At 70.9% G+C, this 114603-nt stretch carries 104 protein-coding genes (1 of these 104 cut by a window edge); 58 read left to right on the top strand and 46 right to left on the bottom strand.

Annotation, left to right across the window (positions count from 1 at the left end; genetic code table 11):
- A protein-coding gene (locus AB0878_RS14230) for a sigma-E factor regulatory protein RseB domain-containing protein (protein ID WP_366579795.1) crosses the window boundary here: on the bottom strand, positions 1-334 show its 5' portion. The gene continues 770 nt to the left of window position 1, outside the view; only the first 334 of its 1104 coding nucleotides appear in the window; the start codon lies at positions 332-334; its stop codon lies beyond the left edge, outside the window.
- A gap of 145 nt (positions 335-479) precedes the next feature.
- Here AB0878_RS14230 and AB0878_RS14225 point away from each other — a divergent pair, with 145 nt between their 5' ends.
- The 3 genes from AB0878_RS14225 to AB0878_RS14215 are packed head-to-tail and all read left to right on the top strand — an operon-like array spanning position 480 to position 2934.
- The gene (locus AB0878_RS14225; protein WP_366579793.1) at positions 480-1190 is read left to right on the top strand and encodes a response regulator transcription factor; all 711 of its coding nucleotides are present in this window, start codon (positions 480-482) and stop codon (positions 1188-1190) included.
- Positions 1187-2518: an ATP-binding protein gene (locus tag AB0878_RS14220; RefSeq protein WP_366579791.1), complete on the top strand. Its 1332-nt coding sequence runs from the start codon at positions 1187-1189 to the stop codon at positions 2516-2518. The genes AB0878_RS14225 and AB0878_RS14220 overlap by 4 nt, the downstream gene beginning before the upstream one ends.
- A gap of 23 nt (positions 2519-2541) precedes the next feature.
- Positions 2542-2934, top strand: a complete 393-nt coding sequence (locus AB0878_RS14215) for a (deoxy)nucleoside triphosphate pyrophosphohydrolase (protein WP_366579789.1) — start codon at positions 2542-2544, stop codon at positions 2932-2934.
- A 61-nt stretch (positions 2935-2995) separates the two neighbouring features.
- Here AB0878_RS14215 and trpS read toward each other — a convergent pair whose 3' ends face one another.
- On the bottom strand, positions 2996-3961 hold the full coding sequence (trpS, locus tag AB0878_RS14210; protein WP_366579787.1) for a tryptophan--tRNA ligase: 966 nt from the start codon (positions 3959-3961) through the stop codon (positions 2996-2998).
- 207 nt (positions 3962-4168) lie between these two features.
- Here trpS and AB0878_RS14205 point away from each other — a divergent pair, with 207 nt between their 5' ends.
- The gene (locus tag AB0878_RS14205; RefSeq protein WP_285972606.1) at positions 4169-4468 is read left to right on the top strand and encodes a YciI family protein; all 300 of its coding nucleotides are present in this window, start codon (positions 4169-4171) and stop codon (positions 4466-4468) included.
- Positions 4469-4592: 124 nt separating this feature from the next.
- Here the strand turns inward: AB0878_RS14205 and AB0878_RS14200 are convergent, their stop codons facing one another.
- A complete protein-coding gene (locus tag AB0878_RS14200) occupies positions 4593-4760 on the bottom strand; it encodes a hypothetical protein (RefSeq protein ID WP_220247896.1) in 168 nt (55 codons plus the stop codon).
- A gap of 231 nt (positions 4761-4991) precedes the next feature.
- On the opposite strand from AB0878_RS14200, the gene typA reads away from it, so the two are divergent.
- Both typA and AB0878_RS14190 read left to right on the top strand, forming a co-directional pair.
- On the top strand, positions 4992-6920 hold the full coding sequence (gene typA / locus AB0878_RS14195; RefSeq protein WP_366579784.1) for a translational GTPase TypA: 1929 nt from the start codon (positions 4992-4994) through the stop codon (positions 6918-6920).
- 261 nt (positions 6921-7181) lie between these two features.
- On the top strand, positions 7182-8906 hold the full coding sequence (locus tag AB0878_RS14190; RefSeq protein ID WP_366579979.1) for an ABC transporter family substrate-binding protein: 1725 nt from the start codon (positions 7182-7184) through the stop codon (positions 8904-8906).
- A 21-nt stretch (positions 8907-8927) separates the two neighbouring features.
- On the opposite strand, the gene AB0878_RS14185 is transcribed toward AB0878_RS14190, so the two are convergent.
- From AB0878_RS14185 to AB0878_RS14160, 6 genes are all read right to left on the bottom strand, one after another.
- Positions 8928-9380 carry a hypothetical protein gene (locus AB0878_RS14185; RefSeq protein WP_366579782.1) on the bottom strand — a complete coding sequence of 151 codons (453 nt, stop codon included), beginning with the start codon at positions 9378-9380 and terminating at the stop codon, positions 8928-8930.
- A gap of 74 nt (positions 9381-9454) precedes the next feature.
- On the bottom strand, positions 9455-10486 hold the full coding sequence (locus AB0878_RS14180; protein WP_366579780.1) for an oligopeptide/dipeptide ABC transporter ATP-binding protein: 1032 nt from the start codon (positions 10484-10486) through the stop codon (positions 9455-9457).
- Positions 10483-11577, bottom strand: coding sequence for an ABC transporter ATP-binding protein (locus tag AB0878_RS14175; RefSeq protein WP_366579778.1), 1095 nt, complete (start codon positions 11575-11577; stop codon positions 10483-10485). The genes AB0878_RS14180 and AB0878_RS14175 overlap by 4 nt, the downstream gene beginning before the upstream one ends.
- Positions 11574-12527: an ABC transporter permease gene (locus AB0878_RS14170; protein WP_366579776.1), complete on the bottom strand. Its 954-nt coding sequence runs from the start codon at positions 12525-12527 to the stop codon at positions 11574-11576. Before AB0878_RS14170 ends, AB0878_RS14175 begins: the two co-directional genes overlap by 4 nt.
- Positions 12520-13500 (bottom strand): ABC transporter permease, encoded by a 981-nt coding sequence (locus AB0878_RS14165; protein ID WP_366579774.1) that lies wholly within the window; start codon positions 13498-13500, stop codon positions 12520-12522. The genes AB0878_RS14170 and AB0878_RS14165 overlap by 8 nt, the downstream gene beginning before the upstream one ends.
- Before the next feature lie 185 nt (positions 13501-13685).
- Complete coding sequence (locus AB0878_RS14160) at positions 13686-15434, bottom strand: ABC transporter family substrate-binding protein (protein WP_366579772.1); 1749 nt, start codon at positions 15432-15434, stop codon at positions 13686-13688.
- A 544-nt stretch (positions 15435-15978) separates the two neighbouring features.
- On the opposite strand from AB0878_RS14160, the gene mshB reads away from it, so the two are divergent.
- From mshB to AB0878_RS14145, 3 genes are read left to right on the top strand one after another with little or no spacing between them, the layout of a single operon-like run.
- A complete protein-coding gene (gene mshB, locus AB0878_RS14155) occupies positions 15979-16806 on the top strand; it encodes an N-acetyl-1-D-myo-inositol-2-amino-2-deoxy-alpha-D-glucopyranoside deacetylase (RefSeq protein ID WP_366579770.1) in 828 nt (275 codons plus the stop codon).
- A gap of 34 nt (positions 16807-16840) precedes the next feature.
- Positions 16841-17206, top strand: coding sequence for a hypothetical protein (locus AB0878_RS14150; protein WP_366579977.1), 366 nt, complete (start codon positions 16841-16843; stop codon positions 17204-17206).
- A complete protein-coding gene (locus AB0878_RS14145) occupies positions 17199-17996 on the top strand; it encodes a hypothetical protein (RefSeq protein ID WP_366579768.1) in 798 nt (265 codons plus the stop codon). The genes AB0878_RS14150 and AB0878_RS14145 overlap by 8 nt, the downstream gene beginning before the upstream one ends.
- Before the next feature lie 7 nt (positions 17997-18003).
- Here AB0878_RS14145 and AB0878_RS14140 read toward each other — a convergent pair whose 3' ends face one another.
- Complete coding sequence (locus tag AB0878_RS14140; RefSeq protein WP_366579976.1) at positions 18004-18762, bottom strand: site-2 protease family protein; 759 nt, start codon at positions 18760-18762, stop codon at positions 18004-18006.
- Between the two features lie 320 nt (positions 18763-19082).
- On the opposite strand from AB0878_RS14140, the gene AB0878_RS14135 reads away from it, so the two are divergent.
- Both AB0878_RS14135 and AB0878_RS14130 read left to right on the top strand, forming a co-directional pair.
- Positions 19083-19340 carry a WhiB family transcriptional regulator gene (locus AB0878_RS14135; protein WP_220247102.1) on the top strand — a complete coding sequence of 86 codons (258 nt, stop codon included), beginning with the start codon at positions 19083-19085 and terminating at the stop codon, positions 19338-19340.
- Between the two features lie 644 nt (positions 19341-19984).
- Positions 19985-23344: a glycosyltransferase family 2 protein gene (locus AB0878_RS14130; protein ID WP_366579766.1), complete on the top strand. Its 3360-nt coding sequence runs from the start codon at positions 19985-19987 to the stop codon at positions 23342-23344.
- On the opposite strand, the gene AB0878_RS14125 is transcribed toward AB0878_RS14130, so the two are convergent.
- Complete coding sequence (locus AB0878_RS14125; RefSeq protein WP_220244053.1) at positions 23305-23733, bottom strand: metallopeptidase family protein; 429 nt, start codon at positions 23731-23733, stop codon at positions 23305-23307. The genes AB0878_RS14130 and AB0878_RS14125 overlap by 40 nt on opposite strands.
- A gap of 115 nt (positions 23734-23848) precedes the next feature.
- Between AB0878_RS14125 and AB0878_RS14120 the strand changes: the two genes are divergently transcribed.
- From AB0878_RS14120 to AB0878_RS14085, 8 genes are all read left to right on the top strand, one after another.
- Entirely contained in the window at positions 23849-24202 is a 354-nt protein-coding gene (locus AB0878_RS14120) for a DUF3499 domain-containing protein (RefSeq protein ID WP_204093559.1), read from the top strand.
- Between the two features lie 74 nt (positions 24203-24276).
- Positions 24277-25632 (top strand): phosphomannomutase/phosphoglucomutase, encoded by a 1356-nt coding sequence (locus AB0878_RS14115; RefSeq protein ID WP_366579764.1) that lies wholly within the window; start codon positions 24277-24279, stop codon positions 25630-25632.
- Between the two features lie 86 nt (positions 25633-25718).
- Positions 25719-25964 (top strand): Trm112 family protein, encoded by a 246-nt coding sequence (locus AB0878_RS14110; RefSeq protein ID WP_366579762.1) that lies wholly within the window; start codon positions 25719-25721, stop codon positions 25962-25964.
- Positions 25948-27042 (top strand): hypothetical protein, encoded by a 1095-nt coding sequence (locus AB0878_RS14105; protein ID WP_366579760.1) that lies wholly within the window; start codon positions 25948-25950, stop codon positions 27040-27042. The genes AB0878_RS14110 and AB0878_RS14105 overlap by 17 nt, the downstream gene beginning before the upstream one ends.
- A 107-nt stretch (positions 27043-27149) precedes the next feature.
- Complete coding sequence (manA, locus tag AB0878_RS14100) at positions 27150-28382, top strand: mannose-6-phosphate isomerase, class I (RefSeq protein ID WP_366579974.1); 1233 nt, start codon at positions 27150-27152, stop codon at positions 28380-28382.
- 181 nt (positions 28383-28563) lie between these two features.
- The gene (locus AB0878_RS14095; RefSeq protein ID WP_366579758.1) at positions 28564-29478 is read left to right on the top strand and encodes a cation diffusion facilitator family transporter; all 915 of its coding nucleotides are present in this window, start codon (positions 28564-28566) and stop codon (positions 29476-29478) included.
- An 89-nt stretch (positions 29479-29567) separates the two neighbouring features.
- Positions 29568-31118, top strand: a complete 1551-nt coding sequence (locus AB0878_RS14090; RefSeq protein ID WP_366579972.1) for an amino acid permease — start codon at positions 29568-29570, stop codon at positions 31116-31118.
- 334 nt (positions 31119-31452) lie between these two features.
- A complete protein-coding gene (locus tag AB0878_RS14085) occupies positions 31453-32160 on the top strand; it encodes an LPXTG cell wall anchor domain-containing protein (protein ID WP_366579756.1) in 708 nt (235 codons plus the stop codon).
- A gap of 95 nt (positions 32161-32255) precedes the next feature.
- On the opposite strand, the gene AB0878_RS14080 is transcribed toward AB0878_RS14085, so the two are convergent.
- Positions 32256-34529, bottom strand: coding sequence for a hypothetical protein (locus tag AB0878_RS14080; RefSeq protein ID WP_366579970.1), 2274 nt, complete (start codon positions 34527-34529; stop codon positions 32256-32258).
- Between the two features lie 98 nt (positions 34530-34627).
- Here AB0878_RS14080 and ahcY point away from each other — a divergent pair, with 98 nt between their 5' ends.
- Together ahcY and AB0878_RS14070 are read left to right on the top strand one after the other, a co-directional pair.
- Positions 34628-36100 carry an adenosylhomocysteinase gene (gene ahcY, locus AB0878_RS14075; RefSeq protein ID WP_366579755.1) on the top strand — a complete coding sequence of 491 codons (1473 nt, stop codon included), beginning with the start codon at positions 34628-34630 and terminating at the stop codon, positions 36098-36100.
- A gap of 354 nt (positions 36101-36454) precedes the next feature.
- A complete protein-coding gene (locus AB0878_RS14070) occupies positions 36455-37288 on the top strand; it encodes an acetoacetate decarboxylase family protein (RefSeq protein WP_366579754.1) in 834 nt (277 codons plus the stop codon).
- Positions 37289-37342: 54 nt separating this feature from the next.
- Here the strand turns inward: AB0878_RS14070 and AB0878_RS14065 are convergent, their stop codons facing one another.
- Both AB0878_RS14065 and AB0878_RS14060 read right to left on the bottom strand, forming a co-directional pair.
- On the bottom strand, positions 37343-37639 hold the full coding sequence (locus AB0878_RS14065; protein WP_366579753.1) for a hypothetical protein: 297 nt from the start codon (positions 37637-37639) through the stop codon (positions 37343-37345).
- Positions 37640-37735: 96 nt separating this feature from the next.
- On the bottom strand, positions 37736-38728 hold the full coding sequence (locus AB0878_RS14060) for a hypothetical protein (protein ID WP_285972627.1): 993 nt from the start codon (positions 38726-38728) through the stop codon (positions 37736-37738).
- Positions 38729-38922: 194 nt separating this feature from the next.
- Between AB0878_RS14060 and AB0878_RS14055 the strand changes: the two genes are divergently transcribed.
- Positions 38923-39354 (top strand): hypothetical protein, encoded by a 432-nt coding sequence (locus tag AB0878_RS14055; protein ID WP_366579751.1) that lies wholly within the window; start codon positions 38923-38925, stop codon positions 39352-39354.
- Here the strand turns inward: AB0878_RS14055 and AB0878_RS14050 are convergent.
- A complete protein-coding gene (locus AB0878_RS14050; protein ID WP_366579749.1) occupies positions 39351-39977 on the bottom strand; it encodes a TetR family transcriptional regulator in 627 nt (208 codons plus the stop codon). The genes AB0878_RS14055 and AB0878_RS14050 overlap by 4 nt on opposite strands.
- A 140-nt stretch (positions 39978-40117) precedes the next feature.
- On the opposite strand from AB0878_RS14050, the gene AB0878_RS14045 reads away from it, so the two are divergent.
- Both AB0878_RS14045 and AB0878_RS14040 read left to right on the top strand, forming a co-directional pair.
- Positions 40118-41143 carry an aldo/keto reductase gene (locus AB0878_RS14045; RefSeq protein ID WP_366579747.1) on the top strand — a complete coding sequence of 342 codons (1026 nt, stop codon included), beginning with the start codon at positions 40118-40120 and terminating at the stop codon, positions 41141-41143.
- 22 nt (positions 41144-41165) lie between these two features.
- Positions 41166-41807: a dTMP kinase gene (locus AB0878_RS14040; protein WP_366579745.1), complete on the top strand. Its 642-nt coding sequence runs from the start codon at positions 41166-41168 to the stop codon at positions 41805-41807.
- 4 nt (positions 41808-41811) lie between these two features.
- Here the strand turns inward: AB0878_RS14040 and solA are convergent, their stop codons facing one another.
- From solA to AB0878_RS14025, 3 genes are all read right to left on the bottom strand, one after another.
- A complete protein-coding gene (solA, locus tag AB0878_RS14035; protein ID WP_366579743.1) occupies positions 41812-42942 on the bottom strand; it encodes an N-methyl-L-tryptophan oxidase in 1131 nt (376 codons plus the stop codon).
- Entirely contained in the window at positions 42939-45233 is a 2295-nt protein-coding gene (locus AB0878_RS14030) for an FAD-dependent oxidoreductase (protein ID WP_366579742.1), read from the bottom strand. Before AB0878_RS14030 ends, solA begins: the two co-directional genes overlap by 4 nt.
- Before the next feature lie 218 nt (positions 45234-45451).
- On the bottom strand, positions 45452-46237 hold the full coding sequence (locus AB0878_RS14025; RefSeq protein ID WP_366579740.1) for an IclR family transcriptional regulator: 786 nt from the start codon (positions 46235-46237) through the stop codon (positions 45452-45454).
- Between the two features lie 167 nt (positions 46238-46404).
- Here AB0878_RS14025 and AB0878_RS14020 point away from each other — a divergent pair, with 167 nt between their 5' ends.
- The 8 genes from AB0878_RS14020 to AB0878_RS13985 all read left to right on the top strand — a co-directional run bounded on the left by AB0878_RS14020 (position 46405) and on the right by AB0878_RS13985 (position 57977).
- Positions 46405-46734: a bifunctional 3-phenylpropionate/cinnamic acid dioxygenase ferredoxin subunit gene (locus AB0878_RS14020; RefSeq protein ID WP_366579738.1), complete on the top strand. Its 330-nt coding sequence runs from the start codon at positions 46405-46407 to the stop codon at positions 46732-46734.
- Between the two features lie 180 nt (positions 46735-46914).
- The gene (gene mtrA, locus AB0878_RS14015) at positions 46915-47592 is read left to right on the top strand and encodes an MtrAB system response regulator MtrA (protein ID WP_139099890.1); all 678 of its coding nucleotides are present in this window, start codon (positions 46915-46917) and stop codon (positions 47590-47592) included.
- A gap of 94 nt (positions 47593-47686) precedes the next feature.
- Positions 47687-49384, top strand: a complete 1698-nt coding sequence (gene mtrB, locus AB0878_RS14010) for an MtrAB system histidine kinase MtrB (protein WP_366579968.1) — start codon at positions 47687-47689, stop codon at positions 49382-49384.
- A complete protein-coding gene (locus AB0878_RS14005; protein ID WP_366579736.1) occupies positions 49381-51132 on the top strand; it encodes an LpqB family beta-propeller domain-containing protein in 1752 nt (583 codons plus the stop codon). The genes mtrB and AB0878_RS14005 overlap by 4 nt, the downstream gene beginning before the upstream one ends.
- A gap of 79 nt (positions 51133-51211) precedes the next feature.
- Positions 51212-52021, top strand: coding sequence for a ComF family protein (locus AB0878_RS14000; RefSeq protein ID WP_366579734.1), 810 nt, complete (start codon positions 51212-51214; stop codon positions 52019-52021).
- 540 nt (positions 52022-52561) lie between these two features.
- Entirely contained in the window at positions 52562-53269 is a 708-nt protein-coding gene (raiA, locus tag AB0878_RS13995; RefSeq protein WP_366579733.1) for a ribosome-associated translation inhibitor RaiA, read from the top strand.
- A 259-nt stretch (positions 53270-53528) separates the two neighbouring features.
- Entirely contained in the window at positions 53529-56435 is a 2907-nt protein-coding gene (gene secA, locus AB0878_RS13990) for a preprotein translocase subunit SecA (RefSeq protein ID WP_366579732.1), read from the top strand.
- Positions 56436-56768: 333 nt separating this feature from the next.
- Positions 56769-57977, top strand: coding sequence for a cytochrome P450 (locus AB0878_RS13985; protein WP_366579730.1), 1209 nt, complete (start codon positions 56769-56771; stop codon positions 57975-57977).
- Positions 57978-58181: 204 nt separating this feature from the next.
- On the opposite strand, the gene AB0878_RS13980 is transcribed toward AB0878_RS13985, so the two are convergent.
- A complete protein-coding gene (locus tag AB0878_RS13980) occupies positions 58182-58670 on the bottom strand; it encodes an Rv3235 family protein (RefSeq protein WP_366579729.1) in 489 nt (162 codons plus the stop codon).
- Between the two features lie 152 nt (positions 58671-58822).
- On the opposite strand from AB0878_RS13980, the gene AB0878_RS13975 reads away from it, so the two are divergent.
- Positions 58823-59206 (top strand): HAD-IA family hydrolase, encoded by a 384-nt coding sequence (locus tag AB0878_RS13975; RefSeq protein WP_366579727.1) that lies wholly within the window; start codon positions 58823-58825, stop codon positions 59204-59206.
- Here AB0878_RS13975 and AB0878_RS13970 read toward each other — a convergent pair.
- Entirely contained in the window at positions 59199-59960 is a 762-nt protein-coding gene (locus AB0878_RS13970; RefSeq protein ID WP_366579726.1) for an RNA methyltransferase, read from the bottom strand. The genes AB0878_RS13975 and AB0878_RS13970 overlap by 8 nt on opposite strands.
- Positions 59961-59994: 34 nt before the next feature.
- Between AB0878_RS13970 and AB0878_RS13965 the strand changes: the two genes are divergently transcribed.
- Positions 59995-61401, top strand: coding sequence for a wax ester/triacylglycerol synthase family O-acyltransferase (locus tag AB0878_RS13965; RefSeq protein WP_366579724.1), 1407 nt, complete (start codon positions 59995-59997; stop codon positions 61399-61401).
- A complete protein-coding gene (locus AB0878_RS13960) occupies positions 61398-61889 on the top strand; it encodes a hypothetical protein (protein WP_366579722.1) in 492 nt (163 codons plus the stop codon). Before AB0878_RS13965 ends, AB0878_RS13960 begins: the two co-directional genes overlap by 4 nt.
- 339 nt (positions 61890-62228) lie before the next feature.
- On the opposite strand, the gene AB0878_RS13955 is transcribed toward AB0878_RS13960, so the two are convergent.
- Positions 62229-62945 (bottom strand): TetR/AcrR family transcriptional regulator, encoded by a 717-nt coding sequence (locus tag AB0878_RS13955; protein WP_366579720.1) that lies wholly within the window; start codon positions 62943-62945, stop codon positions 62229-62231.
- 51 nt (positions 62946-62996) lie between these two features.
- Between AB0878_RS13955 and AB0878_RS13950 the strand changes: the two genes are divergently transcribed.
- Complete coding sequence (locus tag AB0878_RS13950) at positions 62997-64529, top strand: FAD-dependent monooxygenase (RefSeq protein WP_366579718.1); 1533 nt, start codon at positions 62997-62999, stop codon at positions 64527-64529.
- A 12-nt stretch (positions 64530-64541) separates the two neighbouring features.
- On the opposite strand, the gene AB0878_RS13945 is transcribed toward AB0878_RS13950, so the two are convergent.
- The 3 genes from AB0878_RS13945 to rsgA all read right to left on the bottom strand — a co-directional run bounded on the left by AB0878_RS13945 (position 64542) and on the right by rsgA (position 67520).
- The gene (locus tag AB0878_RS13945; protein ID WP_366579716.1) at positions 64542-65312 is read right to left on the bottom strand and encodes a hypothetical protein; all 771 of its coding nucleotides are present in this window, start codon (positions 65310-65312) and stop codon (positions 64542-64544) included.
- Positions 65313-65464: 152 nt separating this feature from the next.
- Positions 65465-66352 carry a hypothetical protein gene (locus AB0878_RS13940; RefSeq protein WP_366579715.1) on the bottom strand — a complete coding sequence of 296 codons (888 nt, stop codon included), beginning with the start codon at positions 66350-66352 and terminating at the stop codon, positions 65465-65467.
- A gap of 157 nt (positions 66353-66509) precedes the next feature.
- A complete protein-coding gene (rsgA, locus tag AB0878_RS13935; RefSeq protein ID WP_366579713.1) occupies positions 66510-67520 on the bottom strand; it encodes a ribosome small subunit-dependent GTPase A in 1011 nt (336 codons plus the stop codon).
- Positions 67521-67633: 113 nt separating this feature from the next.
- On the opposite strand from rsgA, the gene AB0878_RS13930 reads away from it, so the two are divergent.
- Together AB0878_RS13930 and AB0878_RS13925 are read left to right on the top strand one after the other, a co-directional pair.
- The gene (locus AB0878_RS13930) at positions 67634-68383 is read left to right on the top strand and encodes an SOS response-associated peptidase (protein WP_366579711.1); all 750 of its coding nucleotides are present in this window, start codon (positions 67634-67636) and stop codon (positions 68381-68383) included.
- Entirely contained in the window at positions 68383-68991 is a 609-nt protein-coding gene (locus tag AB0878_RS13925) for an alpha/beta family hydrolase (protein ID WP_366579710.1), read from the top strand. The genes AB0878_RS13930 and AB0878_RS13925 overlap by 1 nt, the downstream gene beginning before the upstream one ends.
- 679 nt (positions 68992-69670) lie before the next feature.
- Here AB0878_RS13925 and ybaK read toward each other — a convergent pair.
- Positions 69671-70147, bottom strand: coding sequence for a Cys-tRNA(Pro) deacylase (gene ybaK / locus AB0878_RS13920; RefSeq protein WP_366579708.1), 477 nt, complete (start codon positions 70145-70147; stop codon positions 69671-69673).
- A gap of 189 nt (positions 70148-70336) precedes the next feature.
- On the opposite strand from ybaK, the gene AB0878_RS13915 reads away from it, so the two are divergent.
- The 3 genes from AB0878_RS13915 (at position 70337) to AB0878_RS13905 (ending at position 73184) form a co-directional block, all read left to right on the top strand.
- Complete coding sequence (locus tag AB0878_RS13915; RefSeq protein ID WP_220244018.1) at positions 70337-70963, top strand: sigma-70 family RNA polymerase sigma factor; 627 nt, start codon at positions 70337-70339, stop codon at positions 70961-70963.
- Positions 70960-71286, top strand: a complete 327-nt coding sequence (rsrA, locus tag AB0878_RS13910; RefSeq protein ID WP_366579706.1) for a mycothiol system anti-sigma-R factor — start codon at positions 70960-70962, stop codon at positions 71284-71286. The genes AB0878_RS13915 and rsrA overlap by 4 nt, the downstream gene beginning before the upstream one ends.
- A 377-nt stretch (positions 71287-71663) precedes the next feature.
- Entirely contained in the window at positions 71664-73184 is a 1521-nt protein-coding gene (locus tag AB0878_RS13905; RefSeq protein WP_366579704.1) for a histidine kinase N-terminal domain-containing protein, read from the top strand.
- On the opposite strand, the gene AB0878_RS13900 is transcribed toward AB0878_RS13905, so the two are convergent.
- Positions 73181-74395 carry an erythromycin esterase family protein gene (locus AB0878_RS13900; RefSeq protein WP_366579702.1) on the bottom strand — a complete coding sequence of 405 codons (1215 nt, stop codon included), beginning with the start codon at positions 74393-74395 and terminating at the stop codon, positions 73181-73183. The genes AB0878_RS13905 and AB0878_RS13900 overlap by 4 nt on opposite strands.
- Before the next feature lie 113 nt (positions 74396-74508).
- On the opposite strand from AB0878_RS13900, the gene AB0878_RS13895 reads away from it, so the two are divergent.
- The gene (locus tag AB0878_RS13895; protein ID WP_366579966.1) at positions 74509-75210 is read left to right on the top strand and encodes a MerR family transcriptional regulator; all 702 of its coding nucleotides are present in this window, start codon (positions 74509-74511) and stop codon (positions 75208-75210) included.
- On the opposite strand, the gene AB0878_RS13890 is transcribed toward AB0878_RS13895, so the two are convergent.
- From AB0878_RS13890 to AB0878_RS13865, 6 genes are all read right to left on the bottom strand, one after another.
- On the bottom strand, positions 75197-75922 hold the full coding sequence (locus AB0878_RS13890) for an SDR family oxidoreductase (RefSeq protein ID WP_366579701.1): 726 nt from the start codon (positions 75920-75922) through the stop codon (positions 75197-75199). The two genes, AB0878_RS13895 and AB0878_RS13890, sit on opposite strands and share 14 nt — an antisense overlap.
- Positions 75919-76593 (bottom strand): VC0807 family protein, encoded by a 675-nt coding sequence (locus tag AB0878_RS13885; RefSeq protein ID WP_366579699.1) that lies wholly within the window; start codon positions 76591-76593, stop codon positions 75919-75921. Before AB0878_RS13885 ends, AB0878_RS13890 begins: the two co-directional genes overlap by 4 nt.
- Positions 76593-77552, bottom strand: coding sequence for a permease prefix domain 1-containing protein (locus AB0878_RS13880; RefSeq protein ID WP_366579697.1), 960 nt, complete (start codon positions 77550-77552; stop codon positions 76593-76595). The genes AB0878_RS13885 and AB0878_RS13880 overlap by 1 nt, the downstream gene beginning before the upstream one ends.
- Entirely contained in the window at positions 77549-77932 is a 384-nt protein-coding gene (locus tag AB0878_RS13875) for a PadR family transcriptional regulator (protein WP_366579695.1), read from the bottom strand. Before AB0878_RS13875 ends, AB0878_RS13880 begins: the two co-directional genes overlap by 4 nt.
- Before the next feature lie 606 nt (positions 77933-78538).
- The gene (locus AB0878_RS13870; protein WP_220247091.1) at positions 78539-78793 is read right to left on the bottom strand and encodes a WhiB family transcriptional regulator; all 255 of its coding nucleotides are present in this window, start codon (positions 78791-78793) and stop codon (positions 78539-78541) included.
- A 274-nt stretch (positions 78794-79067) separates the two neighbouring features.
- Positions 79068-79994: a diacylglycerol kinase family protein gene (locus tag AB0878_RS13865; protein ID WP_366579964.1), complete on the bottom strand. Its 927-nt coding sequence runs from the start codon at positions 79992-79994 to the stop codon at positions 79068-79070.
- Positions 79995-80343: 349 nt separating this feature from the next.
- Here AB0878_RS13865 and AB0878_RS13860 point away from each other — a divergent pair, with 349 nt between their 5' ends.
- A complete protein-coding gene (locus AB0878_RS13860; RefSeq protein WP_366579693.1) occupies positions 80344-80826 on the top strand; it encodes a hypothetical protein in 483 nt (160 codons plus the stop codon).
- A 14-nt stretch (positions 80827-80840) separates the two neighbouring features.
- Here AB0878_RS13860 and AB0878_RS13855 read toward each other — a convergent pair whose 3' ends face one another.
- Both AB0878_RS13855 and AB0878_RS13850 read right to left on the bottom strand, forming a co-directional pair.
- Positions 80841-81323: a GNAT family N-acetyltransferase gene (locus AB0878_RS13855; RefSeq protein ID WP_366579691.1), complete on the bottom strand. Its 483-nt coding sequence runs from the start codon at positions 81321-81323 to the stop codon at positions 80841-80843.
- A gap of 4 nt (positions 81324-81327) precedes the next feature.
- Positions 81328-81918: an acid phosphatase gene (locus tag AB0878_RS13850; RefSeq protein ID WP_366579689.1), complete on the bottom strand. Its 591-nt coding sequence runs from the start codon at positions 81916-81918 to the stop codon at positions 81328-81330.
- Positions 81919-82004: 86 nt separating this feature from the next.
- Between AB0878_RS13850 and AB0878_RS13845 the strand changes: the two genes are divergently transcribed.
- Positions 82005-82499 (top strand): hotdog fold domain-containing protein, encoded by a 495-nt coding sequence (locus AB0878_RS13845; RefSeq protein WP_366579687.1) that lies wholly within the window; start codon positions 82005-82007, stop codon positions 82497-82499.
- Between the two features lie 98 nt (positions 82500-82597).
- A complete protein-coding gene (locus AB0878_RS13840; protein ID WP_366579685.1) occupies positions 82598-84217 on the top strand; it encodes a GMC oxidoreductase in 1620 nt (539 codons plus the stop codon).
- Between the two features lie 4 nt (positions 84218-84221).
- Here AB0878_RS13840 and AB0878_RS13835 read toward each other — a convergent pair whose 3' ends face one another.
- The 3 genes from AB0878_RS13835 to rfbC all read right to left on the bottom strand — a co-directional run bounded on the left by AB0878_RS13835 (position 84222) and on the right by rfbC (position 85751).
- Positions 84222-84665, bottom strand: coding sequence for a MarR family winged helix-turn-helix transcriptional regulator (locus AB0878_RS13835; RefSeq protein ID WP_366579683.1), 444 nt, complete (start codon positions 84663-84665; stop codon positions 84222-84224).
- Positions 84662-85075, bottom strand: coding sequence for an SRPBCC family protein (locus tag AB0878_RS13830; protein ID WP_366579681.1), 414 nt, complete (start codon positions 85073-85075; stop codon positions 84662-84664). Before AB0878_RS13830 ends, AB0878_RS13835 begins: the two co-directional genes overlap by 4 nt.
- Positions 85076-85142: 67 nt before the next feature.
- Positions 85143-85751, bottom strand: a complete 609-nt coding sequence (rfbC, locus tag AB0878_RS13825; RefSeq protein ID WP_366579679.1) for a dTDP-4-dehydrorhamnose 3,5-epimerase — start codon at positions 85749-85751, stop codon at positions 85143-85145.
- A gap of 450 nt (positions 85752-86201) precedes the next feature.
- Here rfbC and AB0878_RS13820 point away from each other — a divergent pair, with 450 nt between their 5' ends.
- Both AB0878_RS13820 and AB0878_RS13815 read left to right on the top strand, forming a co-directional pair.
- Complete coding sequence (locus AB0878_RS13820; RefSeq protein WP_366579677.1) at positions 86202-87392, top strand: NADP-dependent malic enzyme; 1191 nt, start codon at positions 86202-86204, stop codon at positions 87390-87392.
- An 88-nt stretch (positions 87393-87480) separates the two neighbouring features.
- Positions 87481-88356, top strand: coding sequence for an LLM class F420-dependent oxidoreductase (locus tag AB0878_RS13815; RefSeq protein ID WP_366579675.1), 876 nt, complete (start codon positions 87481-87483; stop codon positions 88354-88356).
- A 4-nt stretch (positions 88357-88360) separates the two neighbouring features.
- Here the strand turns inward: AB0878_RS13815 and AB0878_RS13810 are convergent, their stop codons facing one another.
- A complete protein-coding gene (locus tag AB0878_RS13810; protein WP_366579673.1) occupies positions 88361-89782 on the bottom strand; it encodes a bis-aminopropyl spermidine synthase family protein in 1422 nt (473 codons plus the stop codon).
- 94 nt (positions 89783-89876) lie between these two features.
- Here AB0878_RS13810 and AB0878_RS13805 point away from each other — a divergent pair, with 94 nt between their 5' ends.
- Genes AB0878_RS13805 through AB0878_RS13790 form a run of 4 tightly spaced genes read left to right on the top strand, consistent with a single transcriptional unit; the run spans position 89877 to position 93242 of the window.
- On the top strand, positions 89877-90965 hold the full coding sequence (locus tag AB0878_RS13805; protein ID WP_366579671.1) for an ATP-binding cassette domain-containing protein: 1089 nt from the start codon (positions 89877-89879) through the stop codon (positions 90963-90965).
- Positions 90965-91660, top strand: a complete 696-nt coding sequence (locus tag AB0878_RS13800) for an ABC transporter permease subunit (protein ID WP_366579669.1) — start codon at positions 90965-90967, stop codon at positions 91658-91660. The genes AB0878_RS13805 and AB0878_RS13800 overlap by 1 nt, the downstream gene beginning before the upstream one ends.
- Positions 91657-92355: an ABC transporter permease gene (locus AB0878_RS13795; RefSeq protein ID WP_366579667.1), complete on the top strand. Its 699-nt coding sequence runs from the start codon at positions 91657-91659 to the stop codon at positions 92353-92355. The genes AB0878_RS13800 and AB0878_RS13795 overlap by 4 nt, the downstream gene beginning before the upstream one ends.
- Entirely contained in the window at positions 92352-93242 is an 891-nt protein-coding gene (locus AB0878_RS13790; RefSeq protein WP_366579665.1) for an ABC transporter substrate-binding protein, read from the top strand. The genes AB0878_RS13795 and AB0878_RS13790 overlap by 4 nt, the downstream gene beginning before the upstream one ends.
- Before the next feature lie 4 nt (positions 93243-93246).
- On the opposite strand, the gene AB0878_RS13785 is transcribed toward AB0878_RS13790, so the two are convergent.
- Complete coding sequence (locus AB0878_RS13785; RefSeq protein WP_366579663.1) at positions 93247-93582, bottom strand: hypothetical protein; 336 nt, start codon at positions 93580-93582, stop codon at positions 93247-93249.
- 10 nt (positions 93583-93592) lie between these two features.
- Positions 93593-94111, bottom strand: a complete 519-nt coding sequence (locus tag AB0878_RS13780; RefSeq protein ID WP_366579661.1) for an N-acetyltransferase — start codon at positions 94109-94111, stop codon at positions 93593-93595.
- Between the two features lie 195 nt (positions 94112-94306).
- Between AB0878_RS13780 and AB0878_RS13775 the strand changes: the two genes are divergently transcribed.
- Entirely contained in the window at positions 94307-95494 is a 1188-nt protein-coding gene (locus tag AB0878_RS13775) for a S8 family peptidase (RefSeq protein ID WP_366579659.1), read from the top strand.
- 6 nt (positions 95495-95500) lie between these two features.
- Here the strand turns inward: AB0878_RS13775 and map are convergent, their stop codons facing one another.
- Together map and AB0878_RS13765 are read right to left on the bottom strand one after the other, a co-directional pair.
- Positions 95501-96286 carry a type I methionyl aminopeptidase gene (map, locus tag AB0878_RS13770; RefSeq protein WP_366579657.1) on the bottom strand — a complete coding sequence of 262 codons (786 nt, stop codon included), beginning with the start codon at positions 96284-96286 and terminating at the stop codon, positions 95501-95503.
- A 141-nt stretch (positions 96287-96427) separates the two neighbouring features.
- The gene (locus AB0878_RS13765) at positions 96428-100174 is read right to left on the bottom strand and encodes a multifunctional oxoglutarate decarboxylase/oxoglutarate dehydrogenase thiamine pyrophosphate-binding subunit/dihydrolipoyllysine-residue succinyltransferase subunit (RefSeq protein ID WP_366579655.1); all 3747 of its coding nucleotides are present in this window, start codon (positions 100172-100174) and stop codon (positions 96428-96430) included.
- 322 nt (positions 100175-100496) lie between these two features.
- Between AB0878_RS13765 and AB0878_RS13760 the strand changes: the two genes are divergently transcribed.
- Positions 100497-100769, top strand: a complete 273-nt coding sequence (locus AB0878_RS13760) for a hypothetical protein (RefSeq protein ID WP_366579653.1) — start codon at positions 100497-100499, stop codon at positions 100767-100769.
- Here the strand turns inward: AB0878_RS13760 and AB0878_RS13755 are convergent.
- The 3 genes from AB0878_RS13755 to ald all read right to left on the bottom strand — a co-directional run bounded on the left by AB0878_RS13755 (position 100766) and on the right by ald (position 107234).
- Complete coding sequence (locus AB0878_RS13755) at positions 100766-101413, bottom strand: DUF4291 domain-containing protein (RefSeq protein ID WP_366579651.1); 648 nt, start codon at positions 101411-101413, stop codon at positions 100766-100768. The genes AB0878_RS13760 and AB0878_RS13755 overlap by 4 nt on opposite strands.
- Before the next feature lie 350 nt (positions 101414-101763).
- Entirely contained in the window at positions 101764-105525 is a 3762-nt protein-coding gene (locus tag AB0878_RS13750; protein ID WP_366579649.1) for an ABC transporter ATP-binding protein, read from the bottom strand.
- Positions 105526-106118: 593 nt separating this feature from the next.
- Positions 106119-107234, bottom strand: coding sequence for an alanine dehydrogenase (gene ald / locus AB0878_RS13745; protein WP_366579647.1), 1116 nt, complete (start codon positions 107232-107234; stop codon positions 106119-106121).
- Positions 107235-107427: 193 nt separating this feature from the next.
- Here ald and AB0878_RS13740 point away from each other — a divergent pair, with 193 nt between their 5' ends.
- Positions 107428-108369, top strand: coding sequence for a zinc-binding dehydrogenase (locus tag AB0878_RS13740; RefSeq protein WP_366579645.1), 942 nt, complete (start codon positions 107428-107430; stop codon positions 108367-108369).
- Entirely contained in the window at positions 108366-108809 is a 444-nt protein-coding gene (locus tag AB0878_RS13735; RefSeq protein ID WP_366579643.1) for a pyridoxamine 5'-phosphate oxidase family protein, read from the top strand. Before AB0878_RS13740 ends, AB0878_RS13735 begins: the two co-directional genes overlap by 4 nt.
- 632 nt (positions 108810-109441) lie before the next feature.
- Here the strand turns inward: AB0878_RS13735 and AB0878_RS13730 are convergent.
- Entirely contained in the window at positions 109442-111001 is a 1560-nt protein-coding gene (locus tag AB0878_RS13730; RefSeq protein ID WP_366579641.1) for a helix-turn-helix domain-containing protein, read from the bottom strand.
- Positions 111002-111290: 289 nt separating this feature from the next.
- Between AB0878_RS13730 and AB0878_RS13725 the strand changes: the two genes are divergently transcribed.
- Genes AB0878_RS13725 through AB0878_RS13715 form a run of 3 tightly spaced genes read left to right on the top strand, consistent with a single transcriptional unit; the run spans position 111291 to position 114340 of the window.
- Positions 111291-112598 (top strand): bifunctional o-acetylhomoserine/o-acetylserine sulfhydrylase, encoded by a 1308-nt coding sequence (locus AB0878_RS13725; protein ID WP_366579639.1) that lies wholly within the window; start codon positions 111291-111293, stop codon positions 112596-112598.
- Positions 112595-113728, top strand: coding sequence for a homoserine O-acetyltransferase (locus AB0878_RS13720; protein ID WP_366579637.1), 1134 nt, complete (start codon positions 112595-112597; stop codon positions 113726-113728). Before AB0878_RS13725 ends, AB0878_RS13720 begins: the two co-directional genes overlap by 4 nt.
- A 36-nt stretch (positions 113729-113764) precedes the next feature.
- Positions 113765-114340 carry a hypothetical protein gene (locus AB0878_RS13715; protein WP_366579635.1) on the top strand — a complete coding sequence of 192 codons (576 nt, stop codon included), beginning with the start codon at positions 113765-113767 and terminating at the stop codon, positions 114338-114340.
- The last annotated feature ends 263 nt before the right edge of the window (positions 114341-114603 follow it).

Genomic DNA, 114603 nt, shown 5'->3' with positions numbered 1-114603 from the left:
TCTCCTGCGAGGCGCCGTTGGTCAGCGAGATCTTGGCCTTGCCGGCGCCGTCGCTGAACACGTGCGCGGAGTCGATGTTCAGCGCGCTCATCCCCGGGACCGCGCCGGCGGCCGCGCCCATGGCGGGCAGGCCGAGGTCGTTGCTCACACTCACGGTGCCGTCGAACGGACCGGGGTTGGCCGTCATGACCGACTGCACCAGGTCCTCGGCGCTGATCTGCGGCAGCTTCGGCGCGTCGCCGGCCGAAGCCGGCATCGCGACCACCACGAGCCCCCCGACCCCCAGAGCGGTGCCGACGACGGCCGCGGTGATGGCCTTCTTCTTCGGATCCATGTCGTCTCTCCCTGTGTTTCCGAGCCCCAGTGTGCTCGGCTCCCGGAACCGACGCTTCCCTCTCGAGGCTGAGATACCCCTGAATGCTCGGCCTCCGCGGCTGAGATCGCGCTGAGAGCTCGCGCACGACCTGCGCAAACCGGCCATGATGAACCTCGTGAAACCTCGGGTGCTGGTGGTCGACGACGAGCCGGGCGTGCTCAAGGCGCTGCAACGCGGCCTGCGCGCGGAGGACATGGACGTGGTCACGGCGGCCGACGGGCCGTCCGGGCTGCGGCTGGCGCGCACCGGCGCGTTCGACGTGATCCTGCTCGACATCATGCTGCCCGGCCTGTCCGGTTACCGCGTGCTGCAGCAGCTGCGCGCGGAGAACGTGACGACGCCGGTCCTGCTCGTCTCCGCCAAGGACGGCGAGGTCGACCAGGCCGACGGGCTCGACCTCGGCGCCGACGGTTACCTCGTGAAGCCGTTTTCCTTCGTCGTACTGGTCGCGCAGGTGCGCGCGGTGCTGCGGCGCGCCGGGCCCGACGCTTCGCGCGGCACGCTGCGCCTGGGCTCGCTGGAGGTGGACCGCGCGTTGCGGCAGGTGCGCTGGGACGGTGCCGAGGTGCCGTTGTCGCCGCGCGAGTTCGGGCTGCTGGAGGTGCTCGTGAGCCGCGCCGGCACGGTCGTCACGAAGGACGAGCTCCTGCGCGCGGTCTGGGGCGAGGAGCAGGCCGTGACGCGCAACCTCGTGGAGGTCTACGTCGGTTACGTGCGGCGCAAGCTCGACGCGGTGGGCGCCGGCGCGCTGCTGCGGACCGTCCGCGGCCACGGCTACCTCGCGTCCGACGCACAGCTGGACGAGGTCATGTGATCGGCTCGCCGTCCTGGTGGCGGGGCCGGTCGCTTCAGGTGCGGATCACGGTGCTGGCCACCACGATCACGCTCGCCTGCCTGCTCGGCCTCGCCACGCTCGCTGCCGGCCGGCTCGACTCGCTGCTCGTCGACTCCGTCGACCACGAGCTGACGACGGCGCTCGGACCCGCGTCGGCCTCGGTCTCGGCGGGCCGGCCGCCGGCGGACGCGGACCCGGTCTCGGTACGGGTGCTGGACATCTCGGGAGCGCCGGTCGACGGCCGGCCGCGCCCGCCGTTGAGCGGCGACGCGATCGGGCAGCTCAAGGCGGGCGTGCCGGTGCAGACGGACGGAGACCGCTGGCGGGGCCAGGTCGTGAGCACGCCGGACGGCAGCCAGCGGCTCGTCGTCGCGGGCGCGGGCCTCGTCGGATTCGCCGCGGCCGTGCACGCCGGCGGGTTGTGGCTGGTCATCGTCGCTTTGGTCGGCGCGGTGGTGGCGGGGCTCGCGACGTGGCTGGTGGTGCGCTTCGCGCTGCGGCCGGTCGCCCGGATGCGGGGCCTGGTGCGCTCGTTGCCGCCCAGCTCGCGGCTGCCGCTGCCCACGTCGCACGACGAGCTGCGGGCGCTGGCCGAGGAGTTCAACGCGCTGCTCGCCCGGCAGGAAGAGGTGAGCAGCCGGCTTCGGCGCTTCACCGGCGACGCGGCGCACGAGTTGCGTTCGCCCGTCGCGTCGATCCGGGTGCAGGCCGAGGTGGCCGTGACGAACCCGGATCCGGAGCTGGCGCAGGAGACGCTCACGGACATCCTCGCCGAGGCCGAACGGCTGTCGGCGCTGCTCGACGGTCTGCTGTCGCTCGCCCGGTCCGACGCCGGCGAGGTGCCGCCCGCCGAGCCGGTGGAGCTGGTCACGGAGGTGCGCGCGGCCGTGCACCGGCTGCCGGCGGGCGCGCCCGAGGCGCGGGTGAGCGCCGCCGTGGCGCAGGCGTGGGCGCTCGCGACGCACTCGGAGGTGGAGCTGGTGCTCGACAACCTCCTGCGCAACGCCTGCCGCTACGCCACCGGTCAGATCGTGGTGTCGGTGCTCGCCTCGCGCTCGGACGTCCGCGTGGTGGTGGACGACGACGGCCCCGGCATCGCGCCCGAGCACCGCGCCAAGGTGTTCGACCGCTTCTACCGCGTGGCCGACGACCGCGCCCGCTCGTCCGGCGGAACCGGCCTGGGCCTGGCGATGGTCGCCGAAGCCGTGCGCCGGCGGGGCGGGCGGGTGCGCGTGGGGGAGTCGCCGGACGGGGGTGCGCGCTTCGAGGTCAGGTGGCGCGCGGATCGGGCCGCGGCAACCGGGTGAACGCCGTGCGGGACACTGGGCCGATGGACGGGGTCATCGTCGGAGCGGCGCTGGTGCGCGACGGGAAGTTGCTCACCCAGCAGCGGGCGTGGCCGCCGCACCACGCGGGACAGTGGGAGCTGCCGGGCGGGCGCGTCGAAGAGGGCGAGACCGACTCGTACGCGCTGGCCCGCGAGTGCCAGGAAGAGCTCGACGTCGCCGTCACGGTGGGCGGGCGCGTCGGGGAAGAGGTGCCGTTGCCGGGCGGGAAGGTGCTGCGCGTGTACTCCGCCGCGCTGATCTCCCCGGGCGACGAACCTCGGGCCGTGGAGCACACGGCCTTGCGCTGGGTCGGGCCGGACGAGCTCGACGACGTCGACTGGCTGCCGGCGGATCGCGGCCTGATCCCGGCGTTGCGCGCATTGCTGATCAGCTGACGTTCACCTGCGGCAGGGGGCGGGTTTCCCTTGTGCGTCAAGGAAAACCCGCCCGTGCTCTTCAGCCGGCGCCGATCAGGCGCAGCGCCGAGGACAGCCGGTGGTCACCGCGTTCGGCGGCGCGGACGGCACCCGCCTTGCGGACGCGTTCGAGCTCCGCGGTGTCGGCGAGCAGGGCCATCGTGCGTTCGCGCACCGGGCGCAGCTCCTCGATCACGGCGTCGGCGACGGCGTCCTTGAGCACGCCGTACGACGGGTACTCGTCCGCCAGCCGGTTCGGATCGCGGCCGGTGCAGGCGGCGAGGATGTCCAGCAGGTTCGCGATGCCCGGCCGGCTCTCCGGGGCGTACGCGGGCACGGACCCGCCGTCGGTGCGCGCGCGTCGGATCTTGCGGCGCACGTGGTCGGGCTCGTCGAGCACGAAGACCACGCCCGCGGCGTCGTGCGCCGACTTGGACATCTTGCGCGTCGGCTCGGCCAGGTCCTTCACCCGCGCGCCGGTGGGCGGCAGCACGGCCCGCGGCACGGTGAACACCTCGCCGTAGGTCGAGTTGAACCGCCTGGCCAGCGTCCGGGCGAGTTCCACGTGCTGGCTCTGGTCCTCGCCGACCGGCACGTCGGACGCGCCCTGCAGCAGGATGTCCGCGGCCATCAGCACGGGGTAGGTGAGCAGGCTCAGCCGCACCCCGGCCTGGCCCTTCGCCTTCTCCTTGAACTGGATCATGCGCGCGGCCTCGCCGTAGGAGCAGGTGCACTCGAGGATCCAGGTCAGCGCGCCCAGCTCCTTCGCGATGTCCGACTGCACGAACACGCGCTCGGGGTCGACGCCCGTCGCCACCATCACGGCCAGCTGCTCCGTGGCGAGGGCGCGCAGCTTCGCGGGGTTGTGCGCGGTGGTCATCGCGTGCAGGTCGGAGACGAAAAACAGGTCGTCGGGCTCGCTGTCGGACGCGAAGCGGCGCAACGCGCCTAGGTGGTTGCCGAGGTGCACGTGGCCGGACGGGGTGATGCCGGATAACTGGACCACTGGGGTTCCTCTCCTGGGTGTGTGCCCCGGGAGGAGACCCGCCTGACAAGCGAGAAGGCCGCCCACCGGGGCGGCCTTCGCTGGAGTTCAGCGCAGAGCAACGGGGCCGCCGGAGGGCGGCCACCACTGGGTGCTGTGCGCGAACATGGTGAACACCTTAGAACACTTGCGGGTGCTTACGCGCGGAACCGGGTTTACCGTCGAGACATGTTCGTCGTCTTGCTCACCTACACCGCGCCCATCGAGGAGATCGACCTGGCGCTGCCGGACCACGCCGAGTGGCTCGGCAAGCAGTACGACCACGGTCACTTCCTGGCCTCGGGCCGCCAGAACCCGCGCACGGGCGGCGTGATCATCACGCGCCCGATGGCGCGCGGGAAGCTCGACGCCATCCTGGCCACCGACCCGTTCGCGACTCAGCACCTGGCCCAGTACCAGGTGATCGAGTTCTCACCGACGAAGACGGCACCCGAATTGCGCCTGGTCAACGAGGCCGTGGCGCACTGATCAGGGCGTCCGGCGGCGCGAGACTTCGGTCACGCTGAACCGGGCGCGCGGGGCGAACCCGGGCCGGGAACGGCCGGTGAAACCTCTCGGAACTGTTGCCGTCGGGAGCGGTACGGGAAAGCGCTCAAGCCGCCTTCGCGAGGTCCGTTTTCGCCTTCTTCAGAGCGAGCACCGGGCATTTCTTGCACCGAGAGGACGACCGGCAGCACTTCTTCTTCACCTTGCCGGCCTTCATCAGCTTGCGGACGACCCCGGCGGGGGTGTCCGGCTGCTTCTTGTCCTTTTTGCCCACGGTGGGCTCCCACGTCCTCGGCGGCAGTTCCTGATGGTTCAGGTTAGGTGAGCCTAACCGATCATGGGGCGTGGCGGTCCTCACACTTCGGCAACAGGTATCCTTATGAAGTCCGCGTGTGGCCAAAGCCGGTCACGATGCCGGTTGAGGTGGCGAAGCCGTTCTGGTGGAGGCCACCGCTCCGCCCGCGACGCGGCCACCCACCCGCCTTTGAAGTTCAGGAGTCTTCGCGTGCCCGCAGCCAGCGCCACCGCAGTCGAAACCGGCCGCGCGTCCGGCAAGACCCGGCCCGACCTGCGCAACGTCGCCATCGTCGCACACGTCGACCATGGCAAGACGACCCTGGTCGACGCCATGCTCCGGCAGTCCGGCGCCTTCGCCGAACGCGCCGAGCTCGTCGACCGCGTCATGGACTCCGGTGAGCTCGAGCGCGAAAAGGGCATCACCATCCTCGCGAAGAACACCTCCATCCACCGCCAGACGCCCGACGGCCAGGTCACGATCAACGTGATCGACACCCCGGGCCACGCCGACTTCGGCGGCGAGGTCGAGCGCGGCCTGGCGATGGTCGACGGCGTGGTGCTGCTCGTCGACGCGAGCGAGGGCCCGCTGCCGCAGACCCGCTTCGTGCTCCGCAAGACCCTCGAGGCCGGCCTGCCGGTGATCCTGGTCGTGAACAAGACCGACCGCCCGGACGCCCGCATCTCCGAGGTCGTCGAGGAGACCCACGACCTGCTGCTCGAGCTGGCCAGTGACATCGAGGACGCCGACCACGACGCGATCCTCGACCTGCCCGTGGTCTACGCCTCCGCGCGCGCCGGCAAGGCAAGCCTGGAGCAGCCCGCCGACGGCGAGATCCCCGACAGCGAGAACCTCGACCCGCTGTTCGACACGCTGCTGCGCCACGTCCCGCCGCCCGCCGCGGACCTCGACGCGCCGCTGCAGGCGCTGGTCACGAACCTCGACGCGTCGAACTTCCTCGGCCGCATCGCGCTGATCCGCATCCACGCCGGCAAGCTGCGCAAGGGCCAGACCGTGGCCTGGATGCGCGAGGACGGCACGGTGCAGAACGTGCGCATCTCCGAGCTGCTCGTCACCGAGGCGCTCACCCGCGTGCCCGCGACGGAGGCGAGCGCCGGTGAGCTGGTCGCCATCGCCGGTATCCCGGACATCACGATCGGCGACACGCTGGCCGACGCCGACAACCCGGTGGCCCTGCCCCGGATCACCGTCGACGAGCCCGCGATCTCGATGACCATCGGCGTGAACACCTCGCCGCTGGCGGGGCGCAACGGCGGCGACAAGGTCACCGCGCGCCTGGTGAAGGCGCGGCTGGACCAGGAGCTGATCGGCAACGTCTCGATCCGCGTGCTGCCCACCGAACGCCCCGACACCTGGGAGGTCCAGGGCCGTGGCGAGCTGGCGCTGGCCATCCTCGTCGAGCAGATGCGCCGCGAAGGCTTCGAGCTGACCGTCGGCAAGCCGCAGGTGGTGCTGCGCACGATCGACGGCAAGCTGCACGAGCCGTTCGAGCGCCTGTACATCGACTCGCCGGAGGAGCACCTCGGCGCGATCACGCAGCTGCTCGCGGCGCGCAAGGGCCGCATGGAGGACATGAGCGGCAACGGCACCGGCCGGATCAAGCTGGAGTACGTGCTCCCGTCGCGCGGCCTGATCAGCTTCCGCACCGACTTCCTCACCGAGACCCGCGGCACCGGCATCGCGAACCACGTGTTCGAGGGCTACTTCCCGTGGGCGGGCGAGATCCGCACCCGCCACAGCGGCTCGTTGGTCGCCGACCGCACCGGTCCGGTCACCGCGTACGCGATGATCCAGCTGGCCGACCGCGGCACCTTCTTCGTCGAGCCGGGCGCCGAGGTGTACGAGGGCATGGTCGTGGGCGAGAACCCGCGCTTCGAGGACCTCGACATCAACATCACCAAGGAGAAGAAGCTGACCAACATGCGTCAGTCCTCCGCCGACGTGATGGAGACGCTGGCCCGCCCGCGCAAGATGGGCCTGGAAGAGGCGCTGGAGTTCTGCTCCGTCGACGAGTGCGTGGAGGTCGCGCCGGAGGTCGTCCGCGTCCGCAAGGTCACGCTGGACATCAACACCCGGGCCAAGGAGCGCTCGCGCGCCAAGAGCCGCGAGAACGGCTGACGGTTCTTCTCGAAGGGCGCCTCTCCCCTCATCGGGGTGGGGCGCCCTTCGGCGTCTCACGGGCGGGTCGCGCGCCGGTCACGATGCCGCGCCGCTGATCACGAACGGGAACCAGGCGGGGTTCCCGCACGTCCACCGGTTGGCGGTATCCACTCCGGTGTCGGCCGGTCCGGCCGGATGTGGGAATCTCGGTGCCGAGCAGGCTCCGGCGTGGCAGCATGTCGGCTCGGACCACGGGAAATCGGGAGGGTACGCGTGCGGATGGGACGCAAGGCGGCGCCGGTGCTGGCGCTCGCGGGGGCGCTCCTCGCCGCGTGCTCGAACACGCCACCGCCGCCGGTGGTCACCTCGGCGCCGACGTCGAGCACCCCGGCGCAGCCCACGGCGTCACAGATCGTGGTGGGCGTCGACGACGTCGTGGGCGGCTACAACCCCCACACGCTCGCGGACTCGTCCACGGTCACCTCGGCGCTGTCGCAGCTGCTGCTGCCCTCGGTGTTCCGCCAGTCCGACGACGGCAAGCGCACGCTCGACAAGACACTGATGACCTCGGCCGAGGTCGTGTCGCAGATGCCGTTCACGGTGAAGTACGAGATCCGCCCCGAGGCTTCCTGGTCCGACGGCGCGCCGATCGCCACCGAGGACTTCACCTACCTCGCCGACGCCATGAAGTCGCAGCCCGGTGTGATCGAGCCCGCCGGCTACCGGCTCATCAGCGACATCGAGTCGCGAGACGGTGGCAAGGGCGTCGAAGTCACCTTCAGCAAGCCGTACCCGGCCTGGCAGACGCTGTTCGACAACCTGCTCCCGCAGCACCTGCTCAAGGACTCCCCGGGCGGCTGGCAGGCCGCCCTGGCCACGAGCTTCCCGGCCGTCGCGGGACCGTTCGCGATCAAGACCATCGACACCGCCCGCGGCGAGGTGACGCTGCAGCGCAACGACCGCTACTGGGACAAGCCCGCGGCCGTCGACACGCTGATCCTGCGCCGCTCCGACCCGTCCGGCATCGCGACCGCGCTGCGCAGCGGCAACGACCAGTTCTCCCTCACCCGCACCGACGCCAACGGCCTGCAGCTGCTCAACGACCTCGGCTCCGCTGTGAAGCTCACGACGCTGCCGCGGCCCATGGAGGCCACCGTCCTGCTGCGGCCGGTGAGCGCGGTGCTGTCGGACAAGCAGGTGCGCCAGGGCGTCGCCGCCCTGCTCGACCGCGGCAAGCTCATCACCGCGGGCGCCATGGGCGGCCCCGCCGCCGCCCTGAAGGCCGACGCCCAGGTCATCCCGCCCACCGGCGCCGGCTACGCGCCCACCATCCCGGCCGGCCCGCCCGCCGCGCCGGACCTGGCGAAGGCCGAGGGCTACTTCAAGGCCGCCGGCTACACCAAGGAAGCCGGCGTGTGGCGCAAGGGCACCAAGACGTTGTCGCTGGTCATCGCGTCGCCGGGCGAAGAGGAGCCCTACGCGTCGATCGCCAAGGAGCTCTCCGACGAGCTCATCGCCGGCGGCGTGCAGGTCAACACCATCAAGCCCGAGCCGCGCGACCTGTTCTCGACGCTGCTCGCCATGCCCGTGCTCAACGGCCAGCAGCAGGCCGGTCCCGACGCCAACGGCAACGTCGGCGTCGACATCGCCGTCGTCCCGCAGCCCGTCGGCGGCGACCCGGCCACGGTGCTCGCGTCCACCTTCGGCTGCGCCCCCGACCAGGCCACGGCGGACCCGACGAAGCCCGTCGTGCCCGCCAACTCGGCCGGCCTGTGCGACGAAAGCCGCCAAGCCTCGATCGACTCGGCCCTCACCGGCTCGACGACCTTGGCCGACGCGCTGAAGACGCTGGAGCCCGACCTGTGGTCGGCCAACGTGGTGATCCCGCTGTTCCAGGAAGCCGAGACCCTGGCCGTCGGCAAGGGCATCTCGGGCCTGACGCCGGGGCCGCCGATGCTGGGCCCGTTCGGCTCCGCGGTGAACTGGACCCGCGGCACGAGCTGAGCACCACCGTCCAGGCCTTGGTCAGCGCAGCCGATCCGCGATCTGCCGGAGGCCTTGGCGGATCAGCTGCCCGTACTCGTCGTCGCCGAGCGCGCCGATCGTCGCCTCCGCTTCGCGCAGGTGCTCGCGGGCGCGGCCGAGGTCGCCCAGCTTGCGGTGGCACTCGGCCAAGTTCAGGTGCAGCGACGGAGACAACGCGGCCGCCGACAGCGTCAAGCCGGCCTCCGCCATGCGGGCATCGGTCAGCTGCCCCGCGGCCGCCAGCGCACGCTTGTCCCAGCGCAGCTCTTGCCGAACGTCGTCCTGCACGTCGGCCATCGAGTGTGCGAGCGTGCACCGGTGCAGCGCATCGCCTCGCTCACCACCGATTTCGGCCCAGATCTCGGCGAACGCCCGGCGTGCGCCGTCCCGGTCGCCGCGGTGGCCGAGCTGCACCGCCTCGCCGATCCGGGTGAGCGTGGGGTCCGTGAGCACGGGTTTCTCCTTGCCTCACAACGAAAACGCCCCGGCGCACGCAGGGGCACCGGGGCGTTTGTCGTCAAGACGGCTCAGATCAGCTGCAGGCTCTCCGCGAAGTGGCAAGCCGTCGGGTGGCCCTGGCCGTGATCGATCAGCAGGGGTTCTTCCGTGCTGCACTTCTTGCGGCCCGCGTCGTCGATTTCGTTGGCGAACTTCGGGCAGCGGGTGCGGAAGCGGCAGCCCGAGGGCGGGTTCGCCGGGCTGGGCACGTCGCCGGTGATGACGATGCGCTGGCGGGTGCGTTCCTTGCGCGGGTCCGGGACCGGGATGGCCGAGATCAGCGCCTGGGTGTACGGGTGCGTCGGGCTGTTGAAGAGGTCCTCGGCCGCCGCGGTTTCCACGATCTTGCCGAGGTACATCACCGCGATGCGGTCGGACACGTGGCGCACGACCGACAGGTCGTGGGACACGAACAGGTACGACAGCCCGAGCTCGGCCTGCAGGTCCTTCAGCAGGTTGAGCACACCGGCCTGGATCGACACGTCGAGCGCCGACACCGGCTCGTCGAGCACCAGCACCTTCGGCTTGAGCGCGAGCGCGCGGGCGATGCCGATGCGCTGGCGCTGGCCGCCGGAGAACTCGTGCGGGAAGCGGTTGCCGTGCTCCGGGCGCAGGCCCACGGTCTTCATCAGGTCACGGACCTGCTGGCGGCCGCCGTTGTCGTAGAGGCCGTGGATACGCAGCGGTTCGGCGATGATCTCGTTCACCGGCAGCCGCGGGTCCACCGAGGCGTACGGGTCCTGGAACACGATCTGCATCTCTCGCCGCAGCCGCTGCAGCTCGCGCTTGCCCATCGTGCCGAGGTCGCGGCCCTCGAAGCTGACCTTGCCCGACGTCAGCGGCTGCAGCGCCAGCGCGACGCGTGCGGTGGTCGACTTGCCGCAGCCCGATTCGCCGACCAGCGCCAGCGTTTCGTGCGGGTAGATGTCGAACGACACGTCCGACACGGCCTGCACCGCGCCCGTCGTGCGCCGGATGAGGCCACCGCCGCGGATGGGGAAGTGCTTGACCAGGTTCTGCGCGGAGAGGACGGGCGTCCGGGTCGCCGTGGTCTCGCTCATCGGTTCGTCTCCGTGTCGATCGCGGCGTCGACGGTCACCGGGACGGCTGCCGTGTCGGCCGACGTGGCGCTGAACAGTTCGGCCGGGTCGCGGCCGATGACCTGCTCGGTGAAGTGGCAGGCCGCGAACTGCGAGCCGGGACCCGCCACCAGCGGCGGTTCTTCCTTGTCGCAGATGTCCTGCGACAGCGGGCAGCGCGGGCTGAACGGGCAGCCCGGCGGCATGTTCTGCGTGGCGGGCGGCGAGCCGGTGATCGGCGTGAGCCGTTCGGTCTTCACGTCGAGGCGGGGCAGGCTGCCCAGCAGGCCCAGCGTGTACGGCATCCGCGGCGTGTAGAAGATCTCGTCGACGCTGCCGGACTCCACCACCTTGCCCGCGTACATCACGTGCACGCGGTCGGCCTGCCCGGCGATCACGCCGAGGTCGTGGGTGATGAGCACCATCGCCGCGCCCGTCTCCTTCTGCGCTGCCTGCAGCGCTTCGAGGATCTGGGCCTGCACGGTCACGTCGAGCGCCGTCGTCGGCTCGTCGGCGATGATCACGTCCGGGTTGTTGGCCATCGCGATCGCGATCACGACGCGCTGGCGCATACCGCCCGAGAGCTGGTGCGGGTACTCGTCCGCGCGCTGCTTCGGGTTCGGGATGCGGACGAGCTCGAGCAGGTCGATCGCCTGCTTCTTCGCCACGTCCTTGCGCACGTTGTGGTGCGCGGTGATCGCCTCGGCGATCTGGTCGCCCACGGTGTACACGGGGTTCAGCGAGGTCATCGGGTCCTGGAAGACCATCGAGATGCCCTTGCCGCGGACCTTGTTGAGCTCCTTCTCACTGGCCTTCAGCAGCTCGACGCCGCCGAAGCGGATCGAGCCGGAAACCCGCGCGGTGCGGGGCAGCAGGCCCATGATGGCCAGCGACGTCACGGACTTGCCGGAGCCGGACTCGCCGACGATGCCCAGCACCTCCCCGCGCTGCAGCTGGTAGTTCACACCGCGCACGGCCTTGACGAGGCCTTCGCCGCTCGGGAACTCGACGGTCAGGTCCTCCACCACGAGGACGGGATCACCGCCGAGTGCGTTGGAGTCGTACTCGGTCATGCGCGCACCTTCGTCTGCTGGGGGTCGAACGCGTCCCGCAGGCCGTCCCCGATGAAGTTGATCGTCAGCGCGATCAGGATGATGAAAACGCCCGGGAAGTAGAACAGCCACGGGCGGGTGTCGACCGCCGTCTGCGCGGTGCTGACGAGCAGGCCGAGTGACGTGTCGGGCGGCGTGACACCGAACCCGATGAACGACAGCGCCGTCTCGAGCAGGATGCCGATCGACACCAGGATCGTCAGGTTCACGATGATCGCGCCGAGCGCGTTGGGCACCAGGTGCCGGAAGATGATCCGGGCGTCGGTCGCGCCGAGCGCCTTGGACGCCTCGACGAACTCCTTCTCGCGCAAGGAGAGCACGACACCCCGGGCGACGCGGGCGACGTAGGCCCAGTACAGGGCGGCGATGACCACCGCGATCAGCCACCACGTGCCACCCACCTGGTGCGCCAGCACCGCGGCGACGGCAAGCAGCGGCAGGGTCAGGATCAGGTCGGCGATGCGCATCAGGACCGTGTCGATCCAGCCGCGGTAGTAGCCGGCGACCGAGCCCCAGATCGTGCCCACGAACGTCGCGAAGATCGCGATGAGCACGGAGATCTGCAGCGAGACCTGGGTCCCGCGCATCACCTGCGCGAGGGTGTCGTGGCCGACGGCGTCGGTGCCGAACGGGTGCGCGCCCGACGGCGGCGCGGAGTTGTCTTCGGTGATGTCGACCGGCGTGAACTTCCACACGAGCGGGCCGACGTACGCGAACAGGATGATCAGGATGAACACGATCAGGCTGATCATGGCCAGTCGGTGCTGCAGGAAGCGCTTGAAGACCAGCTGCGCCTGGCTGCGTTCCTTGACCGTGAACTCGCGCTCGGGAACGGTGTCCGGCTTGGTCGCGACGTCGAGGCGAGAGTCCGCGCCGGTCGGCAGTTCTTCGGTCGTCGATTCGTCAGGCATAGCGGATCCTCGGGTCGAGCAGGCCGTAGAGCAGGTCGGCGATGAGGTTGAGCAGGATGATGAACGTCGCCGCGATGAGCAGCCACGCCTCCACGGCGTAGACGTCGCTCTGCCGGATCGCGTTCAGCAGGAACGTGCCCGCGCCTTGCCATTGGAACACGGTCTCGGTCACCACGGCACCGCCGAGGATCGCGCCGATGTCCAGCGCGGTCACGGTGGTGAGCGGGATGAGCGCGTTGCGCAGTGCGTGCCGGCGGGTCACCGTCCAGCGGGGCAGGCCCTTCGCACGGGCGAGCCGCACGTAATCGGAGTTGAGGACCTCGAGCATCGACGCGCGCTGGAAGCGGCTCCAGGCCGCGTAGCTCGTCAGCGCGAGCGAGATGGTCGGCAGGATGAGGTGGCCGGCGACGTCGCTGAACTGTGCTCCGAACCCGGCGGGGGTGATCACCGACGAGGAGCCGATCGTGTAGAAGATCTGGTCGCCCACGGAGGTGTTGATCGAGATGCCGATCTGCTTCAGCACGATGGCGAACCAGAACGACGGCATCGACAGGAACAGGAAGCCGAAGAAGGTCGCGGTGTAGTCGAACTTCGAGTACTGGCGGGCCGCGCTGATCACGCCGATGAGCACGGCGAGGATCAGGGCCACGATCATGGCCAGCACGATCAGCCGCAGCGTCACGCCGAAGCGGACGAAGACCTCGTGGCCGATGTCGAGGTTCGACTGGACCGACGGACCGAAGTCACCGCTGAGGACGCCGGTGATCCAGTGCCAGTACCGCTCGAGGATCGGCTGGTCGAGGTGCAGGCGGATCCGCTCGAGCTCGATCGTCTGCGGGGGCGGCGGCGGGTTTCTCTGGATCAGGTAGCTCAGCGGGTTGGCTGAGAGCGACACCATCACGAAGACGAGGAACGTCGACACGATCAGGATCGGCACCGAGACGAGGAGCCGGCGCAGTGCGAAGGCAAGCATGGAGGTCTTCCTGCTCTGGCGGTTCTGCCGCGAACCCGCCGCTTGTGGTGGCTGGGCCGGGCGACGAGAGAGGCAAATCTGGAGTTCGGGATGAAGCGGACCAAAACGTTCGAACACGCGGTGAGGGGCCGGCAAACTGCCGGCCCCTCACCGGTGGTGTCCTGCGTGAATCTACCGGGTGGTGATCACTTGCGGAGGCCCCACTCCGCCATGTTGTAGACCGGGGCGTCGAGCGTGGAGTTGTTCCGGATGTTCCCGATCTTGTCGGAAGACGCGATGAAGGTCGGCTTCTGGTACAGCGGAAGCACGTACGCGTCATCGGACATGATCTGGTCGGCCTGGTTCAGCAGGTCCGTGGCCTTGGCCTGGTCGGTCTCGGCGTTGGCCTCGTTGATCAGGCTGTCGACCTGCGGGTTGCTGTACTTGCCGTAGTTGCTGCCCTGACCGGTCTCCCAGTTCTGGACGGCGCCCGCGAACGGGAACGGCGAGGACACCCAGGCGAACACGATGATGTCGTAGTCGCCCTTGGTGGTGGTGTCACCGAGGTCGTCGGTCGGCGACACGTTCACGGTGATGCCCAGCTGCTTGGCGGCCGCCGCGAAGAGCTCGCACTCGTCCTGGCGGATCTGGTTGCCGACGGTGTAGCGGATCCGGTACGGGCCCACGTTCTTGCCCGACGGGTCCTGCAGCTGCGTGCCGTTGAGCTTGTAACCGGCGTCCGTGAGAAGCTTCTTCGCCTTGTCGATGTCACCGGTGCCCTGGCCCGTCGACGAGATGACGTCCTTGAAGCCCTGCTGCTGCGGCATGAAGTTGTGGTTGTTCAGCGGCTCGACCTTGTTGGTGAACTGGCCGACCGTCTTCGCGATCATGTCCTTGCGGTTGATCGCGGTGAACAGCGCCTGACGCAGCGCCTTGTTGTCGAGACCCGGCGACTTCAGGTTGAAGTCGAAGTGCTCCCAGGTCAGGCCGAGGCCGATGTAGGAGGAGATGTTCGGCATGTTCTTGACCTGGTTCACGAGGTCGACCTGCGGCTGCGGGTAGATGACCTGGACCTCGTTGTTCTGCAGCGCCGTCGGCTCCTGCGTGGCGTCGGTGATGACGCGGAAGATCACGCTCGACAGGTGCGGCTTGGCGCCCCAGTACTTGTCGTTCGGGACCTCGGTGACCGACTGGTTGTTCACGAACTTCGAGATCTTGAACGGACCGGCGGTCCAGGTCGGCACGGTGTCGCCGAACCACTTGTACGACGAGGCCAGGCCGGCCGGGGTCTTGGTGTCACCGTGCTGGGCGGCCAGGTGCGCGGGGTACATCGCGCCCGAGGAGCTCCACAGCTGGCGCCAGTCGGTGAAGGGCTTGGAGAACGTCACCGTGACCGTCTTGCCGTTGTCCGAGCCGACGACCGAGGAAACCTGGTCGTAGCCGGAGGTGCTGGCCGGGGCGCAGTCGGGGCAGTCCTTGCCGTTCTGGACCTTCCAGTTGTAGATGAAGTCGTCGGCCGAAACCGGCGTGCCGTCGTCCCAGGAGGCCTTCGGGTTGATCTTGTAGACGACCACCTGCGGGTTGGTGCTGGTGACGTCCGCCGACTCGACGAAGTCCTTGTTCAGGACCGGCTTGAGGTCCGGCGTCGCGTAGAAGGTGTAGGGCAGGATGCCCTTGGTGACCATGCCCGTCTCGAAGACGTTGCCCTCGGCCGAAGTCACGTTCCAGTTGGGGATGTTCTTCTCGATGGCGTACGTGACGTCGCCGCCCTGCTGCAGCTGGTCGGCCGCGACGGAGTTGCAGGTGTTCGGGTCCTGGTCGCATTGGGCGAAGGCCTGCCCGGTTTGCACCGTGCTGTTGCCGCCACCGCCGCCCCCACAGGCGGAGAGCAGAAGGGCCGCGCCCGCGACGAACGCACCGAGCTTCACAGCGCGCGACCTAGTCGTCACTAACATTCATTCTCCTTGCTCGACGCCGTCGCGGGTTTGCGAGGCGACTTCTTCCTGACCGCGAGCTTCGATGTAATCGAGTTAGCTCACCGTAGTCGTGCAACCTAGGCAGTGGACAGCCGTCAAAACTATCGATCCGGACACTCTCAGTGAGATCGTGATGGAACAGCAATCTCGTCTTGCCTATCTCCACCACGGGTTCTGCGGTTGATCGACTACTCACGGTAGCTAATCTTCGATCACTGCAGGCCTCGTTCGGGGACGGCCACGGCTCGGTGGGTCATTCGGCTCGGGGGACAATAACCGACGCCATCCTCTTTGTGGACCCCGCGAATGGACTAGTCACACAGCCGTGACAAACCGGAAGTGACAAGGAATTAACCTGATCTCGTGAACGGTGGCGACCGTTTACCGGAGTGCGGGCCGCAGGGCGTGTCCGGCCCTTTCCGGGCGACCCCCGACGGGTGGGCGGAACCCCTGCCGCGGAACGTTCCGGGACTCGGAACGCCGGGGCCCCGGCTCCCGGGCCGGAGTTCATTAACCTGGTGCCGTGATCCGAAAGCTCCTGCTCGTCCACGCGCACCCCGACGACGAGACCATCACGACCGGCGGTGCCATCGCCCGGTACGCCGCCGAGGGGGCCGAGGTCTCCGTGGTGACGTGCACTCTCGGCGAGGAAGGCGAGATCGTGCCGCCCCGGCTTGCGTTGCTGGCCTCGGACGCCGCGGACCAGCTCGGCGGCTACCGCTCGGGCGAGCTCGCGGCCGCCTGCGCCGCCCTCGGCGTGACACGTCACGAGTACCTCGGCGGCATGGGCCGCTGGCGCGACTCCGGCATGGCGGGCACACCGGCCGCCGAGCACCCGCGCGCGTTCGCCGGCGGCAGCCTCGACGAGCAGGCCGCTCAGCTGGCCGAGCTGCTCGACGAGCTGCGGCCCCAGGTCGTGGTCACCTACGACTCCTTCGGCGGCTACGGCCACCCCGACCACATCCGGGCCCACGACATCACCATGGCGGCGGCGCCGCGCGCGGCCTCCGTCGAGCGCGTCTTCCACGTGGTGCACTCCCGCGCCGCGGTCGACGCGGGGCTCGCGCGGCTGCGGGCGAGTGACAGCTCACCCTTCCGGGTACCCGAGGACGACGAGCTCCCCGGCACCGCGGATGAGAAGGTCACGACTGTGCTCGACACCTCGGCCCACCTGCCGGCGAAGATCGCGGCCCTGCGCGCCCACGAGACGCAGCTGACGGTCGTCGACGGCGAGATCGTGCACTTCGCTCTCACCAACGACATCGCGCAGCCGATCCCGCCCGCCGAGTACTTCGTGCTCGCCCACGGCGACGCGGCCGGCGCGGACACCGACCTGTTCGGAGGGCTGTGACGTGCCGGCCCCGCTGAGCTCCGAGCAGCGCCTGATGCTCGTGGTGCTGTGCCTGGACGCGCTGCTGCTGGCGTTGCTCGAAGTGTTCTTCCTGCCGCTGCGCGTCGGCGCGCTCGGGGAGGTGCCGCTGCCGCTGACGGCACTCGTCGGCGCGGTCACCACGCCGTGGCTGGTGCTGACGACGGCGAAGCTCGTGCGGCCGGGGTTGTCCTGGGTGCCGCTCGTGGTGTGGGTGGTCGTGGTGTTCGGCATCGGTTTGGGCGGACCCGGCGGCGATCTCGTGCTCGTTCAGGACTGGCGGGCGATCCTGCTGCTCGGCGCGAGCGCGCTGCCGGCGGCGCTCGTGCTCGGCGGCGGGCTCGGCCGCGCGGCCGCGACGAAGGGCAAGGTCCGTGGCTGAGGCCATTTCGGACCGTCAGGTCGTGGCGGTGCTGCGGCCGTTCGTCCGCGCCTGCGCGCCGATGCTCGACGCGCTGCGCGAGGCGGACCCGTTCGGCTTGCAGGCGCGGGCCCGCTGGGCCGAGGCGGCCGAGGAGTTCGGCAACGACGGTTTCAAGGAGAAGGTGCTCGGCGCGCTCAGGTCCGTGAAGGTCCCCGGCACCGCCGGGTGGGCCCGGATGGACATCGACGAACGCTGCGGCTGGTGGGTCAACCGCGTCGGCCGGCTCACGGCGGCGCTCACCTCGATCCCCGGCCTCGGCGGTGCGCTCGCCGACCGGCTGCCGGTGCAGGACACGCTCGGCGCCGCATCGCAGGGGCTGCTGCTGTGCGCGATCGCGGGGGAGTACGGCGTGACCGATGTCGGCAGCCGGGTGCGGCTGATCGCGGCGGTGCTGTTCGAGCGCGACCTCGACCCGGTCCTCGCCGCGGGCAAGCCCGCCGACGAGTCCGCAGAGGACAGTGCGGCCGCACAGCTCACCGAAGAACTGACGGAATCCGAACGCGCCCACGGCAAGGTGACGGTCAGGGCCGTCGCCGGGACACTGTGGCGGCTCGGCCGGTCACTGTGGGGGATCACCGAGGAGCTCGAGAAGCGCCCGCGCGGCCGCTTCTACCACCGGGCCCTAGGGCTGGTCCCGGTGGTCGGCGCGGCGGGCGACTACCTCGGCGAGCGCTGGGGGCTCAAGCAGATCTGGAAACGCGCGCACGGGTGGCTCATGGCCAACTCGCACTGGGCGTCTTTTTCCTGAGCTCGCGTCAGCGCCAGAAGAGGAAGGCCGACTGCCCGATCTGCGCGGCCAGCCCGTCGCCGCCGAACGCGTCGAAGATCAGGCCGGCGACGTACCAGAGACCGTCGGACAGCGGGCGGAACGCGAAGAACAGCGCGAAGAGCACCAGCGGCGCCCACGGCCGCACGCGCGCGCCGAACGCCCGCGCCTGCGGTGAAAGATACGGCTCGATCGCACCCCAGCCGTCGAGGCCGGGGATGGGCAGGATGTTGATCAGGAACGTCATCACCTGCAGCAGCGCCAGGTAGGACAGCCCGAAGTACAGCCCGGGCGACATCGGGATCAGCGCCGCCACGAGGCACAGCGCGGCCCCCACCCCGAGGTTCGACAGCGGCCCGGCGAGCGACACCCACGACGACGTCGCGCGGTTGCGCAGCGCGCCGCGGTTGATCCACACCGCGCCGCCGGGCAACGGGATGCCGCCGATGAGGAGGAAGATCAGCGGGAGCAGGATCGACAGGACGGGGTCGGTGTAGCGCCGCACGTCCAGCGTGAGGTAGCCCTTCTGGGCGACCCCGGCGTCGCCGCCGCGGTAGGCGACGAAGGCGTGGCCGAACTCGTGCAGGGTCAGCGAAGCGATCCACCCGCCCGCCACGAGGAGTACGACACCGGTGACGTAGAGCGGGTCCTTGTCACCCCTCAGGCTCAGGGAATCACCGTACGCGGCCAGGATTCCGCCGAGGACGGTGACCGCGAGGATGCCGATGAAGACCGGGCTGGGCCGCACTGCTGATCTCTGCACCCCACCAGTCTTCCGTATGCCCGGTGTGAAGTGTTCGGCGTGTCCCCTTGCGCGATCGGCCCGAGGTATCCCCCGAACTCGCTACTCCGCTTGACCTGACCGCACTACACGGGTGTAATCACAGTGATGTCATTCGCTGTCGAGAGGGGACAGCGGATGTCGTTTCACCACCGCCAGCCTGGGGAGTGCGTAGGAGCGAGGAGGCGGACGTGCGGTTGGAAGCGGAAGGCTCGAGGACCGACTCGAGGCCTGAAAAGAGGGAGTGGGGGCACGTCGTGGGTTGGGGCGAGAACCCTGAGCAGGAGCTGGGGGATCTGACCGACCTCTTCGATGCCACCGAGGAGGAACAGGACTGGCAGGAGCGCGCCTTGTGCGCGCAGACGGACCCCGAGGCGTTCTTCCCCGAGAAGGGCGGCTCGACCCGCGAAGCCAAGCGGATCTGCCTCGGCTGCGAGGTCAAGGACGAGTGCCTGGAGTACGCCCTGGCGCACGACGAGCGCTTCGGCATCTGGGGCGGCCTGTCCGAACGCGAGCGGCGGAAGCTGAAAAAGCGCGCGATATAGCGATGGGCGGGGTGTGTCCGCGGAAAGCGCGGACCATCTCGCTGTCCGGGTGTTTCCTGGGGTGCGACCCCCAGACCCGCCCGGGGGCACGCCCCCGGACCCACGGCTGTGGTCACCTTTGCGGCCGGGCGTGGGTTCTGCGAGGAATGAGGTGGGGTCCGTGCGCGGCACGGGCCCCTCTCGCTTTTGTGGTGTTTTCGCTGGTATAGCACCAGATTGGGTTGGTGGGCGCCGGCGCGTGGCCGGGTTGCGGCCGGCGTCGAGCGGGGTCGAGGGCGTGGGTTTCGGTCTTCGGCGAAATTCGGGGTTTGGGCGGGCAACCGCCTGGGTAGCCAGACGTCATCTGAGTGTGCGTGGGGAACTTGCCGTGGTGGTGGGGTTTCGGCGCGGACCAATCCCAGCCTGGCGGTGGGGATCGAAAGCAGTGCGACGACGGTAGTTGTGCCGTCGTCGTGTGTCGCATGTGGTCGGTGCGTCCCGAGGCGTGGACGTGTGTGGCGGAGACGTCAGTGTGATCCCTGCGGCGTTCGGCGCGAAACGTTCGGCGCCGCGACGGCGAAAAGGTGGGTGCGGGTCCGGCGCCGCGTGCGCGGGTGAAGCCGTAGGGTGACCGCACCCGCCCGCAGCCTGACCAGGAGTGGTTGTTGACCCGCACCGTCGCACCGTCGCTCGTGAGGACGTTGCCCGTTCTGGCCATTGTGGTCTGTCACGACGGCGAAGAGTGGCTGCCGCTCGCGCTTTCTTCCTTGCGGCGCAGCACGGTCCGGCCGCGGCACGTGCTCGCGGTCGACACCGGCTCCACCGACCTGACCGCCAAGCTGCTCGCCGAAGCGGCCGAGCCCGGCGGGGTCGCGGCAGGGCCCGATTCGCACCCGGTGCTGTCCGGCGTCATCACTCTTTCGAGTGAAACTGGCTTCGCTGCGGCGATCGCGGCCGCCGTGGCGCACGCGGTGAAACGGTGGGGCGACCCCGGCGCGTGGCTGTGGTTGCTGCACGACGACTGCGCGCCCGAACCCGACTGTCTCGAGCAGCTCCTGCACGCCGCCGAAGCGGCGCCGTCGGCGAAGGTGCTCGGGCCGCTCGGGCTCGACTGGGCCGAGCCGCGCCTGATCGTGGAGGCGGGGCTGTCCACGGACGCGTCCGGGCACCGCCAGCAGATGGCCGCGCCCGGCGACGAGCCCGGTGAGGTGCTCGCCGTGCCGAGCGCGGGATCGTTGGTGCAGCGCGAACTCTGGGACACCCTCGGCGGCTTCGACGAGGACTTCTCCTTGCTGCGCGAGGATCTCGACTTCGGCTGGCGCGCCAACGCCGCCGGCGCGCTCGTGCTCTCGGTGCCCGCCGCCCGCGTCCGCCACGCGCGCGCCCTCTCGACCGGCCGGCGCACGCCCGACGCGGCAGGCCGCTCGCTCGCCGCCGTGAACCGCGCGCACGGGCTGCGCGTGTTCCTCGTGAACTGCTCGCCGTTCTCGTTCTGGTTCGGGCTCGTCCGGCTGCCCGTGCTCCTGCTGCTGCGCGCGCTCGTCTTCTTCCTCCTGCGGCGCGTTTCCGAAGCGCGCGCGGAGCTCTCGGCGCTCGCCTACGTCACGAGCGGCCGCGGAAAACTCCGGGCGGCACGGGCGAACCGGCGGGAATCGCCGCGTCCCGGCACCGTGCGCGGGTTGTTCGTCGGCCGGTACACGCGGCTGCGCAACGCCTTGCGCGCCGGCGTGGTCGGGCTCGTGCGCCGTGGCGTGGAGAGCGACGTCGCGCTCGGCACGGTCCCCGAAGGCCTCGCCGAGGAGCCGGCCTGGATCGCGCCCGAAGCGCTCGGCGCCGCGGACCGAAGGCCCGTCGGACCCGACGCGTTGCCCGCCGGCGCCTTGCGTGGCTTGAGTTCCCGCGGTTCGGGGCTGCGCCGGCCGGGCACGGTCGTGGCGGTCGCCGTGCCGACCGGACAAGAAACCGAACGCGAGGAAGTCCCGGCGGAATCCGTCGTCGTGCCCGACGACGGCCCGAAGCCCTCACCCGCACCGCGCCCGGCGCCGGCCCGCGAACCCGGGCTGGTCTTCGTCGAGGTGAACCGCCGCCGCGTGCTGGCCGCGACGATCTTCGCGCCGCCGGTGGTTCTCGTCGTGCTGCTGACGGCTCTGGCCTTCGCGGTCAACCGCGGCCGCCTCGGTCTGGACCTCTCCGGCGGCGGGCTCCTGCCCGTCGGCGGCCTCGGCGACCTCTGGTCCACCTACCTCGCGCCGTGGCACGCGGTCGCGGGCGGCACCGGCGCGCCCGCTCCCGCGACGCTGCCCGTGCTCGGCACCATCGGCGCGATCTTCGCGCCCCTGGGCGGCCCGGCCGCGCTCGTGGCGATCCTGCTCATCGGCGACATTCCGCTCGCGGCGCTGAGCGCGTACGCGGCCACACGCAAGCTGCCCGTCCGCCGGTGGGTTCGCGCGGTCGTCGCGGCGACCTACGCCCTGCTGCCCGCCGCCACCGCGTCGGTCGCGCAGGGTCGCCTCGACGTCGTGGTGGTCCACCTCGTGCTGCCGCTCGTCGTCGCGGGGATCGCGCGGCTGCTGACGCGCCCGGGCACGCGCTGGCTGCACGTGTCGGCGCTCTCGGCGTTCGGCGTCGCGGTGCTCGGTGCGTTCTCGCCGCTGGCGCACGCCCTCGCGCTCGTGGGCCTGTTGCTCGGCTTTGTGGTCCTCCCGGCGCCGACGGGCCTCGCGCGCCGCGCCGCGTCGGTCGGCATCGTGGTGATCCTGCCGCTCGTGCTGCTGCTGCCGTGGCCGACGGTGCTGCTCAAGCACCCCGAACTCCTCCTGCACGGTCTCGGCGGTCCCGCCGCGCCGTCGTCCGGCGCCGATCTGGCCGGGCTGACGCCGGGTGGGCCCGGTGCGTGGCCGATCGGCGTCGCGGTGCTGGCGGCCACGCTCGTCGCACTCGTGGTCCGGCCGACGAAGCAGGTGGCCGGCGGACTCGCGCTCGCGGTGCTCGGTGTCGCCGCGGTGGTGCTCGTGCGGCAGGTCCCGGTGACGCCGATGCAGGGCGGTCCCGCCGCGACCGGCTACACGGGTGTGCCGCTGCTGGTCGTCGGTGCCGGGCTGCTGTGGGCGGTCCTCGCGACCTGGCAACGCGGCGGCTCGGCGGGCGTGCCCGCGCCGTGGCTGCCGAAGGTCGCCGGTGTCGCCGGCCTGGTGGTCCTGATCGCGTTGGGCGTCAGCGCCGTCGGCGCCGGGCACACCGGCCCGCTCACGGCCCAGCCGCGGCCCGCCCTCGCTCCGGAAGTGGCCGCGGACATCGCCGGCAGCGGCCGCGCGGTGCTCGACCTCGGCGAGCTCACCCGCCAGACCGGCGGCCGGCTCGCGCTCTTCGGCGACGACCAGCTCGCGCCGACCCCGGGCACGCCCGGCCGGCTCGCGGACTGGCGCCGCGATCTGCTCACGGGCGACGCCGGTGCGGTCAAGTCGGCCGTCGCGGCCGCTGCGATCTCCGGCGTCGAGTACGTGATCCTCCCGCCCGGCAGCAACCCGCAGGCCCTCGTCTCCCTGGCCGGCGACCTCGTCGCGCCGGCGGCCCCGATGTCCGACGGCCGGCCCGTGGTCCGGCTCCTGCCGAAGGCCGGCGAGGTCACGCTGATCTCCCCGGAGCTGGCCAAAGCGGCCGTGACGGGCGGCGGCGCGCCCGGCGCGTCACCCGGGGTCTCGCCCGTGGACGCGCGGCTGCCCGACGTTCGCGTGCGCGCCTCCGACGGCCCGACCGGCCGGCTGCTGGTGCTGGCCGCCGAGCAGGAGGCCGGCTGGACGGCGAGCGTGAACGGCAAGGCGGTGCCGATCGTGCCCGCGTGGGGTCACCAGGTGGCGGTGTCGATCCCGCCGCAATCGTCGGAGGTTTCGCTCGCGTTCCCGGGCACCGAGCGCGGTCTGCTGCTGCTCGCCCAGCTCGCCGCGGTGCTGTTCACGGCGCTCACCGCGGTGCCCTCACGGAGGCGTCAATCGCCTTCGATCACGTCCGGTTCGACGCCGAGGTAGCCCGCGACCTGTTCCACCAGCACGTCGTGCACGAGTTCCGCCAGCTCACCCGGGTCCTTGGCCCGCGCTTCGAGCGGCCGCCGGTAGAGCACGATGCGCGCCCGCGTCGGCAGACCCGCGCGGTCGACCCCGGCCGGGACCAGGCGCGACAGGGGAACCGAGCCGTCGTGGAGCACGCCCTCGGCCGGCGCGCGGCCGTCCGGGCGCACCTCGGGCACCTCGTCCACCGCCACGTCGAGCTTGGTCAGCTCGTGGCGCCAGCGCGCTTCGATGGGTTCCAGCGCGTCGAGTACAAGCGCGTCGAACTTCTCCGCCCGGCTCGCGGCGGCGGGCAGGGACGCGGGATAGAGCGCCCCGCGCAGGCCGCGGCCGTGCCGGTCCCTGCGCATGCGCTGCCGCTGTCGGTAATCACGAGCCGTCGCCACCGCGCAAGTCTATGCGGTCGTGCGCGTCGCGCGCGTGTCGCCGGGGCCCCCTTGCGGCGACGCGCTATCGTTCTGGATCGTGCGGAGCGTACGGAAATGTTCGCGAACGGGTTGTCCAGAGCCCGCTGTCGCCACGCTCACGTATGCGTACAGCGATTCCACCGCCGTCGTCGGTCCCCTCGCCACCGCCTCTGAGCCGCATTCGTACGACCTGTGCGAGGCCCACGCGCTGCGGCTGACCGTGCCGAAGGGCTGGGAAGTCGTGCGCCACGAGGGCACGTTCGCCACTCCGGAGCAGTCGGCCGACGAGCTGACCGCGCTGGCCGAGGCCGTCCGCGAGGCGGGCCGCTCGGACCGGCCGGCGCCGCCGCCCGAGCCGGAGGGCCCGTCCGGCAGGCGCGGCCACCTCCGCGTGCTCCCCGGGCGCGCCTGAGCCCCGCTCCCGCCGGTAGGCTTTCCGCGCGGCGCGACCGGCGCCGCGACGAGAACTGACGGCGGGGAGACGGCGTGCCAGATCTTTCGGGCATCGTGAAGGCCTACGACATCCGCGGTGTGGTCGGCGAGCAGCTCGACGCGGCACTGGTACGCGACTTCGGCGCGGCGTTCGCGCTGCTCATCAAGACCGAGTCGCCGTCGGTGGTGATCGGCCACGACATGCGCGACTCGTCGCCGGGGCTGTCGGCCGCCTTCGCCGAAGGCGTGACGTCGCAGGGCCTCGACGTGGTGTCGATCGGCCTGTGCAGCACGGACGAGCTGTACTTCGCCTCCGGTTCGCTGAACATGCCGGGCGCGATGTTCACCGCCAGCCACAACCCCGCGAAGTACAACGGCATCAAGATGTGCCGCGCCGGCGCCAGCCCCGTCGGGCAGGACACCGGCCTGACGGAGATCCGCGACACCGTCGAGCAGGGCGTGCCCGCGTTCGAGGGGAAGACCGGCAGCGTGAGCGAGCGCGACGTGCTGGGTGACTACGCCGCCTACCTGCGCAACCTCGTCGACCTCACGCACTCGCGGCCGCTGAAGATCGTGGTCGACGCCGGCAACGGCATGGGCGGCCACACCGTTCCCACCGTCTTCGCCGGGCTGCCGATCGAGATCGTGCCGATGTACTTCGAGCTCGACGGCACCTTCCCGAACCACGAGGCCAACCCGCTGGACCCCGCCAACATCGTCGACCTGCAGGCCAAGGTCCGCGAGGTCGGCGCCGACGCCGGTGTGGCCTTCGACGGTGACGCCGACCGCTGCTTCGTGGTCGACGAGCGCGGTGAGCCCGTTTCGCCGAGCGCGATCACGGCGCTGGTCGCCGTGCGCGAGCTGGCCAAGGAGCCGGGTGGCACGGTCATCCACAACCTGATCACGTCGAAGGGCGTGCCGGAGATCGTCGCCGAGCACGGCGGCAAGCCCGTCCGCACGCGCGTGGGGCACTCGTTCATCAAGGCGGAGATGGCGCGCACCGGCGCGATCTTCGGCGGCGAGCACTCCGCGCACTACTACTTCCGCGACTTCTGGCGCGCCGACACCGGCATGCTGGCCGCGCTGCACGTGCTCGCGGCGCTGGGTGAGCAGGACGGCCCGCTGTCCGCGCTCACGCAGGACTTCTCGCGCTACGCGGCCTCGGGCGAGATCAACTCGACCGTGACCGACCAGGTCGCGCGCATGCTCGCCGTGAAGGACGCGTACGCGGACAAGTCGGGCGTCGAGATCGACGAGCTCGACGGCCTGACCGTGCAGCTCCCGGGCGGCGCCTGGTTCAACCTGCGCCCGTCGAACACCGAGCCGCTGCTGCGGCTGAACGTGGAGGCGGCCGACCGCGCCGCCGTCGAGGCGCTGACCGACGATGTACTGGCAATTGTCCGGGGCTGAGCAAGCCACGCTGATGGGGACCGACCGAGGCGAACTGTGTCCGGAAGGTGCCGTTGCGACCCACCTACGCGTGGTATGGAGGAACCATGGCCATCACGCTTGACGCCCAGCTGCTCGAGATCCTCGCGTGCCCGTCGCCGGATCACGCACCGCTGCGTCCCGGCACGCCGGACGACGCGGATGCCGAAGCGCTGACCTGTACCGAGTGCGGCCGGGTGTACCCGGTCCGTGACGGGATCCCGGTACTGCTTCTCGACGAAGCCGTACTGAGTGGTGACCGTGTCCCTGGCACCCCCGGCCGGCCGGATGACAGCCATGCCGACAGTGCTTGACGATTCGCTGCTCGACGACCCCACGCGCCTGGCCGAGGCCGACAGCGCGGGGCTGCTGCGTGCCGCCGCCATGGCCGGGGCGCAGGTGCGGGCGACTGCCGAGGCCGCGGCCGAGCTGGAACTGAGTGACCGGCTCGACCTGGGGCGCCCGCGTTCGCTGGTGCTGATCGACCGGCCCGGCGTGAGCCGCACGCTCACGCGGCTGCTGGCGGCGCTGCTCGCGCCGGCGTGCCCGGTGCCGGTGGTGACGGCCGAGATCGTGCCGTCGTGGATCGGCGCGCTCGACGTGGTGTTCGCGCACACCGACGACGCGGGTGACCGCGAGCTGGCCGCGTCGCTGGAGCGCGCGGCCCGGTTCGGCGCGACCGTGGTGCTGTCCGCTCCGGCGGAAGGCCCCGTCGCCGCTTCGGTGGCCGGCAAAGGCGTGCTGCTCGCGCCGCGCATCCCGGTGCCGCCGGAGCTCGCGTTCCCGCGCGGGCTGGCCGCCGGCCTGCTCACGGCCAACGCGCTGGGCCTGCTGGTGGCGGACGTGCAGGCGTTGGCCGACCAGCTCGACCTCGAGGCCGAGAAGGACTACCTCGCGCGCGAGTCGTTCGCGAATCCGGCGAAGGCGCTCGCGCTGCGCGTGGCCGACCGCGTGCCGCTGCTGTGGGGTCTCGACCCCGTTGCGGTGGCCGTCGCGGAGCACGCGGCACACGCGTTCGCGGCTCATTCGGGCGTGGTGTGCGACGCCGAGGACTTCCGGCAAGCGCTTGCGCGGCCCGCGCTTCGCAGAGTTGCGCAATCGGGCGGCCAAGAGCGTGACATCTTCGCCGATCCGGACGACTCATCCGGTGGAACCGCCACGAGGGTGCTGTTGCTCTCGGTGCGGACCGGGCCCGCCGCCGAGGCGGCCCGCTTCCAGGCCGAGGAGTTCCTCCCGGACGCGGACGTGATCGCGCCGGCCGAGGAGTTCGAAGCGGACGAGATCGTCCGGGCCGCGGTGCTCGCGCTGCGGTTCGAGCTCGCCGCGGTGTACCTCGGGCTCGCGGCGGGCAGCATCGGTGGCGCCGGGAGGTACGAGCCGGCCACCGCTTGACGGCTCACGGGATCAGGGGGAGGAAGTGCCGGCGAGCGCCGTGGGGACGGCACCGCCCGCACGACATCGGCTCCGGCCGATGGGAAGGATTGGGAGTTGAGGTGACAGTGGAGCTGTTGCGCAACGCCGTACGGCCCTACGCCTGGGGATCGCGCACCGCGATCCCGCAGCTGCAGGGACGTCCGGTGCCGGCGCCGCACCCCGAGGCCGAGCTGTGGATGGGCGCCCACCCGGGCGACCCGTCCCGCGTGCTCGCCCCGGACGGCACCGAACGGAGCCTCCTGGAGCTCGTCGACGCCGATCCGGTCGGCCAGCTCGGCGAACGCTGCGCGAAGCGCTGGGGCGGCCGGCTGCCGTTCCTGCTGAAGATCCTGGCGGCCGAGGAGCCGCTGTCGATGCAGGCCCACCCGTCGGCCGCGCAGGCCGCCGAGGGGCACGAACGCGAGGAGCGCCTCGGCATCCCGCGCGACGCGCCCAACCGCAACTACCCGGACCCGACGGCGAAACCCGAGCTCGTCTGCGCGCTCACGGAGTTCCACGCGCTGGCCGGGTTCCGCGACCCGCAGCGCACGGTGAAGCTGCTCAAAGCCATCGAAACGCCGGGGCTGGCGAAGTACACCGGCCTGCTCGAAGCGCAGCCGGACCCGGCGGGGCTGCGCGCGTTGTTCACCACGTGGATCACGCTGCCGCAGGCCTCGCTCGACGAGCTGCTGCCCGAGGTCCTCGACGCGTGCGTGCGCCACGTCGCCGACCACGGTGAGTTCGGCCTGGAGTGCCGCACGATCCTGGAACTGGGCGAAGCGCACCCGCGTGACGCCGGTGTGCTGGCCGCGCTGCTGCTCAACCGCCTGACGCTGCGCGCGGGCGAGGCGATCTACCTGCCGGCCGGCAACCTGCACCTCTACCTGTCGGGCACGGCCGTGGAGATCCTGGCCAACTCCGACAACATCCTGCGCTGCGGCCTCACGCCCAAGCACGTGGATGTGCCGGAGCTGCTGCGCGTGGTCGACTTCGCGTGCGGCGAGATGCCGGTGCAGCTGGGCGAATGCGCCGGCCAGGGCATGGCCGTCTATCACACGGACGCGCCGGAGTTCGAGCTCTCGCGCATGCGGTGGGAGGCCGGCGACGACACCGAGCTCGTGGTCGACTGCACCGGTCCGCAGATCCTGCTCTGCACCGACGGCGACCTGCTCGTGACGGCCGAGGACGGGGAGCAGGTCGAGCTGCTGCGCGGCCAGTCGGTGTGGCTGCCCGCGGCCGACCCGGCCGTCTCGGTCCGCCCGCTCGCGGGCCGTCCGGCCCAGCTGTTCCGCGCCACCGCCGGCACCTGCGAAGACTGACTTCCGCCGTTCCGGGAAGGGGCACCTCGGGGACTCCGATCCCCGCGAGGTGCCCTTTCCCGTGCGCGGCGTTCGCGCACAAAACGTTCACGTGGCCGAAGCGACGGCGTGGTGATCGGTCCTCTAGGCTCCCGATCGGGCATTTCGGGAATCCATTGCGCAACAGGCAGGGGAGCACGCCGTGTCAGCAGGTGGCGGTACCAAGGCGATCATCGCGGCGCTCGCGGCCAACGCCGGGATCGCGGTGGCGAAGTTCGTCGGGTTCCTGGTCACGGGCTCGTCGTCGATGCTGGCGGAGTCGGTGCACTCCCTGGCCGACACGTCCAACCAGGGCCTGCTGCTGCTCGGCCAGAAGACGTCACGCCGGCGCGCCACTAAGGAACACCCCTTCGGGTTCGGGCGGGAGCGGTACTTCTACTCGTTCATCGTCGCGCTGATGCTGTTCACGCTCGGCTCGGCGTTCGCGCTGTACGAGGGCATCCACAAGATCATCGAGCCCGAGCCGCTCGAATCGCCGATCGTGGCCGTGATCATCCTGCTGGTCGCGATCTGCCTGGAGGGCTACAGCTTCTACACCGCCATCGGCGAGTCGCGGAAGATCAAGGGCACTGTCGGCTGGTGGCGGTTCATCCGCCAGGCCAAGGAACCCGAGCTGCCCGTCGTGCTGCTGGAGGACACGGGCGCGCTCATCGGCCTGGTGTTCGCGCTGCTCGGCGTGGGCCTGTCGGTGATCACCGGCGAGCCGGTGTTCGACGGCATCGGCACCGTGTTCATCGGCGCGCTGCTCGGCGTGATCGCCGTGATCCTCATCGTCGAGATGAAAAGCCTGCTCATCGGTGAGGGCGCGACCGACACCGATCTCGAGACGATCGTCGACGAGCTGGCCGCCGGCAAGGTCGAGCGCGTGATCCACATCCGCACGCAGTACCTCGGCCCCGACGAGCTGCTCGTGGCGGCGAAGCTCGCCCTGGTGCCCGGCCTCGACACGTCGGAGGTCGCCCTGGCCATCGACGACGCCGAGGCCCGCGTGCGCGCGAAGGTCCCGGTCGCCTCGCTCATCTACCTCGAACCGGACCTCGACCGCGACGCGCGGTGATCAACTCCTGCCGCGCAGCCTCCGGTTTGCCGCGTTAGGGTGAATGACCCGTTTCCATGCAGGTCATCGCAGGTCATCTGGAGGTCGCTGTGCCCGGGCAGGGTTTGTGGCGCACGAAGTCGATCGAGCAGTCCATCGCGGACACCGACGAGCCCGAGACCAAGCTCCGAAGAAACCTGGGCGCTTGGGATCTGACCGTGTTCGGTGTCGCGGTCGTCATCGGCGCGGGCATCTTCACACTCACCGCGCGCACGGCGGGTGACTTCTCCGGCCCGTCGGTGTCGGTCGCGTTCGTGTGCGCCGCGGTCGCGTGTGCCCTGGCGGCGCTGTGTTACGCCGAGTTCGCCTCGACCGTGCCGGTCGCGGGCAGCGCGTACACGTTCTCCTATGCCACGTTCGGTGAGTTCATGGCGTGGATCATCGGCTGGGACCTGATCCTGGAGCTGGCCGTGGGCGCGGCGGCGGTGTCGAAGGGCTGGTCGGTCTACCTCGAGACCGTGCTCGGCTACCTCTTCGGCGAGGGCGCCAAGACCACGATCGACCTCGGCTGGGTCACCATCGACTGGGGTGCGCTGGTGGTCGTGGTCGCGTTGACGACGCTGCTGGCCATCGGCACGAAGCTGTCTTCGCGGTTCTCCATGGTGATCACGGGGATCAAGGTCGCCGTGGTGCTTTTCGTGATCATCCTCGGCGTCTTCTACATCAAGGGCGCGAACTACACGCCGTTCATCCCGGAGGCCAAGCCCGGCAGCCCGGGCGACAGCGGGGTCGACCAGTCGCTGTTCTCGGTGATCCTGGGTGGCGGCGGCAGCGTGTTCGGCATCTTCGGTCTGCTGGCCGGTGCGTCGCTGGTGTTCTTCGCGTTCATCGGGTTCGACATCGTGGCCACCACCGCGGAGGAGACGCGCAACCCGCAGAAGTCCGTGCCGCGCGGCATCTTCGGCTCGCTGGCCATCGTCACGGTGCTGTACGTGGCCGTGTCGCTCGTGGTCGTCGGCATGGTGCCCTACACCGACTTGGCGACCGAGGCGGGCGACGGCAGCCACAAGACGCTCGCCACGGCCTTCTCCGTCAACGGTGTCGACTGGGCCGCGAACATCATCTCCGTCGGCGCGCTCGCCGGCCTCACGACCGTGGTCATGGTGCTGATGCTCGGCCAGGTGCGGATCATCTTCGCGATGTCGCGCGACGGCCTGATGCCGCGCGGGCTGGCCAAGACCGGCGGCCACGGCACCCCGAAGCGCGCGACGCTGCTCGTCGGCGGCCTGGTGGTCGTGGCGGCCACGTTCTTCCCGGCCGACAAGCTCGAGGAGATGGTGAACGTCGGCACGCTGTTCGCGTTCATCCTCGTTTCGGCGGGGGTGCTGGTGCTGCGCCGGACGCGACCGGACCTGCCGCGCGCGTTCCGCGTGCCCGCGGTGCCGCTGATCCCGATCCTGGCAATCCTCGCGTGCCTGTGGCTGATGCTGAACCTGACGGTGCTGACCTGGCTGCGGTTCGTGGTCTGGATGGTCGTCGGGGTCGTCATCTACTTCGTCTACAGCCGGCGCCACTCGCTGCTCGGCAAGCGGATCGCCGCGGGGGAGGAACCGGCCGCGAAGTCCGCTTCGCCGGAGTCGCCGGCGTCCTCAGAGGACTGAACCACTGCCCGCAACGGCCCGCCGTCCCACTCGGGGTGGCGGGCCGTTTTGCGTCCCTGACCTGGGCATTCACCGAGGTTCGGGAAGGTTGCGTGATGTGGCCGAGTTGTCACCTAAGTCAGAATGATCACGCAAGGGTAACGTCGATATCTCGGTTTGGATCACGTCTCGAACGCAGGGTGAGCGAGTGAGCCGTTTGCGATACCGTCCGCCTCGGCTTCCCTCTGACGGGTTAATCACTCGTGTGTGATTCATACGGTAAGTGGTTTCGATCCTCACTGGGAGTGCACTGATCTTCTCTAGGTATCCCCCGTTCGGTACAGGAGTTCACTGAATGCCCACCATCACCAGACTGCGTGCGGGTTTCACGGTCGCCGCGGTGGCCGGACTCGCCCTGCTGGGCACCGCGACGTCCGCCCTCGCGTGCACCTCCGACGACGGCCGCGCGAACCCGATCCAGGGCCACGCCCCCGACTGCTCCCAGATCAAGGGTGTCAGCGGCAAGAAGCTCGACCAGGGTGACTTCACGTTCACCGGCGGCGACAAGAGCAAGTCGCTCAACATCACCGCCACCAAGGAAGGCGTCAAGGTCGAGGCGCTCGTCGTCGCCGGCGGCGACGACGGCTACGCGGTGTACGTCCCGGGCAAGAAGAACCTGACCAAGGACCTGCCCTGGAACAACCTCATCGCGCCGCACAACTACAACGGCAGCCAGCCGAAGATCGACAGCTGGTACGCCTGCGGCACGAAGACCGCGCCGGAGTCGACGCAGCCGACGAAGCCGTCGGAGACCCCGACCACGCAGCCGACCGAGACCGAGTCCCCCGCGGTCCCGACCACGTCGCACGCCGCGACCGAGGCTCCGACCAGCACCACCGCCGTCGCCGCCGCCCCGGCCGGCAACGAGACCGGTGGCACCGGCGGCCAGCTCGCCAACACGGGCTTCGACAACGCGTGGCTGATCTACATCGCCGCGGCGCTGCTCGTCGTCGGTGGTGGCCTGCTCGCGCTGCTGAAGTTCCGTCGCCGCAGCGCCAACTGACCTGCATTTCGGGTTCCTGAAACCGGAGGGGAGCCACGCCCGTTTGCCCACGGGTGTGGTTCCCCTCCGGTCTTTTCGTTACGGCGCAAGGGTTTCTAACGCGGCCGCGGCAGATCGCCGAACAGCGAGCCTTGTTCGCCCAGCAGCCGCGAGCGCCCGCTCGGGCGGCCGAGCCCCGCGGCCATCGCCACGGCCTGGTCCCACTCGGCGTCGGCCAGGTAGTCGGTGTGCTTGAGCACGCCCGGGGCCCAGCGGTGGCGGCCGTCGGGCGCGCGCAGCGGGTCGGGCAGCCAGTGGTCGCCGCCGAGCACGAGCACGCCGGACTCCTCGGGTGTCGCTTCGAGCGGGCCCGAGCCGCCTTCGGGCCGGTAGCCGTCGCCGATGAGGTGGCGGCCGGAGACGTTGTGCCGCCAGGTCGTGACGCCGCCGCCGAAGATGTCCGTACCGCGGCACAGCGCGCGCCAGCGGCCGTCGAGGTCGCCGAACAGCGTCGCGAGCGCATCCTGCGGCAGCACCGCGGGGAACGCACGCTGGTAACCCCACTGCAGGGGCGACCCCGCGGTGAGCAGGCCGACGCGGTCGCGTTCGTCGGGGGTCAGCTCCGTGAACAGGCGCGCGGCCGTGAGCACGGTGAGCAGGCTGCCGAGGTTCTGTCCCGACAGGACCACGCGCGTGCCCGGTTCGGTGAGGTGCTCCTTGACGCGTTCGGCCAGCTCGGGCACGACCTTCAGCGCGTAACACGGTGGCACGGTCGGGTGTGCCGCGCGCGGCCAGAACGACACGAGGTCCGCCAGCGCGCCGAGGTGCCGGTTGCGTTCCGGCGTGCGCGCTGCGGAGTAGACCACCCGCAACAGGCCGAGCGCGAAGCCGCCGAGCGCGAACACGCCGACGGCCGACACCGGTGTGAACCACGAGGGCCGCAGGTCGAAGCCGAAACGCACCACCAGCAACGCGAGTCCCGCGACGCCGAGCCCGATGGCCACGATCATCGCCAGCTGGTGCAGGTGCCGGCGTTCCCACGCCGAGCGGGCCCACGCGCGGGCCGCGGCCTGCTCCTGCTTCGCGTCGAGCTGCACCAGTTCGACCAGCGCCGGGATCCCGCGGCGCCGCCGGCGCAGCGGCACCGCGATCGCGTAACCGGCCACGGCGAGCACCGCGATCAACGCGAGCCCGGCGCCCCACAGCACAGTGATCAGCTCGTAGGTGTCGGGCAGCCGCAGCCCGCCCGTGCCCAGCAGCCGGCGGACGGCGATGGCCAGCCCGGCGCCGAAGCCGCCGCCGAGCAGGCCCGCGAGCGCGACCACCGGTGCCGCCGCCCAGCCGCCGAGCCACGGACGCAGCCGTTTCGGCCGCGTCTTCCACGTCGTTCGCGCGAGCAGCGCCATCGGCACGAGGGCCAGCGCGAACAGGATGGTGATCGCGAGCAGCGCCGCGCCGAGTCCTTCGACCGTGCCGTCGGTGCCGCGCAGGCCGCCGCGCGCGGGCAGCGGTGCGGCGAGCACGGCAGCGAAAATCACGAGCGCCGCGGCGAAGGTCATCAGCGTGCGCCGCGCGACGCGGCCGGGGTCGCTCCCGATCGCCGCACCGACGATCACCGCGACCACCAGCCCCAGCACGCAGATCCAGCCGATCAGCCGGGGCACGTCGTCGGGCACGTGCAGCGGTCCGCCGAGCAGCAGCAACGCGACGCAGGCCAGGGCCGCGACTGTGTGCGTCGCGGACATCCCGGGCGCCTCCGGGTCGGCGAGCAGCTGCAGCGGCGAGCCGCGCCGGGCACGGGGTTCAGGGGCCTTGACCTGCCAGTTCGACGACGAGACCCGGTGCAGCAGGACCACCACGGCGAACAGCACGGCGACCCCGATCGTCAGCCGCGCCGCGTCCGAGCGCAGCCACGAGGGCGCCCACGGCAGGCAGCCGCTGCCCGGCGCGAGGCACTGCGTGGCGAACAGGTCGAGCACGGTCACGGCGACCTGCCCGATCAACAGCATCGTGAGCAGCACCGCGACCACGCGCAGCAGCCCGCGGCACAGGCCGCCGAGCCACCGGGCGCGGTGCACCGGCGGCAGCATCCAGAACGCGACGTTGGCCAGTGAGAACGGGAACAGCAGCGCCCACGTGGCCTTGGCGGCGCCGCCCGAGGTCATGCGGCTCCACAGGTATCCTTCGAGCGTGCGTGGGATGGAACGGCCCAGCGCGGGCACCATCGGACCGGGGGCCGGGCGCCGCAGCCGGTCCGCCGGGCGCACGACCCGGCCGACCCCGTCGCCGGCGACGTCGACGGTGGACACCGCGTCGAGCAGCGTCTCGCCGCTCGTGCCCGCGAGTCCGGCCACCCTGAGCTCGACGATGCGGGTGTCGGGGCCGGGCAGCGGGGCGGGCACGGTAAGGGTCTCCTAAGCCGGTCAGGGGGACGTCAAGCCGACAACGGTACTGTTCAGATGCCATCAATCCTTGGAGGAACCGCACTATGACCCCCGAAAGCGTTGCCAAGCGGCACGACACCCGGGGCGGCATCGAGTTCGCCGTCGCCGACCTCGAGGCCGCCGAGTTCGGCCGCAAGGAGATCCGCCTCGCCGAGCACGAGATGCCGGGCCTGATGTCGCTGCGCCGTGAGTACGCCGAGGTCTACCCCCTGCGGGGTGCGCGGATCTCCGGGTCGCTGCACATGACGGTGCAGACCGCCGTGCTCATCGAGACGCTGGTGGCGCTGGGTGCCGAGGTCCGCTGGGCCTCGTGCAACATCTTCTCCACGCAGGACCACGCGGCCGCCGCCGTGGTCGTCGGCCCGCACGGCACCACCGAGGAGCCGAAGGGTGTGCCGGTGTTCGCCTGGAAGGGCGAGTCGCTGGAGGAGTACTGGTGGTGCACCGAGAAGATGCTCACCTGGGACGGCGAGGGTCCGAACATGATCCTCGACGACGGCGGTGACGCCACCATGCTCGTGCACAAGGGCACCGAGTACGAGAAGGCCGGCGTCGTGCCGCCCGCCGACGACGAGGACCCCGACGAGTGGAAGGTCTTCCTGGAGCTGCTGCGCGCTTCCGTTGCGGCGGACTCCTCGAAGTGGACCACCATCGGCGAGGGCGTCCGCGGCGTCACCGAGGAGACCACCACCGGCGTGCTGCGGCTCTACCAGCTGGCCGCCGCGGGTGAGCTGCTGTTCCCGGCGATCAACGTGAACGACGCCGTGACCAAGTCGAAGTTCGACAACCGCTATGGCATCCGCCACTCGCTGATCGACGGCATCAACCGCGGCACCGACGTGCTGATCGGCGGCAAGGTCGCCGTGGTCTGCGGTTACGGCGACGTCGGCAAGGGCGCGGCGGAGTCGCTGCGCGGCCAGGGCGCGCGCGTGATCGTGACCGAGATCGACCCGATCTGCGCGCTGCAGGCGGCGATGGACGGCTTCCAGGTCAAGAAGCTCGAGAACGTGCTCGGCGAGGCCGACATCGTGATCACCACCACCGGCAACAAGAACGTGGTGATGGTCGAGCACATGGCGAAGATGAAGCACCAGGCGATCGTCGGCAACATCGGCCACTTCGACAACGAGCTCGACATGGCCGGCCTCGCGCGCTACCCGGGCATCCACCGGATCAACATCAAGCCGCAGGTCGACGAGTGGGTGTTCCCCAACGGCAACACGATCATCGTGCTGTCGGAGGGCCGGCTGCTCAACCTCGGCAACGCGACCGGGCACCCGTCGTTCGTGATGTCGAACAGCTTCTCGAACCAGGTCATCGCGCAGATCGAGCTGTTCACCAAGCACGAGGAGTACGACAAGGAGGTGTTCCGCCTCCCCAAGAAGCTCGACGAGAAGGTGGCGCGCATCCACCTCGAGGCGCTGGGTGGCGAGCTGACCAAGCTCACCAAGGAGCAGGCGGAGTACATCGACGTGGACGTGGAAGGCCCGTTCAAGTCGGACCACTACCGCTACTGAGCTTTCCGCACGGCCGAAGCGGCGTCCGGGGTGTCTCCCGGGCGCCGCTTCGGCGTTGCTGCCTCCACAGTGGACACCCAGGTGGCTCGGACCACCGCGCGGTGTACTCCGGTTCCCCGAGGACAAGTCCACGACGTCCGATGTGCCCGAAGATCCGCCCCGGGTCTGCCTCCTGGACTCCGGCCTCCGCGCATCCGTCCGCGTTCGGCGCAATCCCGTGGTTCCTTCGGAGAGGAGCGGTCGCGTACGACGGCCGGGGGATTGTCGAAGTGAAGGGGATCTGCCTTGTCCGCAGGAGAAGTGGGCCGAAGAGGGGTAATCGCCGGAGGGCTGGCCGCGGTGGCGGCGGGGGCGATGAGCACCCCCGCGTTCGCCGAGGGCGCCACGACCACGCCGGTGAACGAACGGCTCAAGGGCTACAGCTATCCGCTCAGCGCTCGTGGGGTGGCCAACCTTGCGCCCACGCCGCCGTGGCACTACGTGGGTGACGTGGTCGGCGTCGAGTTCTGGACCACGCCGGCCGCGGCCGCCGCGTCGCTGCCGACCGGGCTGGACCCGGACCCGGCGAGTTCGGGGCACGGCTACGCGCTGTTCATCGACTGGCAGTTTTCCGCCAGCGACAACGAGTACCTCGACCCGGTGCGCAGCCAGTACAGCGAGTTCCTCGTGCTGCTCGACGCCGTGCACAAGGGTTCGCCGGTGGCGTGGTGCCCGTTCATCTACGTGGACAACGACGAGGCGCTCGCCCGTGGCTGGATCCAGGGCTTCCCGAAGAAGATCGGGGCCGTGCACCAGACCCGGGCGTTCGGCGTGCCGAGCCAGGCCGGCCCCGTGGTCGGCCCCGGCGGCCGGTTCGGGGCCACGCTGTCGTCGAACAGCCGGCAGCTGGCCGAGGCCCGCGTGACGCTGGAGAAGACCGCGCCGACCATCCCGGCGCTCGGGCGGCCGATCGTGAACCTGCGCCACTTCCCGCGGCTTTCGGCCGGGCAGTACCAGAACCCCGCCGTGCACGAGCTGACGCAGTCCGTTTTGGACACTCCGCAGGTGGCCGGCACGTGGACCGGCACCGGCGAGCTGTCGTTCTTCCCGGCCCAGGCCGAGGAACTGGCCGACCTGGCACCGCAGCGCACCGGCGCGGGCTTCCGCGGCTCGTTGTCCTACAGCGTCACGGATCTGATCATCCTCTGACCTGATCACCTCTGACGAGGTCGCGGCCGGGTCGCCCGCGTGGCGCCCGGCCGCTCAGAGCCGTTCGTCCCGCATCACCTCGAGGTTGTGGAACACCGGCGGTTCGTCGCACAGCTTGCCCATGCGCTCGGCGATCTTGGCGGTCGCCGGCAGCTCCGAGTTCCGCATCGCCTCTTCGTACGACGGGAACTCGACGAACTCCATGTACGTCCCGGGGTTGTCGCGGTCGCTCATCACCACCGCGTGGGTGGCCGTGCGAGTGCCCTGTGTCGCGGTTTTCCACTCGTCCATGAGCTCGTTCAGCTCGTCCGGGTGCGTGGTCTTGAACTCGATGACTTGTACGAAACTCATTTTCGGCTCCTGGTGAGGCTGCCCCGAAAACTCATCGTGCGCGTGGCACCGGGGCCCGTCAACGCAGGTCGGGGGCCCCGTTGTTCACCGGAGAGCTCAGTTCCACTCGACGGCGATGCCGGCCAGCCCCGGTCCCGCGTCGCGGAAGTAACCGCTTGTCACGCCACCCGTGTCGAGCGGGAGCTCTTCGGCCTCGACGGGCAGGGCGTCGTCGCGGGCGCGGACCTGGCGGGTGCAGCGGGCGGGCATCGCGGTGGGCGCGAACTGCAGCTGCAGCAGGTAGCTCGCAGCCTGGTCGCGCAGCATGCGGTAGTAGCCGGGGAACAACGCGCTGGAGTCGTCGCGCACCTCGAAGCAGAAAACGTGGATGTCGCCTTCGCCGAGTTTGCGGTCGAAGAGCAGCTCGGTCGCCATCGTCTCGCCGCCGGGGTGGCGCCGGATCCGCCCGACGCGGCAGCCCTCGGCGGTGATCAGCTCGACGTCGTCGATCTTGCAGCCGGGGTCGCCGTTGTACACGGTCACGTAGCGGTCGGGGCCGTGCCGCCGGGCGCGCGTGACCAGGCGCGTGCGGATGCTGACCTGGCGGCGGCGCTCGTCGACCGTAATGCGGTCGTGGACCGAGAGCAGCTCCAGGTCGGCGTTGGAGTGGTTCGACGAGGGCAGCACGCCCAGGTCGGTGAGCAGCTGGTCGACGATCGAGCCCATGTCGCCCGAGCGCAGGTCGTGGAACGACACCGCGGCCTGGTGCCCGCGCGGGCGGGCGGTGCGCGGGCCGATCAGCACCACGAGCGAGTCGGCCGGCAGCTGCAGCACCGACTCCAGCGCGCGCACGGCCGGCAATGCTTTGGGCACTTCGGGCTGGCGCAGCCCGCGCTGCCAGTAGCTGAGCGTCGACTGTCCAATCTGGACACCGCGCAGCGCCAGGTGGGCGCGCAGGCGGGCCAGTGACAGTCCCCGGTGCGAGATGGCCGTGCGCAGGGCGTGGTGGAACTCGCCGGTGCGCAACGCGTCGGCCAGCTCGGCGGGCAGGTCGCCCGAGCCACGGCGAACAGGTTCGATGATCAGTGCGCCTTCCCCGTCTCGAGACACCGCTTGTCCCTTCACCAGACCAGTGTGGAGATCACTGCGTGCGCCGGCCGTGAACACCGCGGAACGTTCACGTTAGCAGCGCACGGTAGCCGCTCCGACCCCCGTTCGGGGTGGTTGGCCACGCAAGGGTGCCCATTCCGTGTTCCAGAACTGACCCGGAACGCGTTGATCACCGGAAGAGCATCTTGCTCCGCGTGACCGCACTGTTCACCGTTGTGACGACCGAGGGGCACATCGTGGGGTGGGGAGGTTCCGTGCCGGTGTTCGTCAAGCAGTCACTCGTCACCGTCCGGGCCGCCGTCCACCGTGGCCGGGTCCGGATCGAGAGAGTACGCACCACAGGCCGGGTTCTGGCGCTCGTGGTGCTCGTCGGCACGGCGTTGCTGACGTCGGCACCGGGCGCGAGCGCGGCGCAGCCCTCCGGCGTCGGCAACGCCCACCTCGTCCCGCAATCGGCCACCGGCGAGGCGCGTGCCGTCCGGCTCGTCGCCGACGTCCTGCCGCGCGGCGACACCCCGCCGCCCGAGGACCACGACTCCGGCTGGCTGCCGCTGCTCATCCTCGCGGGCCTGCTGCTCACCGGCGGCGGGGGCTACCTGCTGCACTCGCGGCGCCAGGCCGCCTAGGGCGTACCGGCCGGCCCGGCGGTGCCGTCCCTCCCGCCGGGCCGCCGGTCGACCACCGGCTCGTCCGGCGCGACGGCCACGGCGTCCAGCGCCGCGCGCAGGTAGGGGATCAGGCCTTCGGCGTCGGGGCCCGTGAGCACGGTCGAGCCCAGCAGCATGCGGTTGAGCAGCGTCCCGGCGCAGATGGCGATCAGCAGCGCGGAGCGAGCGGTCGCGTCGGTGCCGGGCAACGCGTCGGCGAGCCGGGCCTGGTAGTTGCGCTCGATGCTCGCGCGCATGATCTCCGCTGCGCGCGGGTTGGCGACCGAGCGCAGGGTGAGCAGCATCCCGTCGGACGCGTGCGGGTCGTCGCCGGTCAGCAGGGCTCGCGCCGCCTCGGCGTTGAGCTCGGGCGTCATCATCATCGACTTCTCGAACGCGACTTCGACGACCTCGGCGAAGAGCCCTTCCTTCGAGCCGAAGTACTTGCCGATCAGCCGCGCGTCCACGTCGGCGGCGCGGGCGATCTCGCGGACGCCGGCGCCGTCGTAGCCGTGCTCGGTGAACGCCTTGCGGGCGGCGCTCAGGATCGCCGCCCGGGTGGCCACGGGGTCCCGGCGCTTCGGCGTCGGATCAGGACTCATGGTCGCCAGCGTACGAGCCTGGTCCCCGGTTCCGGGGCACGTGCGGGTTGCTAAGTCCGCACTCGTGGACTTAGTGTGGTCCACAGGTGCGGACTTAGCCGCACCGACGAGAGCAACCACCGCGACTAAGGATTCCTTCCATGCCTGCTTCCCAGGGCCCCATTCCCCAGCGCCGGCTCGGTTCGAGCGGTCCCGCCGTCGGCGCCGTCGGTTACGGCGCGATGGGCTTCGCCCGTCCGTACGGACAGGCCGAGGACCACGCCACCGACGACACCGCCGACGCCCTCATCGGCCGCGCGCTGGACCTCGGCGTCACCCTGGTCGACACCTCCGACATCTACGGCGCCAGCGAGGAGGCCATCGGCAAGGCGATCGCGCGCCGCCGCGACTCGGTCGTGCTGGCCACCAAGTTCGGCATCGTCCGCGGTCCGTTCGACGGCGCTCCGGCGATCATCAACGGCCGTCCGGAGTACGTCCGCGAACGCATCGAGCGGTCGCTGACCAGGCTGGACACCGACCACGTCGACCTGTACTACCAGCACCGCGTCGACCCGGACACGCCCATCGAGGAGACCGTCGGCGCGATGGCCGAGCTCGTGGCGGAGGGCAAGGTCCGGTACCTCGGGCTGAGCGAGGCCGCGCCCGACACGATCCGCCGCGCGCACGCCGTGCACCCGATCACCGCCGTGCAGACCGAGTGGTCGCTGTGGTCGCGCGACATCGAGGACGAGGTGTTCCCGCTGTGCCGCGAGCTCGGCATCAGCGTCGTGCCGTACAGCCCGCTGGGTCGCGGGATGCTCACGGGCAAGCTCACCTCGTTCGACGACCTGCCGGAGAACGACTACCGGCGCAAGATGCCGCGGTTCGCGCGGGAGGTGTTCGAGGCGAACCTCGCCGCCGTGGAAGTCGTGCGCGACATCGCCGCGGCCCACGCCGCCGCGCCCGGCCAGGTCGCGCTCGCGTGGCTGCTGGCGCAGGCGCCGGACGTGGTCCCGATCCCGGGCACGCTGCACGTCGGCCGGCTGGCGGAGAACGCCGGCGGCGCTTCGCTGGAGCTCACCGGCGACGAGCTGAAGCGGCTTGACGCGCTGACGGTGACCGGCGAGCGCGAGGTCGCGCTGGACCACAACTGGTCCTACGGCGTCACCCCGCCATTGGCCCGGTAGCGCCTGTCCTAGGGTGAGCCCCGTGGGGCGACTGGTCGTGATCGAAGGTCTGGACGGTGCCGGCAAGCGCACCCTCGCGGACGGGCTCACCGCTGAGCTGGAACGCGAGGGCGCGCGGGTCGGCAGCCTGGCGTTCCCGCGTTACGGCCGCAGCATCCACGCGGACCTCGTGCGCGAGGCCCTGCACCGCGGCCACGGCGACCTCGCCGACTCCGTCTACGGCATGGCCCTGCTCTACGCGCTCGACCGCAGCGGCGCGGCCGACGAGATCCGCGCGCTGCTGGCCGACAACGACGTGGTGCTGCTCGACCGCTACGTCGCCTCGAACGCCGCGTACGCCGCCGCGCGCCTGCGCGAGAACGGCGACGGCGACGTCGTGCGCTGGGTGTGGGGCATCGAGGTCGAGCGCTTCGCGCTGCCGCGGCCCGACGCGCACCTGCTGCTGCGGGTGCCGCCGGAGGTTGCCGCCGAACGGGCCGTCCGCCGGGCCGCCGCGGACAGCGAGCGGGCGCGGGACGCGTTCGAATCCGATGACGCCCTGCAGCAGCGGTGCGCCGCCGTGTACGACGAGCTGGCCGCGGCCGGCTGGCTCGCGCCGTGGCACGTGCTCGACGGGGTGGCCGGTGTCGACTTGCCGACGTTGGCCAAGTCGCTGCTGTCCTGAGCGATCAGCGTTCGTCGAAGCGCGCGGGGTCGAAGAGGGCGATGGGGTGCGTCGTGCTCCCGTCGACGACCAGATCGGCCACGATCTCGCCGACCACGGGCACGAATTTGAAGCCGTGCCCCGAAAACCCGCACGCCACGACCACCCGCGGGTGTGCCGGGTGCCGCGCGATCACGAAGTCCTCGTCGGGCGTGTTCGTGTACAGGCAGGTCGCGGCGCGGCGGAACGTGCCCAGCGCCGGCAGCCGCGAGCCGACGAGCTCGGTGACGGCGCGCACCTCGTCGTCGTGCACGCGGCGGTCGATCGTGTCGGCCGTGCACGGCGTGCCGGCGAGGTGCGAAGCCACCTTCACGCCCTGCGGTGAGTGCGCGGGAAAGCCGTAGAACTGTTCGCCCTGCTCGGTTTCCCACAGGTACACCGGGTGCCGGCCGGGCGCGAACGGCGCCGCGTCCGCCGGTTCGAACCAGTACTGCACCTGCCGCTGCACCTCGAAGTCCACCCCGAGGTCGGCCAGCAGCGCCGGCGCCCACGCGCCGGGGCACAGCACCAGCCGCGAAGCCGTGTAGTAGCTCGACGCGGTCCCCACGCGTACGCCCGACTCCGACGTGCTCCACGTGAACACCTGCTCCTCGTGGTGCAGCTCGGCGCCGTGGCGCGCGGCGAGCTGCAGGTGCGCGGCGACACTGCCCTCCGGCGACACGAACCCGGCGCCCGGCTCGTAGAGCGCCACCTCGTCGTCGCGCGGGGACATCGTCGGGAAGCGGCGGCGGATCTCCGCCGCGTCGAGCAGCTCGTGCGGGATGTCGAACTTCTCGGCCGAGAGCACGCTGCCGGTGATCGTGCGCGAGTCCGGCGGTCCGGCCATCAGCCCGCCGCAGCGCGTGAACAGGTGCCGGCCGCTGTCGCGTTCGATCTCGTCCCACAGCTCGTGGGCGCGCAGCAGCAACGGCACGTAGTCGGGGCCTTCGAGGTAGGCCTGGCGCGTGATGCGCGAACCGCCGTGGCTGGAGCCGAGGTTGTGCACGGGCGCGAACTGGTCGATCCCGAGCACCCGTTGTCCGCGCTGTGCGAGCCGGTACGCCGCGGCGCTGCCCATGCCGCCGAGGCCGATCACGATCACGTCGTAGTGCGTCAAGCGGTTCTCCTCGTGCTGCGCGGTCCTTCGGGATCCACGACCGCCGGCACCCGCCGGCCGAAGTACTCGATCTCCACCGGTGTACCAGGTTTCGCGCATTCGACGGGAAGCCACGCGTACGCGAGGTTCTCGCCGACGGTGTGGCCGCGTGCCGCACTCGTCACGTAGCCCGCTGGCCGGCCCTCGAAGTACACGGGTTCCTTGCCCAGCACCAGATCGTCGGTGACCAGCGACGTCAGCCGGCGCCCGACGGTGGCGGCCGAGCGCCCGAGCAGCGCGTCACGGCCGAGGAAGTAGCCCTTGTCCATCCGCACGGCGAACCCGAGCCCGGCCTCGTACGGATCGTGCTCCGCGGTGAAGTCGACGCCGCAGGTGGGCCGGCCGTCCTCCCGCCGCAGGCTCGACAACGCGTGGTGCCCGGCGGCGATGATCCCGTGCGGCTGTCCGGCTTCCCACAGCGTGTCCCACAGCAGCCGTCCCAGATCCGCGCTCGTGTGCAGCTCCCAGCCCGGATCACCGGACCGGGGCAGCACGAGCACCGGCACGGTGCCGACGAACGCGGTGCCGGCGCCGTCCGCCGGCAGTTCCGTTGTGGACAGTGGGGCCAGCACCCGCGCGGCGAGCGGTCCCCACACGCCGAGACAGCACGTGCCCGCCGTGGTTTCGTGGATCTGCACCGTGCCGTCGCCGGGCAGGTGACGGCGCAGCCAGTCGACGTCGAGGGCGCTGTTGGCCCCGATGTGGAACCGGTCGGCGGCCAGGCTCGCCACCGTGAGATCGCTGCGGACACCGCCGTCTTCGCCGAGCAGCAGCGTGTAGGTGACCGCGCCCGGCGCGTGGCCGAGCTCGTTGGTGGTCATCGTCCGCAGGAACGGCAGCGCACCCGGTCCGGTGACCTCCAGGCGGGTCGCCGGCGTCAGGTCGAACACCGCCACGCGCTCGCGCGCGACGATCGCCTCGGCGCTCGCCGTCCGCGGTTCGGACGACGCCGGCACGCGGGACAGCTCGGGCAGGGTTTCGTTGGCGGAGAACCATTCCGGGCGTTCCCAGCCACCGGTTTCGGCGAAGCGCGCGCCCAACGCGACGTGCCGCTCGTAGAACGGCGACGTGCGCAACGGCGGCCGCGGCCGGTCGGACCGGGGGCCCGCGAACGTCCGGATCGCGCGGTCCCGCACGTGGTCCGGCGCGAGCTGCACCCGCTCGAACCGGGCGAGGTCGCTCGCGTGCAGGTCGAGCCGGGGCTGCCCGTCGACGAGCCACCGCACCACCTCCCGTGCCACGCCGGCGGCGTGCGGGAAGGCCACGGCCTCGGCGACCCAGAAACCGTCGAGGTCCGGGTGCTCGCCGAGCAGCGGCTTGCCGTCCGGGGTGGCCGCGACCAGGCTGGTCACGCCGTCCTCGACCTTCGCGTCGGCCAGCGCGGGCAGCAGGCGCACGGCCTCGGCCCAGGGCTGCTCGAAGTCCGCGGGGGCGAACGGCCCGGCCGTGCGGGGCGCGGTGCTGCCGAGGCCGAGGCGGTCCACGTGCTCGCGCACGGACAGCCCGCCGTGGCGCAGCACCGGCTTGCCCGCCTCCGTGAAGTCATCGTTGTCACCGGCGAGCGCGGGCAGCGCAACGGTGCGCGCGTAGTGCTGCGCCAAGGACACCAGTGGCACGGCCAGGTCCATCAGCCGCCCGATCGCCGGCGCGCCCACCCCCGCGCAGGACACCACGACGTCGGCGCGGAACCGGTCGGTCTCGGTGCGCACGGCCGTCACGCGCCCGCCGCCGCGTTCGACGGCCACGACCCGCTGTCCCGCCAGGAACCGCGCGCCGCGGTCGATCGCGCGCCGGGCCTGGGCCTCGGCGGCACGCAGCGGTTTCGCCACGCCGTCACCCGGGGTGTGCAGGCCGGCGAGGATCTGCGCGGGGTCCAGCAGCGGGTGCAGCTCGGCGCATTCGCGCGGTGAGCGCAGGTACGCGCGCACGCCCCACGACGTCGCCCAGCCGTGCCGTCGTTGCAGCTGCGCCAGCTGCTGCGGCGTCGTCGCGAGCTCCAGGCCGCCGACGGGCTGGAAGCACCACCGGCCCTCCAGCGTCAGCGAGCCGTATTTGGCCACGGTGTACTTCGCGAACTCCGTCAGCGTGCGGTCCGCGTCGGTCTGGTGCACGAGGCCCGGTCCGTCGGCGGTGAAGAGCGGCCCCTGCTCCAGCACCGTGACGTCGGTCCAGCCGCGTTCGGTGAGCTCGTCGGCCAGCGCGCAGCCGACCTGCCCGGCGCCGATGACGACCACTCGCGGTCGGGCTGCCATCGCGTACCTCCTGGCCGGGGTTCACCGGGCGCGCCGAACGACCCGCCGGGCACGGGCCAGGTTGCGGATGGGGGTGTGTGTTCCGTCTTCTGCAACAAAGTGCGGGATCGCGGGGGCGCGTGTCAAGACCGCGCGAGGAAGGGGTTTTTCGCTTGCGCCCGGGCAGGTGAAGCCCGTAACGCGGACGCCGGCAGAGGCGATCCGACGCCGGGGGAGTGTCAGCCGGCGTAGTAGCCCAGTTGCGCCGAAAGTTCTTTCGCCGCTTCGGTCATCGGCCGCACGATCTGCTTGATCCGCTGCTTCGACAGCCGGTACGACGGCCCCGACGCGCTCATCGCCGCCACGACCTCGCCGCCCGGGCCGTGGATCGGCACCGCGACGGCGTGCATGCCGAGCTCCAGCTCCTCGAAGCAGGCCGCGTAGCCGTCCTCGGCCACGCGTTCGACTTCCGACTCGAGCTCCTCGGGGTCCACGGTCGTGCGCGGCGTGTACTGCTCGAGGCCGTGGCCGAGCACGCGCTTGCGGTCGGCCTCGCCCATCGCGGCCAGCAGCACCTTGCCGCTGGAGGTCGCGTGCAGCGGCGTGCGCTGCCCGGTCCAGTTCTGCGTGGTGATGGCGGCCGAGCCGCGGGCCTGGCTGATGTTGATGGCCACGCCGTCGTCGGCGATCGCGATGTTCACGGTCTCGCCCAGCTCCTCGGCCAGCGCCTGGCAGGTCTGGCGGCCGAGCTTCGCGAGGTCCATGCGGCCGGTCGCCGCGCCGGCGAGGCGGACGATGCCGAACCCGATCGCGTACTTCCCGCGCTCGCCCAGCTGCTCGACAAGGCCGTGCTGTTCCAGGACACTCAGCAGCCGGGACGCCGTCGACTTGTGTACCCCGAGCTCACCGGCGATCTCCGTGATCCCCGACTCCCCGTTGCGCGCGAGCAGTTCCAGCACGTTGATCGCGCGGTCGACCGACTGAACTTGGCTTCCCGTTGCGTTGCCCGAGTCCTGGTTCCGCATAGCGCAACACTAACGGCTGGACGGCGATCTGTTCGGCTGAGCGGGCGAATCCCTTGACGACGGGGGCCGGCGGGCCGCACTGTTGCGCACAGTGCACATCGACGCGTCATGCGCAACATTCACCAACCGCTCCCGGTTCCCGTGACCCGTTTCCCGGAGGCTTCCCGATGATCCGTGCCTGCGCCGTCGCCGACCTGCCCGAGGGCGAGTCCCTCCGCATCGACGGCCCGACCCCGATCGCCGTCTTCCACACCGCCACCGGCTTCTACGCGATCGACGACACCTGCACCCACCAGGACGCCTCGCTCGCCGACGGCTGGCTCGAAGGCTGCTTCGTGGAGTGCCCGCTGCACGCGGCCCAGTTCGACCTGCGCACCGGCGCGCCGACGTGCCTGCCCGCGAAGGACCCCGTCCGCACCTACTCCGTGGTGGTCACCGACGGTGTGGTGTTCGTCGACGCGCCGGTGCCGGCCGTCGTCGGCGAGGGTGTCGCGTAGCTCTTCCCACCCGAGGCCCGTGGGGGTTCCCGAGCGCCTGCCCGAGAGCCTTCACGGGCCGTCCAACGCCTGCTCCGGCACGCCCGGATGGAGCAACCCGGGCTCGCGATCTTGATCTTTCTGGTGGTCAAACGCGCGGGTCGTGCTCGACGGCGGCGCAAGTAGTGCGAACATGTGCTCATGAAGGCACGTGTCTTGGTGGTCGACGACGACCCCGCGCTGGCGGAGATGCTCACCATCGTGCTCCGCGGCGAGGGGTTCGACACCGCGGTGGTCGCGGACGGTTCGCGCGCGCTGCCGGCGCTGCGCGAGCTCAAACCGGACCTGGTCCTGCTGGACCTGATGCTGCCCGGCATGAACGGCATCGACGTCTGCAAGGCGATCCGCGCCGAGTCCGGTGTGCCGATCGTGATGCTGACCGCCAAGAGCGACACCGTCGACATAGTGCTGGGCCTGGAGTCCGGTGCCGACGACTACGTGGTCAAGCCGTTCAAGCCGAAGGAGCTCGTCGCCCGGGTGCGCGCCCGCCTGCGCCGCACCGAGGCCGAGCCCGCCGAGTCGCTGACCATCGGCGACCTGGCGATCGACGTGCCGGGCCACGAGGTCACTCGCGAGGGCAAGGCCATCCCGCTCACGCCGCTGGAGTTCGACCTGCTCGTGGCGCTGGCCCGCAAGCCGCGCCAGGTCTTCACCCGCGAAGTGCTGCTGGAGCAGGTGTGGGGCTACCGCCACGCGGCGGACACGCGGCTGGTCAACGTGCACGTCCAGCGTCTGCGTTCGAAGGTCGAGAAGGACCCGGAGCACCCTGAGGTGGTGTTGACGGTGCGCGGCGTCGGTTACAAGGCCGGCCCGCCGTGATGGCCCGATGACGGCTTCCGCGGCAGCCGGCCCACCCGCCGGGACGAAGAGTCACCCGAAGGTGGGACGGCCGACCGCTTTCGCCCGAGCCACGGTGCGCCTCGTCCGGCGCCTCGTGGTCTTGGCGCGCCGCCGGGTGGTGGCGTTCAACGAGCTGTGGCGCCACTCGCTGCAGTTCCGCGTGACGATCTCGACGCTCGCGCTGTCGGCCGCCGTGGTTTTCGTGCTGGGCATGGTGCTGCAGAACCAGATAACCGAGCGCCTGCTCGACACCAAACGCAAGGCCGCAGTCGAGCAGACGCAGGCGCTGGCGGACACCGCGGCGCGTGAACTGGTGGGCGTCGGCGGCGAGTCGCCGGACGCGCTGCACACCCGGCTTGAGAACGCGTTGAAAAAGATCTCCACGACTTCGGCGTCGCCCACGGGGTCCACGGCGGGCACGTTCGAGCCGGTGCTCGCGAGCGTCGGACGCGACCAGTCCGACGCCGACCCGGTGTTCGTGGGGCCGTTCACGTCGGTGCCGGTGCGGCTGCGCCAGTTCGTGGAGGGCGACAACCTCGCGCGCGTCGAGCACACCGTCTCCGAGAACGGCGCGACGACCACATACCTCATCGTGGGCACGCCGCTGAGCTCGGTGGCGAGCCCGCTGCAGCTGTACTTGCTGTTCCCGCTGACCAGCGAGCAGAACACCGTGTCGACCGTGCAGAACACGCTGCTCGTCGGCGGGCTCGTGCTGCTGCTGTTGCTGGCCGGCATCACGAACCTGGTGGTCCGGCAGGTGGTGCGGCCCGTCCGCCAGGCCGCCGCGGCGGCCGAGCAGTTCGCGGGCGGGGACCTGGAGCAGCGCCTCGCCGTGGTCGGGGAAGACGACCTGGCGAAGCTCGCCGTGTCGTACAACGGCATGGCCGCGAGCATCCAGCGCCAGATCCGCCAGCTCGAGGAGTTCGGCGGGCTGCAGCGCCGGTTCACCTCCGACGTCTCCCACGAGCTGCGCACCCCGCTCACCACGGTCCGCATGGCCGCCGACGTGCTGCACGCGTCACGCGAGCAGTTCCCCGCCGGCCTCGCGCGGTCCACGGAGCTGCTGGTCGACGAGCTCGACCGCTTCGAGGCGCTGCTCGGCGACCTGCTGGAGATCAGCCGCCTCGACGCCGGCGTCGAAGAACTGTCGGCCGAGTACATCGACGTGCGGCCGATCGCGACGCGCGCCGTCGAGCAGGTGCGCGTGATCGCCGGGACCGCGGGCAGTTCCGTCGAGCTGATCCTGCCCGAGGAGGACGCCTCCGCCGAGGTCGACGCCCGGCGCGTGGAGCGGATCCTGCGCAACCTGCTGGGCAACGCCGTCGACCACAGCGAAGGCAAACCCGTGCAGCTCACCGTCGCCGTGAACGAGACGGCGGTGGCCATCACCGTGCGCGACCACGGCGTGGGCCTGCGCGCGGGCGAGGCCGACCTGGTGTTCAACCGGTTCTGGCGCGCCGACCCGTCGCGCAACCGGCGCACCGGCGGCACCGGCCTCGGCCTGGCGATCAGCCAGGAGGACGCGCGGCTGCACGGCGGCGTCCTCGACGCGTGGGGCGAGCTCGGCCAGGGCGCCTGCTTCCGGCTCTTGCTCCCGCGCCACCAGAACGTGCCGATCGAGGAGAACCCGCTGCGCCTGCCGCCACCCGACGCCACGGCGGAGATCACGCTGTCGCCGTCGTCGGTGCTCGAGGTGCAGCCGGCACCCGACGCGATCCTCGCCGACCGTGATCCCGAACGCGACGCCGACCGCGAGGAGGTCGGCCGGTGAGGCGTGTTTTCGCCGTGCTGGCGTGCTTGTTGCTGCTCGCCGGCTGCGCCAACGTGCCGCTGGAGTCGCAGCCGCTGGTCGTGTCCGTGGACTCGACGCCGCCGCTGGCCAACGACGCGCCCGAGCCGGAGCACGGCCTCGCCCCGCTCGACATCGTGCGGGAGTTCATCCGCAACAACGGCGACCCCCGGTCCAACAACGCGGCCGCGCGCGCGTACCTCGACGACCAGCAGCGCAGCGCGTGGAAACCCGGCCGGGCGATCACGATCATCGACAACACGTTCAGCACCGTCTACGAGACACCGCCTCCGTCGCCGTCCACGACGACGCCGCCGGACCCGAACGTGCGCAACGTGGGCCTGCGCGGGTTCACCCTCGGCACGCTGAGCGCCGACAGCGCGTTCATCCCCGGCTCCGGCCCGGCCGAGCAGACGATCCAGGTGCGCAAGCAGCCGAACGGAGAGTGGCGGATCTCCAGCGCGCCGCCCACGCTGCTGGTGACCGACGACGACTTCGAGGCGAACTACAACCGCGTCGCCGTGAGCTTCTACTCGCCCGACTCCGGCGCCTTCGTGCCCGACCTGCGCTATGTGCCCGCGAAACCGCAGTCGGGCCTGCCCGGGCGCGTGATGGACCTGATCCTTCAGGGACCGTCGGCCGGGCTGGCCGGAGCCGTGAAGAACCTGCTGGGCGACCAGGTCACGCTCGACACCAACGTCAAGAACAGCGACGACGGCTCACTGCTCGTGCAGCTCTCGGGGCTCACGGGGGCGAGTCCGGAGACGAGAACGCTGATCGCGGCGCAGATCATGCTGTCGATGCAGGCCGTCACGTCCACCCGCGTCCGGCTGCTCGCCGACGGCCAGCCGCTCGTGCGCGGCCACGAGTACTGGCGCAGCAGCGACGTGCCCTCCTACAGCGCGGCCTCGTCGCCGAGCGCCGACCTGCTGGGCATGATGACAGTCGACGGGCGCATCCGCTCGCTCGGCGACGGCGCGCCCATCGCGGGGCCGGCGGGCAACGGCGGGTACGCCGTGGTCAGCGCTGCGCAGTCGATCGACGGCAAGCGGCTCGCTGTGGTGGAGCGCAACGGCGACCGCGTTCAGCTGCGCGTCGGCGACCTGGGCCGCGACCTGCCGCTGGTGGACCTCTCCGGCGGTTCGCTGAGCCGCCCGACCTGGCGGCCGGCGCCGAGTGAGGCCGGCCCGTCGGGCGAGGTGTGGACCGTGGTGGACCACTCGATCGTCGCCCGCATGGTCCTCGACCCGACCGGCCACTGGCTGCGCCAGAGCGTGAACGCCAACGACCTGCTCGCCCTCGGCTCCGACATCGACGCCCTGCGCCTCTCTCGCGACGGTGCCCGCGTGGCGGCGATAGTCAACGGCCAGCTCGTGGTCGCGGCGGTCGTGCGCAACGGCGACACCGTGACGCTGCGGGAGCCGCGCGTGCTCCAGCCGGGTGACCTGTCGGACGTCGTGGACCTCGACTGGGGTTCGACGGCCGACTCGCTGGTGGTTGTCACGTCGTCCAGTTCGCAGCCCGTGCAGCGCGTTTCCGTGGACGGGCGCCGGATGGACGCGTTCAACGGCTCGAACCTGACCGCGCCGGTCACGGCGGTCACGGCGGCGCCCAACCGGCCCATCGTGGTGGCCGACCCGGGCGGGCTGTGGAACGCCACCGAACTGGGTGAGGTCTGGCGGCCCCAGGCCCACACGATGCTGCACGCGTCGCCGTTCTACCCGGGCTGACGAGGGTTTCTCGCCCGTTTTCGATCGGCGCGGGCTCGAGGCGCCGAAACTGTCGGTGCCCGGGTGCACACTGCGAGTCATGGTTCTCGATCTGCTCGTCCCGGCCCGGTGCGCCGGCTGTGGTGCCCGCGGTGTCCCGTGCTGCGCGGAGTGTTCGCGGGTGTGGGGGTCACTCACGGAGGTGGTCCGCGCGCCGCTGACCGGTCTCGCGCTGGCGTACGCGCTGGCCCGCTACCAGGGCGTGGCCAAGCGCGTCCTGATCGCCTACAAGGAGCGTGGCCGTCGTGATGTCGCGCCGGCACTCGGTCGGGTGCTGGCGTCCGCGCTGGCGGCATTGCCGCGGGCCGGTGTGCCCCGCGCCGGCCCGCGCTGTGAGGGACACTCACTCGGTGGACCTTCGTTCGGTGAACCGGGCGTCGTCGGGTCTTCGCGCGGCGGTCCGCGGCTCGAAAAGCCCGTGGCCGCCGGGGGTTCCGCGGTCGCCGGCGATCTCATGTTCGCCGGGGATTCCGCGCGCGCCGGGCCGTGGTGTCTCGTCCCGGCACCGAGCCGTCGCTCGGCTTCACGCCTCCGTGGTGGCCCGCACGTGCAGCGCCTTGCCGAGGCCGCCGCGCGCTGTCTCGCCCGGACGGGCGCCGAGGCCTTCGTCGCGCCCGCTCTCGAGTTGAAGGGCGCCCGTGACGCCGTGGGTCTCAGCCGGGCGGAGCGCGTCGCCAACCTGGCCGGGCGGCTGCGGTTCGTGCCCGCGGGCGGGCCTCCGCCGGGCAGCCGGGTCGTGGTGCTCGACGACGTGATCACCACCGGTGCCACGGCGGCCGCGTGCGTGCGAGCACTCACCGACGCCGGGGTCGCCGTGTCGGCTGTGGTCGCGTTGCTCGCCGCAGGGTGAGCAGACGTCACCTACACGAGTGATGTCAAGAGGGAACGCGACGCGACGGCGGGCCGTTGTCGGGACATGAGGGTCAGGCTCGGAATCACGCGGGCGGCCGAACACTCCACCGGGGTGGCGGCTGCGGCGCACAGGGCCGTGACTCTCGGCTTCCGGGCTCCCGCACCGTTGCGCCGTAAGCGTGAAAACGCAGTGATCGCGTTCGGCCGTCAGGGGCGGGATTTCGGGCTGCACACGGGGGTTTCGCTGCGCGCCGTAATGGGTTCCCGAATCGTGACATCCCCCGGCCCGGGGGCTGTTGCGAGCGGCGTGATGAAGCTAACGTGCTCCGCTATCAGCAATCCCCGCAGGCAGGGAGGTGTGCAGCCCATGTCCCTGGCGCCGGAGGCGCGCTGAGTCCGCGCTCGAGCATCCGCCACGAGACGTCGTGACCGGCCATCGAGTTCTTCTCAGCCCACCAGATCCGGGCTCCGTCCCCGCAGTACCGGCGCCGTGTGAACACACAACAGCTCGCAGTCATCTCAGCGAGGGAGGTCGTGTATGGACATCGTCGTAAAGGGCCGCAACGTGGAGGTGCCCGACCACTACCGGGCACTCGTCAGCGAAAAGCTGGCCCGTCTTGAGCGCTACGACAAGAAGGTCATCCGGTACGACGTGGAGTTGTTCCACGAGCCGAACCGCCGGCAGGCGAAGAGCTGCCAGCGCGTCGAGATCACCGGGAAGGGCCGCGGTCCGGCCGTACGCGCCGAAGCGTGCGCCGCGGACTTCTACGCAGCGCTCGACTCCGCCGTCACGAAGCTGGAGAACCGGCTGAGGCGGACACACGACCGGAGGCGCGTGCACTACGGGCGCAGCCGCCCGGAGTCGGTCGCCGAGGCGACCTCGATGGCGATGGCCGGCGGATCGCCGGACGCCGTCGCCCGTCCCACCGCGAGCACGGCGGTGCTGGAGGCACCCGCCGCGGACACGGCCGAACCGATCACCGAAGGTTTCGCGGCCGTCAGCTCCGGTGAGATCACCCTGCCCCAGCAGAAACGCTGGGAAGACGAAGATCTGGGCTACCAGCCCGGCCGCGTCGTCCGCGAGAAGAAGCACAACGCGGACCCCATGTCGGTGGACCAGGCTCTCTACGAGATGGAGCTGGTCGGCCATGACTTCTACCTGTTCAACGACTCCGAGTCCGGGCGGCCGAGCGTCGTGTACCGGCGGAAGGGTTTCGACTACGGCGTGATCCGGCTCGGCGGCTGAGCCCGCCGACCCGGCGTGGCCGGGGGGAGCCGGCCGGCGCCACGGGTGGCCCGCACGCGAGCGCGTGCGGGCCACCCGCGTGCCGGGAGTAGGGTGCGAAGGGGCCTCTCGTGACCTTCTGCGAGCACGTGCGTGCGCGGACCACTGTGTGTTCCCTACGATGTGGTGAGACGGCGGCGCCGCACTACGAGTGCGCGCCGTGCCCACAAGCCCGGGACCGGCTCGGGTGCGATCATGATCAGCTAGTGAGGTCGACCGGATGGTGCTGAACCGCCTGCTCCGCGCGGGTGAGGGCAAGATGGTGAAGCGGCTGCGCAACATCGCCGATCACATCAACACCCTCGAAGACGACGTGAAGGACCTGTCGGACGCCGAACTGCAGGCGAAGACCGGCGAGTTCAAAGAGCGGTACGGCAAGGGCGAGACGCTCGACGAGCTGCTCCCGGAGGCCTTCGCGGTCGCCCGCGAAGCCGCCAAGCGGGTGCTCGGCCAGCGGCCCTACGACGTGCAGATCATGGGCGGTGCCGCACTGCACCTCGGGCAGGTCGCCGAGATGAAGACCGGTGAGGGCAAGACCCTCACCTGCGTGCTCCCGGCGTACCTCAACGGGCTGTCCGGCAAGGGCGTGCACGTCGTCACCACCAACGACTACCTCGCCAAGCGCGACGCGGAGTGGATGGGCCGCATCCACCGCTTCCTCGGGCTCGAGGTCGGCGTGATCCTCGCCGAGCAGGACCCGCAGGAGCGCCGCCGGCACTACGAGGCCGACGTCACCTACGGCACGAACAACGAGTTCGGCTTCGACTACCTGCGCGACAACATGACGTGGTCGCTCGACGAGTGCGTGCAGCGCGGGCACAACTACGCGATCGTGGACGAGGTCGACTCGATCCTCATCGACGAGGCGCGCACGCCGCTGATCATCTCGGGCCCGGCGGACCAGTCGTCGCGGTGGTACATGGAGTTCGCCCGCCTCGCGCCGCTGATGCAGGGCATCGACACCACCACGATGGGCTCGCGCGAGCGCGTCGAGAAGGCCAACCTGATCAACTCGAAGTACCACTACGAGATCGACGTGCGCAAGCGCACTGTGGCGGTCACCGAGAAGGGCGTGCGGTTCGTCGAGGACCAGCTCGGCATCGAGAACCTGTACGAGGCCGCGAACACGCCGCTGGTCGGCTACCTCAACAACGCGTTGAAGGCCAAGGAGCTCTACAACAAGGACAAGGACTACATCGTCCGCGACGGTGAAGTCACGATCGTCGACGAGTTCACGGGCCGCATCCTGGTGGGCCGCCGCTACAACGAGGGCATGCACCAGGCGATCGAGGCCAAGGAGAAGGTCGAGATCAAGGCCGAGAACCAGACGCTCGCCACGATCACGCTGCAGAACTACTTCCGCCTGTACAACAAGCTCTCGGGCATGACCGGTACGGCCGAGACCGAGGCCGCGGAGTTCCACCAGACCTACAAGCTGGGTGTGGTGCCGATCCCGACCAACCGGCCGATGGTGCGCGCCGACCGCGCCGACCTGATCTACAAGACCGAGCAGGCCAAGTTCGAGGCCGTCGCCGAGGACATCGCCGAGCGGCACGAGAAGGGCCAGCCGGTGCTGGTCGGCACCACGAGCGTCGAGAAGTCCGAGCACCTCTCGAAGCTGCTGCTGAAGCTGGGCGTGCCCCACGAGGTGCTGAACGCGAAGTACCACGGCCGGGAGGCGCTGATCGTCGCGCGCGCCGGCAAGCTGGGCGCGGTCACGGTCGCCACGAACATGGCCGGCCGCGGTACCGACATCGTGCTGGGCGGCAACCCGGACATCATCGCCGACCAGGAGCTGCGTGAGCAGGGCCTGGACCCGGTCGAGAACTCCGAGGAGTACGAGGCCGCGTGGCCGAAGGTGCTCGAGGAGATCAAGGCCGGCGCCAAGGAAGAGGCCGAGCAGGTCCGCGACGCGGGCGGCCTCTACGTGCTGGGCACCGAGCGCCACGAGTCCCGCCGCATCGACAACCAGCTGCGCGGTCGTTCCGGCCGTCAGGGCGACCCGGGCGAGTCGCGGTTCTACCTGTCGCTGGGCGACGACCTCATGCGCCGGTTCAACGCCGTGATGGTGGAGCGCGTGATGACCACGATGCGCCTGCCCGACGACGTGCCGATCGAGCACAAGATGGTCTCCAAGGCCATCAAGAGCGCGCAGACGCAGGTCGAGCAGCTCAACATGGAGACGCGCAAGAACGTCCTCAAGTACGACGAGGTCATGAACGAGCAGCGCAAGGTGATCTACGCCGAGCGCCACCGCGTGCTCGAGGGCGAGGACCTGCGTGAGCAGATCGAGCACATGACCATCGACGTGGTCGGCGCGTACGTCGACGGCGCCACCTCCGAGGGCTACGCCGAGGACTGGGACCACGAGCAGCTGTGGACCGCCCTCAAGACGCTCTACCCCGTCGGCCTGAACTGGGACGACCTGGTGGAGGAAGGCGACCTCGACGCCGAGGGCCTGCGCCAGGCGCTGGTCGACGACGCCATCGACGCGTACAACAAGCGCGAGGCGGAGATCGACGAGCTGGTGGGCGAGGAGGGCGCGATGCGCCGCCTCGAGCGCCAGGTGATGCTGACCGTGCTGGACCGCAAGTGGCGCGAGCACCTCTACGAGATGGACTACCTCAAGGAGGGCATCGGCATGCGGGCGCTCGCTCAGCGCGACCCGCTGATCGAGTACCAGCGCGAGGGCTTCGACATGTTCCGCGCGATGCTCGACTCGCTGAAGGAGGAGGCCGTCGGCTTCCTGTTCAACCTCCAGGTCGAACGCAGCGAGCCGGAACCCGCGCCGCAGCTGGACCCGTCGGCGCTGCCCGCGGGCGTCACCTCGGCCACCGCCGCCGCGGCCGCCTCCTTCGGCAACGACAGCGGCCGCCACTCGCGCCCGACCCCGCCCCAGCCGCCCACGACCGACACCGAGTCGGTCCCGTCGGCCTTGCGCGGCAAGGGCGTCGGCGGCGGCGTCCAATCCGGACTGACCATGTCCGGCCCCGCCGAGGGCGGCGGCGTGGAGTCCCATTCGGACAGTGCCGACTCCGACAGCGCCGGCGCGGGCAACACCCGCCGCGAACGCCGCGCCGCCGAGCGCGCACAGGCGAAGAAGGGCAAGAAGGGCCCGCGTCGCTGACGCAGGTTTTGAAAAGGGCGGGCCGCATTCGTGCGGCCCGCCCTTTTCGTGTGCTGTGCCGGGCCGCGTTCGGGCGCCGCCAGGGGACGGTCTGGTAGCGGGCGGCACGCGGTGTGACTGCAGGCCAGTGCCGTCGGCGCAGCTTTCTCGTGCTGAGGCCGGTGTTCGTGCCTGGTGCGGTTGGTGCCGCGCCGTGTGCTGCCGGCGCCGAGGCAGCTTGTGGACGCCGGCGGCGTGGTCAAGCGCGCGTCGCGGGTGCGCCTCGCCTTCACGTGACGCAAACGGGGTTCGCGCATAACGTGGTCGATGGTGGTGCCGTCGAGGGGGAGAGCTGTGGCTGACCTGGAAACCTTCACGCAGATGTTCGCGCCCGAGCACAAGGCGGATCCGTACCCGCTGTACCGCAAGTGGCGCGAGGCCGAGCCCGTCGCCGAGATCGCGCCCGGGTTCCTCGTGGTGAGCGCGCTGGCGGAGGCGACGGATGTCGTGCGCGATCCCGCGTTCGGGCACCCGCGGCCCGAGGTTCTCGACCCGGTCACGCTGCACCCGGACGACCTGGTCGACGCCGAGGGCCGCCCGGTGGTGTCGTTCCTCGGGCTCAACCCGCCGGACCACACGCGCCTGCGCCGGCTCGTGTCGAAGGCGTTCACGCCGCGGATGGTCGAGCGCCTGCGCCCGCGGGTCGAGGACATCACGGCGCGCCTGATCTCCGACCTGATCGAAGCCGGTTCGGCCGATCTGATGACCGCGCTGGCCGCACCGCTGCCGGTCGAGGTGATCAGCGAGATGCTCGGCGTCCCGACGGCCGACCGTTCACGCTTCGCCGAGTGGTCGCACGCACTGGCCCGCGCGCTCGACCCCTCGTTCCTCGTTGCCGACGCGGTACTCGAGGAAGCGGGCGAAGCCGGCCGCGAGTTCAACGCCTATTTCCGCGAGCTGGCCGCGGAACGCCGCCGCAAACCCGGCGAGGACCTCCTGTCGGACCTCGTCGCCGTCACCGACCAGGGCGACAAGCTCACCGAAGCCGAGCTGCTGGTCACGCTCACCCTTCTGCTCGTCGCCGGCCACGAGACCACCACCAACCTCATCGGCAACGGCGTCCTCGCCCTGCTCGGCACCGAAGCCGGCCTCCGCGCCCTGGGTGACGACGGCGCCCTCGCGCCCAACGCCGTCGAAGAAGTCCTGCGCCACGACTCCCCGGTGCAGCTCACCAGCCGCGTCGCGCTGCAGCCCACGCGCGTCGGCACCACCGACGTCGCCCCCGGCGCCCAGGCCATCGTCCTCATCGGCGCCGCCAACCGCGACCCCGCCACCCACCCGGACCCGGACACCTTCGACCCCACCCGCGAGCCCTCCCGCCACCTCGCCTTCGGCCAGGGCATCCACTTCTGCCTCGGCTCACCCCTGGCCCGCCTCGAAGGCCAGACCGCCCTGCGCGAACTCGCCGTCCGCACGCCCACCCTCCACCTGGCCGGCCCCCCGACCTGGAACCCGACCATCACCATGCGCGGCCTGTCACACCTCCCGGTGGCGCTCGGCTGACGCCCGCGCGGTCTTACGCGGCGAACCGCGCGGCCGGCGCCGAGAACCGGAGGCCTGGCCCGACCGCCGACCCGTCGCGAAAGCCCGCGCCGAAGAAGTGGCGCTGACCGGGCCGGTCGCCATTTCCGCGACGGGCTCCTCGCGAAACCGAGAACCCCGCCGCCGACCTGACGCCGTGACCTGCTGTTTGGGACACCCGTCCCATCAAGCAGCCGACGGGCGCACCGGTACGGCACGCGCCGGACCCAGGCGCGGGGCCAGCAAGTGGAACCGCGTGCACACCCACCCCGTCCGCGTGCGTTCGAAGCGGGCCGCCAAGGCGAGCACCCGAGGTCCGCTCCGGATGGTCGTGGCGGCTTCCAGCGCGAGGTCCGTCGGATGACACACGTGCAGCGCGCCGATTCGGTGGCGTGCGGCAGGCAGGCGGCCGTGGGTCAGGAGCCGCGCGAACAGGGCCGGGTCCACCAGGTTCTGCACCTGCGCCGCGGCGCGGCGGCCGCCGAGGACTTCGAGGATGGCGTTGAGGCGGCCGGTCAGCTGGCGTTCGCTCGGGGGTCCCAGCAGCTGCACCACGTTGTGGCCCGTGGGTGGCAGGTCGCGCACCGGCGGGCGGTGCCGCGTGACGTGGCGGACGGGGCGGGGCCGGGTGGCGGGCTCGCTGCCCGCGAGGCCCCGGAGGCGGTGGGTCGTCATGTGTTCCTCCCCTGAAACGCGGACGATCCGCTGCAGGTAGTGGCCGGGCAAAGCCGAAACCGGGACCGTCGGCGCCTGATCCGGCGAAATCCGCGAATCCGCCCATTTCGATCTGCAATTTGCGCTATGTCCCGCATCGCTAGGGTGAGCGCGTGCTCAAAGGCTTGCTGGTCGACTACGCCGGCGTCCTCACCGACCCCGACGCCCACCTGCTCTACGACTACCTGCGCGCCATCCGCTCCGGCGGCACGCGCACCGGGCTGGTCTCCAACGCGCCCGGCGCCACGTCGGCCGTCCGGCACGAGCTGGCCGACTACTTCGACACGCTGGTTTTCTCCGGCGAAGTCGGCGTCGCCAAACCGGACCGCGAGATCTACCTCGTGGCCGCCGACCGCCTCGGCCTCGCCGCGGCCACCTGCGCGTTCGTGGACGACGCCGCCCGCAACGTCCGCGGCGCCGCGGAGGCGGGCATGGTCGCCATCCACCACGTCACGATGGCGGACACCCTCGAAGAGCTGGCCGCTCTCTTCAGCTAGCCCGGCGTACCAGCTCGAACGACAGCACCGCGGCCGCCGCCGAGACGTTGAGCGACTCGACGTCGCCGGGCATCGGAATCGACACCCACTCGGTCACCAGTTCGGCCACAGCCGCGCCCACGCCTTCGGTCTCCCCGCCCAGCACGAACGCCGCCCGCTGTGGAAGCGGAACGTCGAACACCGTCGACTTGCCCGACGCACTCAGCGCGTACAGGCCGTACCCCGCGTCAGTCAGCATTTCCGCCGCCTCACGCGCGCTGCCGCACCGCAGCACCGGCGCGCGGAACGCCACGCCGGCCGAAGCCTTGACCACCATCGGATCCAACGCGGCCACCCCGCGCCGCGGCACGGTCACGCCTTCCAGGCCGGCGGCGGTGGCCGTGCGCAGGATCATGCCGACGTTCGCGGGCGTCGTGATGCCGTCGAGCAGCAGGACCCGCGCGGGCGGGCGGCGGTCGTCCAGCGCGGCGGCGAGCGAGCGCATCCGCGGTGCGACGACGTCGGCCAGCACGCCCTGGTCCTGCTTGCCGTTGCCGGCCAGCACCTTCACCCGGTGCGCGCTCGCGCGCTGCACCGGCACCCCGGCGTCCCTCGCGGCGCGCTGGATCTCGGCGGCGGCCGGGCCGCGGGCGGTGTCGGCGAGGATGACCTTGTCCACCTGCAGACCGCCGTCGGCCAGCGCTTCGAGCACCGGCTTGCGCCCGTAGACGGTCAGGAACCGGTCTTTCGGAGAAACCTCCGCCTCATCACCCACGCCGGTCAGTCTCGCACTGTGTAAGGATCGGCTCATGCCCGACCGCCTGTCCGCGCTCGACGCCTCGTTCCTGTACGTCGAGGACCACGCGACCCCGATGCACGTCGGCGGCGTGGCGATCTTCGAGCGCCCGCGCAGCGGGTTCGACTACGCGCAGCTGCTCGACCTCATCGGCTCGCGCCTGCCGTTCCTGCCGCGCTACCGCCAGCGCGTGCTCGACGTCCCCGGGCACCTCGCCCGGCCCGTGTGGGTGGACGACGTCGACTTCGACCTCAACTACCACGTCCGCCGCTCCGCCCTGCCCCAGCCGGGCACCGACGAGCAGCTGTTCGACCTGGTCGCGCGCCTGATGTCGCGCCGGCTCGCGCCCGAGCGCCCGCTGTGGGAGGCCTACTTCGTCGAGGGGCTGACCGGCGACCGCGTGGCGCTGGTGACCAAGACGCACCAGTCCGTTGTGGACGGTGTCGGCACCATCGACCTCGGCCAGCTCATCCTCGACGACGCCCCGGCGCCACCCGAGCCGTACGAGGACACCTGGACCCCGCGGCGCGAGCCGAGCCGCGCGCAGCTGGTGTTCGACGCCGTCAGCGAGGCCGTGCAACGCCCCGGTGAGCTCGTGGAGAACGTCCGCTCGGCCGCCAACGACGCGCTGACGTCGGTCGGCAAGGTCGCCGAGACGCTGGGCGACGTGGCGTCCACGCTGCGCACGGTCGTCAACCCGGCGCCGCAGGGCCCGCTCAACGTGCGCGTGTCCGGCGGCCGGCTGTTCTCCGTGGTGCGCACGCGGCTGGAGGACTACCGCAAGATCCGCGCGGAGCACGGCGGGACCGTCAACGACGTCATCCTCACCGCGATCACCGGCGCGCTGCGCGAATGGCTCCTTTCGCGCGGGGTGAACCTCACGTCGACGGCCACCGTGCGCGCGCTGGTGCCCATGGCCGTGCGCGACAAGGACACGGCCGAGTACTCCACCCCGGCGCTGGTCGGCAACCAGGTCGCGGCCTACCTCGTCGACCTGCCGGTGGGCGAGCCGAACCCCGTGCTGCGGCTGCAGCACGTCGGCCACGCGATGACCGAGCACCTCGACTCCGGCCGTTCCGTCGCCGCGCGCGGCCTGCTGAAGGTGAGCGGCTTCGCCCCGGCGACGCTGCATTCGCTCGGCGCGCGGGCCGGCGGCTCGCTGTCGGGCCGGATCTTCAACCTCATGATCACCAACTCGCCGGGGCCGCAGGAGCCGGTGTACGCGGGTGAGGCGAAACTGATCGAGATGTTCCCCGTGATGCCGCTGATGCGCACCCAGGCGCTGGCGATCGGGGTCACGTCCTACCACGGCGGTGTCTACTTCGGACTCAACGGCGACCGCAAGGCCGCGTTCGACGTCGACCTGCTCGGCGGGATGATCGAAGAAGCGTTGGAAGAGCTGAAGGGTGCGCACTGGTGAGGGTCTACATTCCGGCGACGATCGCGATGCTTCGCGAACTCGAGTCGAACGGCGAGTTTCGCGCTCGCAGTGGGACGGCGTTCGCGTTGACGCCCGCGCTGCGGGAGGCGTATGTGAGTGGCTCCGATGAGGAGCTGGAATATGCGGCATTGCTGGACGCTGCGCGGGCGTCGCTGCGGTTGATCAATGCCGAGGAGAAGGGCGAGCCTCGGCGGGCGGTGGTGTCGGCTGATGTGGACGGGGTGACGTTGCGGGCGGATCTTGATGCTGCTGTTGTGCGGTTGGGTGGGCCGGTTGCCCTCTCGCAGATTGCGGCGATTCATGTGGATTCCGCCGAGGCGGCGGACGCGGTTGCGGCGGCTGCGGCGGTGATCGATGCTGCGGATTTGGGGGATGAGGACGCGGAGTTTGTGCTGGGGGATGCGGAGGATCATGAGTTGGCTTGGTATGCGCCGCAGGAGTTGCCGTTTTTGTTGGAGCTGATGTAGGGGGTTCTGGGGCCTTCTTGGGGGTTCGGGGGACTTTAAAGAATAAAAGAGTGTCCTCGCCGGACGGGCAGGTCTCCGAGATGGTGGGGTGGGCGGGGACGTCGCGTTCGTGGGTGGCCTGCCGCCATCTCGTCGACCTCCACAAGGGCTATCACGCCGCGTCAAGGGGGCGGGTTGGGTGGGCGGGTGTGGGGGTGTGGAGGGTGCCCCCTTGACACGGCGTGATTGGGCTGCGCCAGGTCGACGAGATGGCGGAGAGGCCGCCCACTTGTGGGGGTTGGGGTGAGGTTGTCTCTGTCTGTTGTGGACGGAGGTGTGTCGAGTGCTTTGAGTCGCTCGCTAGTGGCGGTCCAAGCCGTCGATCATCAAGCCCACCGTGAAGTCGAAGCGGGAGTGGCCGTCGCCGGCGGTGAGTTCGGTGGCGTGGCGGGTGGTGTGGGGGAATTGGGTGGCGGGTAGGGATGCCAGGCGGTGGCGGAGTTCGTCGCGGTCTTGGACCCAGGTGGTGTCGTCGTGGGGGGAGTGGTGGTGGGCGATGGAGAGTTCGAGGCAGTAGGACGCGACGTAGAGCAGGAGTGCGTCGATGGCCCACGCGGCGGGCTGGGGGGCGACGCCGCCGGTGAGCAGGATGGCGAGTAGGCCTTCGTTGATGCGGACGGCTTGCAGGTCGGTGGGGACCATGGCGAAGGCGGCGGCGGAGATGCCGGGGTATTTCAGGTACTGGTCGCGTAGTTGTTCGCACACGTCGCGGATTTGGTGGCGCCACTCGTCGGCGGACGGGGTGGGGAGCGTGAGCTCGGAGCAGAGGCGACCGATGAGCAGGTCGCCGAGGTCGGCTTTGTTGACGACGTGGTTGTAGAGCGACGCGGGGCCGGTGTCCAGGGCGTCGGCGAGGCGGCGCATGGTCAGGGCCTCGTAGCCGTCGCGGGCGATCACCTCGAGCGCTGTGTCGATGACCTGTTCCACGATCGCTGTCTTGCGGCGGCGCCGTGGTCGGGTGTCGGCCTGGAGGGTCGGCGGCTGGTGGCGCGCCGCGCGTCGCTCGCGGGGGTTCACGAGGGGTCAGCGTAGTTGACACGAACAACGTTCGTAAGTAGAACATTGTTCGTGTCTGATGAGCGCGTGGACGTGATCGTGGCCGGGGCTGGGCCGGTGGGCCTGGTGCTCGCCGCGGAGCTGGCGCTGGCCGGGGCGAAGGTGCAGGTCCTCGAGCGGCTGGCCGAGCCGGACGGGGCCGTGAAGGCCGGTGCGATCAACGTGCCGACGGCCGAGGCGCTCGACCGGCGAGGGTTGCTGCCCGCGGCCGAGCGGGTGCAGCGGGAGCTGCTCGGGCAGGTGGGGTCGTTCGCGCGGCTGGTCGAGAAGCGGGACGGGCCGCGGTTCACCGGCCACTTCGCGGGCATGGTGCTCGACGCCGACCTCGTCGACTGGGCCGATCCCGACCTCGCCGCCCACACCGCCGTCGACGGGGCGCGGCTGGTGCCGCAGCGGGAGCTGGAGGCGCTGCTGGCCGAGCACGTCGCGCGGCTCGGCGTGCCGGTGCGGCGGGGGGTGGAGGTCACCTCGCTCGAGGACACCGACGACGGCGTGGTCGTGGGTACGACGGCCGGCCCGGTGCGCACGGCGTGGCTGGTGGGCTGCGACGGCGGGCACAGCGCGGTCCGCCGCCTTGCCGGCATCGACTTCCCCGGCACGGCGCCTGAGCTCACGGGGCGGCTGGCGGTCGCCGACATCGCCGACCCGGAGAAGCTCGCCGACGGCTGGGTGTGGTCGGCCGCGGGTGCCTACCGCTGCGGCCCACAGCCCGGCCGCGTGACCACCGTCGAGTTCGACGGCGGGCCCGCCGACCGCACCGCGCCCGTCACGCTGGAGGAGGTGCAGGGCAGTCTGCGCCGCGTCTCCGGCACCGACGTCACCCTCACCGCCCTGCGCGGCACGGCCACGCGCTGGACCGACAACACCCGCCAGGCCGCCGCCTACCGCCGCGGCCGCGTGTTCCTCGCCGGCGACGCCGCCCACGTCCACCCGCCCTTCGGCGGCCAGGGGCTCAACCTCGGCGTCGGCGACGCGATGAACCTGGGCTGGAAACTGGGCGCCGTCATCGTCGGCTGGGCGCCCGACGGCCTGCTCGCCACCTACGACGCCGAACGCCGCCCCCTCGGCTCCTGGGTCCTCGACTGGACGCGCGCCCAGATCGGCGTCCTGCGCGGCGACGCCAAGTCGGCCGCGCTGCGCACCGTCGTCGCGGACCTGCTCGCCACCCCCGACGGCGCCACCCACGCGGTCAAGAAGATCTCCGGTGTCGCCCAGCGCGTCGACCTTCCCGGCGACCACCCGCTGATCGGCCGCTACGCCCCGGACGTGTGGCTCTCCGACGGCTCCCGCCTCGCCGACCACGCCCACTCCGGCGGGTTCGTGCTGCTCGACCGGACTCCCGACGGCGCCTTCTCGCGCCTCACCGCGCCGTGGTCCACTCGCGTCACGACCGTTCCCGACGGTCCTGCCGCCCCGGCCGGCCTCCTGCTCCGCCCGGACGGTGTCGTCGCCTGGGCCACGGACACGCCCGACCCGGCCGGTCTCGCCTCGGCCCTGCAGCAATGGGCGGGCGCGCCCTCACCCGACCACGCGCCGGTGGCCTGAGGACGGCGCGCGTCAGCCGCCGACGAGCGTGCCGACCTGGTCCGCCGCCGGGGCCGTGACGTTCACCGGCGCGCCCCACGCCGAGTAGCGCGCCGTGATGCGGGCGCTGCCCTGGCCGCCGGCACCGCGCAGGACGGGAGACAGGTCGAGGACCAGTTGCAGGGGCCGGTTTTCACCGTCGAGCCACAGGTCGAGGGGGACCTTCGTGTCGCCCAGCTGCGCGTCGGCCGGGAGGCCCGCGGGGAGTTCGGCGCCGAGGTGGGCCAGGTCGACGTCGACGCGGTAGTGGGCGGCGTCGGTGCCGTCGAGGGTCGTCGAGTCGCTGGACGTGAGCGTGCCCGCGGTGCGGACCTGTTCGAGTGTCCGCGCGGGGTCGTTCTGCTCGGCGAGCTGCGCGAGGCTGCCGCCGAGGACCTGGGAGAACGGGTCGCTGCCGTCGGGCGACACCTTCACCCAGGGTTTGCGGCCCGTCACCTGGTCGAGGGCGCTCGGGGGGACCTTCGCGTACAGCGTCTGGGCGACCAGGCGCAGCTCCAGCGGCTCGCCGACGTAGTCGGTGGTCATCTGCAGCGCCGTGCCGCCGGGGCCGAACACGGCCTCACCCTGGCCGTGGGACACGAGGGCACCCGCGGCGACGTCGGTGGTGAACTTCGCGGAGTGGCCGGCGTTCGTCGCCGCGACGGCCGCGTCGGCCAGGGCACGCGCGTCGGAGAACCGCTCGGGCGAAGCCGAACACCCGCCGATCACGAGCAGCGCGGCGCACGCCACGGCCGTCCTGCGCATCCGGAAAACCCCGTCCTGACCGGCGGAAAGAGACCCTACAAAAGCACAGGCGCATCCGAAGACCCGTTCGGGGGAAGCGGCACTACCCGTAGTAATGCGAAGGGCGCCCCGACGAACCGGGGCGCCCCTTCAAACGAACAACCGCAGGGCGGTCAGCCACCCATCTTCTTGATCAGCTCGCCCATGTCGGCGACCTGGTCGGCCGGCGGAGCGGCAATGGTGACAGGGGCGCCCCAGTCGCTGTACTTGACGACGAACTTTCCGGTTCCAGCAGAGGCGGCGTTGCCGCCCATCTCCTTAACCATCTCGCTCTCGTCCATGCTGATCTGCAGTGGCAACTGGTTCTTGTCGACCCAGATCTCCATCGGAATCCGGATGTTCTTGCCCTGCGCCTCTTCCTTCAGCTTCGCCTTGGTCGCCTCGGGCGCAGCCTTCAACAACTTGTCGAGAGCCTTGACCATGTCGATGTCGACCTTGTAGTGGTTGGCCTTCTGGCCGTCGACCTCGGTCTGGTCGGAGCTGACGATCTTGCCGGCTTCCGAGAGCTGGTCGAGCAGCTGGGTCGGGTCGCTCTGCTGGCCCGCCTGCGCCATGCTCCCGGCGAGCGCCTTCGAGATCGGGTCGTCGCCATCCGGCGAGATCTTCAGCCACGGCTTGTCGGTGCCCAGCTGAGTCGCCTGGTCGGCGGGGATCTTCAAATACGTCGCGTTGTCGACCAAGATCATCTCGGTCTGCTCGCCATCCGCGTTGACCGTCATGTGGAAGGTCGTGCCCTGTGCGCCATACGCAGCTTCACCCTGCGCGGTGACGGTTTTGCCTGCCGACGTCATCTCCATCGACATCTTCGACGACTTCGACTTCTGCGTGCCCTGCTTCGACGCGGCCGCCAGCTCGATCACGTTCGAGAACGGCGCGGCCAGGCCCAGCTCCGGCTTCGCTCCCGTCGGCGAAGCTGTGCCGTTGTCACTCTTCGCCCCACAGCCCGTCAGCACGAGCGCCAGCGCGGCGCCCGCAGCGACAACGAAAGTGGTTTTGCGCATGCAATCCCCCTATGAAGGTCATTACTCCACCCGCAGTATCGCTGGATCGGGGCAACGGTTACGCCCTTCAGGTCACGATTTGGGTGACGAATCACCCGATGTGCCGTCCACCTGCGGAGTAATCATGGGACGCGCGGTGACCGTCGCCGGTTCCCGCCTACTCCGCGCCACCCGCCCGTGACACCAGCAGCCGGCGCAGCGACGCCAGCCGCTCGGCGCTCGCGCGGCCTTCGGTGACGACGGCGTCGAGCGCACAGTTCGGGTCCTCCGGCGGGCCGAGGTGGCCGCAGTTGGTGGGGCACTCCTCGGCGGCCTCGGCGAACTCCTCGAAGGCGTTCACGATGTCGTCGGCGGTCACGTGTGCCAGGCCGAACGACCGCACGCCCGGTGTGTCGACCACCCAGCCGCCGCCCGCCAGGGGCAGCGGCAGCGCGACGGCCGCCACGGACGTGTGCCGGCCCTTGCCGACGGAGCTGACGACGCCCGTGGCCAGCGCGGCGTCGGGCACCAGGCGGTTGACGAGCGTGGACTTGCCGACGCCGGAGTGCCCGACCAGAGCCGTCACGCGGCCTTCGAGGCGTTCGGCCAGGCCTTCGGGCTTCTCGTCGTGGCGCGTGACGATGGCTGGCACGTCGAGGCCTGCGTAGCTCGCGAGCAGTTCGTCGGGGCTGGCCAGGTCGGCTTTCGTGAGGCACAGCACGGGCTCGAGCCCGCCCGCGTAGCAGGCGACCAGGCAGCGGTCGATGAACCCGGTCCGCGGCGGGGGGTCGGCGAGCGACGTGACGATCAGCAGCTGAGCGGCGTTGGCGACCACCACGCGCTCGTACGGGTCGGTGTCGTCGGCGGTGCGGCGCAGCACGCTGGTGCGCTCGTCGACGCGGACGATGCGCGCGAGCGTGTCCGGCAGGCCTGAAACGTCGCCGACCAGGGCGACCATGTCCCCGACGACCACGGAGACGCGCCCCATCTCGCGGGCGCGCATGGCCGTGACCACGCGTTCGGGGTCGGCGTCCACCGCGCACGTCCAGCGGCCGCGGTCCTTGCCGATCACCATGGCGGTGACGGCGTCGGCGTGCTCGGGCCGGCGTTTGGTCCGGGGCCTGGTGCCCTTGCCGGGGCGAACCCGCACGTCGGATTCGTCCAGCTTGCTCCAGTCGCCTCGCGCCAAACCGCCCACCGTCCTCCCGGTCCGTCCTGCCTGGTCGAAATGATCCCATGCCGGTCGCGCCCGGCCCGGCCTGCGTGTAACGATGGCGTCTTGAGAGGAGCGAGGAGGCTGGCATGTGCGGCCGTTACGCGGCGACGAAGGACCCCGCGAAGCTGATCGACGAGTTCGCCGCGGTCGACCTGACCGAGGGTGCCGCCCGCGAGGACTACAACGTCGCGCCGACGAAGAACGTCGTCACCGTGGTCCAGCGCCACCCCCGCGACGCCGACGGGCAGGTGCTCGAGGACGAGCCCGCCGAGCGGTCGCTGCGGATCATGAAGTGGGGCCTCGTGCCGTTCTGGGCGAAGGACCCCTCCGTCGGCTCGCGCATGATCAACACGCGCGCCGAGACGGCGGCTGAAAAGCCTGCGTTCAAACGGGCTCTGAAGTCGCGCCGCTGCCTGGTGCCGGCCGACGGCTGGTTCGAATGGCGCCGCACGGGCAAGGAGAAGGAGCCGTTCTACATGACGGATCCGTCCGGCGCGTCGCTCGCGTTCGGCGGGATCTGGGAGAGCTGGCGCCCAAAGGACGGCTCGCCGGACGAGCAGCCGCTGATCACCTTCTCGATCATCACGACCGACGCCGAGGGCCAGCTGCGGAGCATCCACGACCGCATGCCGCTGATCGTCCCGCGCGAGCACTGGGACGGCTGGCTCGATCCCGATCAGTCCGCCGTGGACGGTCTGCTCGTGCCGACGCCGCCGGACTTCGTCGAGTCGCTCGAACTGCGCCCGATCTCCACGCTCGTCAACAACGTCCGCAACAACGGCCCCCAGCTGCTCACGCGCACCGAACCCTCGGTGGACTCGGACGCGCTGTTCTGATGACCACTCTCGAGATCGACACCCCCCACGGCCCCGCACGCGCCGAGCTCCACTGCGCGAAGGACGGCGCGGCGGTCCTGCTGCTGGGCCACGGCGCCGGCGGGGGAATCGGGGCGAAGGACCTGGTCGCGGTCGCGCGGGCCGCGAAGGCGGCCGGGGTGCACGTGGCTCTGGTGGAGCAGCCGTACCGGGTGGCGGGACGCCGGGCTCCCGCGCCCGCGAAGCAACTGGACGCCGCTTGGCTGGCCGTGGCGGACGAGCTGTCGGCACACTTCGACGACCTGCCGCTGGTGTTCGGCGGCCGTTCTTCGGGCGCTCGGGTGGCTTGCCGGACTGCTTCGGCCGGCCAGGCCGTGGCCGTGTTGTGCCTGGCGTTTCCCGAGCACCCGCCGGGCCGGCCCGAGAAGACGCGCCAGCCGGAGCTGGACGCGGTGGAAGTGCCGACCCTGGTGGTCCAGGGCGAGCGGGACCCGTTCGGCCGCCCCGCGGCGGGCCCGCACCACGAGGTGGTCATGGTCTCGGGTGACCACACCCTGTCGGCCGACCTGGACGCGGTGTCGCGCGCTGCGGCGGAGTGGCTGGGGCGGGTGTTGAGGCCGCACCTCTGACAGGTGATGGCTGCTGTCTGTTCATGGACTGCGGTGGCAGGTAGGCCTGTCATGTTGTGATGGCGGTGGGCCCGGTCATGGGTTGCTGTGGTGGGTGGGCCTGGGTCGTGATGGCCGATCGGCCCGGTCATGAGTTGTGGTGGCGAGCGGGCTGCCCTTGCGTGGGTTGCATGGGCCGGACCGCGTGTCGTGGCCTGCTCTCGGCAGTGGGTTACGGCAGTTGTCCACAGGTTTCCCCAGTTGTGGACAACTCGGCCCTCGTGGTGGGTTACCACCGGTTTTGTCGGAGGGGGCCGGTAGAATGGAACGAGGGACGCCCCCGGGAGGGTGGGGGCTTGTCCGGCGGTGCGGTAGGGCCGGCGCAACCGGTGAAGTGACCCGGAGGAATCGGCAGTCGGCCGGCGAAGCGTCGAGGTCCGGACCTGCAGCGCTCTCGTCAGACGGCCGCTCGACCAGCGATCGGAGCGTCAGGCCGAGACCCGCCAAGCAGCGGCTCGACCGGCGAAACGGCCCGGCGAAAACCGCTCAGCCGGCGACCGAAGCCTCGAAGACCGGGCCGGCACAACCGGTGAAGTGACCCGGCGAGAGCTGTGAAGCGGCCCGGCGGGAGCCGTGAAGTGACCCGGTGAGAGCCGTGAAGCGGCCCGGCGAGAGCTGTGAAGCGGCCCGGCGAAAGCCCTCAGCCGGCGATCGGAGCCACCACAGCCCCCGTCAACCGAACCAGATCACCGGGCGCCAGTTCCACCTCGAGACCCCGGCGCCCGGCCGAGCAGTACACCGTCGGAAACTCCGAAGCCGACGAATCCACCACCACCGGCAGGCGGCTGCGGTGCCCCAGCGGTGAGATCCCTCCGAGGACATACCCCGTGGCCCGCTGAGCAGCCGCCGGGTCGGCCATCCGGGCCTTCTTGCCCCCGGCCGCGGCGGCCAGGGCTTTCAGGTCCAGTGACCCGGTGACCGGCACCATGCCCACCGTCAGCTTGCCGTCGACGTCCGCCACCAGTGTCTTGAAGACGCGCGCCGCCTCCAGTCCCAGGGCCTCGACGGCCTCCAGGCCGTAGGACTCGGCGCGCGGGTCGTGGTCGTACGAGTGCAGCGTGTGCGCCACCTTGTGTTTCGTCAGCAGCGCCGTCGCCGGTGTTCCCTTGCCCGCCATGGGATCGGAGTCTACGAAGGTCTCGGGAATGGACGCCCGCCACGTTCTGTTGAAAGAAACGTGACCACGACGCTTACCACTGCCCGCCCTCGTAGGCGCAGCACCGAGCAGGGCCTTCCGAGCCCCCGCGTAAACTCGGCGTTGCCGTATGCGCAGAAGCGCATCGACGCCGAACGGGAAGGGAACGGTTTGCCGAGCACCCCGAACACCGCGCCGGAGACGGCGGCCGACGAGCTGGAGCTGGCGGAGCGCTTCGAGCGCGACGCGATGCCCCTGCTCGATCAGCTGTACTCGGCCGCGATGCGGATGACGCGGAACCCCTCCGACGCCGAGGACCTGGTCCAGGAGACCTACCTCAAGGCGTACGCGGCGTTCGCCTCCTTCAAGGCCGGCACGAACCTCAAGGCGTGGATGTACCGCATCCTCACCAACACGTACATCAACGGCTACCGCAAGCGTCAGCGGCAGCCGGTGCAGCAGCCCACCGAGGAGATCACCGACTGGCAGATCGCCAAGGCGGAGAGTCACACCTCCAGCGGGCTGCGCTCGGCCGAGGTCGAGGCGATGGACAACCTCCCCGACGCCGACGTGAAGCAGGCGCTGCAGAAGCTGCCCGAGGAGTTCCGGCTCGCCGTCTACCTGGCTGATGTCGAGGGCTTCGCGTACAAGGAGATCGCCGAGATCATGGACACGCCGATCGGCACCGTGATGTCCCGTCTGCACCGCGGTCGCGCGCAGCTGCGCGACCTGCTGGCCGACGTCGCGCGCGAGCGCGGCTTCATCCGCGGTGACCGCGAGGAGGTGGCGAAGCGATGAGCACGGGTGACGCGCCGGAGACCGAGGACAAGGTCCGCTGCGAAGAGGCGCTTTCGGAGATCTACCTGCTCCTCGACAAGGAGTGCAGCCCCCTGCGTGACGCCGAGCTGCGGCGCCACATCGAGGACTGCCCGCCGTGCCTCGAGGAGTACGGCATCGACGAGCAGATCAAGGAGCTGCTGCACCGCAAGTGCGGCGGTGACCTGGCGCCGGCGGAGCTGAAGAGCCGCCTGCGCGCCTCGATCCGCCAGACCGTGGCCACCCGTGGCGGCGTGACGGTCGAGCGCACCGAGATCACCGTCGAGCAGCGCACCGGCGAGTGACCCACGCTCTGAGCACGACAGCTCTGAAGGCGACAGTCTTCTGAAGACGACGACGGCCCCCGTACCAGCTGGTGCGGGGGCCGTGTCGCGTCCGGACGCCGGAATCAGGCGTTGGGCTTCTTGCCGTGGTTCGCGCCGTTCTTCTTGCGGTCGCGACGCTTGCGGGCGCGCTTCGACATGCTTCACTCCTCGTATTCACACCGGATGGCCCGGGTGCGGGGTGCCGGAGCACCTGCCGGGCTCGGGTCAACCGCTCCAGTGTGTCATGCGTGCCCCGGCTCACCTGCGGCGCCCGTGCTGATCGGCGCCCGCTCTGGTTTGATGGGCGGATGACCGGAGGAACCGCGCACCACGCACTCGTGGTCGCCGAGTAGCTCGTGTCCACGCTTTCCGACCTGCTCGCCGAGAACACCGGCCTCCCGGGCGAGGCGGCCGACCACCTGCAGACCGTCGTCGCGGAGTGGCAGCTGCTGGCCGACCTGTCGTTCGCCGACTTCCTGCTCTGGGTCCCCGTCGCGAAGGACCTGCAGCCCGAGGGCGGCGATTTCGTGTGCGTCGCGCACGCCCGCCCCACCACGGCGCCCACCGCGCACCCCGAGGACGTCGTCGGCACGCGCTTCACCGTCGCCGAGCACCCGGAGCTGGCGAAGGCCGTGCGCGAGCGGAAGATCGGCCGCGAGGAAGACCCGCACTGGTACCGCGACCTGCCGATGCGCCGCGAAGCCGTGCCCGTGAGCTTCGGCGGTGAGGTGATCGCCGTGCTGAGCCGCGAGACGAACCTGGCCGCGCCGCGCGTGCCGAGCCCGCTGGAGATCGCGTACCTGGGCAGCGCCGGCGACCTGTGCCAGATGATCGTCGACGGCACGTTCCCGCCCTCGGGCGGCAACCAGACCGACACCCACACCAGCCCCCGCGTCGGCGACGGTCTCATCCGCCTCGACCCGAGCGGCACCGTCGTGTTCGCCAGCCCGAACGGCCTGTCCGCCTACCACCGCATGGGCCACGAGTCCGACCTGGTGGGGCAGCGGCTGGCGCCGTTGACGCGTTCGCTGATCCGCGACCCGTTCGACGCCACCGAGGTCTCCCACCGCATCATCGAGGCCCTCGACGGCAAGCCCTCCACCCGCACGGAGGCCGATTCGCGCCGCGGCGCCGTGGTGCTCTTCCGCGCGCTGCCGCTGCGTCCGTCCGGTCAGGCGGCCGGCGCGCTCGTGCTGGTCCGCGACGTCACCGAGGTCAAGCGCCGCGACCGCGCCCTGCTGTCCAAGGACGCGACGATCCGCGAGATCCACCACCGCGTGAAGAACAACCTGCAGACCGTCGCCGCGCTGCTGCGGCTGCAGTCGCGCCGCACCACGAGCGAAGAAGCCCGCCTCGCGCTCGGCGAGTCGGTGCGGCGGGTCTCGTCGATCGCGATGGTCCACGAGGCCCTGTCGATCTCCGTCGACGAGCGCGTGGACCTCGACAAGCTGCTCGACAACGTCCTGCCGATGGTCGGCGAGGTCGCCACCGCCGAGTCGCAGGTGGGACTCACGCGCAAGGGCTCGTTCGGCATCGTCATCGCCGAGATCGCGACGCCGCTGGTGATGGTGCTGACGGAGCTCGTGCAGAACGCCATCGAGCACGCCTTCCCGCAGGGCCGCCCGGGCAAGGTCGAGATCATCGTCGAACGCTCCGCACGCTGGCTCGACGTCCTCATCCGCGACAACGGCCGCGGCCTGCCCTCGGGCTTCTCGCTGGAACGCAGCGACGGCCTCGGCCTGCAGATCGTGCGCACGCTGGTGGAATCGGAACTGCGTGGGTCCCTGTCGCTGCGCAAGGTGCGCACCGACGCCAGCGGCGCGCGCGTGCCGGGCACCGAGGCCGCGCTGCGCATCCCCCTCTCCCGCCGGCTCTAACGCCAGTACTCGACGCGCTGCCCGTCGGTGTCGGCCACGAAGATCACGGCGTCGGCGCCGTCGAGCTGAGCGGGGCTCAGCGGGAGGTGGCCGGGCAGGATCGGCTCGCCCGTGCCGGCCGACGTGGGCAGCGCCGCACGCAGGGCCGGTGCCGGGAAGAAGGCGCGACGCGTGGTCGCCGCGGCGAGCTCGCCCTGGAGCGTGCCGGGTTCCGCGTGCGGGTTCGCGTCGGTGGCGACGAAGACGTAGCTCTCACCCAGCGTCAACGCGACGAGGGCACCCGCGCTGCCCCACGACGCCTCCTCCGGGCCCATCTGCATGGTGGACGGCACGCGCTGCAGGTGCACGTTGTGCGCGAACACCAGGCTCGGACCGCGGTCCCGTTCCTGGGAGACCATCGCGAGCAGGTTCTCCGCCATCATCTCGGCGCGCAGGCTGAGCAGGGTCCCGAACCGATCGCGCGCGGCGAACGCCATCGCCGCGTGGTAGCGGAGCAGGCCCACCGCGGTGCGCGCGTACGCGGCGGCGAGGCGGTACCCGGCCGGGTCGGTGGGCTGCAGCACGGGCGCCGCGCGGTGCAGGGCGCTCGCGAGGTCGTCCGCGACGATCCGCAACGCGCGGGCGCGATCGGAGCCGCCGATGGACACGGCCGCGTCGTACATGGCCTGCTCGTTCGTCCAGTCGTCGTCCTCGCCGAGCAACGCGTCCACGTCGTGGATCGAGGCCGGCCGCAACGCCGGGGGCAGGTAGTCGATCACGGCCGTCAGCGCGCGCCGCGGGCTCGGCGCCGAGGTGGTTTCCGTCGGCGCGTCGAAGCCGTGGAACCGCACCTGGTCCTCGGGGGCGCGGCCGGCGTTGTGCTCGCGCAGCCACTCGATGAGCTCCCGGTTGCCCGGCACGCGACCGAACCAGTGGCTGAAGCCGGTTTCCAGCACCTCGTCGACGTCGCCGGCGCCACCCGTCACGTAGTCGTCGACCACGGACGCGGCGAAGACGTCGATCTCCAGCGAGATCGACCGGTAGCCCCGCTCGACGAGGAGGGCGAGAAGTTCGTTGCGCAGCAAGGGAAACGCGCGGATCCCGTGCGTCGGCTCGCCGAGCGCGAGCAGCGTGGGCGCGGCCCCGGCGAGCAGTTCGTCGACGGCGCGGCCCAGGCTCGCCGCGTCGCCGATTTCGCGGCCGATCCCGCGCAGGGTGGTGGCGGTGGACATGGATAACCCCTTCCCGAGAAACCTGTCCTCGACCGTATCGTTGAAGAATCGAGGGAAACTTTGCCGCAATTCACCTGGTCTTCAAGACCCAAAGCCTCAAACGGAGGTTCACCCTGCGACCGATCGACCTCGCCCGGGAGCACGGGTTGTCCGCCCAAGCCGTCCGCAACTACGACGACGCCGGTGTGCTCCCGCCCACCGAACGCAGCGACACCGGCTACCGCCGCTACACGCCGCTGCACGCGCAGGCCCTGCGGGCGTTCCTCGCGTTGCGGGCGGGCCACGGGCACCAGCCGGCGGTGGAAATCATGCGCTCGATCCACCGCGGTGGCACCGAGTCCGCCTACCGGCTCATCGATGCCGCGCACGTCGCCCTGCTCGCCGAACGTGACACCCGCACCGAGGTCGCGACGGCGCTGGGCACCTTGTCCGCGGCTCCGGCGCCGTTCCCCGGCCCGCCGCTGACCGTCGGCGAGCTCGCCCGCCGCCTCGACGTGCACCCGGCGACGCTGCGCGCCTGGGAAACCGAGGGAATCCTTCGCCCCGAACGAGACCGGGCCACCGGTTACCGCGAATACGGCCCGGACTGCGTCCGCGACGCCGAGATCGCCCGGCAGCTGCGCCGCGGCGGCTACCTGCTGCGTCAGGTCGCGCAGTTCCTCGAGTCCTTGCGCGAAGCGGGCGGGTCCGATGCGTTGAGCGCCTTCCTCGACGCCTGGCAGCACCGGCTCACCGCCCGCAGCCGCGCCTTGCTCGGCGGCGCCGCCCAGCTCGACGCCTACCTCACCTTGCGCGACTCGGTCACGCCTGGCTGAGCTCGACCACCGGGAACTCGACGCGTTCCGGTGCCCGCCCGGCCTGCAGCATCCACGCTTCACCGGTGCCCTCGCCCGCGGCGATCGCCGCGACGGCGGACGCGATTTCCACCGGAGAAGCCACGGCCAAGCCGTTCGCCACGAGCGTGTCCTTCAGCCCGCCGATCATCCGCGTCTCCACGAACCCCGGGCACACGGCGTTGAGCGTGATCCCCGAATCCGCGCAGGCCGGGGCCAGCGACCGCACCAGCCCGATGATCGCGTGCTTGCTCGCCGAGTACACCGGGTCGAACGTAGCCGGCGAGATGCCGGCGAGGCTCGACGTCACGACGATCGCGCCCCCGCCGTGAGCCCGCAGCGCCGGGACGGCGGCCCGCAGGCCGAACATCGTGCCGTCGACGTTCACCGCCAACGTGCGGCGATAACGCTCCAGGTCGAAGTCGTCGAGCCCGCCCGCGCCGCCGGTGCCGGCGTTGAGGTGCACCACGTCGAGCCCGCCGTACTCGGCCACCGCCGCGGCCACGGCGGCTTCGTTGTCCTCGGGCCGCGTGACGTCGGTGCGCACGAACCGGCCCCCGACCTCGGCGGCGACCTCAGCGCCGGCGGCCTCGTCGACGTCGGCCACCACCACCCGCGCGCCCTCGGCCGCGAAGTGCCGCGCCACGGCGGCACCGATACCGCTCGAACCCCCGGTGATCAGAACGACGGTCATGGCAACGATTCCTCTCCGACTTCGGCCGCGATCGCGGCGGCGACACTCTTGCGCCGGGCGTAGACCCGCGTGGCGACCTCGAGCGCGAGGTACACCGCCACGTACTGCAGCCCGCTGATCAACGGCACCCGGTCCACCGGCAGCGCGTACGCCAGCACCATGCGCACCCCGGCGTCGAGCACGAGCACCACCCCCCACATCGCGGTGGTCACGCGCAGCACGTGGCGGTAGGTGGGCGAGCCGAGCCAGTTCCGCTCCATGCGTTCCCGCGCCGCCTGGCCGAGGAACGACCGCAGCACCTGGTACAGGAACGGTGTCCGCAGCAGCGTCGCCAGCATCCAGAGCCCGGCGGCCGCGGTCATCCAGCCGTCCTTGGCCAGCAGGAACCGCGGGCTGCCGGACAGGAAGGAAGTCGCGACGCTCAGCACCAGGATGCTCAACGTGAACACCGCGAGCGTGTCCACGCGCCGCTTCGTGATCACGGTCTGCACGGCGCGCACGGCCGGCGGGACCACACCCGCCAGCAGCGCCAGCCACTGGTTCACGCCGAGTGCGCGCAGCCCGTAGAAGAGTGCGGCCGGGGCGATGAGGTTGATGGCGAGGTTGACGATCAGCTCCCGGCGCAGTTCCGGGGGAGTGGTGGGCTTTTCGGGAGGGGCGAGCGTGGCCATCATCGGACCTCGATCCGCTGACGGTCGCGGTGGCGCCAGGTCTTGGCGAGCACGGCGACGGTGACGGCGGCCAGGACGACCAGCGCGAGCCAGCCGATCCAGCTGCCGGTCGCGGTGAAGACGTTGCCGAGCGCCGGGTTGAGCACGCGCGCTTCGAGGAACAGGTACGCGAGCGGTCCCGTCGCGGCGAGGATGAGCACAGTGCCGGCGACGGCCGTTGCGAGCGTCCAGCGGCCCAGGCGCAGGTTCGCCACCGCCAAAGCGAGCGAAAGCACCAGCACGACAACGAAGAACGGCACCCAGAACCCCCACAACGCGGGGTCGAGCACCGGCACCCGTGTGCCGGACGCCGTGGTCACGAGCAGGGCCGAGCGCTGCACGAACAGCGCCACCACCAGCAGGACCGCCAGCACGATCCCGCTGACGATCTCGTTCCACGTGGTGGTCGCGGTGGCGTCGGAGAACGGGAGCTGGTCGGGTTTCCAATCCTCGTCGGGTTCCCCGGGACCGCGCTCGCTGCCGAACCGATCGACGAGTACATAAAGGACGGTGACCCCCGTGAACAGGTACACCGCGGCGGTCAGCGTCACGCCCAGGGGCGAAAAGATCGCCGCCGCAACGTTTTCGCCGCGCACCCAGTGCCCGATCGCGTTCACGAGGTAGGTGATCGGCAGCACGGTCGCGCTCAGCAGCCGCATCGCCTTGGCGTAGTTCGGGTAGGTGGCCGGCCCGATCAGCACGGTCGCCTTGTCCGCGTACCGCGTCGCCAGCTGCGCCGGGTCGCCGAGCTCGGCCAGCGCCGCGTACTCGGCCTGGCCCGGGCTTTCCCCGAGCGAGACGCGGGCCTCGACGTCGTCGGCGATCGCGGCGCGCAGCTCGCGGTCGATCTCGCCGCGGTGCTTGCCCGAGACGTGCCGCACGGTGGCGGCCACGTATCGGTCGGTGAGTGTGGTGCTCATGGTTGTTCCCCCAGTTCGGTGTCTGCTTCGGTGTTCGGCTCCGGTTCCGCTTCGGTGTCCAGTCGGCTCAGCGCGGTGTCTATGGCGCGCCACTCCTTCTGCAGCTCCCGCGCGAGCTGCAGCCCGTCGCGGCTCGTGCGGTAGAACTTCCGCGGCCGGGTGCCCGAGGTGTCCCACTCGCTGGTCAGCAGCCCTTGAGCCTCCAGGCGGCGCAACAGCGGGTACAGCGTGTTGGCCGGCGCGGGCACCCCCGCGCGCTCCAGTGCGTCGAGCAGTCCGTAGCCGTACCCGGGCTTCTGAAGTGCCAGCAGGCTCGCCAGCACGACCGTCCCCCGCCACAGCTCCTGCCGATGCGCGTCCAGCAAGTCGGTGTCTTTCACGCTCACCACGATAGTGTGTGAGACACAGTATCGTCAAACGGCAATGCTGTGCGAGGTGTCAGGGTGTGTGAGAGAGGGGTGGGTCGCGTCCCGTTCAGGATTCGTTCGGGAAACGTTCAACCGGCGGATAACCGCTCACCGGGAACTCGGGCGGCGGAGCGAGCTCACGCCGACGCGGGGAAAGGCGAAACGCGAAAGATCTTCTACCCCAGGGCAATCGGTCGCGGGGTCAGTCCACAACGGACGGCCGGCGGGTGATGGGCCGGCGGCGCCGAAGAGGGCGCGGCAAAGACGCCACGACGCGCTCAAGGGCTGTGGCGACGGTCCCGCCACCGCCGCGGGCGGGACGGCAAGAACCGTGCGCGCCGAAAGAACCCGTACATGCCGAAGGGCCGGTACCGAACGAATCGGTACCGGCCCTCACGACGTTCCGCGGGAGGACTTGTTCAGTCCTGGTGAGGTGCAGTGCACCCGGGTGCGGGTGGTTTCACCTCGGTTGTTACGCTTAAACCGGATGGGTATCGCCCCAAGTCGCAGGCGGAGGGGACAAGAAAAGTCCCCTGCGACAAATCCAGTTCAGGGTTTGGTGCTTCTGAGCCTTCAGGCTCAGGCGATGGTACGCGTGCCGATCTGCGTACGGCGGCGCTTGAGCGCGCGTCGCTCGTCCTCGCTCATGCCGCCCCACACGCCGGCGTCCTGGCCGCTGGCCAGAGCCCAGGCCAGGCAGTCGGAAGCGACGGTGCAGCGGTGGCACACGGCCTTCGCCTCGGAGACCTGCAGCAGAGCCGGACCGCTGGTTCCCACCGGGAAGAACAGCTCGGGGTCCTCGTCTCGGCAGGACGCGTCGTGGCGCCAGTCCATGTTCGTGAGCTCCTTCATAGTGGCGCGGGAGGGCCGCGCCACAGTCGTCATGGCGGTCGTGTTTTTGGGTGCTTGTGAATGCTTTCACGAAGGACCGCGTTCGACAAGGGTTTCCCGAAGATCGGTGAGTCAGCTCACCCGGCCGAGCGACGCCTCTGACCTGCGGTTTCTGTCCGAAACGGACCGTGTGGCGGAAGCGCGATGCGGTGAGCGGAGCTTCTGCGTCGACGAGCGGCAAAATGCACTTTGCCGCAGGCGATCAGTGGTCGGACCGTCACACGATTACTGTGAGTGCATCCGGAACGCTGTGGAATTCCACTCGCGTCCGCTGCCCGACGAGGTCGCCGTCGACCTGGAAGTTCACCGGTTCAGCTGCGTCGATGCGGATCATCGGCACGTCGTCGTGGCGCACCAGGTGCCGCCCGTGCTGGTCGCTCTTCGTGAGCAAAGCTTGGCGTACATGAGTGAACACGGTGGGCAACCGCAGACCGTTCAACGCGAACAAGCCCAATCCCGTCTCGAACGAGCAACCCGAGTTGAGGTGGACGGCGCGATCACCCAGGTAGGTCCACGGATCGGTGTTGGACACGAACGCGGTCACGACCTCGGCGGGTTCTTCGCCCGGGATCCGCACCGTCAGGGCCGGCCGGCCCAGCGGCGGCCGGAAGTAGGAGCGCACTGAGGCCTGGAGGTAGAGCGCCGCGCTCGTTTCCTTGCCCCGGCGTTTCGCGACGCGGCCCACCACGTCGGCGTCCCAGCCGAGCCCGGCGTTGAAGGTGAACCAGTGCCCGTCGGCGAGCCCGAGGCCGATGCGGCGGCGCCGGTCGTTCTCGAGCGCGTTCAGTAGTTGGTGCGTCGCCTCGACGGGATCCACGGGAAGGCCGAGGGCGCGTGCGAACACGTTGGCCGAGCCGCCGGGCACCACGCCGAGCATCGGGACGCACCCGAGCTCGCCCGGGTTTCCGGTGGAATCCGCGAGCAGGCCGTTGACGACCTCGTTGACCGTGCCGTCGCCGCCGTGGGCCACGACCAGGTCGAAGCCGTCGCGGGCCGCCGAGCGCGCCACGGCCATCGCGTGGCCGCGGTAGTCCGTCTCGACGACGTCGAGCTTCAGCTGGCTGGCCAGCGCGTGCGCCAGCACGTCCCGGCCACCGGCGGTGGTCGAGGTGGCCTGCGGGTTCACGACGAGGATGGCGCGCACTTCCGCAGCGTAGGTGACGTTCACCCGGCGCGAGAACCTTCGACGGCACAAGGTGACGCGAAGCTCAGCACGGTGAACGAGGCCGCAACCGCCTCGGAGGAATGCGCCAGTACTGCGTCCGGTGACCCTGTGGCGGGCGATCCTCCCTTGCGTACGGCGAACATCCGCTCGTCGTGACAAGTGCACCCGGGCCGACCGCCCGCTCATCGACGACAACCCCGATTTTCACGTGCCCGGCGCCCCGCGAAAACGGCCGACCGGGTGGCATACGATCGAAACTGCTCACCCACCGTGACCCGTGCAGGTCGGGTCGCTGTGCTCCCGCAAAGCAGCTTGGAAGGCCGCAGCCGTGTCGCTCGACGAGAACCAGCCGCCCACCCCGTTCGAGGTCCGGCTGGCCGGGATCCTCACCGCGCTGCCCGGTCTCGGGCTCCTGGTGCTGGGCGTCGTGATCCTCGTGCGCGGCTTGGGAGAACCTTCGCAGCCGGGCAACAACATCTGGGCCGAGTTCGGCACCTACGCGGTGCTGGCGATCGCGTTCCTGGCCGCGTCGGCCGGGCTGGTCCTCGGCCGGCAGTGGGCGCGTTCGCCCGGGGTCGTGGTCGCGCTGCTGCTCATGGGCGTGGGCTGGTATGTGCTCGGCCCGTCCGGCCAGCCGGCGTGGGGTGTGCCGATCGGCGTGTGCGGCCTCGCGGCGCTCGTGCTGCTCTTCCGCCGCCCGGCCCGCGCGTGGGCGCTCGGCCTGCGCGAAGGCGAGACGGAGGAAGAAGCAGCCGAACGCGGTGGCCTCGCCGGGCGCCGTGAGGAACGCGAGCGCCACGAGCGCGACTGACGTGTCCGGCCGCGTCAGCTTTCGGCGGCGAGCGCCTTCAGCGGCGCGTCCGTGAGCCGGTAGGTGGTCCACTCGTCCTGCGGCAGCGCGCCGAGCGCCCGGTAGAACCCGACCGCCGGGTTCCAGTTCAGCACCGCCCACTCCAGCCGCTCGTACCCCTGCTCGACGCACTCGGCGGCCAGCGCCGCGAGCAGCGCCTTGCCCAGCCCCGAGCCACGCAGCTCGCTGCGCACGAACAGGTCTTCCAGGTAGATGCCGTGCACGCCGCGCCACGTCGAGAAGCTCAGGAACCACAACGCGAACCCGCCGACGCGCCCGTCCACCTCCGCGACGTGGCCGAACAACGCCGGCGCGGGACCGAACAACGCTTTGTGCAGCTGCGGCGCCTCGAGGTGGCACTCTTCGGGCATGCGCTCGAACTCGGCGAGCGCGTAGACCAGTTCCACCACGGCGTCGACGTCTTCGGGCCGGATCCGCCGGATGCGGGGGTCGGGCAAGGGCTCAGCCTTCCAGTGCGGGCAGCAGGTTCAGGTGCTCGACCTGGGGTTCGCCGCGTTCGTCGCCCAGCACGGCGATGCCGGCCGGGTCCAGTCCGAAGTGGACACCCGCCGTGGACGGCAGGCCCACCCAGCGAGCCACCAGCACGCGGCTGAAGTGCCCGTGACCCACCAGGACCACGTCGCCGTTGTCGATCTCGCGGCGCGCGCGGTCGAGGACCTTGTCGGCGCGCGCGGCCACGTCGGCCGCGCTCTCGCCGCCCGGGATCGCGTGTGTCCACACGGTCCAGCCCGGGTCCGTTTCGCGGATCTTCGGCGTGGTGACACCTTCGTACTCGCCGTAGTCCCACTCGGCGAGGTCTTCGGTGAGCTCGTCCACGCGCAGGCCGGCGAGCTCGGCCGTGCGCTTCGCGCGTTCGCGCGGGCTCGAGATCACGAGCTTGGGGCCGCCGAGCAGGGTGCGCAGGGTGCCGCCCGCCGCGCGCGCCTGGTCCTCACCCGCCGGCGTGAGCGGGATGTCGGTGCGCCCGGTGTGCCTGCCGTTGACGGACCACTCGGTCTGACCGTGCCTGAGGAGGAAGAGCCGATGTGCCACGAGCCCGAATATAGCCCCGCCCCCGTTTGCGGGCAGGTCGCCCGCTGTGCTTACCTACTGACGAGTAGGTAAGTGGGGAGGTTTCGATGGGCACGAGCCCGACGTTCGCGCTGTGGCGCCGGCTGGTGGACAAACCGGGCGGTAAGCAGCTGTTTTCCGCCGCGATGTGCTTGCGGGTGCCCTACTTCGGGACGGCGCTGCCGTCGGTGCGGCAGCTGCGTCCGGGGCACTGCTCGGTTACCGCGCCGAAGTGGTGGGGTGTCCACAACCACATCCGGACCTTTCACGCCATCGCCGCGTGCAACCTCGCGGAGATCGCGATGGGCCTGCTGGCGGAAGCGACCGTGCCGCCGTCGCACCGCTGGCTGCCCAAGGGTATGGACGTGCGGTACCTGGCCAAGGCGACCACGGGCCTGCGGGGCGTCGCCGAGTTGCCGCAGCTGCCCGAGTTCGGCGACGAGGGGTTCGACCTCCCGGTGCCGGTGCGGATCCTCGACGCGCGCGGGACGACCGTCGTCACGGCGACCATCACCATCTGGGTCACGCGGAAGAAACAGCGATCGGAGTCACTCGCCAATTGACCCGGCCGGGTGAAACTTAACGCCGTTTACTGGGTGGATGCGAATACTGCTCAATTTCGGCCTTGTCAGCTCCGGAACCGCGACGACACCATGCAGGCATGCCAGCCCTGACGCGCCGCCGTTTCCTCGGCCTCGCCGCGCTGAACACCGCCGCGGCCTTCGGACTGACCGGGATTTCCGCCGCCACCGCCCGCGCCGCCACCAACACGCCGCTGCCCGAGTATTCGCCCGCCGTGATCATCGGGACGGGTTACGGCGCCGCGGCCACCGCATTGCGCCTCGGTGAGGCCGGCGTGCCCACGTTGATGCTCGAAATGGGGCAGCTCTGGCACGATCCGGGCCCCGACGGCAAGGTTTTCTGCGAGATGCTGAACCCCGACCAGCGCTCGATGTGGTTCAAGAACCGCACGCAGGCGCCGCTCGCGTCGTTCCTGTGGCTCGACCTCGCCAACCGCGACATCAAGCCGTACGCCGGGGTGCTCGACCGCGTGAACTACGGCGACATGTCCGTGTACCTGGGCCGCGGCGTCGGTGGCGGCTCGCTGGTCAACGGCGCGATGGCGGTGACGCCGAAACGTTCGTACTTCGAGGAAATCCTGCCGCGGGTCGACGCCGACGAGATGTACGGCAAGTACTTCCCGCGCGCCCGGGCCGGGCTCGGCGTGAACTCCGTGGACGAGCAGTGGTTCGAGACCTGCCGTTCTTACCAATACGCGCGCGTTTCCCGGAAAGCCGCGCAGAAAGCCGGGTTCACGACGACGTTCGTGCCCAGCGTCTACGACTTCTCTTACCTGGAACAGGAAGAAGCCGGCACTGTGGAACGCTCCGCGCTCGCGTCGGAAGTGATCTACGGCAACAACCACGGCAAGCGTTCGCTGGACAAGTCCTATCTCGCGGCCGCACTCGGCACCGGTCACGTGGCGATCCAGACACTGCACGAGGTTCGCGAAATCATCCAGCAGCCCGACGGCACGTACACGCTCGTGGTGCGCGAAATCGACCCGTACGGCGCGGTCGTGGCGACCAAGCACGTGAGCACCAAGCACCTTTTCCTCGGCGCCGGAAGTGTCGGTTCCACGGAATTGCTGGTGCGAGCTCGGGAAACCGGCCGGCTGCCGGACCTGCCCGACGCCGTGGGTCAGGGCTGGGGCACCAACGGCAACGTGATGCTCGGGCGAGCCAACCACGTCTGGGACACCACGGGCAGCCTGCAGTCCGGCATGCCCGCGCTCGGGATCGACAACTGGAACGACCCCGTGCACCCGGTCTTCGCGGAGATCGCGCCCGTGCCGGCCGGGCTCGAGACGTGGGTGAGCCTGTACCTCGCGATCACGAAGAACCCGGAACGTGGGCACTTCACTTACGATGTGGCTTCGGATTCGGTGAAACTGCAGTGGACGGCCGCGCAGGGGCAGCCGTCGATCGACGCGGCCAAGGCGCTGTTCGACAAGATCAACGCGGCGAACGTCACCATCTACCGCTACGACCTCTTCGGCGACACCCGCCCGTTCGAGAACCGCTTCACCTACCACCCCCTCGGCGGCCTCGTCCTCGGCGACGCGACCGACGACTTCGGGCGCGTGAAGGGCTACAGCAACCTCTACGTGACGGACGGCTCGCTCATCCCGGGCAGCACGGGCGTGAACCCGTTCGTCACGATCACGGCCCTGGCGGAGCGCAACGTGGAACGGGTGCTGGCGGAGGACGTGCTGGCCTGAGGCCTCACGTCCCGAGATCGGCCAGCGCGGAGACGAACCCGCCGGTCCGCTCGCCGAGCCCGCCGAAGAACCGCGCGTCGGCGTCTTCGACGTCGTGCAAAGCTTTCGCGACGAGCGCCGAGCCGGCTTCCGTGAGCTGCACCCGCTTCGCGCGCGCGTCGGCCGGATCGTCGGCGCGCGTGAGCAGCCCGCGGTCCGCGAGCTTGCGCACGACCTGGCTGGTCATCATCGTGTCCGTGCCGGCCTGCTCGGCGAGCTGCCGCTGCGTGGGCGGCTCGCCGGAACGCGTGAGCCACCACGTGGTGGTGAGCAGCACGAACTGGACGTGCGTGAGGTCGTGCGGCGCCAGCGCGGCGCGCATCACGCGTTGCCAGGCCAGGGTGACGCGCCACAGCAGGAAGCCGGGGCTCGCGTCGGGGCCGGGCAGGCGGGACTCCGGAGCGGTCATGCCCGCAAGGATGCCTCGGCCAGCCGCGCCAGCGCGCGCATGGCGTCCGGGGTGTCCTCGGTGACGGCGGGGCCCAGCTCCGGCGGTCCGTCCACCGTCACGCGGTAGACGATGCGCGTGCCGTCGTCGATGTCTTCCAGCCAGTGCTCGAAGACGAGCGTGGCGTCGGGCAGCCGGGTTTCGTCGGTGAACCCGCGGCCGTCGTCGACGGCGGTGAGCGTGAACGGGATCGGCGGCTGGTCCGGCATCGTCATGGTGCCGCGGGTGCCCGCCTCGAACGGGCCGTCCAGCACGACTTCCCGCAGGCCCCCGTCCCATTCGGGCCAGCGGGCGGTGTCCGTCCACAGTGGCCATACGACCGACGCCGGCGCGGCGGTGGTCTCGGTGTGCTCGTACTCGTAAAGTGCCATGCGAGCATACTATATGCGCACATATTAAAAGGGCAACGGCAAGAGCCGGGCACGAGGTGACCGAAGTTCAGTGGTGAACCGAGCGCAGCTTCTCGTAGTACGCCGTGCAATCCGCGTACGACGGCAGGAGGCCCTGCGTCGCGGCCTCGGCCAGGGTCGGGGCGGAACGGTCCTTTTCGGACACAATAGGCGTCAGGTCCGCGGGCCACGGCAGGTCGAGCGCGGGGTCGAGCGGGCTGATGCCGTGCTCGCCCGAGGGGTTGTACGGCTCCGAGCACAGGTAGGCCATCGCCGTGTTGTCCTCTAGCGCGACGAACGCGTGGCCCAGGCCCTCGGCGACGTACACGGCGCGGAAGTCCTTCGCGTCGAGCAGGACGGAATCCCACTGGCCGAAGGTGGGGGAGCCCGTGCGCACGTCGACGATCACGTCGAGCAGGGAGCCGGCCGGGCAGTAGACGTACTTCGCCTGGCCCGGCGGTACGTCGGCGAAGTGCACGCCGCGGATGGTGCCGCGGCGGGAGACGCTGTGGTTGGTCTGACCCACGCGCATCGGGTGCCCGGTGGCGCCCAGGAGCGCCTCTTCCTGGAACGGCGCCACGAAGAGCCCGCGCTCGTCGGGGAATGCGCGCGGGGTGAACTCGTAGGCGTCGGCGACCTTCAGCGGGCGGAATTGCATGCGCTCACCTTATCGAGTGCCGTGCGGCGTGAAATGCGGGTGGCCGCGATCACTGAATCGGTTCGGAACCATTCAACAAAACCGGACGGACGTCTTGGGAATGGTGGTTTTTCGGGGGTTTTCCTCGAGAAGTCCGCGGAATCTGTGACATGAGCCGCACCGAGGGTTCGCCGCCGGAGGGGCTGCTGTCATGATTGGGAGACCGCAGCGTCCGCGGCCATCAGCCACACCCCACGGATCGGATGGCCGCTGTGACGCCTCGCCGACAGGCCGGCGCTACCGCGCTGGGCTGCCGTCCGGAGGACAAGTTCCATCGGCGCCGGGTGCGCCTTCGCCCGCCGCCAGTGGTCCCCCGCTCGCAGTCCCAGGAGTAATTCAGTGACGCAGATCCACCCCGCGAGTTCCGCGATCGCCGAGGGGCGAACGCCGGAAACGACGACAGGAACCTCGATGACCGACCAGGCCAGCACGGCCGCCACCGCCGCACCGGTGACGGACGCCGAGATCTTCACCGGGCACGAGGGCGGCAAGCTCTCCGTGGCGGCCACCCGGCCCATCTCCGACCCGCGCGACCTCTCGATCGCCTACACGCCCGGTGTGGCGAAGGTGAGCCGCGCGATCGCCGAGGACGCCGCCCAGGCGAAGCGGTACACCTGGGCCGACCGTCTCGTGGTGGTCGTCAGCGACGGCACGGCGGTGCTGGGCCTCGGCGACATCGGCGCGAGCGCGTCGCTGCCCGTCATGGAGGGCAAGTCGGTGCTGTTCAAGACGTTCGGCGGTCTCGACTCGATCCCGCTGGTGCTCGACACCACCGACGTCGACGAGATCGTGGAGACGCTGGTGCGCCTGCGCCCGTCGTTCGGCGCGGTGAACCTCGAGGACGTCTCGGCGCCGCGGTGCTTCGAGCTGGAGGACAAGCTCAAGGCCGCGCTCGACTGCCCGGTCATGCACGACGACCAGCACGGCACCGCGATCGTCACGCTCGCGGCGCTGCGCGGGGCGAACCTGGTGCTGGACCGCGCGATCGCAGACCAGCGCGTGGTGATCTCGGGTGCAGGCGCGGCGGGGGTGGCCTGCGCGAAGATCCTGCAGGAGGCCGGCGTCGGCGACGTCACGGTGCTCGACTCCCGCGGCATCATCCACTCCGGACGCGACGGCCTGAACCCGATCAAGCAGCAGCTGGCCGCGACGACCAACAAGTCGGGTCTCACCGGCGGTCTCGAGGCCGCGCTGAAGGGCGCCGACGTGTTCCTCGGCCTGTCCAGCGCGACGATCGACCCCGAGCTGCTCGGCTCCATGGCCGACGACCCGATCGTGTTCGCACTGTCCAATCCGGACCCGGAGGTCCACCCGGCCGACGCGGCGCGCTACGCGGCGATCGTCGCCACGGGCCGCAGCGACTTCCCGAACCAGATCAACAACGTGCTGGCGTTCCCCGGCGTCTTCCGCGGCGCCCTCGACGCCGGCGCGCGCGCGATCACCGAGAACATGAAGCTGGCCGCGGCCGACGCCATCGTCGCCGTCGCGACCGACGACCTCGGCCCCGACCGCATCGTGCCGAGCCCGCTCGACCCGCGCGTCGCCCCGGAGGTCGCGGCGGCCGTCGCCAAGGCCGCGGTGGCCGACGGCGTGACCGACTGATCGCTCGCGCCAAGAAAAGGGGCTCCCCGGCGCGGGGAGCCCCTTTTTTGGACTTGCCGGTCCATTTTCCGCCCGCCACGCTGGGGGTATGACGATCGACCTCGGCGCCTACGGCGTCTGGCAACCGGCCGCCCTGACCACCCCGGCGATGGCGAAGGAGATCGAGCAGCTCGGCTTCACCACGTTGTGGGTCGCCGGCCCACCGCCGGATCTCGCCGGCCTGGACGAACTCCTCGAAGCGACCTCGACGCTCGTGGTCGGCACGAGCATCCTCAACATCTGGCACGGCGACCCGGCCCTCGCTGCGAAGGCGTACCACCGGCTGGTTTCGCGGTTCCCCGGCCGGTTCTGGCTCGGCATCGGCGCGGGGCACCCGGAGCAGACGCGCGAGTTCACCAAGCCGCTCGCCGCGATGAAGGCCTACCTCGACGGTCTCGACGCGGCCGGCGTGCCGGTCGAAGGCCGCGCGATCGCCGCGCTGGGCCCGAAGATGCTGGAGCTCACGGCTTCGCGCGCGGGCGGGTCGGTGCCCTACCTCGTGCCGCCGTCGCACACGCGGCTTTCGCGGGCGGCGCTCGGCCCGTCCGCGTTGCTGGCGCCCGAGCACAAGGTGGTGCTCGACCCGGACCCGGTGCGCGCCCGTGACACGGCGCGGCCGCGCATCAAGCACCCATACCTGGGTCTCACCAACTACACGAACAACCTGCGCCGATTGGGCTTCACCGACGAAGACCTGGCCGGCGACGGCAGCGACCGCCTCATCGACGCCGTAGTCGCCCACGGAGACGCGGCCGCCATCGCCCGGCAGCTCGGCGAGCACGTCGAGGCCGGCGCCGACCACGTCGCCATCCAGGTGATCACCACCCGCCACGCCACCCACGCGGCGATACCGGACGTCGAGCTGCAGGTCTACGACGACGAGGTCGTCAGTGTCTACAAGGCACTGGCGGCGGAGCTGCTCTGACGCGTCAGCGCAGCAGTTCCGCCAGCCGATGCCGCGGCACGTCCACCAGCCGCAGGTCCACCAGGTCGCCCGGCACGTCGAGCGCGACGTTCGCCAGCCGCGCGTGCGCCCGCGTGAGGACTTCCGACGGGTCGTCGACCATGTCCGCGGTGACCACGGCGTGGCGGTTGTCCGGCGTGCTGCGCAGGAACCGCAGGCGGTACTTGCCGGCCACGAGGTCGGTGAGTGCCGCCTGCGAGGCCGCGTCGGCGAGGTCCGGGTGGTTGTTGGGCACGAGCAGGGCCAGCCGCCGGGCGTTGGTGCCGAGCAGGGTGCGCAGCAGCCACGGGCCGGGGTCGGCGGTGAGGTCCATGGCGACCGCGTCACCCTCGGGCGCGGACATCGACCAGTCGACGGGCCGGGTTTCCAGGGCCAGGCCGCCTTCGGAGGCGATGTCGCGCAACGCGGACAGCAGTGTCGGTTTCGTGCCGGTGGCCTCGACCGACTGCGGCCCGTGGGTGTAGATGGCCGACTTTCCCTTGCCCCGGCCCGTTTTGCGGGCCTTCGCGGTGGGCTGGCAGACGTAGAGGTCGGCGGCGGCGCCGATGGCCTGCGCTCCGTCGTAACGGTTGAAGTCGGGCAGGATCGCCTCGAACGTGAGCCCGAGCGTCGCCAGCGAACGCTGCACCTGGGCGCCGAGCGCCGGGTGGCGGGGGCTGTAGCCGTAGGCCAGCAGGATGCGGCCCTCGGTCGGCTCGCGCAGCGCCTGCACGGCGCGCGCGGCGAACAGCCCCATGCCGTCCGGGGTGTAAGGCGGATCACTGAACACGAGGTCCGCGCGGCCCGTGACGGCGGGCGGCAGGCCGACGCGCAGGTCGGCGTGCGCGGTGGCGACGGCGCGTGAGCCGGTGGAGTCCAGGTAGGACAGAACGCGCTCGTCGAGGTCCACCACGGTCAGCTCGGCCTCGGGGCACACGGCGTGCACGGCCAGCGAGGTCAGGTCGTGGTCGCCGAGGAACAGCAGGCGGGAGCGGCGCAGGTCGTAGCGGGCGGCGAGCCACAAAGCACGCCGCAGCACCGTCTCGGGCGTCGCCTGCACGTGGTCGAGCGCGGCGAGCGGCGCGGGCACGCCGGCGACCCAGCCGGAGATCGACGCGAGCAGCTCGGAGTGCGCGGCCACGGCGTCGTCGAGCGGATCGGGCAGGCGCGGCAAGCGGTACGCCTCGTACTTCGGCAGCGCATCGGGTGCGATCCGGACACCCGCGGCGGAACGCTCCAGGTCACGCTCCAGCGCGGCCAGCACGTCCTCGACACTGCGCCGGGGCGCCGCGGCCAGCCGCACCAGGTCGGCCAGCTCACGGGGGCCCGTGCGGAGCAGGTCGATCACCTCGTACAGCGGGCGTACGCCGGCACCGTGCGCGGCCAGGAGGTCGTCGAGAGCGGTCACAGGCGACGAGCCTATCCGGCCACTGTGCGGGAAAGGCTGCCAAGGCCCGCCGAGTGGGCTACGGTCGATCTGCATCTGACGTGGGGAGAAGTCCGTGACGATCGAGTTCCGCGATGTGACCAAACGCTATCCGGACGGCACGGTGGCGGTGAACGGTCTCTCGCTCACCGTCGACGACGGCACGATCACCGTGCTCGTCGGCCCTTCGGGCTGCGGAAAGACCACGTCGCTGCGCATGATCAACCGCATGGTGGAGCCCACGTCGGGTGCCGTGCTGCTCGACGGCAAGGACGTGAGCGAGGGCGACCCCGCGCTGCTGCGCCGCGGCATCGGCTACGTGATCCAGCACGCCGGCCTCTTTCCACACAGGACGGTGCTCGACAACATCGCGACCGTGCCGCTGCTGTCCGGCTGGGACAAGCGCAAGGCCCGCGCCCGCGCGGCCGAGCTGCTGGAGACCGTCGGCCTCCCGAAGGAGCTCGGCAAGCGGTACCCGGCGCAGCTCTCGGGCGGCCAGCAGCAGCGCGTGGGCGTGGCCCGGGCGCTCGCGGCGGACTCGCCGGTGCTGCTGATGGACGAGCCGTTCTCGGCCGTCGACCCGATCGTGCGCGAGGAGCTGCAGGACGAGCTGCTGCGGCTGCAGTCGCAGCTGGGTAAGACCATCGTGTTCGTCACGCACGACATCGACGAGGCCGTGCGGCTCGGCGACAAGATCGCGGTGCTGCGGGTGGGCGGTGTGCTCGCCCAGTACGGCACTCCGTCCGACGTGCTGCGTCACCCCGTGGACGACTTCGTGGCTTCGTTCGTCGGCCGTGACCGCGGCTACCGTGGACTGTCCTTCGTGTCAGCCAGCGGTGTCGAGGTGTCCCCTGTGGACGTCGTCGAGCTCGGCACCAGGCTGCCGGAGCCGACGAAGAGCTGGCAGCTCGTGGTGAACTCCGACAAGCAGCCCCGCGGCTGGCTGCCGCCGAACTCCACTGTGGACGGCGAGCTCGCCGAGGGCGACCTCGTGGCCGGCGGCTCCCTCTACGTGCAGGGCACCCCGATCCGCGGTGCGCTCGACGCCGCCCTGTCCTCGCCCGCCAGCCTCGGCGTGGTGGTGGACGAAGAACACCGCGTGGTGGGCACCGTCGTGGCCCGCCAGGTCCTGGACGTGATCGAGGCCACCCCGCAGGCGTCCTGATGGGCGGGTTCTTCGACGAGCTCGGGCGCTATCTGGGCAGCGCGAACAACCGCGGCGAGATTCTCGGGGACCTGGGCGAGCATATCTACCTCGCACTGGTGCCGCTGGTGATCGGGATCGTGCTGGCCGTCGTGCTGGGCTGGCTCGGGCACCGCTGGCCGCCGGTGCGCAGCGTCCTGCTGGTGGTGGCGAACCTGCTGTACACGATCCCGTCGCTGGCGCTGTTCGTGGTGATCCCGGGTCTGATCGGGTCGAAGATCCTCGACAGCATCAACGTGATCGTCGCGCTCACGATCTACACCACGGCGCTGCTCGTGCGCCCGGTGCTCGACGCGCTCGACGCCGTGCCGTCACACGTCATCGCCGCCGCCACGGCCATCGGTTACCGGGCGCCGCGGCGTTTCCTCGGCGTGGAGCTGCCGCTTTCGGTGCCGGTGCTCGCCGCGGGCGTGCGCGTGGCGTCGGTGAGCAACATCAGCCTCGTGAGCGTCGGCGCGCTGATCGGCACCGGCGGGCTGGGCGTGCTGTTCACCGACGGCTTCCAGCGCGAGTACTTCTCGCCGATCGTGGTCGGCATCGTGCTCACGCTGCTGCTGGCGCTGGTCGTCGACGTGGTGCTGGTGCTGCTGCGCAACGTCCTGACCCCGTGGGAGCGCGCCGGCCGCGCGCCCGTCCTCGCGGAGGCGGCGGCGTGAACGTCTTCGACTGGTTCACCACGGCTGCCAACTGGCAGGGCCCGGACGGCATCGCCACGCGCCTGGGCGAGCACCTCGCGTACGTGCTGCTGGCGCTGGTCATCGCGGTGGTGATCGCGTTCCCGCTGGGGCTGTGGGTCGGGCACACCGGCCGCGGCGCCGTGGTGCTGGTGGGCGCGGGCAACGCGATCCGCGCGCTGCCGACGCTGGGGCTCGTCACGTTCCTGTTCCTGCTCTTCACCGAGAGCACCACGGCCACGATCATCGGGCTCGTCGTCCTGGCGATCCCGCCGATCCTGGCCGGCACGTACGCGGGCCTGCAGGCGGCCGAGCACGACGTGGTCGACGCCGCCGAGGGCATCGGCATGACGGGCTGGCAGCAGCTGTGGAAGGTCGAGCTGCCGATCGCGTTGCCGCTGGTGCTGGGCGGGATCCGCAACGCCGTGCTGCAGCTCATCGCGACGGCGGCGGTCGCCGCGTACGTCGGGCTCGGCGGCCTCGGCCGGTTCCTGCTCGACGGGCTGGCCATCCTGGACTACACGGAGGTCGTCGCGGGCGCGATTCTGACGGCGCTGCTGGCGATCGTGTTCGACCTGGTGCTCGCCGCGGCGCAGCGCGCACTCGTTCCGAAGGGCGTCCGGCTCGCCGCGCAGGCGACCACCGGCTCGGCCGCGGCGGCGGGAGGTGTGGCGTGAGGCGCTGGGGTGTGGTCTTGGTGTCGTTGGCCTTGGTCGTCTCGGGCTGCGGCAACCCGCTCGCCGGCGGCGGCGAGGGCGGCACGACGGGCGACATCATCATCGGCGCGTCCGACGTCGGCGAAAGCCTCCTGCTGGCCCAGATCTACGCCGGCGCGCTGCGCAACGCGGGCGCCGCCAACGTCACCGTGCGCCCCCCGGTCGGCAGCCGCGAGGTCGTGGTGAAGGCGCTGCAGGACAAGTCGCTGTCGGTGGTACCCGACTACAGCGGCAACCTCCTGCGCTACTTCGACAAGGACACGCAAGCGACCACTTCGGACGACGTGTACGCGCAGCTCAAGCAGAAGCTGCCCGCCGGGTTCGAGGTCCTCGACCAGGCGCCGGCGCAGGACAAGGACTTGCTGGTGGTGCGCCCCGAACTGGCGGCCGCGGGCGTGCGGACGTTCTCGGACCTGGGCCGCCGCTGCGGGGAGCTGGTGATGGGCGGGCCGGGCCAGTGGAGCAGTCGCTGGAAGGACCGCATCAAACAGCTGTACGGCTGCTCCTTCAAGGAGATCCGCACCACCGACACCGGCGGCCCCGTCACCGTCGCCGCGCTCAAGTCCGGCGAGGTCCAGGTGGCCGACCTGTTCAGCACGTCGTCGACGATCAAGTCCAACGGCTTCGTCCCGCTGGACGACGACAAGAACATGTTCCCGGCGCAGAACATCGTGCCACTCGTCGCCCGCGGCACCCTGTCGCCGGCCGAGGTCGCCGCCCTGAACCGCGTCTCGGCCGCCCTGACGACCGACCAGCTGACCGAGCTGAACGTCCAGTTCACCGACGAGAAGCGCAACCCCCTCGACATCGCCGACGACTTCCTGGCGCGCAACCACCTCAAGGCCTGAACCTTCAGCGGAACTCGTGCACGACCTCGATCTCGCCGATGATGTGCTGGTTGAACTCCGCCAGCTCTTCCGCGGGCACCCACAGCTCGAGGATCGTCTCGCCGCCCGCCTGCTGCACCGGGTAGCGCTTCAGGAACTCCGTCGCCACCTCGAACCGCGTGACGAACCCGGCGCCGTCGTGGCGCACGTTCCAGTCCCTCGCGATGCGCACCGCGTAGTCCTCGTTGAGCACCGGGTAGAAGATCGGCTGCTCCGGCAACCGCGGCGGCCACGCACGCCATTCGAGCTCGCGCACGAGTTCCAGCTCCACCGGCCCGGTGGGGCGCCAGAGGATGGTCATCGGTTTTCCTTCACAGTCGTTCGAACGCCGGCGCGTAGCTGAAGGCGCCCCGGTTCTCCGGCTGGTGGGCGGTGAGGGCGCGCGCCTGGAAGTGCCGGGCCCACTCGGGCACCGGCGGCGTGATGCCGAGTTGCTCGGCCAGGACGAACCCGAACCGGCCGTAGTAGCCCGGATCACCGAGCAGAACCACGAGCCCGAACCCGAGCGCGTCCGCGGCTCCGAGCGTTGTGTGCACCAGCGCCGACCCGACGCCGCCGCGGTGAAATTCCGGCAACACCCCGAGCGGCCCCAGACCTACGGCGCTGCGGTGGTCTTGGCCCAGCTTGGCGGGACTCGAACACACGTGGCCGACCACCTGGCCGTCCCGCTCGGCGACCAGCGACAGTTCGGGGATGAGGTCGCCGTCGGCCCGCAACCCGTCGACGAGCAGGGCCTCGGGCACCGTCGTGAGCCCGGGCTGAGCGAACGCGGCCGTGTGCACGGCGCGGATCGCGGTCTCGTCGGCGCGGACGGCTCGGCGGATCAGCATGGCGTGAATTCTTGCTGGCCGGGTGTGCGGGGGTAAAACCGTTTTCCGATCAGCGAATGGTCCGAACAGGGCAACGCGGTGAAAACCTCCCGGACGACTCTTCTTCCGGCGAACAGGGCCGCACACCTAGCCTCAGGCCAACCGGTGTCCGCACTGGTCGAGGAGGGACGAACTGTGCGCAAATCTCGGGTAACTGTGACCAGAAGCGTGACGATCCTGGCGAGTGCCGCCTCGATCGCGACCGTCACCGTGTTCGGCAGCGGCGTGGCGTCCGCTCAGGAAGGCGCGATCGTGGGCGCGGGGAGCGCCGGTGCGGTGAAGGACAGCTACCTCGTGGTGCTCAAGAACGGCACTTCGGTGGAGTCGACGGCGAAGAGCGTCACCGGCCGCCACGGCGGGTCGGTCGAGCGCACGTTCTCGAAGGCGTTGCGCGGCTTCACCGGCACGATGTCCGAGACGCAGGCCAAGCGCACGGCCGCCGACCCCGCGGTGTCCTTTGTGGAGCAGAACCGCGTGCTCCACGTGTCGGAGGACCAGTCGGACCCGCCGTCGTGGGGTCTCGACCGGGTGGACCAGCGTGAGCTGCCGCTGGACGCGGATTACAGCTACAGCACGACGGCCGCCGACGTGCACGCGTACGTGATCGACACCGGGATCAACCTCACGCACTCCGAGTTCGACGGCCGCGCCGTCTCCGGGTACGACTTCGTGGACAACGACTCCGACGCCACCGACTGCTACGGCCACGGCACCCACGTCGCCGGCACGATCGGCGGCACGACCTACGGCGTGGCGAAGGAAGTCAGCCTGACCGCCGTCCGCGTGCTCGACTGCACCGGCAGCGGTACGACCGACCAGGTCGTCGCGGGCATCGACTGGGTCACCGAGAACGCCGAGAAGCCGGCCGTGGCGAACATGAGCCTCGGCGGTCCCGTGTCCACTGTGGTGGACGAGGCCGTGCAGCGGTCGATCGAAGCCGGTGTCACGTACGGCATCGCGGGCGGCAACTCCTACGGCGGCAGCGCGTGTGACGCCTCGCCCGCCCGCGTACCCGAGGCGATCACCGTCGGCGCCACCACGGACACCGACGCCAGGTCCGTCTTCTCCAACACCGGCACCTGTCTCGACCTCTTCGCACCCGGCACCGACATCACGTCCGCCTGGATCGGCAGCGACACCGCGACCAACACCATCAGCGGCACGTCGATGGCGACTCCGCACGTGGTCGGCGCCGCCGCGCTGTACCTGGCCGACAACCCGTCGGCCACACCCGAAGAGGTCCGCGACGCGCTGGTCGACGCGGGGACGAAGGACGAGATCACCGACGCGGGCACCGGGTCGCCGAACGTGCTGGTGTACACCGGTGCCGAGGGCACCGGGTGACCTGAGTCAGCCGGCGGAAAGTTCCGCCTCGCGTCGCGTGAGCACCACCGGCCCGTCCTCGGTGACGGCCACCGTGTGCTCGGAGTGCGCCGTCCGTGAGCCGTCGGCCGAGCGGATCGTCCAGCCGTCGGGGTCGTACACGATGCGGTCCGTCGTGCGCGCGAACCAAGGCTCCAGCGCGAGCGTCAGGCCCGGCCGGAGCTTCAAGCCGCGCCCCGCCGTGCCCTTGTTGGAGACGTGCAGGTCCTCGTGCATGGTGCGGCCGATGCCGTGGCCGCCGAACTCCGTGTTGACCGGGTAGCCGTACGAGGTCGCCACCGCGTAGATCGCCGCGGAGATGTCGCCCAGGCGGTTGCCGGGGAGAGCCGCCGAGATCGCCGCCTCCAGCGCTTCCTCCGTGGCGCGGACGATCCGCAGGTCCTCCTCTGCGGGAGTCCCGACGATCACCGTGCGAGCGGAGTCGGCGACCCACCCGTCGATGCTCACCGCGAGGTCCGCGGTGAGCACGTCGCCGTCGCGGAGCACGTAGTCGTGGGGCAGGCCGTGCAGGACCGCGTCGTTCACCGAAAGGCAGATGACGTTGCGGAACGGTCCCTTGCCGAACGAAGGCGAGTAGTCCCAGTAGCACGACTCGGCCCCGCGCCGCTTGATCATGCCGCGCGCGTGGTGCTCGAGGTCCAGGAGGTTGACGCCCACGTCGGCGAGCCGGCCGACCTCGGTGAGGACCTCCGCGACGAAGCGGCCGGTCACGTGCATGCGGTCGATCTCCGCAGGCGTCTTCAGTTCGATCACGAAAAACCTCGCAGCACAAAAGGTATAGTTATACCGCCAGCTTAACACTGGCCGGTATAGAAATACCACGCACTCGAGGTGCGGAAACGGCCGGAGGCCACCACGGGCGAACCGTGGTGGCCTCCGGAAAGAAACCAGCGATCAGTCGAACGCCTTCGCGATCAGCGCCTTCTGCTCCACCTCGTGCACCTTCGACGAACCCGCCGACGGCGCGGCCATCGGGCGGCGCGAGACGACCTGCAGGCCGGCGAAGACCTCCGGGAACTTCCGCGGCAGGTTGAGACCGAAGAACGGCCACGCACCCTGGTTCTCCGGCTCCTCCTGGACCCACGCGATCTGCTGCGCGTTGCTGTAGCGCTCGATGGCGGCGAGCAGCTTGCGCTTCGGCAGCGGGTAGTACTGCTCGATGCGCACGATCGCGACGTCGTTCGCCTCGCGCTTGGCGCGCTCGGCCACCAGCTCCCAGTAGAGCTTGCCCGAGGTCAGCAGCACCTTGCGGACGCCTTCGGGATTCTGGGTGGTGTCGTCGATGACGGACATGAACCGGCTCTGGCCGGTGAAGTCCTCGACCGCCGACGTCGCGGCCTTGTTGCGCAGCATCGACTTCGGCGTGAAGACCACCAGCGGACGCTGGATGCCGTCGAGCGCGTGGCGGCGCAGCAGGTGGAAGTAGTTCGCCGGGGTCGACGGCACGGCGACGGTCATCGAGCCCTCGGCGCACAGGGAGAGGAAGCGCTCGATACGGCCGGACGTGTGGTCCGGGCCCTGGCCCTCGTGGCCGTGCGGCAGCAGCAGCACGACGTCGGAGCGCTGACCCCACTTGGCCTCGCCCGAGGAGATGTACTCGTCGATCACGGTCTGCGCGCCATTGACGAAGTCACCGAACTGCGCTTCCCACATGACCAGCGACTCGGGGTTCGCCACCGCGTAGCCGTACTCGAAGCCGACGGCCGCGTACTCCGACAGCGCCGAGTCGTAGATCATCACGCGGCCCTGGCCGTCGGCCAGGTTCTGCAGCGGCGAGTACTCCTGGCCGGTCTTGCGGTCGATGAACACCGAGTGCCGCTGCGTGAACGTGCCGCGGCGCGAGTCCTGGCCGGACAGCCGCACCAGGCGGCCCTCCATCGCCAGCGAACCGAACGCGAGCAGCTCGCCGAACGCCCAGTCGACGTCGCCTTCGCGCGACATCTTGTGGCGGCGCTCCATGACCGGCTTCACGCGCGGGTGCGGGGTGAAGCCCTCGGGGACGTTGACGAACGCGTCGCCGATCCGCTCCACGACCTCCTTCGAGACGGCCGTGGTGACCTTCGCCGGCACCTGCTGCTCTTCCTCGACCGAGGGGCTCGCCTTCGCCGGGTGCTTCTCGAGCTCACGCACCTCGTTGAAGACGTGCTCCAGCTGGCTGGAGAAGTCGCGCAGCGCGGCTTCGGCCTCTTCGACGGAGATGTCCCCGCGGCCGATCAGCGCCTCGGTGTAGGTCTTCCGGACCGAGCGCTTGGTGTCGATGATGTCGTACATCGCCGGCTGCGTCATCGAGGGGTCGTCGCCCTCGTTGTGGCCGCGGCGGCGGTAGCAGATCAGGTCGATGACCACGTCCTTGTGGAACGCCTGGCGGTACTCCACGGCCAGCTTGGCCACCCAGTGGGCGGCTTCCGGGTCGTCGCCGTTCACGTGGAAGATCGGCGAGCCGATCATCTTCGCGACGTCGGTGGCGTACTGCGACGAGCGCGAGTGCTCGGGCGCGGTGGTGAAGCCGACCTGGTTGTTCACGATCACGTGCACGGTGCCGCCGGTGCGGTAGCCGCGCAGCAGCGCGAGGTTCAGCGTCTCGGCCACGACACCCTGGCCCGCGAAGGCCGCGTCGCCGTGCATCAGGACCGGCAGCACCGAGTAGCCCCCGGTGGCACTGTCGCCCTTGTCGAGGATGTCCTGCTTGGCGCGGACGATGCCCTCGAGCACCGGGTCGACCGTCTCGAGGTGCGACGGGTTCGAGGCCAGCGACACCTTCGTCTCGCCGTCGCCGAACATGCGGAAGTACTTGCCCTCGGCGCCGAGGTGGTACTTCACGTCACCGGAGCCGTGGGCCTGGCCCGGGTCGAGGTTGCCCTCGAACTCCTGGAAGATCTGGCTGATCGGCTTGCCGACGATGTTGGCCAGCACGTTGAGGCGGCCGCGGTGCGGCATGCCGATCACGACCTCGTCGAGCTCGTGCTCGGCGGCCTTGTCGAGGATGGTGTCGAGCAGCGGGATCGCCGTCTCGCCGCCTTCCAGCGAGAAGCGCTTCTGGCCGACGTACTTCGTCTGCAGGAAGGTCTCGAACGCCTCGGCGGCGTTGAGCTTCGACAGCACGTACTTCTGGACGGTGGAGTCGGGCTTCTCGTGCGGGATCTCCACGCGGTCCTGGATCCAGCGCCGCTCCTCGGGGTCGAGGATGTGCGTGTACTCGATGCCGACGGTGCGGCAGTACGAGTTGCGCAGCACGCCCAGGATGTCGCGCAGGGTCATGCGCTCCTGGCCGGAGAAGCCGCCGACCGGGAACTCGCGGTCGAGGTCCCAGAGCGTGAGGCCGTGGGAGATGACGTCGAGGTCGACGTGGCTGCGCTGGCGGTAGTTCAGCGGGTCCGTGTCGGCCATCAGGTGGCCGCGGGTGCGGAACGCGTCGATCAGCTCGATCACGCGCGCCGTCTTGTCGACCGGGCCCTCGGGGATGTCGGCGACCCAGCGGATCGGCTCGTACGGCAGGCGCAGGCTGGTGAAGACGTCGTCGTAGAAGCCGTCGCCACCGAGCAGCAGCTCGTGGATGCGCTTGAGGAACTCGCCCGACTCGGCGCCCTGGATGATGCGGTGGTCGTAGGTGGACGTCAGCGTCATGATCTTGCTGACGGCCAGGTCGACCAGCGTCTTCTCGCTCGTGCCCTCGAACGCCGCCGGGTACTGCATGGCGCCGACGCCGATGATCGCGCCCTGGCCGGCCGACAGGCGCGGCACCGAGTGGTTGGTGCCGATGCCGCCCGGGTTGGTCAGCGAGATGGTGGTGCCGGCGAAGTCGTCCGCGGTGAGCTTGTTGTTGCGGGCCTTCTTGATGATGTCCTCGTAGGCCTGCCAGAACTGCAGGAAGGACATGTCCTCGACACCCTTGACCGAGGCCACGACGAGGGTGCGCGCACCCTCCTTGCCCTTCATGTCGATGGCGAGGCCGAAGTTCACGTGTTCCGGCGTGACCGCGAACGGCTTCCCGTCGATCAGCTGGTAGTGCCGGTTCATGTTCGGGAAGTCCTTCAGCGCCCGCACCATGGCGTAGCCGATGAGGTGCGTGAAGGAGATCTTGCCGCCGCGGGTGCGGTTGAGGTGGTTGTTGATGACGATGCGGTTGTCCGCCATCAGCTTCGCCGGGACGGCGCGCACGCTGGTCGCGGTGGGCACCGTCAGCGAGGCGTCCATGTTCTTCGCGATCGCCGCGGCGGCGCCGCGCAGCTGCTTGGTCTCGGGCTCTTCCTTCGCCGCCGGTGTGGCAGCGGGCGCCTTCTCGGCGGCCTTCGGAGCCGGCTTCGCGGGCGCGGTCTTCGGGGCCGGGGCCGGGGCGGCGGCCTGGGTGGGCCGGCCGGCCGGCTTGGCCGGCGCCGACTGCCGGGCGGCCGACTCGGCGTTCTGGACCGCCTTGGCGGACGGTTCGGTCGCGTGGCCGTTACCGCTGGCCGCAGTGGTGGCGGCCGCGCTCTGGCGCGCACTGTCGGCCTTCGCCTGTGCCGTCTGCGTCGGCTTGAAGTCTGCGAAGAAGTCGTGCCAGGCGGCATCGACTGAGGAAGGGTCCGCGAGGAACTGGTCGTACATTTCCTCGACCAGCCACTCGTTGGGGCCGAACTGTGACGCAGGGCTGCTGCTGGACACGGCTTGGGCTCGCCTCTATCCGTCTCGATCTTGTCTGTGCTAATGCGCCTACCAGGCTAACCCCCTCTGTAGCGGCCGTGTGATGGAACTGCCCTGTGTGAGGCCTGGCGCACTAGGGGATCGATCACTGACTCGATCAAGTGTCCCGAGGAGCGGACTTTTGAGGTAGAGGAGATTCGCCTGTCACGACCATTTCGGGCAACGTTGGTGCCTGCTTCGCCGAGCCGCCCGCACGCGTTCACGCCCGCCTGGTGCACTGTCGGGAGGATGCGGCCCACGTCGGCTGTGCGGCCGCCCCGGCGCTCCGAGGTGGTGCAGCACGATGTGGCTCGTCGAATGTCCCTCGTTCTGGGACCAGGGGCTCATCCGCCCCCTGGTCGTCGAGAACGGCAAGGTCGTTCTCATGTGCGACTCCTGCGGCGTGGTGTGGCACACCCCTGCCGGCATCGACGACTTCGAGCACGTCGCACCCTGCGAGCCCGACTGGTCCATCGACCAGGACAGCCACGTCCGCCCGGGCACGGTCCGCTGGGCCTCCGCGGCCGACGTCACGTCGGCCGGCTGGGGCGAGCTGGCCTGGCGCGAGCTGCCCTAGTTTCCTTCGGTCGCGTCGTCCTGGCTCGCGGCGACGGCCTCGGCCAGCTCGGCGGACAGCGGGTACGGCTTCTCGGCCGGCAACAGCGCTCGAGCTTCGGCGACGCGCCCGTCGGCGAGGTGCGCACGGATGGCGCGCATCACCGGCGTGACTTCGGTGACCGCGGTGATCCACTCGGCCACGTACCGGTCCACAGCTTCGCCACTCAGCCCGAGCTGGATCGACCGGTGCGGCAGCGGCCGGTGGTGCACGTCACGCTCGGGGTCCCACTGCACGCGGACAGGGCTGGTCCGCATCGCCGCCTTCCACGCCGCCTCGTCGCGGTGCACGCGCGGGTCGAAATGACTCAGCGCCGCGTGGGCGAGCACCCAGCCGAAGCCCTCGCGCGTCAGGTCCAGCGCCAGCACCCGCTCCTGCCCGGGCTTGGCCGCCCAGCCGCAGCGGTACCCCATCCACGCGAACGACGGCTTGATCCACGTCATCCGCTCCCGCTTGAACGGCGCCACGAACGTCCCCGCCGCCAGCGCCGCGTCGGCGATCTCCGGCGAGTACGCCTGGTAGACGCGGATCGTCCGCTCGTCGTGCCGCGCGCGGATCTGGCGGGCCGGGATCCCGGCCGCTTCGACCGCTGTTTCTTCGAACACGCTCCTGATTCTCGTGTTGTACGCCCTGGCCTGGCGAAGGCTTTTCCGCCGGCTGGCCGGCACGGGGTCGCGCGCGGCTGGTCGGCTGCGCGGCGAGGCCCGCCGGATCCGGGACTTGCCGGGGATGGCGCCGGCCGGGTGACTGTCAGGTCACACACTCGTCGAACGCCGCGGCGCGGCATCGCGGTGAGTCGCAGGCGCACGCCGCGCGTCTGTGCGGCGGCGCGCAGCTGCTCGGCCGCCGCGCCTGCGCCGGCCGGCACAGGCGCGCACGTTGGCATGCGGTTGGTCGGCCGCGCGGCGAGACCCCCCGAGGTCGGCCCGGCCTCGGGGAGCGTCCGCCGGCGACGTCAGCCCAGGGACCACAGGCGGGCGTAGTGGCCGCCGGCGGCCAGGAGGTCGGTGTGGGTGCCCTGTTCGATGATGCGGCCGTGGTCGAGGACGACGATGCGGTCGGCCTTGGCGGCGGTGGCCAGGCGGTGCGCGACGACGAAGGTGGTGCGGCGGCGCGCCAGGTGTTCGGTGGCGCGCAGGACGGCCGCCTCCGTGGAGGGGTCGAGGGCGGCGGTGGCCTCGTCGAGCAGGAGGACGTCGGGGTTCACGAGCTCGGCGCGGGCGAGCGCGACGAGCTGGCGCTGCCCCGCGGACAGCGACCGGCCGCGTTCGCCGACGGGCTGCAGGAAGCCGGCGGGCAGGGCGGCGACGCCGTCGAGCGCGCCGACCGAGCGGACGGCCGCCTCGACCTCCGCGTCGGTCGCGTCGGGGCGGCCGTAGCGGACGTTGTCGGCGACAGTGCCGGAGAACAGGTGCGCCTCCTGCGGCACCACGCCCATGCGGGCGCGCAGGCCGGGCAGGTCGTACTCGCGGACGTCGACGCCGTCGATCAGCACCGCGCCGCCCGTGGCGTCGTAGTAGCGCGCCACCAGCTTCACCGCCGTGGACTTGCCCGCGCCCGTCGCGCCGACCAGTGCCACGGTTTCGCCCGGTGCCACGTCCAGCGACAGCTTCTCCAAAGCCGGCTGATCGGCGCCGGTGTAGGAGAAGTCGACGTCCTTGAACGTCACCTCGCCGCTCAGGTGCTCGGGCAGCGCGATCGGGTGCGCGGCGGGCGGCACCGACGTCGGCGTGCGCAGCAGGTCGCCGATGCGGGACAGGCCGACGGCCGCCTGCTGGTAGCCGTCGAACACCGCCGACAGCTGCTGGATCGGCGAGAAGAACTGCTGCAGGTACAGCAGGAACCCGAGCAGCACGCCCGCCTCCAGCGTCCCCGCGGCCACGCGGTTCGCGCCGACCACGAGCACCGTGGTGGTTGCCAGGTCCGACAGCAGCGCCACCAGCGGGAAGTACGTGGCGACGTAACGCTGCGCCCGCAACCGCGAGCGCCGGTACGCGTCGCTGCGCGAAGCGAATGCCTCCGCCGAACGCTCTTCGCGCGTGTACGCCTGGGCGACCCGCAGGCCGCTCACGTTCTCCTGCAGGTCGGCGTTGACCACGCTGACCTTCTCGCGTGCTTCGGAATACGCGCGTGAAGCGACCCGCCGGAAGATCACGGTCGACGCCAGCAGCACCGGGAGCAGCGCGAGGGCGTACAACGCCAGCGACGCGTCCGTGACCAGCAGCGCCACGGTGATGCCCACCAGCGTCAGCACGCTCACCACAGCGGTGGCGAGGCCGGTCTGCAGGAACGTGGACAACGCGTCGACGTCCGTGGTCATCCGGGTCATGATCTTCCCGGACAGCTCGCGCTCGTAGTAGTCGAGCCCGAGCCGCTGCAGGTGCGCGTAGCTGCGCACCCGCAGCGAGTACAGCACCGTCTCGCCGACGCGCGCGGTGAGCCGCGTCTGGCCGCGCACCACGAACCAGTCGGCCGCGACCACGATCGCGCCGATGCCCGCCATCAGCCAGATCACGCTGACGACACCCGGCTGCACGCCGTGGTCCACCCCTCGCTGGTACAGCGCGGGCAGGGCCAGCGAGGCCAGCGCGTCGGCCGCCACCAGTGCGATCACCGCGACCAGCGGCCACCGCACGGGCTTCAGCAGCCGCGACAGCCGGAACCCCGGGTCGGCGGCGGTGATGTCCACTTCGGACAGTCGCGGCCGGTCGTCGGCCGGCGGCAGCTTGCGCACGCCCTCCAGCAGCTCCGGCGTCGGCGGCACGTCGGCCCCCGCTCCGCCGCCGACGAAACCGGTCCCGCCACCCGGCGCGCCCCCGCGTGCGGCGGCGGCTTCGGCGAGCGCGTCGACCTCGTCGCGGCCGTCGTCGCGCGGCCACAGCACCTGCGTCACGCCGCCGGCGTCGGGCTCGAGGTCCTCGCAGCGGTGCGGTTTCTCGACGTCGTCGCCCGGCCCCGCCACGAGCTCGCGGAACAGCGGGCAGCGTGCCTGCAGCTCCTCCTCCGTGCCGACGTCGACGACCTTGCCCTGGTCGAGCACGGCGATGCGGTCGGCCAGCTGCAGCGTGGACCGGCGGTGCGCGATGAGCAGCGTGGTGCGCGAGGCCGTGACCGAGCGCAGGGTGTCGTGGATCGCGGCCTCGGTGACCGTGTCGATCGCCGACGTCGCGTCGTCCAGGATCAGCACGCGCGGGTCCGTCATCAGCGCGCGCGCGAGGCCCAGGCGCTGGCGCTGGCCGCCCGAGAGCGTGAGGCCGCGCTCGCCGACCTCCGTGTCGTAGCCGTGGGGCAGGGCGCGGATGAACTCGTCGGCCTCGGCCGCGCGCGCCGCCGCGTGCACCTCTTCGTCGCTCGCGTCGGGGCGGCCGTAGGCGATGTTGTCGCGCACGGACGAGGAGAACAGGAACGCCTCCTCGAACACGACGCCGATCGCCTGCCGCAGCTGCTTGAGCGGCACGTCGCGCACGTCGAGGCTGCCGACGCGGACCACGCCCGCGTGCGCGTCGTAGAACCGCGGCAGCAGCAGCGAGATCGTGGACTTGCCCGACCCCGCCGTGCCCACCAGGGCGAGCGTCTCGCCCGGCCGCGCGGTGAGCGTGAGGCCGTCGAGCACCGGCTCGCTGCGGGTGTAGCCGAACTTCACGTCTTCCAGCTCGACGCCGAGCGGGCCCTCCGGCAGCGGCCGCGCGTCGGGGCTGTCCACCACGTCGGGCTGGGCGTCGATGAGCTCGTACACGCGCTCGGCGCCCGCGCGCGTCAGCTGGGCCTGCACCACCAGGCTGGACAGCATCCGCGCGGGCCCGATGAGCGTGGCGAGGTAGGTGGCGAACGCGAGGAAGGTGCCGAGGCTGATCTGGCCGTTGAGCGCCAGGACGCCGCCGATCGCGAGCACCGCGACCTGGCCGGCGGCCGGCAGCGCGGTGGTCGTGGCGGTGGGCACCGCGGACAGCTTGGCCGCGCGCAGCCGCTCGGCGAACAGCCGCCGCGCCGTGCGCTCCAGCCGCGAGACCTCCCGTGACTCCTGGCCGAAGCCCTTCACCACGCGCACGCCGGTGACGGTCTCCTCCACCTGCTGTGCCACGTCGGCCGCGCGCTGCTGGGCCGACCACGTGGCCGGGAAGAGCCGTTTGCGGCTCAACGTGACGATGATGCCGACGGCCGGCGCCACCACCAGCGCGATGAGCGTGAGCAGCGGCGACATCCACAGCATCGCGCCCAGCGCGAGCAGCGCGAAGATGACCGAGCCCGCCGACAGCGGCACCTGCATCAGCAGTCCCGTGACCAGCTGCAGGTCGGAGATCGCCCGCGAGACCACCTGGCCGGTGCGCAGCGCGTCCTGCTTGCCGCCGTCGAGCCTCGAAACCGAGCCGAACACGCGGTTGCGCAGGTCGTGCTGCACGTCGAGCGCGAGCCGGCCGCCGACGTAGCGGCGCAGGAACGCCGACCCGAACGCCACCACCTGCAGCGTGACCAGCGCGGCGGCGATGCCGCCGAGGCCCGCGGTGTGGCCCGCCACCGCGTCGTCGACCGCCGTGCGCACGAGCAGCGGGCTCGCCGCCTGCACGCCCACGGACAGGATCGCCGCGGCCATCGCGAGCACGACGACACCCCGGTGCTCCCAGCACGCGGCCGAGAGCCGCCGGACCCAGCCGACGGGGGGAGCCGGCGTCTCAGCAGCCGGACGGTCTTGACGCGCACGCGTCGCAGTGGTGGTCACGTTCTCAATCTAGGCATGGGGACCGACTTTTTATTCCGCCTTGAAGGTGTGACGGGTCCCTTCACCCCTTCGGCCGGGGGAGCTCAACCGCGACCTGACGCAGTGAAGCCCTTGCGCCACAACGCATCGCGACCCGCCGCAACCACGCTGGGTCCGGCACCGACCGCACGGTGGGGTTTCCGGGGGCTCGGCCCCGGGCACTACCTTGCCCCTTCCACGGCAGCACGAAGTGCGAACAGGAAGGGGGAGAAGGGGCGACCCGCTCAACCAGCCTGGGGGTCACTGGGAGCGGGTCGCCGAGTACCAGCTTAGGTAATAAGTGCGGACTTCGCTCCTCGGGGTCTTCAACGAAGCCGGATTACTTCTTCACAGAGTGAGCCCGCAACCGGTGAAGAAGCACGTTCAGAATCGTGAAACCCCTTGTCAAGGGCACTTCTGCCGTCGAGTGGGTACCGCTGAACGGGACGCGGAGCGTGACGAACGTCGCTTCGGCCAGGGGTTCCTGTTCGGCCTCGGCGCGGTGCCCGAAGAGAACACGAGGGGCCCCCGCTGGTTCGCGGAGGCCCCTCGAGGCGCCAGGTGGATCGGAAGGGTCACGCCAGGGCGGTCGCCAGCGGCGTGTGCGGCAGGCCGTGCGCGGTGGCGACGGGCTCGTTGGTGAGGGCGCCGTCGTGGGTGTTGAGGCCCTTGGCGAGCGATGCGTCGGCGTTCAGGGCCGCGTGCCAGCCGCGGTCGGCGAGCTGCACGGCGTACGGCAGCGTCACGTTGGTGAGGCCGTAGGTCGAGGTCCGCGGCACGGCGCCCGGCATGTTGGCGACGCAGTAGAACACCGACTCGTGGACGCGGTAGGTCGGGTCGTCGTGCGTGGTGGGGCGCGAGTCGGCGAAGCAGCCGCCCTGGTCGATGGCGATGTCGACCAGCACGGAGCCCGGCTTCATGCGCGAGACGAGGTCGTTGGAGACCAGCTTGGGGGCCTTCGCGCCGGGCACCAGCACGGCGCCGATCACGAGGTCGGCCTCCAGCACGGCCTCCTCGACCGACAGGCGGTTGGAGGTGACCGTGCGGATGCGGCCGCCGAAGTCGTTGTCGATCTGGCGCAGGCGGTCGACGTTGGTGTCCAGGATCTCGACGTCCGAGCCCAGGCCCAGCGCCACGCGGGCGGCGTTGATGCCCGCGACGCCGCCGCCGATCACCACGACCCGCGCCGGGTGCACGCCGGGGATGCCGCCGGGCAGCACGCCGCGGCCGCCACTCGGCTTCATCAGCGAGTAGGCGCCCACCTGCGGCGCCAGCCGGCCGGCGACCTCGGACATCGGCGCGAGCAGGGGCAGGGCGCCGGTGGCCGTCTGCACCGTCTCGTACGCGATCGCCGTGGTGCCCGCCGCCAGCAGGGCGTCGGTCAGGGGGCGGTCGGCCGCGATGTGCAGGTAGGTGAACAGCACCAGGTCCTTGCGCAGGCGGGGGTACTCCTCGGCGATGGGCTCCTTCACCTTGAGCACCAGCTCGCCCTCGGCCCACGTCTCGTCCGCGGTGGCGAGCACCTTCGCGCCCGCGGCCACGTACTCCTCGTCGCTGATCGACGAACCCACCCCGGCGCCGGTCTCGACGAACACGTCGTGACCACGCCCCACCAGCTCGTGCACGCCGGCCGGGGTCAGGGCCACCCGGTACTCGTGCTTCTTGATCTCACGGGGAACGGCGATACGCACGGCGGCCTCCTGGCGGCGGTTCGGTTCGAGGTGCTGCCACTCACGGTGATGCACCCGGACGGCGGTGTCATCATGCGCGCGGAACAGTTCTTTTGCCATTTCATGGTGCCACGAGAACAAATCGCTTGACCTCGACCGCGCTCGAGGTTGTTGGCTGTCGCACCTGGTTCGTCGATCTCGGGGAGGGCGTGGCATGCGTGCGGTGTGGTTGAGGGAGTTCGGCGGACCCGAGGTGCTCGTGGCGGGGGAGGCGCCCGACCCGGTCCCGGGGGCGGGCCAGGTGCTGGTCGAGGTGGCGTTCGTGAACGTGACGTTCGTGGAGACGCAGTTCCGGGCGTCGGGCTTCGGACCGGTCGATGCCGCCCTGCCGATGATCCCCGGCAACGGCGTCGGCGGCGTGATCAGCAAAGTCGGCGACGGCGTCGACCTGGCCCTCGTGGGCCGGCGCGTGGTGACCTCGACCGGCGGCAGCGGCGGCTACGCGCAGCGCGCGGTCGTCGACGCGACCCTGGTCTTCCCGGTGCCCGACGCGCTCTCGCTTGACGCCGCCGTCGCCCTCCTCGCCGACGGCCGGACGGCCACCGGCTTCGTCCACGCCGCCGCCGTCGCGCCGGGCGACCGCGTGCTCGTCGAGGCCGCCGCCGGCGGGGTCGGCAGCCTCCTCGTGCAACTGGCCAAGTCGGCCGGCGCACAGGTCGTCGCGGCGGCGGGCAGCGCTGAAAAACTCGCGCGCGCCCGGGAGCTGGGCGCGGACATGACGGTGGACTACACGGCCGCCGACTGGGCTTCGGCAGTCGGACCGCTCGACGTGGTCTTCGACGGCGTGGGCGGCGCGATCGGGACCACCGCTTTCTCCTTGCTACGCCCCGGCGGCCGCATGGCGGTGTACGGCCTCGCGAGCGGCACGTGGGCGGAAGTGTCCGAAGAGGACGCCCGGTCCCGCGGCGTCACGGTCATCCGCTCCCTGGGCGACGCGGCCGCACTCCGCGCCTTCACGGTGTCCGCCCTCGACGCGGCCTCGGCCGGCCGCCTCACTCCGGTTATCGGCCAACGGTTTCCACTCGCCGCGGCGGCCGACGCCCACGCGGAGATGGAGGCGCGGGGGACTTTTGGCAAGACGCTGCTGGTCGCGTGAAGTCGTTCGACGTCGACGAGTTCCTCGCGCAGCCACTCACCGCGCGCGTCGCCACGGACGGTCCCACCGTCCGCCCTACTTGGTACCTCTGGGAGGACCGGGCATTTTGGATCCTCAGCGGTCCGTGGTCCCGCTTGCCCGGGCAGGTTCGCTCGTCCCCACGGCTCGCGTTGACGGTTGATGTGTGCGATCTCGCGACCGGCTTGGTGCGCCAGGTCGTCGCGAGCGGTCCCGCGGAGGTGGTGGCCTTCGACGTGCCACGCGGTCGGCGGAAGCTGGCGCGGTACTTGGGACCTGACGAGCAGCGGTGGGACCCGCGGTTCCGCGCCTACTTGACCGAGGCTGACCGCGGCACGGTTTGGGTGCGGCTGGCGCCGGAAAGGCTTCGTGCGAAAGACCTTTCGTACGTCAGCTCCACCGCAGCCCCATCAGCTGACTGAGCAACGTCGGCCGGCCGTCGGCGTGTTCGACGCGAGGGCGTCGGGCCGAATTGCGCGCATTCCGCCAGAGTCCGCGCGACGGCGCCTGCCCTCCACCGTGGGGTCCAACAACTCGCTATGGCCTGGTTACGCGGCTCTGGTTGATCATGTGGGTGTCTGGACCCCGTGATCGCATGACAGCCGTGCTCGCGATGTCCCTCCTGGCCATCAGCGCACTCCGCCACGCCGGCGACACGACCGCCGCCGGACTACGCCACATGACTCGCAATCCCATCCGCGCCCGCACCCTGCTCGGCATCCACCCCGCCCCGACAGACAGCCCCCACCCTCCACGGGGGGCGTCCCTGTTCCAGCCTACCGGCCCATGGCCCCGAAAGACGGCGCCAGCGCAATCTGTGGACAACTCCGCCAAAGACGACCTGCCTGTGGACAAACCAAACCCATCACTCGGTTGTCACGAGCGGTCCCGCGGAGGTGGTGGCCTTCGACGTCCAGCGGGCGACGGGAGTCGGTGCGGTACCTGGGGTCTGACGACCAGCGCTGGGCCCCGTGGTTCAGCGCCTACCTGAACGAGACCAAACAAGCCGCCACGTGGATCCCGGAAACCCTTCGCGGACACGAACTCGCGTACGTCAACTCCACCGCAGTGCCACCAACTGCATGAGCAACGCCAACCGCACATCCGGATCATCCAGATCAAGCGGCACAAGATCCAGCAACCGCTTCATCCGATACCGCAACGTGTTCGGGTGGATGCGCAGCTCCGCGGCGGCCGCGCGGGGGTCGCCGGGGTGGCGGAGCCATTCGTAGAGGGTGTCGACGTAGCCGGCTTTCGTGGTGTCGTCGTGGGTGCGCAGGAGGCTGAGCGGGCCGAGGTCGGCGACGTGGGCGGTGGCGGAGCCCGTGGCGGCGCGGTGGAGCACCAGGGAAGTCCAGGCGTCCTCGTAGGCGACGACGCGGCCGGCCACCAGGCCGGCGCGCAGGAGGCCCAGGGCTTCGTCGGCCTGGGTGCGCGAGGTGGCCAGGGCGGAGACGGCCACGGGCGCGCCGGCGGCGGCGCGGGGGACGCCGCCGCGGCGGGAGGCGGGCTGGAGGGTCAGGGCGTCGCGCAGTTCGGACCAGGCGTTGCCGTCGGGGACGACCGCGTAGAGGAGGCCGCCGAGTTCGGTGGCGACGGGGCGGCGGCCGATGCCCTGGGAGATGCGTTCGAGCAGCGCCAGCCGCAGGCCCTCGGCGTCGCGGCCGTCGCCGCCGGTGACCTCGATCGCGACGACGCGGTGGGGCTCGTCGGAGAGGTCCAGTTCGGCCACGACGCGTCGCTGGCCGGCGTGGCCTTCGAGCACGGCGCGCAGCAACTCGGCCGACGCGCGGCGTTGCGCGTCCGTGTGCGCGCGGCGGCGGAGCAGGTGCAGCGCGACAACGGGTGCGGCGTCGGCGAAGGCGGCCGCGCGTTCCTCCGAAACCGGCCCCGCGACGACGGCCCACATCGACCCCAGCAGCTCACCGCCCATGCGGATGGGCACGATCAGCCGCGGCAGCGTGCCGTCGCGCTGGGCGGGCACGAAGATCGTCTGCCGGCCGCGTGACAGCTCGCGGAACACGCCGCGCGAACGGAACCGGGCGAGCACGTCGTCGGGGATCCGGCGGCCCATGATCGTGGCGACGCGCGCGGGGTCGGTGAGGTCCTGGCGCGCGGAGTAGGCGAGCACGCGCGAGTTCGTGTCCTCGATGGTCACGGGCGCGTCGACCACGGACGCCACCGCGTCGGCGAGCCGGAACAGGTCGCCGGAGCCGGGATCGCCGCCGTCTTCGAGGGACTCCGATTCGTCGCCCAGCGCGTCGAGGACCGTGCGCAGCAGCCACACGAGCTGGGCCCACGACGTCGCCGAATGGACCTGGATGAGCGCTATCCCGGCCGTTTTCGCCGCGCGCCGCACGGTGGGCTTGGCCGCCAGCGGCGGTTTCAGCAGGACGGCGGCGGCGCCCTGCGTGGCGCTCACCCGCACCAGCTCGGCCGCATCGGCCGGATCGACCGTGGCGACGCCCAGCACGAGGTCGCCCGCCGCGATGCCCGCCGGCACGCCGGGCTCGGCGATCACCACGTCGCCCGCCGCCGGGCAGTCGTCGGGCAGCTGGAGCGCGTGGAGCAACGTCGGCCCCACTCGGTCGACCACGCTGCGCACCGAGACCACGGGATACATCCTCGCCGAGACGCGTCCGGGGCGCTCGGCGCGGGTAGCCTTCGGGCAACCGCCGAACGGAGGAACCGGCTCCGAAAGCAACCGGTTCGCGCTCCGACGGGGTCGCGGAGTCCGTTATGGACGGTCACCCGAACGGCCGCGCCCGGGCACCCTGTCGGGTGATCGACTTGCACGGTAGGTTGACGGAGTACTCCCAGCCCGTGGGAACCCTTGGGTGGGCCGTTCAGGGGAGCTAGCTTCGTCCGAGGAGCCGATCCCTTTGAGCCGCAAGGAGAAACAGATGCCGGAAGACACCTCGGCCTGGTCCTTCGAGACCAAGCAGATCCACGCCGGCGCGGCACCCGACCCCGCGACGGGCGCCCGCGCGACGCCGATCTACCAGACCACGTCGTACGTCTTCCGCGACACCCAGCACGGTGCAGACCTGTTCAGCCTGGCCGAGCCCGGCAACATCTACACGCGCATCATGAACCCGACCCAGGACGTGCTGGAGCAGCGCCTGGCCGCGCTCGAAGGCGGCGTCGCGGCGCTCGCGTTCGCCTCCGGCTCCGCGGCCACCACCGCGGCGATCCTGACCCTGGCCGGCGCGGGTGACCACTTCGTGTCCAGCCCGTCGCTCTACGGCGGCACCTACAACCTGTTCCACTACACGCTGCCGAAGCTCGGTATCGAGGTCACGTTCGTCGACGACCAGGACGACCCCGAGCAGTGGCGCGCGGCCGTGCGGCCCAACACGAAGGCGTTCTTCGCCGAGACGCTGGCCAACCCGGGCAGCAACGTGCTCGACATCCGCACCGTCGCCGACGTCGCCCACGAGGCCGGCGTGCCGCTGATCGTCGACAACACCGTGCCCACGCCGTTCCTGCTGCGCCCGATCGAGCACGGCGCCGACATCGTCGTGCACTCGGCCACCAAGTACCTCGGCGGCCACGGCACCACGGTTGCGGGCGTGATCGTGGACGGCGGCACGTTCGACTTCGGCAAGGACCCGGCGCGCTTCCCGGGCTTCTCCGAGCCGGACCCGAGCTACCACGGTCTCAAGTACTGGGAAGCCCTCGGCCCCGGCGCATACGCGGCGAAGGCGCGCGTGCAGATCCTTCGCGACACCGGCGCGGCCATCTCGCCGCTCAACAGCTTCCTGATCCTGCAGGGCATCGAGACGCTTTCGCTGCGGCTCGAGCGCCACGTCGCCAACGCGCAAGCGCTTGCGGAGTGGCTGGAGGAGCGCGACGAGGTCGAGACCGTCTACTACGCCGGCCTCCCGTCGAGCAAGTTCCACGCGGCCGCGCAGAAGTACCTGCCGCGCGGTGCGGGCGCGGTGCTGTCGTTCGACCTGCGCGGCGGCGTCGAGGCCGGGCGCAAGTTCGTGGACGGCACCACGCTGCACAGCCAGCTGGTGAACATCGGCGACGTGCGCAGCCTGATCGTGCACCCGGCGTCGACCACGCACAGCCAGCTCAGCCCGGAGGAGCAGCTCGCGAGCGGCGTCACGCCGGGCCTGGTGCGGCTCGCCGTGGGGCTCGAGGGCATCGAGGACCTCAAGGCCGACCTCGAGGCGGGCTTCCGCGCCGCCAAGGCGGAACTGTGACGGATTCCGGTGCGTTTCCCCTGCCCGTCACCGGTGCGTGGCGGGCAGGGGACCCACCCGGCAGGCGGCAGTGGTTCACCGGTCCCGGCGCGCTGTCGCTGGAGGCCGGTGGGTCGCTGCCGTCCTACACCCTCGCGTACGAAACGTGGGGCACGCTCAACTCCGACGGTTCCAACGCGGTCCTCGTCGAGCACGCCCTGACCGGCGACAGCCACATCGCCGGCCCTGCCGAGCCCGGCCACCCCAGCGCGGGCTGGTGGGACGGGCTCGTCGGGCCCGGCAAGGCGCTCGACACGGACTCGCTGTTCGTGGTGGCGCCCAACGTGCTCGGCGGCTGCCAGGGTTCCACGGGCCCGTCGTCCCCCGACCCCGACGGCCGGATTTACGGCAGCCGCTTCCCGTCCGTCACCGTGCGGGACCAGGTGGCCACCGAAGCCGCACTCGCCGACGCGCTCGGCATCGAGCGCTGGGCCGCTGTCGTCGGCGGCTCGATGGGCGGCATGCGGGCCCTCGAATGGGCGGTGACTTTGCCCGATCGGGTGGCGTCCGTCCTGGTTCTGGCTTCGACGGCCCGCGCGTCGGCCGAGCAGATCGCCTGGGCCGCGCCGCAGCTGCACGCCATCCGCTCCGACCCGGGCTGGCACGGAGGCGACTACTACGCCTTGTTGCCCGGTGAAGGCCCCCACCGCGGCCTCGGCGTCGCCCGCCGGATCGCCCACGTGACCTACCGCAGCGAACCCGAACTCGCGCAACGCTTCGGCCGGAAGCCGCAGGGTTCGGAGGACCCGCTGCGCCGCGGCCGCTTCGCCGTGGAGTCCTATTTGGACCACCACGCCGACAAGCTGGTCCGCCGCTTCGACGCCGGTTCCTACGTGGTCCTCACGGAGTCCATGAACACCCACGACGTGGGCCGCGACCGCGGCGGGGTGGCCTCGGCACTCTCGCGCGTCCGCGCGCGCACCGTGGTCGCCGGCGTGGACAGCGACCGGCTCTACCCGCTGTACCAGTCGGTGGAGATCGCCGAGGGTGTCGGCGGTGAGACGGCTGTGGTTTCGTCGCCGTACGGGCACGATTCGTTCTTGATCGAGACGGGGCAGATCGCGGCTTTGGCGAAGTCCCTGCTGGGCTGACCGGCGCGCCTGCTTGGTTCACGGCACGGTGGTGTGGTGGACGATGCCTTCACTTCGCGCTTGGAGATCACCTACGGCCCGGCTGGTTCGGCCGATCGGCGTGACCCGGTCGGCTCGTCGGATCCGCTGGGGTCGGCGGGTGCGGGCGGCCAGCTTGGCTCGTCGGATCCGCTGGGGTCGGCCGGCGCGGGCAGCGGCCAGGTTGTCTCGGCCGGCCTCGCCGGTGGGATCGGCGCCGAGCCCGGCCAGCCGATCTCCCTCGACCTGCACCCGATCCTGCGCGACTTCGCCCACTCCACTGCTTCGGCTTCGCACCGCGCTTGGCTGACCGGCCTCACCTGGACCGCCCACCTTCGCGACGCGATGATCGTCGTCACCGCCTCGTCCCCGGACGGCAGTTCCTTCGGCTTCGGAATCCCGGACGGCCCCGCCGCCTCCCGTCTGGCCGCCGCGGCGGACCGCCTGCAGGACTTCGTGGTCGAGCACCTCCGCGTCGGGCTACCCCCGGTTCCCGGCACCGCCCGCCCTGCCCGCGCGCATCTCCACGACGACGTCGCGCTCTGGGCTGACGACCGCACCGCGTGGACGTGCCCGATCGGCTCTTACGCCTGAATGTTTGCCTGTGACGTCGCACCGGCACTTGCGCCAGGCCCGCACGGGCGTCCGGCCTGCACCGGCATACCGGCACCGGCACCAGATCCGCACTTGCGCCAGGCCCGCACGGGCGTCCGGCCTGCACCGGCATACCGGCACCGGCACCAGATCCGCACTTGCGCCCGGCCCGCACGGGCGTCCGGCCTGCACCGGCATACCGGCACCGGCACCAGATCCGCACTTGCGCCCGGCCCGCACGGGCGTCCGGCCTGCACCGGCAT

The sequence above is a fragment of the Amycolatopsis sp. NPDC047767 genome (genome assembly GCF_040704195.1).
GTDB lineage: Bacteria > Actinomycetota > Actinomycetes > Mycobacteriales > Pseudonocardiaceae > Amycolatopsis.
Note: the sequence above shows the minus strand (reverse complement) of the source record. Positions and strands in the feature narration are given on the sequence as shown.

What these genes read in the sequence shown, in the direction of transcription:
- AB0878_RS13840 (WP_366579685.1), top strand. Translation starts at nt 82,598, where the DNA reads ATGCCAGCCCTGACGCGCCGCCGTTTCCTCGGCCTCGCCGCGCTGAAC.
- rfbC (WP_366579679.1), bottom strand. Translation starts at nt 85,751, where the DNA reads ATGCAATTCCGCCCGCTGAAGGTCGCCGACGCCTACGAGTTCACCCCG.
- AB0878_RS14020 (WP_366579738.1), top strand. Translation starts at nt 46,405, where the DNA reads ATGATCCGTGCCTGCGCCGTCGCCGACCTGCCCGAGGGCGAGTCCCTC.
- AB0878_RS13760 (WP_366579653.1), top strand. Translation starts at nt 100,497, where the DNA reads ATGTGGCTCGTCGAATGTCCCTCGTTCTGGGACCAGGGGCTCATCCGC.
- AB0878_RS13820 (WP_366579677.1), top strand. Translation starts at nt 86,202, where the DNA reads ATGACCGACCAGGCCAGCACGGCCGCCACCGCCGCACCGGTGACGGAC.
- AB0878_RS13885 (WP_366579699.1), bottom strand. Translation starts at nt 76,593, where the DNA reads ATGGCCACGCTCGCCCCTCCCGAAAAGCCCACCACTCCCCCGGAACTG.
- AB0878_RS14180 (WP_366579780.1), bottom strand. Translation starts at nt 10,486, where the DNA reads ATGAGCGAGACCACGGCGACCCGGACGCCCGTCCTCTCCGCGCAGAAC.
- AB0878_RS13890 (WP_366579701.1), bottom strand. Translation starts at nt 75,922, where the DNA reads ATGACCGTCGTTCTGATCACCGGGGGTTCGAGCGGTATCGGTGCCGCC.
- AB0878_RS13800 (WP_366579669.1), top strand. Translation starts at nt 90,965, where the DNA reads ATGGGCGGGTTCTTCGACGAGCTCGGGCGCTATCTGGGCAGCGCGAAC.
- AB0878_RS13965 (WP_366579724.1), top strand. Translation starts at nt 59,995, where the DNA reads ATGCCCGACCGCCTGTCCGCGCTCGACGCCTCGTTCCTGTACGTCGAG.
- AB0878_RS13945 (WP_366579716.1), bottom strand. Translation starts at nt 65,312, where the DNA reads ATGCGCAGGACGGCCGTGGCGTGCGCCGCGCTGCTCGTGATCGGCGGG.
- AB0878_RS14190 (WP_366579979.1), top strand. Translation starts at nt 7,182, where the DNA reads ATGGGACGCAAGGCGGCGCCGGTGCTGGCGCTCGCGGGGGCGCTCCTC.
- AB0878_RS13830 (WP_366579681.1), bottom strand. Translation starts at nt 85,075, where the DNA reads ATGGCACTTTACGAGTACGAGCACACCGAGACCACCGCCGCGCCGGCG.
- AB0878_RS14025 (WP_366579740.1), bottom strand. Translation starts at nt 46,237, where the DNA reads ATGCGGAACCAGGACTCGGGCAACGCAACGGGAAGCCAAGTTCAGTCG.
- AB0878_RS14225 (WP_366579793.1), top strand. Translation starts at nt 480, where the DNA reads ATGATGAACCTCGTGAAACCTCGGGTGCTGGTGGTCGACGACGAGCCG.
- AB0878_RS13870 (WP_220247091.1), bottom strand. Translation starts at nt 78,793, where the DNA reads ATGGACTGGCGCCACGACGCGTCCTGCCGAGACGAGGACCCCGAGCTG.
- AB0878_RS14105 (WP_366579760.1), top strand. Translation starts at nt 25,948, where the DNA reads ATGCCGACAGTGCTTGACGATTCGCTGCTCGACGACCCCACGCGCCTG.
- AB0878_RS13930 (WP_366579711.1), top strand. Translation starts at nt 67,634, where the DNA reads ATGTGCGGCCGTTACGCGGCGACGAAGGACCCCGCGAAGCTGATCGAC.
- raiA (WP_366579733.1), top strand. Translation starts at nt 52,562, where the DNA reads ATGGACATCGTCGTAAAGGGCCGCAACGTGGAGGTGCCCGACCACTAC.
- AB0878_RS13980 (WP_366579729.1), bottom strand. Translation starts at nt 58,670, where the DNA reads ATGACGACCCACCGCCTCCGGGGCCTCGCGGGCAGCGAGCCCGCCACC.
- AB0878_RS14175 (WP_366579778.1), bottom strand. Translation starts at nt 11,577, where the DNA reads ATGACCGAGTACGACTCCAACGCACTCGGCGGTGATCCCGTCCTCGTG.
- AB0878_RS14050 (WP_366579749.1), bottom strand. Translation starts at nt 39,977, where the DNA reads ATGAGTCCTGATCCGACGCCGAAGCGCCGGGACCCCGTGGCCACCCGG.
- AB0878_RS14070 (WP_366579754.1), top strand. Translation starts at nt 36,455, where the DNA reads ATGAGCACCCCCGCGTTCGCCGAGGGCGCCACGACCACGCCGGTGAAC.
- AB0878_RS14150 (WP_366579977.1), top strand. Translation starts at nt 16,841, where the DNA reads ATGCTCGTGGTGCTGTGCCTGGACGCGCTGCTGCTGGCGTTGCTCGAA.
- AB0878_RS13940 (WP_366579715.1), bottom strand. Translation starts at nt 66,352, where the DNA reads ATGCGCAAAACCACTTTCGTTGTCGCTGCGGGCGCCGCGCTGGCGCTC.
- AB0878_RS13925 (WP_366579710.1), top strand. Translation starts at nt 68,383, where the DNA reads ATGACCACTCTCGAGATCGACACCCCCCACGGCCCCGCACGCGCCGAG.
- AB0878_RS14030 (WP_366579742.1), bottom strand. Translation starts at nt 45,233, where the DNA reads ATGGCAGCCCGACCGCGAGTGGTCGTCATCGGCGCCGGGCAGGTCGGC.
- AB0878_RS14165 (WP_366579774.1), bottom strand. Translation starts at nt 13,500, where the DNA reads ATGCTTGCCTTCGCACTGCGCCGGCTCCTCGTCTCGGTGCCGATCCTG.
- AB0878_RS13780 (WP_366579661.1), bottom strand. Translation starts at nt 94,111, where the DNA reads ATGCTGATCCGCCGAGCCGTCCGCGCCGACGAGACCGCGATCCGCGCC.
- ahcY (WP_366579755.1), top strand. Translation starts at nt 34,628, where the DNA reads ATGACCCCCGAAAGCGTTGCCAAGCGGCACGACACCCGGGGCGGCATC.
- AB0878_RS13740 (WP_366579645.1), top strand. Translation starts at nt 107,428, where the DNA reads ATGCGTGCGGTGTGGTTGAGGGAGTTCGGCGGACCCGAGGTGCTCGTG.
- AB0878_RS14065 (WP_366579753.1), bottom strand. Translation starts at nt 37,639, where the DNA reads ATGAGTTTCGTACAAGTCATCGAGTTCAAGACCACGCACCCGGACGAG.
- AB0878_RS13835 (WP_366579683.1), bottom strand. Translation starts at nt 84,665, where the DNA reads ATGACCGCTCCGGAGTCCCGCCTGCCCGGCCCCGACGCGAGCCCCGGC.
- rsrA (WP_366579706.1), top strand. Translation starts at nt 70,960, where the DNA reads ATGAGCACGGGTGACGCGCCGGAGACCGAGGACAAGGTCCGCTGCGAA.
- AB0878_RS14110 (WP_366579762.1), top strand. Translation starts at nt 25,719, where the DNA reads ATGGCCATCACGCTTGACGCCCAGCTGCTCGAGATCCTCGCGTGCCCG.
- AB0878_RS14160 (WP_366579772.1), bottom strand. Translation starts at nt 15,434, where the DNA reads ATGTTAGTGACGACTAGGTCGCGCGCTGTGAAGCTCGGTGCGTTCGTC.
- AB0878_RS14215 (WP_366579789.1), top strand. Translation starts at nt 2,542, where the DNA reads ATGGACGGGGTCATCGTCGGAGCGGCGCTGGTGCGCGACGGGAAGTTG.
- AB0878_RS14000 (WP_366579734.1), top strand. Translation starts at nt 51,212, where the DNA reads ATGGTTCTCGATCTGCTCGTCCCGGCCCGGTGCGCCGGCTGTGGTGCC.
- AB0878_RS14205 (WP_285972606.1), top strand. Translation starts at nt 4,169, where the DNA reads ATGTTCGTCGTCTTGCTCACCTACACCGCGCCCATCGAGGAGATCGAC.
- secA (WP_366579732.1), top strand. Translation starts at nt 53,529, where the DNA reads ATGGTGCTGAACCGCCTGCTCCGCGCGGGTGAGGGCAAGATGGTGAAG.
- AB0878_RS14085 (WP_366579756.1), top strand. Translation starts at nt 31,453, where the DNA reads ATGCCCACCATCACCAGACTGCGTGCGGGTTTCACGGTCGCCGCGGTG.
- AB0878_RS13725 (WP_366579639.1), top strand. Translation starts at nt 111,291, where the DNA reads ATGCCGGAAGACACCTCGGCCTGGTCCTTCGAGACCAAGCAGATCCAC.
- AB0878_RS13880 (WP_366579697.1), bottom strand. Translation starts at nt 77,552, where the DNA reads ATGAGCACCACACTCACCGACCGATACGTGGCCGCCACCGTGCGGCAC.
- AB0878_RS13815 (WP_366579675.1), top strand. Translation starts at nt 87,481, where the DNA reads ATGACGATCGACCTCGGCGCCTACGGCGTCTGGCAACCGGCCGCCCTG.
- AB0878_RS13900 (WP_366579702.1), bottom strand. Translation starts at nt 74,395, where the DNA reads ATGTCCACCGCCACCACCCTGCGCGGGATCGGCCGCGAAATCGGCGAC.
- mtrA (WP_139099890.1), top strand. Translation starts at nt 46,915, where the DNA reads ATGAAGGCACGTGTCTTGGTGGTCGACGACGACCCCGCGCTGGCGGAG.
- ybaK (WP_366579708.1), bottom strand. Translation starts at nt 70,147, where the DNA reads ATGGCGGGCAAGGGAACACCGGCGACGGCGCTGCTGACGAAACACAAG.
- AB0878_RS14170 (WP_366579776.1), bottom strand. Translation starts at nt 12,527, where the DNA reads ATGCCTGACGAATCGACGACCGAAGAACTGCCGACCGGCGCGGACTCT.
- AB0878_RS14045 (WP_366579747.1), top strand. Translation starts at nt 40,118, where the DNA reads ATGCCTGCTTCCCAGGGCCCCATTCCCCAGCGCCGGCTCGGTTCGAGC.
- AB0878_RS14125 (WP_220244053.1), bottom strand. Translation starts at nt 23,733, where the DNA reads ATGCGCAGGGACCGGCACGGCCGCGGCCTGCGCGGGGCGCTCTATCCC.
- AB0878_RS13845 (WP_366579687.1), top strand. Translation starts at nt 82,005, where the DNA reads ATGGGCACGAGCCCGACGTTCGCGCTGTGGCGCCGGCTGGTGGACAAA.
- AB0878_RS13785 (WP_366579663.1), bottom strand. Translation starts at nt 93,582, where the DNA reads ATGACCATCCTCTGGCGCCCCACCGGGCCGGTGGAGCTGGAACTCGTG.